This window comes from Arthrobacter sp. Y-9 (assembly GCF_029690065.1).
Taxonomy (GTDB): domain Bacteria; phylum Actinomycetota; class Actinomycetes; order Actinomycetales; family Micrococcaceae; genus Arthrobacter_E.
The window spans coordinates 3,080,371-3,195,045 of sequence record NZ_CP121463.1 but is presented as its reverse complement, the minus strand read 5'-3'; the positions used below and the strand labels follow the sequence as shown (position 1 = coordinate 3,195,045).

General features: G+C 67.5%; 96 protein-coding genes, 1 tRNA gene, 1 pseudogene and 1 CRISPR repeat array (2 of these 99 cut by a window edge). Of the genes and pseudogenes, 50 read left to right on the top strand and 48 right to left on the bottom strand.

Going from position 1 to position 114,675, the window contains the following annotated elements; all coding sequences use genetic code 11:
• From bcp to P9849_RS14415, 7 genes are all read right to left on the bottom strand, one after another.
• A protein-coding gene (gene bcp / locus P9849_RS14445; protein WP_066216386.1) for a thioredoxin-dependent thiol peroxidase crosses the window boundary here: on the bottom strand, positions 1-211 show its beginning. The gene continues 269 nt to the left of window position 1, outside the view; 211 of the gene's 480 nt are visible here — the first part of the coding sequence; the start codon lies at positions 209-211; its stop codon lies beyond the left edge, outside the window.
• Between the two features lie 247 nt (positions 212-458).
• Positions 459-1,139 carry a winged helix-turn-helix domain-containing protein gene (locus P9849_RS14440; protein WP_278267419.1) on the bottom strand — a complete coding sequence of 227 codons (681 nt, stop codon included), beginning with the start codon at positions 1,137-1,139 and terminating at the stop codon, positions 459-461.
• Between the two features lie 9 nt (positions 1,140-1,148).
• Positions 1,149-2,507, bottom strand: coding sequence for an allantoinase AllB (allB, locus tag P9849_RS14435; protein WP_278267418.1), 1,359 nt, complete (start codon positions 2,505-2,507; stop codon positions 1,149-1,151).
• Positions 2,508-2,519: 12 nt separating this feature from the next.
• Positions 2,520-3,656: a glycerate kinase gene (locus P9849_RS14430; RefSeq protein ID WP_278267417.1), complete on the bottom strand. Its 1,137-nt coding sequence runs from the start codon at positions 3,654-3,656 to the stop codon at positions 2,520-2,522.
• 142 nt (positions 3,657-3,798) lie between these two features.
• Positions 3,799-5,577: a glyoxylate carboligase gene (gcl, locus tag P9849_RS14425; protein WP_278267416.1), complete on the bottom strand. Its 1,779-nt coding sequence runs from the start codon at positions 5,575-5,577 to the stop codon at positions 3,799-3,801.
• A 197-nt stretch (positions 5,578-5,774) separates the two neighbouring features.
• Positions 5,775-6,653 carry a 2-hydroxy-3-oxopropionate reductase gene (locus P9849_RS14420; protein WP_278267415.1) on the bottom strand — a complete coding sequence of 293 codons (879 nt, stop codon included), beginning with the start codon at positions 6,651-6,653 and terminating at the stop codon, positions 5,775-5,777.
• 71 nt (positions 6,654-6,724) lie between these two features.
• Positions 6,725-7,507 carry a TIM barrel protein gene (locus tag P9849_RS14415; protein WP_278267414.1) on the bottom strand — a complete coding sequence of 261 codons (783 nt, stop codon included), beginning with the start codon at positions 7,505-7,507 and terminating at the stop codon, positions 6,725-6,727.
• Positions 7,508-8,318: 811 nt separating this feature from the next.
• Between P9849_RS14415 and cas3 the strand changes: the two genes are divergently transcribed.
• The 6 genes from cas3 to cas6e are packed head-to-tail and all read left to right on the top strand — an operon-like array spanning position 8,319 to position 16,039.
• Entirely contained in the window at positions 8,319-11,219 is a 2,901-nt protein-coding gene (cas3, locus tag P9849_RS14410) for a CRISPR-associated helicase Cas3' (protein WP_278267413.1), read from the top strand.
• Positions 11,216-12,910: a type I-E CRISPR-associated protein Cse1/CasA gene (gene casA / locus P9849_RS14405; RefSeq protein ID WP_278267412.1), complete on the top strand. Its 1,695-nt coding sequence runs from the start codon at positions 11,216-11,218 to the stop codon at positions 12,908-12,910. The genes cas3 and casA overlap by 4 nt, the downstream gene beginning before the upstream one ends.
• Positions 12,907-13,530, top strand: a complete 624-nt coding sequence (casB, locus tag P9849_RS14400) for a type I-E CRISPR-associated protein Cse2/CasB (protein WP_278267411.1) — start codon at positions 12,907-12,909, stop codon at positions 13,528-13,530. Before casA ends, casB begins: the two co-directional genes overlap by 4 nt.
• Positions 13,527-14,654, top strand: coding sequence for a type I-E CRISPR-associated protein Cas7/Cse4/CasC (gene cas7e, locus P9849_RS14395; protein ID WP_278267410.1), 1,128 nt, complete (start codon positions 13,527-13,529; stop codon positions 14,652-14,654). The genes casB and cas7e overlap by 4 nt, the downstream gene beginning before the upstream one ends.
• On the top strand, positions 14,654-15,355 hold the full coding sequence (gene cas5e, locus P9849_RS14390) for a type I-E CRISPR-associated protein Cas5/CasD (protein WP_278267409.1): 702 nt from the start codon (positions 14,654-14,656) through the stop codon (positions 15,353-15,355). Before cas7e ends, cas5e begins: the two co-directional genes overlap by 1 nt.
• Entirely contained in the window at positions 15,356-16,039 is a 684-nt protein-coding gene (cas6e, locus tag P9849_RS14385; RefSeq protein ID WP_278267408.1) for a type I-E CRISPR-associated protein Cas6/Cse3/CasE, read from the top strand. It begins immediately after the preceding gene.
• A gap of 221 nt (positions 16,040-16,260) precedes the next feature.
• Positions 16,261-18,302: a CRISPR direct-repeat array (repeat unit 29 nt; unit sequence GTGCTCCCCGCACAGGCGGGGATGAGCCC).
• Positions 18,303-18,614: 312 nt separating this feature from the next.
• On the opposite strand, the gene P9849_RS14380 is transcribed toward cas6e, so the two are convergent.
• Complete coding sequence (locus P9849_RS14380) at positions 18,615-19,010, bottom strand: VOC family protein (RefSeq protein ID WP_278267407.1); 396 nt, start codon at positions 19,008-19,010, stop codon at positions 18,615-18,617.
• 151 nt (positions 19,011-19,161) lie between these two features.
• Between P9849_RS14380 and P9849_RS14375 the strand changes: the two genes are divergently transcribed.
• Positions 19,162-20,085 (top strand): hypothetical protein, encoded by a 924-nt coding sequence (locus P9849_RS14375; protein WP_278267406.1) that lies wholly within the window; start codon positions 19,162-19,164, stop codon positions 20,083-20,085.
• A 100-nt stretch (positions 20,086-20,185) separates the two neighbouring features.
• On the opposite strand, the gene ggt is transcribed toward P9849_RS14375, so the two are convergent.
• Positions 20,186-22,015 carry a gamma-glutamyltransferase gene (ggt, locus tag P9849_RS14370; protein WP_278267405.1) on the bottom strand — a complete coding sequence of 610 codons (1,830 nt, stop codon included), beginning with the start codon at positions 22,013-22,015 and terminating at the stop codon, positions 20,186-20,188.
• A gap of 241 nt (positions 22,016-22,256) precedes the next feature.
• On the opposite strand from ggt, the gene P9849_RS14365 reads away from it, so the two are divergent.
• Positions 22,257-22,628 carry a metalloregulator ArsR/SmtB family transcription factor gene (locus tag P9849_RS14365; RefSeq protein WP_066216415.1) on the top strand — a complete coding sequence of 124 codons (372 nt, stop codon included), beginning with the start codon at positions 22,257-22,259 and terminating at the stop codon, positions 22,626-22,628.
• A gap of 18 nt (positions 22,629-22,646) precedes the next feature.
• Positions 22,647-23,132: an SRPBCC domain-containing protein gene (locus tag P9849_RS14360; RefSeq protein WP_144629351.1), complete on the top strand. Its 486-nt coding sequence runs from the start codon at positions 22,647-22,649 to the stop codon at positions 23,130-23,132.
• Between the two features lie 107 nt (positions 23,133-23,239).
• Here P9849_RS14360 and P9849_RS14355 read toward each other — a convergent pair whose 3' ends face one another.
• The 3 genes from P9849_RS14355 to P9849_RS14345 all read right to left on the bottom strand — a co-directional run bounded on the left by P9849_RS14355 (position 23,240) and on the right by P9849_RS14345 (position 30,307).
• On the bottom strand, positions 23,240-23,959 hold the full coding sequence (locus P9849_RS14355) for an AAA family ATPase (protein ID WP_278267404.1): 720 nt from the start codon (positions 23,957-23,959) through the stop codon (positions 23,240-23,242).
• 319 nt (positions 23,960-24,278) lie between these two features.
• Positions 24,279-28,961, bottom strand: coding sequence for a hypothetical protein (locus P9849_RS14350; protein ID WP_278267403.1), 4,683 nt, complete (start codon positions 28,959-28,961; stop codon positions 24,279-24,281).
• An 89-nt stretch (positions 28,962-29,050) separates the two neighbouring features.
• Complete coding sequence (locus tag P9849_RS14345; RefSeq protein ID WP_278267402.1) at positions 29,051-30,307, bottom strand: hypothetical protein; 1,257 nt, start codon at positions 30,305-30,307, stop codon at positions 29,051-29,053.
• A gap of 433 nt (positions 30,308-30,740) precedes the next feature.
• On the opposite strand from P9849_RS14345, the gene P9849_RS14340 reads away from it, so the two are divergent.
• Positions 30,741-31,082, top strand: a complete 342-nt coding sequence (locus tag P9849_RS14340) for a hypothetical protein (RefSeq protein WP_278267401.1) — start codon at positions 30,741-30,743, stop codon at positions 31,080-31,082.
• 53 nt (positions 31,083-31,135) lie between these two features.
• On the opposite strand, the gene P9849_RS14335 is transcribed toward P9849_RS14340, so the two are convergent.
• Entirely contained in the window at positions 31,136-31,567 is a 432-nt protein-coding gene (locus P9849_RS14335; RefSeq protein ID WP_278267400.1) for a MepB family protein, read from the bottom strand.
• Positions 31,568-31,739: 172 nt separating this feature from the next.
• Here P9849_RS14335 and P9849_RS14330 point away from each other — a divergent pair, with 172 nt between their 5' ends.
• Genes P9849_RS14330 through P9849_RS14320 form a run of 3 tightly spaced genes read left to right on the top strand, consistent with a single transcriptional unit; the run spans position 31,740 to position 34,199 of the window.
• Positions 31,740-33,164, top strand: coding sequence for an APC family permease (locus tag P9849_RS14330; RefSeq protein ID WP_278267399.1), 1,425 nt, complete (start codon positions 31,740-31,742; stop codon positions 33,162-33,164).
• 29 nt (positions 33,165-33,193) lie between these two features.
• The gene (locus P9849_RS14325) at positions 33,194-33,586 is read left to right on the top strand and encodes an OsmC family protein (protein ID WP_278267398.1); all 393 of its coding nucleotides are present in this window, start codon (positions 33,194-33,196) and stop codon (positions 33,584-33,586) included.
• A 4-nt stretch (positions 33,587-33,590) separates the two neighbouring features.
• Positions 33,591-34,199: a DUF1992 domain-containing protein gene (locus P9849_RS14320; RefSeq protein ID WP_278267397.1), complete on the top strand. Its 609-nt coding sequence runs from the start codon at positions 33,591-33,593 to the stop codon at positions 34,197-34,199.
• 73 nt (positions 34,200-34,272) lie between these two features.
• Here P9849_RS14320 and P9849_RS14315 read toward each other — a convergent pair whose 3' ends face one another.
• Both P9849_RS14315 and P9849_RS14310 read right to left on the bottom strand, forming a co-directional pair.
• Positions 34,273-34,755, bottom strand: a complete 483-nt coding sequence (locus tag P9849_RS14315; RefSeq protein WP_278267396.1) for a GNAT family N-acetyltransferase — start codon at positions 34,753-34,755, stop codon at positions 34,273-34,275.
• A gap of 67 nt (positions 34,756-34,822) precedes the next feature.
• Positions 34,823-35,470, bottom strand: coding sequence for an adenylate kinase (locus P9849_RS14310; protein WP_278267395.1), 648 nt, complete (start codon positions 35,468-35,470; stop codon positions 34,823-34,825).
• 61 nt (positions 35,471-35,531) lie between these two features.
• Between P9849_RS14310 and P9849_RS14305 the strand changes: the two genes are divergently transcribed.
• Positions 35,532-35,720, top strand: coding sequence for a hypothetical protein (locus P9849_RS14305; protein WP_278267394.1), 189 nt, complete (start codon positions 35,532-35,534; stop codon positions 35,718-35,720).
• A 98-nt stretch (positions 35,721-35,818) separates the two neighbouring features.
• On the opposite strand, the gene P9849_RS14300 is transcribed toward P9849_RS14305, so the two are convergent.
• The 3 genes from P9849_RS14300 to P9849_RS14290 form a co-directional block, all read right to left on the bottom strand.
• Positions 35,819-36,367 carry a hypothetical protein gene (locus P9849_RS14300; RefSeq protein ID WP_278267392.1) on the bottom strand — a complete coding sequence of 183 codons (549 nt, stop codon included), beginning with the start codon at positions 36,365-36,367 and terminating at the stop codon, positions 35,819-35,821.
• A gap of 157 nt (positions 36,368-36,524) precedes the next feature.
• Entirely contained in the window at positions 36,525-37,427 is a 903-nt protein-coding gene (locus P9849_RS14295) for a hypothetical protein (protein WP_278267391.1), read from the bottom strand.
• 12 nt (positions 37,428-37,439) lie between these two features.
• Complete coding sequence (locus P9849_RS14290; protein ID WP_278267390.1) at positions 37,440-38,438, bottom strand: SPFH domain-containing protein; 999 nt, start codon at positions 38,436-38,438, stop codon at positions 37,440-37,442.
• A 102-nt stretch (positions 38,439-38,540) separates the two neighbouring features.
• Here P9849_RS14290 and P9849_RS14285 point away from each other — a divergent pair, with 102 nt between their 5' ends.
• Complete coding sequence (locus P9849_RS14285) at positions 38,541-39,275, top strand: NUDIX domain-containing protein (RefSeq protein WP_278267389.1); 735 nt, start codon at positions 38,541-38,543, stop codon at positions 39,273-39,275.
• A 141-nt stretch (positions 39,276-39,416) separates the two neighbouring features.
• Positions 39,417-40,001 (top strand): histidine phosphatase family protein, encoded by a 585-nt coding sequence (locus P9849_RS14280; RefSeq protein ID WP_278267388.1) that lies wholly within the window; start codon positions 39,417-39,419, stop codon positions 39,999-40,001.
• Positions 40,002-40,032: 31 nt separating this feature from the next.
• Here P9849_RS14280 and P9849_RS14275 read toward each other — a convergent pair whose 3' ends face one another.
• The 3 genes from P9849_RS14275 to P9849_RS14265 form a co-directional block, all read right to left on the bottom strand.
• Entirely contained in the window at positions 40,033-41,091 is a 1,059-nt protein-coding gene (locus P9849_RS14275; protein WP_278267387.1) for a phosphatase domain-containing protein, read from the bottom strand.
• A gap of 198 nt (positions 41,092-41,289) precedes the next feature.
• On the bottom strand, positions 41,290-41,934 hold the full coding sequence (locus P9849_RS14270; protein ID WP_278267386.1) for an NAD(P)-binding domain-containing protein: 645 nt from the start codon (positions 41,932-41,934) through the stop codon (positions 41,290-41,292).
• 80 nt (positions 41,935-42,014) lie between these two features.
• Complete coding sequence (locus tag P9849_RS14265) at positions 42,015-42,614, bottom strand: TetR/AcrR family transcriptional regulator (RefSeq protein ID WP_278267385.1); 600 nt, start codon at positions 42,612-42,614, stop codon at positions 42,015-42,017.
• A 136-nt stretch (positions 42,615-42,750) separates the two neighbouring features.
• Between P9849_RS14265 and P9849_RS14260 the strand changes: the two genes are divergently transcribed.
• From P9849_RS14260 to P9849_RS14245, 4 genes are read left to right on the top strand one after another with little or no spacing between them, the layout of a single operon-like run.
• The gene (locus P9849_RS14260) at positions 42,751-44,088 is read left to right on the top strand and encodes an extracellular solute-binding protein (protein WP_278267384.1); all 1,338 of its coding nucleotides are present in this window, start codon (positions 42,751-42,753) and stop codon (positions 44,086-44,088) included.
• Positions 44,085-45,068, top strand: a complete 984-nt coding sequence (locus P9849_RS14255; RefSeq protein WP_278267383.1) for a sugar ABC transporter permease — start codon at positions 44,085-44,087, stop codon at positions 45,066-45,068. The genes P9849_RS14260 and P9849_RS14255 overlap by 4 nt, the downstream gene beginning before the upstream one ends.
• Complete coding sequence (locus P9849_RS14250) at positions 45,065-45,979, top strand: carbohydrate ABC transporter permease (protein ID WP_278267381.1); 915 nt, start codon at positions 45,065-45,067, stop codon at positions 45,977-45,979. The genes P9849_RS14255 and P9849_RS14250 overlap by 4 nt, the downstream gene beginning before the upstream one ends.
• On the top strand, positions 45,976-49,158 hold the full coding sequence (locus P9849_RS14245; RefSeq protein WP_278267380.1) for a glycoside hydrolase family 2 TIM barrel-domain containing protein: 3,183 nt from the start codon (positions 45,976-45,978) through the stop codon (positions 49,156-49,158). Before P9849_RS14250 ends, P9849_RS14245 begins: the two co-directional genes overlap by 4 nt.
• A gap of 96 nt (positions 49,159-49,254) precedes the next feature.
• Here P9849_RS14245 and P9849_RS14240 read toward each other — a convergent pair whose 3' ends face one another.
• From P9849_RS14240 to P9849_RS14215, 6 genes are all read right to left on the bottom strand, one after another.
• Positions 49,255-50,238, bottom strand: coding sequence for a nucleotidyl transferase AbiEii/AbiGii toxin family protein (locus P9849_RS14240; protein ID WP_278267379.1), 984 nt, complete (start codon positions 50,236-50,238; stop codon positions 49,255-49,257).
• Positions 50,235-50,900 (bottom strand): type IV toxin-antitoxin system AbiEi family antitoxin domain-containing protein, encoded by a 666-nt coding sequence (locus P9849_RS14235; RefSeq protein WP_278267378.1) that lies wholly within the window; start codon positions 50,898-50,900, stop codon positions 50,235-50,237. The genes P9849_RS14240 and P9849_RS14235 overlap by 4 nt, the downstream gene beginning before the upstream one ends.
• Positions 50,901-51,039: 139 nt before the next feature.
• On the bottom strand, positions 51,040-51,870 hold the full coding sequence (locus P9849_RS14230; RefSeq protein ID WP_278267377.1) for a bifunctional allantoicase/(S)-ureidoglycine aminohydrolase: 831 nt from the start codon (positions 51,868-51,870) through the stop codon (positions 51,040-51,042).
• 18 nt (positions 51,871-51,888) lie between these two features.
• The gene (locus P9849_RS14225) at positions 51,889-53,154 is read right to left on the bottom strand and encodes an aldolase (RefSeq protein ID WP_278267376.1); all 1,266 of its coding nucleotides are present in this window, start codon (positions 53,152-53,154) and stop codon (positions 51,889-51,891) included.
• A complete protein-coding gene (aceB, locus tag P9849_RS14220) occupies positions 53,154-54,752 on the bottom strand; it encodes a malate synthase A (protein ID WP_278267375.1) in 1,599 nt (532 codons plus the stop codon). Before aceB ends, P9849_RS14225 begins: the two co-directional genes overlap by 1 nt.
• 74 nt (positions 54,753-54,826) lie before the next feature.
• Complete coding sequence (locus P9849_RS14215; protein WP_066216008.1) at positions 54,827-56,242, bottom strand: NAD-dependent malic enzyme; 1,416 nt, start codon at positions 56,240-56,242, stop codon at positions 54,827-54,829.
• A gap of 228 nt (positions 56,243-56,470) precedes the next feature.
• On the opposite strand from P9849_RS14215, the gene P9849_RS14210 reads away from it, so the two are divergent.
• Both P9849_RS14210 and P9849_RS14205 read left to right on the top strand, forming a co-directional pair.
• Positions 56,471-57,226: an IclR family transcriptional regulator gene (locus tag P9849_RS14210; protein WP_278267374.1), complete on the top strand. Its 756-nt coding sequence runs from the start codon at positions 56,471-56,473 to the stop codon at positions 57,224-57,226.
• 134 nt (positions 57,227-57,360) lie between these two features.
• Complete coding sequence (locus tag P9849_RS14205; RefSeq protein WP_278267373.1) at positions 57,361-58,296, top strand: hypothetical protein; 936 nt, start codon at positions 57,361-57,363, stop codon at positions 58,294-58,296.
• Positions 58,297-58,377: 81 nt separating this feature from the next.
• Here the strand turns inward: P9849_RS14205 and P9849_RS14200 are convergent, their stop codons facing one another.
• Complete coding sequence (locus P9849_RS14200; RefSeq protein WP_278267372.1) at positions 58,378-59,847, bottom strand: nucleobase:cation symporter-2 family protein; 1,470 nt, start codon at positions 59,845-59,847, stop codon at positions 58,378-58,380.
• 274 nt (positions 59,848-60,121) lie between these two features.
• The gene (gene pucL, locus P9849_RS14195; protein ID WP_144628066.1) at positions 60,122-61,033 is read right to left on the bottom strand and encodes a factor-independent urate hydroxylase; all 912 of its coding nucleotides are present in this window, start codon (positions 61,031-61,033) and stop codon (positions 60,122-60,124) included.
• A gap of 411 nt (positions 61,034-61,444) precedes the next feature.
• On the opposite strand from pucL, the gene P9849_RS14190 reads away from it, so the two are divergent.
• Positions 61,445-61,654: a hypothetical protein gene (locus P9849_RS14190; protein ID WP_278267371.1), complete on the top strand. Its 210-nt coding sequence runs from the start codon at positions 61,445-61,447 to the stop codon at positions 61,652-61,654.
• 155 nt (positions 61,655-61,809) lie between these two features.
• On the opposite strand, the gene P9849_RS14185 is transcribed toward P9849_RS14190, so the two are convergent.
• Positions 61,810-63,159, bottom strand: a complete 1,350-nt coding sequence (locus P9849_RS14185; protein ID WP_278267370.1) for an 8-oxoguanine deaminase — start codon at positions 63,157-63,159, stop codon at positions 61,810-61,812.
• A 391-nt stretch (positions 63,160-63,550) separates the two neighbouring features.
• On the opposite strand from P9849_RS14185, the gene P9849_RS14180 reads away from it, so the two are divergent.
• From P9849_RS14180 to P9849_RS14160, 5 genes and pseudogenes are all read left to right on the top strand, one after another.
• Positions 63,551-64,036 carry a nucleoside deaminase gene (locus P9849_RS14180; RefSeq protein ID WP_278267369.1) on the top strand — a complete coding sequence of 162 codons (486 nt, stop codon included), beginning with the start codon at positions 63,551-63,553 and terminating at the stop codon, positions 64,034-64,036.
• A gap of 14 nt (positions 64,037-64,050) precedes the next feature.
• Positions 64,051-65,598 carry an NCS2 family permease gene (locus P9849_RS14175; RefSeq protein ID WP_278267368.1) on the top strand — a complete coding sequence of 516 codons (1,548 nt, stop codon included), beginning with the start codon at positions 64,051-64,053 and terminating at the stop codon, positions 65,596-65,598.
• A gap of 100 nt (positions 65,599-65,698) precedes the next feature.
• On the top strand, positions 65,699-66,853 hold the full coding sequence (locus P9849_RS14170; protein ID WP_278267367.1) for an XdhC/CoxI family protein: 1,155 nt from the start codon (positions 65,699-65,701) through the stop codon (positions 66,851-66,853).
• 129 nt (positions 66,854-66,982) lie between these two features.
• Positions 66,983-67,810 (top strand): annotated as a pseudogene (locus tag P9849_RS14165) (FAD binding domain-containing protein); the annotation flags it as partial.
• Between the two features lie 180 nt (positions 67,811-67,990).
• A complete protein-coding gene (locus P9849_RS14160) occupies positions 67,991-70,777 on the top strand; it encodes a molybdopterin cofactor-binding domain-containing protein (protein WP_278269170.1) in 2,787 nt (928 codons plus the stop codon).
• 122 nt (positions 70,778-70,899) lie between these two features.
• Here P9849_RS14160 and nboR read toward each other — a convergent pair whose 3' ends face one another.
• Together nboR and aceE are read right to left on the bottom strand one after the other, a co-directional pair.
• Entirely contained in the window at positions 70,900-71,505 is a 606-nt protein-coding gene (nboR, locus tag P9849_RS14155; protein ID WP_278267366.1) for a nicotine blue oxidoreductase, read from the bottom strand.
• A 103-nt stretch (positions 71,506-71,608) separates the two neighbouring features.
• Positions 71,609-74,356 (bottom strand): pyruvate dehydrogenase (acetyl-transferring), homodimeric type, encoded by a 2,748-nt coding sequence (aceE, locus tag P9849_RS14150; RefSeq protein WP_278267365.1) that lies wholly within the window; start codon positions 74,354-74,356, stop codon positions 71,609-71,611.
• Between the two features lie 440 nt (positions 74,357-74,796).
• Between aceE and P9849_RS14145 the strand changes: the two genes are divergently transcribed.
• The 5 genes from P9849_RS14145 to P9849_RS14125 all read left to right on the top strand — a co-directional run bounded on the left by P9849_RS14145 (position 74,797) and on the right by P9849_RS14125 (position 79,748).
• Positions 74,797-76,377, top strand: a complete 1,581-nt coding sequence (locus tag P9849_RS14145) for an NCS1 family nucleobase:cation symporter-1 (RefSeq protein ID WP_278267364.1) — start codon at positions 74,797-74,799, stop codon at positions 76,375-76,377.
• Positions 76,378-76,474: 97 nt separating this feature from the next.
• Positions 76,475-77,209 (top strand): aspartate/glutamate racemase family protein, encoded by a 735-nt coding sequence (locus tag P9849_RS14140; RefSeq protein ID WP_278267363.1) that lies wholly within the window; start codon positions 76,475-76,477, stop codon positions 77,207-77,209.
• 56 nt (positions 77,210-77,265) lie between these two features.
• Positions 77,266-78,051, top strand: coding sequence for an SDR family oxidoreductase (locus P9849_RS14135; protein ID WP_278267362.1), 786 nt, complete (start codon positions 77,266-77,268; stop codon positions 78,049-78,051).
• A 166-nt stretch (positions 78,052-78,217) separates the two neighbouring features.
• Positions 78,218-78,379: a hypothetical protein gene (locus P9849_RS14130; protein WP_208186859.1), complete on the top strand. Its 162-nt coding sequence runs from the start codon at positions 78,218-78,220 to the stop codon at positions 78,377-78,379.
• A complete protein-coding gene (locus P9849_RS14125; protein WP_278267361.1) occupies positions 78,372-79,748 on the top strand; it encodes an MFS transporter in 1,377 nt (458 codons plus the stop codon). The genes P9849_RS14130 and P9849_RS14125 overlap by 8 nt, the downstream gene beginning before the upstream one ends.
• A 140-nt stretch (positions 79,749-79,888) precedes the next feature.
• On the opposite strand, the gene P9849_RS14120 is transcribed toward P9849_RS14125, so the two are convergent.
• Positions 79,889-80,293 (bottom strand): DUF393 domain-containing protein, encoded by a 405-nt coding sequence (locus tag P9849_RS14120; protein WP_278267360.1) that lies wholly within the window; start codon positions 80,291-80,293, stop codon positions 79,889-79,891.
• A 284-nt stretch (positions 80,294-80,577) separates the two neighbouring features.
• On the opposite strand from P9849_RS14120, the gene P9849_RS14115 reads away from it, so the two are divergent.
• From P9849_RS14115 to P9849_RS14075, 9 genes are all read left to right on the top strand, one after another.
• Positions 80,578-81,963 (top strand): sugar porter family MFS transporter, encoded by a 1,386-nt coding sequence (locus P9849_RS14115; protein WP_278267359.1) that lies wholly within the window; start codon positions 80,578-80,580, stop codon positions 81,961-81,963.
• Positions 81,964-82,149: 186 nt separating this feature from the next.
• Positions 82,150-82,881 (top strand): Pr6Pr family membrane protein, encoded by a 732-nt coding sequence (locus P9849_RS14110; protein ID WP_278267358.1) that lies wholly within the window; start codon positions 82,150-82,152, stop codon positions 82,879-82,881.
• Positions 82,882-84,728: 1,847 nt separating this feature from the next.
• The gene (locus P9849_RS14105) at positions 84,729-85,934 is read left to right on the top strand and encodes an MFS transporter (protein ID WP_278267357.1); all 1,206 of its coding nucleotides are present in this window, start codon (positions 84,729-84,731) and stop codon (positions 85,932-85,934) included.
• A complete protein-coding gene (locus tag P9849_RS14100) occupies positions 85,921-86,604 on the top strand; it encodes a peptidase E (RefSeq protein ID WP_278267356.1) in 684 nt (227 codons plus the stop codon). The genes P9849_RS14105 and P9849_RS14100 overlap by 14 nt, the downstream gene beginning before the upstream one ends.
• Complete coding sequence (locus tag P9849_RS14095) at positions 86,604-88,424, top strand: TOMM precursor leader peptide-binding protein (RefSeq protein WP_278267355.1); 1,821 nt, start codon at positions 86,604-86,606, stop codon at positions 88,422-88,424. Before P9849_RS14100 ends, P9849_RS14095 begins: the two co-directional genes overlap by 1 nt.
• A gap of 184 nt (positions 88,425-88,608) precedes the next feature.
• Positions 88,609-89,367, top strand: coding sequence for a class I SAM-dependent methyltransferase (locus tag P9849_RS14090; protein ID WP_278267354.1), 759 nt, complete (start codon positions 88,609-88,611; stop codon positions 89,365-89,367).
• Positions 89,364-90,539, top strand: a complete 1,176-nt coding sequence (locus tag P9849_RS14085) for a hypothetical protein (RefSeq protein WP_278267353.1) — start codon at positions 89,364-89,366, stop codon at positions 90,537-90,539. Before P9849_RS14090 ends, P9849_RS14085 begins: the two co-directional genes overlap by 4 nt.
• Positions 90,536-91,243: a methyltransferase domain-containing protein gene (locus P9849_RS14080; protein ID WP_278267352.1), complete on the top strand. Its 708-nt coding sequence runs from the start codon at positions 90,536-90,538 to the stop codon at positions 91,241-91,243. Before P9849_RS14085 ends, P9849_RS14080 begins: the two co-directional genes overlap by 4 nt.
• Before the next feature lie 206 nt (positions 91,244-91,449).
• Positions 91,450-92,250, top strand: a complete 801-nt coding sequence (locus tag P9849_RS14075; RefSeq protein WP_278267351.1) for a YqcI/YcgG family protein — start codon at positions 91,450-91,452, stop codon at positions 92,248-92,250.
• Between the two features lie 453 nt (positions 92,251-92,703).
• On the opposite strand, the gene P9849_RS14070 is transcribed toward P9849_RS14075, so the two are convergent.
• A complete protein-coding gene (locus P9849_RS14070) occupies positions 92,704-93,084 on the bottom strand; it encodes a sterol carrier family protein (RefSeq protein ID WP_278267350.1) in 381 nt (126 codons plus the stop codon).
• Between the two features lie 8 nt (positions 93,085-93,092).
• Positions 93,093-94,109: an asparaginase gene (locus P9849_RS14065; RefSeq protein WP_278267349.1), complete on the bottom strand. Its 1,017-nt coding sequence runs from the start codon at positions 94,107-94,109 to the stop codon at positions 93,093-93,095.
• 186 nt (positions 94,110-94,295) lie between these two features.
• On the opposite strand from P9849_RS14065, the gene purD reads away from it, so the two are divergent.
• Both purD and P9849_RS14055 read left to right on the top strand, forming a co-directional pair.
• Positions 94,296-95,618 carry a phosphoribosylamine--glycine ligase gene (purD, locus tag P9849_RS14060; protein ID WP_278267348.1) on the top strand — a complete coding sequence of 441 codons (1,323 nt, stop codon included), beginning with the start codon at positions 94,296-94,298 and terminating at the stop codon, positions 95,616-95,618.
• On the top strand, positions 95,615-96,532 hold the full coding sequence (locus P9849_RS14055) for a phosphoribosylaminoimidazolesuccinocarboxamide synthase (protein WP_278267347.1): 918 nt from the start codon (positions 95,615-95,617) through the stop codon (positions 96,530-96,532). The genes purD and P9849_RS14055 overlap by 4 nt, the downstream gene beginning before the upstream one ends.
• A 133-nt stretch (positions 96,533-96,665) precedes the next feature.
• Here P9849_RS14055 and P9849_RS14050 read toward each other — a convergent pair whose 3' ends face one another.
• Complete coding sequence (locus tag P9849_RS14050; RefSeq protein ID WP_208186852.1) at positions 96,666-97,925, bottom strand: helix-turn-helix transcriptional regulator; 1,260 nt, start codon at positions 97,923-97,925, stop codon at positions 96,666-96,668.
• A 197-nt stretch (positions 97,926-98,122) separates the two neighbouring features.
• Between P9849_RS14050 and P9849_RS14045 the strand changes: the two genes are divergently transcribed.
• Positions 98,123-98,386: a hypothetical protein gene (locus P9849_RS14045; protein WP_278267346.1), complete on the top strand. Its 264-nt coding sequence runs from the start codon at positions 98,123-98,125 to the stop codon at positions 98,384-98,386.
• A 325-nt stretch (positions 98,387-98,711) separates the two neighbouring features.
• Here the strand turns inward: P9849_RS14045 and P9849_RS14040 are convergent, their stop codons facing one another.
• The 8 genes from P9849_RS14040 to P9849_RS14005 all read right to left on the bottom strand — a co-directional run bounded on the left by P9849_RS14040 (position 98,712) and on the right by P9849_RS14005 (position 108,686).
• A complete protein-coding gene (locus tag P9849_RS14040; RefSeq protein WP_278267345.1) occupies positions 98,712-100,133 on the bottom strand; it encodes a glutamate decarboxylase in 1,422 nt (473 codons plus the stop codon).
• Positions 100,134-100,245: 112 nt separating this feature from the next.
• A tRNA-Pro gene (locus P9849_RS14035) sits at positions 100,246-100,322 on the bottom strand.
• 146 nt (positions 100,323-100,468) lie between these two features.
• Positions 100,469-102,427 carry an ABC transporter ATP-binding protein gene (locus P9849_RS14030; RefSeq protein WP_278267344.1) on the bottom strand — a complete coding sequence of 653 codons (1,959 nt, stop codon included), beginning with the start codon at positions 102,425-102,427 and terminating at the stop codon, positions 100,469-100,471.
• Positions 102,424-104,283, bottom strand: a complete 1,860-nt coding sequence (locus P9849_RS14025; RefSeq protein ID WP_278267343.1) for an ABC transporter ATP-binding protein — start codon at positions 104,281-104,283, stop codon at positions 102,424-102,426. Before P9849_RS14025 ends, P9849_RS14030 begins: the two co-directional genes overlap by 4 nt.
• Before the next feature lie 188 nt (positions 104,284-104,471).
• Positions 104,472-104,885 carry a hypothetical protein gene (locus P9849_RS14020; RefSeq protein WP_278267341.1) on the bottom strand — a complete coding sequence of 138 codons (414 nt, stop codon included), beginning with the start codon at positions 104,883-104,885 and terminating at the stop codon, positions 104,472-104,474.
• Positions 104,882-105,295 carry a hypothetical protein gene (locus tag P9849_RS14015; RefSeq protein WP_278267340.1) on the bottom strand — a complete coding sequence of 138 codons (414 nt, stop codon included), beginning with the start codon at positions 105,293-105,295 and terminating at the stop codon, positions 104,882-104,884. Before P9849_RS14015 ends, P9849_RS14020 begins: the two co-directional genes overlap by 4 nt.
• 98 nt (positions 105,296-105,393) lie before the next feature.
• Complete coding sequence (locus P9849_RS14010; RefSeq protein WP_278267339.1) at positions 105,394-106,377, bottom strand: metallophosphoesterase; 984 nt, start codon at positions 106,375-106,377, stop codon at positions 105,394-105,396.
• Between the two features lie 2 nt (positions 106,378-106,379).
• Complete coding sequence (locus tag P9849_RS14005) at positions 106,380-108,686, bottom strand: transglycosylase domain-containing protein (protein ID WP_278267338.1); 2,307 nt, start codon at positions 108,684-108,686, stop codon at positions 106,380-106,382.
• A 37-nt stretch (positions 108,687-108,723) separates the two neighbouring features.
• Here P9849_RS14005 and P9849_RS14000 point away from each other — a divergent pair, with 37 nt between their 5' ends.
• The 3 genes from P9849_RS14000 to P9849_RS13990 are packed head-to-tail and all read left to right on the top strand — an operon-like array spanning position 108,724 to position 110,329.
• Complete coding sequence (locus tag P9849_RS14000) at positions 108,724-108,879, top strand: DUF4177 domain-containing protein (RefSeq protein WP_278267337.1); 156 nt, start codon at positions 108,724-108,726, stop codon at positions 108,877-108,879.
• 2 nt (positions 108,880-108,881) lie between these two features.
• Complete coding sequence (locus P9849_RS13995; protein WP_278267336.1) at positions 108,882-109,382, top strand: RidA family protein; 501 nt, start codon at positions 108,882-108,884, stop codon at positions 109,380-109,382.
• Between the two features lie 23 nt (positions 109,383-109,405).
• Positions 109,406-110,329, top strand: coding sequence for an NUDIX hydrolase (locus tag P9849_RS13990; RefSeq protein ID WP_278267335.1), 924 nt, complete (start codon positions 109,406-109,408; stop codon positions 110,327-110,329).
• 73 nt (positions 110,330-110,402) lie between these two features.
• Here P9849_RS13990 and P9849_RS13985 read toward each other — a convergent pair whose 3' ends face one another.
• A complete protein-coding gene (locus P9849_RS13985; protein ID WP_066215953.1) occupies positions 110,403-111,080 on the bottom strand; it encodes a Crp/Fnr family transcriptional regulator in 678 nt (225 codons plus the stop codon).
• Between the two features lie 179 nt (positions 111,081-111,259).
• Between P9849_RS13985 and P9849_RS13980 the strand changes: the two genes are divergently transcribed.
• Positions 111,260-112,444 (top strand): MarP family serine protease, encoded by a 1,185-nt coding sequence (locus P9849_RS13980; protein ID WP_278269169.1) that lies wholly within the window; start codon positions 111,260-111,262, stop codon positions 112,442-112,444.
• A gap of 25 nt (positions 112,445-112,469) precedes the next feature.
• Here P9849_RS13980 and P9849_RS13975 read toward each other — a convergent pair whose 3' ends face one another.
• From P9849_RS13975 to P9849_RS13965, 3 genes are all read right to left on the bottom strand, one after another.
• Positions 112,470-113,021 (bottom strand): NUDIX domain-containing protein, encoded by a 552-nt coding sequence (locus P9849_RS13975; RefSeq protein ID WP_278267334.1) that lies wholly within the window; start codon positions 113,019-113,021, stop codon positions 112,470-112,472.
• Positions 113,022-113,084: 63 nt separating this feature from the next.
• Entirely contained in the window at positions 113,085-113,549 is a 465-nt protein-coding gene (aroQ, locus tag P9849_RS13970) for a type II 3-dehydroquinate dehydratase (RefSeq protein WP_278267333.1), read from the bottom strand.
• Positions 113,546-114,079 (bottom strand): MarR family transcriptional regulator, encoded by a 534-nt coding sequence (locus tag P9849_RS13965; protein ID WP_278267332.1) that lies wholly within the window; start codon positions 114,077-114,079, stop codon positions 113,546-113,548. The genes aroQ and P9849_RS13965 overlap by 4 nt, the downstream gene beginning before the upstream one ends.
• A 59-nt stretch (positions 114,080-114,138) precedes the next feature.
• Between P9849_RS13965 and P9849_RS13960 the strand changes: the two genes are divergently transcribed.
• Positions 114,139-114,675 carry the beginning of an MFS transporter gene (locus P9849_RS13960; RefSeq protein WP_278267331.1) on the top strand. Its footprint extends 984 nt past the window's final position, so only the first 537 of its 1,521 coding nucleotides appear in the window; the start codon lies at positions 114,139-114,141; the stop codon falls past the right edge of the window.

Below are 114,675 nucleotides of genomic sequence, written 5' to 3'. Positions count from 1 at the left end.
CGTAGCCGTGGCCCTTGAAGCTGGCCAGGGAGTCGCGGAAGTCGCAGGCCTCGGTGGTGCAGCCGGGGGTGGCGGCCTTCGGGTAGAAGTACACCACCACGTTCTTGCCGCGGTAGTCCGAGAGGCTGTGGGTCTCGCCACGGGCGTCGGTCAAGGCGAAATCAGGGGCTTCGGTGCCCGGAAGGAGCTTGACGGTGCTCGGTGCAGTCATGGTGGATCCTCGTTCTCGTCGGTGGTCTCTGGTCAGTGGTCTCCGCCGCACAGGGGCGTGGCGGAGGTGGTCGGTCGCGGCGGGCGGTTTCGGTGGTCTCCGTGGTCACGGACGAAGTCCCGCGGCGCCGCGGAGTTCCGGTCCGGACGGTCGGGATGCCCCGGCCCTCCTCATGTCTGAGGGATACAGCGCTTCGGGAGCCCCGCCTATTCCGCTCCGGTGCTGCGGGCGGGTCAGGCGCTGTCTTTCAGATGCTGTACTCGGCGGGGCCGCGCACCCGTGAGTGCCTGCCTGCCTGGAAACGGTATCCGCCTCCGCGCACAGTTTCCACTACGTGACGCACGGGACCGAGCTTGCGGCGGATCCGGCTCACATAGACGTCGATCGACCGGGGCGCGGCGGTCGCGTCCAGCGAGATCAGGAAATCCGCGAGTTCCTGCCGGGGCACGGAGCGCGAGCAGTGCTGCACCAGGTAGCGGAGCAGACGGTACTCGACGCCGCTGAAGGAGACGGGCACCCCGTCCACCCGCACCTGGTCGGCGGCGAGGTCGACGTCGACCTCATGGACGAGCCCGTCGTCACCCGAGGCGACCGCATCGGCGGCCTCCAAGGCTGCCGCGTCCTCGGCCAGGGCGGTCTCCCGGGCGTCCTCGAGTTCGGCGTCCGGGACGTTCCAGAGCATCGCCTCGGCGTCCGCGTTCAGATGGTGCAGACGGGTGAGAATGAGCTCTTCGAGACGTGCGAACTGCTCGTCGGTCAGCTCCTCCGGAGTCTGGAAGAACAGCGCGGCTCCGTGTGCGGCCATGCGGGGACGCGCACCCTGCGCGGGTTCCGGCGCCGCCGCCCGGCGGACGGCCCCCGTGCGGGGACCACCCGCCGGCACGGGATGCCCGGCGTCGGAGCGGTGGTGTACTGGCTGGGCGCTCATGCCTGCCGCCTAGATGCCCCCGCGGCGGATCAGCTTGCCGATCGGCTGGGTGCCGTCGGCCACCTGGCCGCGGAGGAAGGTCTTGCGCACGACGCCGGACAGGGCCCGGCCGTCGTAGGGGGTGATCGGGTTCTTGTGCTTCAGGCGCTGGACGTCCACCACGAAGGCGTCATCCGCGGCGAAGATGGAGAAGTCCGCGTCATAGCCGACCGCGATGAGGCCCTTGTTGGGGACCCGGGCGATCTCGGCCGGACGGGTGGACATCCAGGAGATGACCTTCTCGAGCGGGATGCCGCGGTGACGTGCCTCGGTCCAGATGAGGGAGAGACCCAGCTGCAGGGAGGAGACGCCGCCCCACGCGACGGCGAAGTCGCCGTTCTCCAGGTCCTTGAGGTCCAGGGTGCTGGGGGAGTGGTCCGAGACGATGCAGTCGATGGTGCCCTCTTCGAGGCCCTTCCACAGCAGCTCGCGGTTGGACGCCTCGCGGATCGGCGGGCAGCACTTGTACGCCGTCGCGCCGTTGGGGATCTCCTCGGCGTTCAGGGTCAGGTAGTGCGGACAGGTCTCCACGGTGACGTTCACGCCGTCCCGCTTGGCGGTGGCGATCATGGGCAGCGCGTCCGAGGAGGAGAGGTGCAGGATGTGCGAGCGGGCGCCGGTCCAGCGGGTGCGCTCGATGACCTCCGCGATGGCCTTGTTCTCCGCGCCGCGGGGGCGGGAGGCCAGGAACTTCGCGTAGACGTCACCCTCGGCGTGCGGGGCGCGGTCGATCGCGTGGGAGTCCTCGGCGTGGACCAGCATGAGGGAGTCGAACGTGCGCAGCTCGGCGAGGTCCGTCTCCATCTCGTCCGCTTCCAGATGCGGGAACTCGTCCACGCCGGAGTGCAGGAGGAAGCACTTGAATCCGAAGACGCCGGCGTCGTGCAGCGGGCGGAGGTTCTCGGTGTTGCCCGGGATGGCGCCGCCCCAGAACCCGACGTCCACGAACGCCTGGTCCCGTGCCACAGACCGCTTGAGCTCGAGGTTCTCCACGCTGGTGGTGGGCGGCACGGAGTTCAGCGGCATGTCGATGATGGTGGTGACGCCGCCCGCGGCAGCGGCGCGGGTGGCGGAGGCGAAGCCTTCCCACTCGGTGCGGCCGGGCTCGTTGACGTGCACGTGCGTGTCCACCAGGCCGGGGATGAGGGTCTCATCATCGGCCAGCTCGACGGTCTCCGCGCCCACCAGGTTGTTGCCGAGGGGCTCCATGGCCACGACGCGGCCGTCCTTGACGCCGACCTCGCGCGGCGCGATGCCGGCGCTCGTGAGGACGCGCTGGCCGCGGATGACGAGGTCGAACTCTGCGGGGGTGTTCTGTTCTTCAGACATGCTGATCCTGTTCTAGTTGCTCTGCTTGATCAGGCTGTTGGCGATGATGCCGCCAAGCTTCTCCACCAGCGGTCCGGCCTGAGTGATGCACTTCTCAACATCTTCCTCGATGCTGGTCAGCGAGTACACGGCCTGGATCCCGGATGTGGAAATCTGTGCGTCGGTGAGGGTGGTGCGTCCGCAGACGGCCACGATCGGGACCCCGGCGGCGCGTGCCGCGTCGGCGACGCCCATCGGGGTCTTGCCGCCCAGGCTCTGCTCATCCAGGCTGCCTTCGCCCGTGATGACCAGGGTGGCGCCGTCGAGCTTCGCGGCCAGGCCGGTGAAGTCGAGGACGACGTCGACGCCCCGCCGCCGCTCGGCGTTCAGCACGGCGAGGGCGGCGTAGCCCACCCCGCCCGCGGCCCCGGCGCCGGGTGCCGCCGCGGCGGTGGACGCCTGCAGGCCGATCTCGCGGCCGAGGACCTCCACGAAGTGCGCCAGTGTGGCGTCGAGCTCGGTGACGTCCTCCGGGCTCAGGCCCTTCTGTGGGCCGAACACGGCCGGGGCGCCCTGGGATCCGAGGAGGGGGTTGTCCACGTCGCTGGCCAGGATGAAGCGGGTCCGTTCCAGGCGGACGTCCAGCCCGGAGAGGTCGATGCGGTCCAGCGCGGCCAGCGCGGCGCCGCCGTCGGGCAGCTCAGCGCCCGAGGCGTCCAGGAAGCGGCCGCCCAGGCCCTTGATGACGCCCGCGCCGCCGTCGGTGTTGGCACTGCCGCCGACGCCGAGCACGATCGTCCGGGCGCCGGCGTCGAGTGCGGCGCGGATCAGCTGGCCGGTGCCGAGGCTGGTGGCGCCGCGGCCGTCCTTCACGCCATCCGGGAGGACGGCGAGGCCGGAGGCGAGGGCCATCTCGATGACGGCTTCATCGTCACGGAGGGCGAAGTCGGCGTCGAGGGGCTGTCCGGTGGGTCCGGCGACGCGGACCCACCGGCGGGAGAAGCCGGAGCCGATCGCGGCGTCGAGGGTGCCCTCGCCGCCGTCGGCCACGGGGACGCCCACGATGTCGAGGGAGCCGTCCACGGCACGCAGCCCGGTTTCCAGGTGCGCCACGACTTCGGGGGCCGAGAGCGAGCCTTTGAACTTATCCGGTGCGATCACGATCCGCATGTGGACTCCTTCGTCAGTGCGGTGGGTGTTTCAGATCCGAGTGGCCTGCCGTGCTGACGACAGCGACGGCGGGCCACCCGGGGTGAGGCGTGAAGCCTGGTGTCCTCGTCCGGCCGGGCGTTCCCTGCCGGACGAGGAGGCGTCAGTCGAGCAGGGAGACCACCGCGGTGGGGGCGTCCTCGCCCTTCTCCGCGAGCTCTTCGAACTCGGTCACATTATCCAGCTCGGTGCCCATGGAGATGTTGGTGATCTTCTCGAGGATCACTTCCACCACCACCGGGACCTGGAACTCCTCCGTGAGGGCGCGGGCCTTCTCGAAAGCGGCGCCCAGATCGTCCGGGTTCTGCACGCGGATGGCCTTGCAGCCCAGGCCCTCGGCCACCTTGACGTGGTCCACGCCGTAGCCGGCGGTCTCCGGGGAGTTGATGTTCTCGAACGCCAGGGAGACGTTCTGCTCCATCTTGAAGCCGCGCTGGGACTGACGGATCAGGCCGAGGTAGGAGTTGTTCACCACTACGTGGATGTACGGGAGGTTGAACTGCGCGCCCACGGCCAGCTCTTCGATCATGAACTGGAAGTCGTAGTCACCGGAGAGGGCCACCACGGTCTCGCCGGGCTTGCCGCGCACCACGCCGAGGGCGGCGGGAGCGGTCCAGCCGAGGGGGCCCGCCTGACCGGCGTTGATCCAGCGGCGTGCGCCGAAGACGTGCAGCATCTGCGCGCCGGCGATCTGCGAGAGGCCGATCGTGGTGACGTAGGTGGTGTCCTTGCCGAAGGCGCGGTTCATCTCCTCGTACACGCGCTGCGGCTTGATCGGCACGTTGTCGAAGTGCGTCTTGCGCTGCAGCTTGCCCTTCTTCTCCTGCGCGGCGTCCACCCAGGCGGTGTAGTCGGGCAGCCGGCCGGCGGCCTGACGCTCCTTCGCGAGTTCCACGAGGCCTTCCAGGGCGGCGCCGGCGTCGGAGGCGATGCCCAGGTCCGGCGCGAACACGCGGCCGATCTGGGTGGGCTCGATGTCGATGTGCACGAACTTGCGGCCCTGGGTGTAGAGGTCCAGGCCGCCCGTGTGGCGGTTGGCCCACCGGTTGCCGATGCCGATCACGAAGTCGGACTCCAGGAACGTCGCGTTGCCGTAGCGGTGCGAGGTCTGCAGACCCACCATGCCGGCCATCAGCTGGTGGTCGTCCGGGATGACGCCCCAGCCCATGAGGGTCGGGATCACGGGGACGTTCAGGATCTCGGCCAGCTCCACGAGCTTCTCCGAGGCGCCGGCGTTGATGATGCCGCCGCCGGCCACGATCAGCGGACGCTCGGAGGCGAGCAGCATGTCCAGGGCCTTGCCCAGCTGCACGGCGTTGGCGCGGGGCTTCTCCACGGGGAGCGGCTCGTAGGCGTCGATGTCGAATTCGATCTCGGCCATCTGCACGTCGAACGGCAGGTCCAGGAGGACCGGGCCCGGGCGGCCCGAGCGCATGAGCTGGAACGCCTTCTGGAAGGCGCCGGGGACCTGGCCGGGCTCCAGGATGGTCATGGCCATCTTGGTGACGGGCTTGGCGATGGACTCGATGTCCACGGCCTGGAAGTCCTCCTTGTGCAGCTTCGCCACGGGCGCCTGGCCGGTGATGCAGAGCATGGGGATGGAGTCCGCCCAGGAGGCGTAGAGGCCGGTGATCATGTCGGTGCCGGCGGGGCCGGAGGTGCCGATGCAGATTCCGATGTTGCCGTCGGCGGCACGGGAGTAGCCGTCAGCCATGTGGCTGGCGCCTTCCACGTGGCGGGCCAGCGTGTGGCGGATGCCGCCGTTGGCGCGCATCGCGGAATAGAAGGGGTTGATCGCCGCGCCAGGCAGGCCGAACGCCTCAATGGCGCCTTCCTTCACCAGGATGGCTACGGCAGCGTCAACGGTGCGCATCTTTGCCATGGTTTGCTCCTTGAAAAAGTCTGAAAGGGGTGCGACGACGGCGCGTGGGCTGCTCTCGCGGCCTTGTTGCGGGAGGTGATGCGTGAGCGGGTGGTGCGCACGCGCCGTCGTACGGTCTGGGGTGTTGTGTGCTCAGTTGTCGCGGGTGTTCCGGGCCGGAAGCCGCATCTGCTGAGCACGCAACGTCGGTGGAGTGGTCAGTTCTTGCCGGACAGCTCGGTGGTGAGCTTGAAGAGGCCGGAGTGGTCCAGGCCGCCGTCGCCGCGGGCGACGAGGGCGGAGACCAGCTGAGCGACGGCGGAGCCGAGCGGGACCACCACTCCTGCTTCGCGGGCTGCGGAGGTGACGATGCCGAGGTCCTTGTTGTGGAGGGCCAGGCGGAAGCCGGGGTCGAAGTTGCGGTCGAGCATCTTCTGACCCTTCTGGTCGAGGACCTTGGAGCCGGCGAGGCCGCCGCCGAGGACCTTGAGAGCGGCGTCGGTGTCCACGCCGTACGCTTCGAGGAAGGTGACCGCCTCGGCCAGGGCCTGGATGTTGACGGCCACGATCAGCTGGTTGGCGGCCTTGACGGTCTGGCCGGAGCCGGAGGGGCCGACGTGGACGATCGTCTTGCCCACGGCGTTGAGGACCGGCTGTGCGTCCTCGAAGTCGGCGGCCTCGCCACCGACCATGATGGACAGCACGCCGTCGATGGCGCCCTGCTCGCCACCGGAGACGGGACCGTCCAGCGGGCGGAGGCCGGCTTCACGGGCGTCGGCGGAGAGGCGCGCGGCCACGTCCGGACGGATGGAGGAGGCGTCGATCCAGAGGGCGCCGGACTTCGCGTTGGCGAAGACGCCTTCGGGGCCGGAGACCACGCCTTCGACGTCCGGGGAGTCCGGGACCATCGTGATGATGACGTCGGCGTCCTTGACGGATTCGGCGATGCTGCCGGCGCCGTTGCCGCCTGCCTCGACGAGTGCGTCGATCTTGTCCTGGGAGCGGTTGAAGCCGGTGACGGTGAAGCTGGCCTTGACGAGGTTCTTGGCCATGGGCAGGCCCATGATGCCGAGGCCGATCACGGTGACGTTGGTCATTGGAAATCCTTTGCTAGCTGAGGTGAGCTAAAAATCTGTGGTGGTGCTGGGGCGGCCGGGGCGGCAGCCGCTCAGCGGACCAGCCAGGAGAAGGCCGATTCCTGGGGCTGCTTGTACTCCAGGGCGATGTAGCCGGTGTAGCCGAGTTCGCGGCTGCGGCTGACCCACTCGCCGAGCGGGAGGTCGCCGGTGCCGGGGGCGCCGCGGCCGGGGTTGTCGGCGATCTGGATGTGGCCGAAGTCCTTGGTGTGGTTCTCGATCACGGCGGCCACGTCGTCGCCGTTGACGGACAGGTGGTAGAAGTCCGCCAGGAACTTGACGTTGTCCACGCCGGCTTCCTGGGTCTTGGCGATGACCGCGAAGGTGTCGGCGGCCGTCTTGAGCGGGTAGGTGGGGGTGCCGGAGACGGGCTCCAGGAGGACGGTGCCGCCGATCTTCGCGACTCCTTCTGCTGCTGCGACCAGGTTCTTCAGGCCGAGCTCGTCCTGCTCCTCCGGGGTGAAGCCGTCGAGGCGGTTGCCGTAGAGGGCGTTGAAGGCCTTGGTGCCGAGGCGCTCGCCGATGCCGACGACGACGTCGATGTTGTCCTTGAACTCGCCGCAGCGGCCCTTCCAGGAGACCAGGCCGCGGTCGCCGCCGGGCATGTCGCCCGCGAAGAAGTTGAGGCCGGCCAGCTGGACGCCGGCGTCGTTGATGGCGTTGACGAACTGGTCCACGTCCTTGTCGGCGGGGACGGCCTCGGCGAAGGGCCACCAGAACTCGACGGCGTCGAAGCCGGCGGCCTTGGCGGCGGCCGGGCGCTCCAGGAGGGGGAGCTCGGTCAAGAGGATTGAGCAGTTCACGGAGTAGGTCATGTCGTGTCCTTCCCGGGCGTCTTTGCCCTGCTGGTGGTCTTCGGAGTCCTTCCGTCCGTGTCCTCTCGCCGCTCTCGGCTAGATTCCACATTGTGGAAGGAAAGTTTTGCTTAGTGAAAGTTTACGGAGGGCTGAGGGTGGGCGTCAAGTGGGGTGGGTCACGTCTGAGCGGATGGGATACAAAAATCTGACGTGTTGGGGGGTGGGGCGCGGGGCGTGCGGAGGCGCGGCGGCGGTTCCGGTGCCCGGAATTCGTCCGGGTGCGACAATTGGGGCGCCGGAACGAAATCCGGGCGCCGACAAGGGAGAAGCGCCCGGCGGGCGGCTACTCGGTGGCGCGACGGGATGTCCGGCGCGGCCGTCGCTGGATTTTCGCGCCCCAATTGGCTTTCGGCGCCGATATTGGGGCGCGGAAAGCCAATTGGGGCGCGGATTTGAGGCTGGGGCTGCCAGATGCGGCGGCGCGGCAAAATTCTTGTCAGCGGTGAGGGCTAGCTTCAGAGTGTTGGGCGCGGTATGGCCGACTCATCGATCCAGAAGGATCTTGTAAGTCAAAAACACCTAAGTTCAACTATCCGAAAGACCCCCAGTTCAAACTAGGGGGAGCGCCTCGGAGTCTGAGACGCCCAAAGGTTCATTCCCGAAGATGCGGGAAGTTTTTTAGCCTACTGGGCGGGGAGTGGTTGTCAGGGAGACCAGCTGGAGCGACACGGATGACCGTCCGACTCGCCTTCCGAAGGCGGCCGCACCGTCTTGGTACATTGCAGCAATCTGGCTTCGACGTGGAGGCCAGTAGTGAGAAGGGGATCTCATGATTTCACCCGCGGCTCATTCGGTGTGGGCCAAATCGGACCGCGATACTGGGGACTCGATGTCCTTGTGGCGGCACATGCAGGATTCGGCCGCCGTCGCCGGGAAGCTCTGGGACGAGTGGCTCGCTGTGGCGGTCAAGGTCCGGATCCAGGAAAGCTGCGGGGCATCCGACCCGCAGGAGGCGAGGACTCTTCTGACATGGCTCGCTGCGACGCACGATGCCGGGAAAGCACACGAGAAGTTCTCCTACCAAGTCCCCAGCCTGGCTGATGGGATGCGTAGCTACGGACTTGATTCGCCGTGGACGCTGACCCCACAGGAGAAACTGCCGCACTCCGTTCTGAGCTATACGATCATCAACCGTTGGCTGAGGGAAGTCCAGGGGTTCGACGCGATTACTGCCGCCAGTTACTCCACGATTGCCGGGGGACACCACGGCGTTCCCCCTTCTGCGGTAGGCATCCGAGTGGCCCGGGAAGCGACGGAGGCCCTCGCACCGGCCTGGCACGAGGTCCAGAATGAGCTGATGGCGGCGTGCGCCTCGTTAACGGGGGCCGACTCCTACTTTCCTTCGTGGAAGGCACAGAAACTTGCGCCGCAAGCGCAACTGCTGCTGACCTCCGTCGTCATCCTGGCTGACTGGATTGCCAGCAATGTGGACTTTTTCCCCTACGGTGACCACTCCGCGACGGGGGAACGGCTGAGTAAAGCGTGGGAGCAACTGGATCTGGCTCCGCCGTGGGCGGCGCCGGTGCCTCCGGAAGATCCGGAAAGGCTTTTCGCTGGGCGTTTCGACCTGCCTCAGGGCGCCCGGCCCACGGAGATGCAGAGGAAAGCCATTGAAGCCGCATTCGCGATGGAGGTACCGGGAGTTCTGATCATCGAGGCCCCGATGGGAGTGGGGAAGACCGAAGCTGCACTGGCCGCGGCCGAGGTTTTCGCCGCAAAGTGGGGACTCGGCGGTGTGGTCTTCGCTCTGCCCACCCAAGCAACGAGTGATGCCATGTTCACCCGCTTTCCGTCCTGGGTGAGCAAGCTCCCGGACGCCAGGCCAAGTTTGCACAAGCGCAGCATCTACCTGGCACATTCCAAGTCTCTGCTCAATGAGAAGTTCAGGAAGTTCTTCCGGGAGAGCACGGTGGCGAGTGGTTCCGGGGAACGAATCCATGGAGTCTTCGGTGAGGAATCCGGCACGTCGGAAGGCCAGGTCCACGCCGCGATAGCCCACCAGTGGCTCTTCGGCCGGAAGAAGGGGCTCTTGGCGAGCTTTGTGGTGGCCACTGTCGATCAGGTGCTGTTCGCGGCGTTGCAGAGCAAGCATGTTGTGCTGCGCCACCTGGCCCTGGCCGGGAAGGTGGCGATCATTGATGAGGTACACGCCTATGACGCCTTCATGAACCGCTACCTGAATCAGGTGCTGGCCTGGCTCGCGTCCTACGGAGTCCCCGTCATCCTCCTCTCGGCGACGCTGCCGGCGGCAACGCGCAGACAGCTGGTGGAGTCCTATGAATCGGGCCGGATCACGAACAGGGCAGCGGCCCAGTCTCCAGACTGGAACGCGAGGCCACGACGGCGACGGCCCGGTCCACCGTCGTCGTCCCCTCTTGATGGGAACCCCGGATATCCGCTGCTGGTGAGCAGCGCTCCGGGAGGCCCCCGGCTCTTGTTCCCGGCGGCCAGGGAAGGCTCCCAGCCTGTCACGTTGAAGCCACTTGGCGATGACCCGTCCGAGTTGCTGGCCGCCCTGGAGCCTGTGAAGCGTGATGGCGGCTGCGTGGCGATCATCTGCAACACCGTTCAGCGGGCACAGGGGGTGTTCAAGAACCTCTCCGGAATGTTCGCAGACGAGGAACTGATGCTGGTCCATTCGCGCTTCATGGCGCCGGACCGGATGCGGCTGGAGGAGCAGATACGTTCTGTTCTAGGCCGTGATGACGTGGTGGCTGCAGCAGGCAAGGTCCGTCCCGAACGTCTGGTCGTTGTCGGCACGCAAGTGCTTGAACAGTCGCTGGACGTCGACTTCGACCTGATGATCACGGACATCGCGCCAACGGATCTGCTCCTTCAACGTATTGGACGACTGCATCGCAGGCAGACCGTCGCTCTGCCCCGCCCGAAACACCTCCTGGCCCCATCGTGCCTGGTCAGAGGAGTTCTCGACTGGACGTCATCCCCTCCGGTTTTCGAGGCGGGTTCAGTGGCGATCTATGGGCGGGCGATGCTGATGAGGTCCTACGCAACGCTGGAAAGCAGGTTTGCGGGCGGAACACCACTTGAGTTGCCTGCGGATATCAGCTCCCTGGTTCAGCAGACGTATGCGGACGGGTTTTCCGTGCCGGAAGCGTGGGGCGAGGCCTTTGACGAAGCTGAGAAGGAACGTTCAGATGTCCTCGCGAGGAAATTCGATGAAGCGGGGGTATTTCTCCTGAAAGGTGCTGCTGAGTTTCCCGAAGGATTGGTCACGGATCTACTGGATCGCAACGCAGGGAACGCCGCCGACGGTGTCCAGGAAGCGGTAGGACTCGCCAAAGTCAGGGACACGGACGAGTCTCTTGAGGTGATCTTGGCCTGCAAAACCTCTGAAGTCACCTTTGTTCCTCACCTTGCGCGCTTTGGAGGCATGGTGATTCCGACAGACAGCCCACCCGAGGACAGGACCGCCAGGGCGCTCAGCACGTGCACGGTCAGATTGCCCCCGAATTTTTGTCGGCCGCGTCGGATAGACAAGGTCTTGAACGAACTGGAGTCTCTGGGGATCGCTGCGTGGCAGAAATCATCCTGGCTCAAGGGGCAACTGGTGCTTTTCCTGGATGAGGCGATGACAGCGGAACTGGATGGGACGAGGCTACGCTACGACCCGCGCATCGGGCTGTATGAAGAGAAAGAAGAAACCGAATGACCAAGGTGAGTTCTCAGTTCAATCTGGTGCGCGATCCCTGGGTGAGTTGCCTCATGGTGGACGGAACGGTCAAGGAGCTTTCTCTGGCAGAGGTCTTCAGCCAGAGCGTTTCAGTTCGATGTCTGGCAGGCGAGCTGCCTACTCAGGACTATGCGGTGCTTCGTGTTCTCCTGGCCATCGTGTACAGCAGCATGCCGCAGATCGATGCGAGCAATGCGGTGGAGACCTGGAAAGACCTTTGGGAAGACCAGGCCAAACTTGCGGCTTCCGCTCTGAGCTATCTAGAGGAATCCGAGTCGTCCTTCGAACTGTTCGACTCAGCCAGGCCGTTCATGCAGGTGGCCGGCCTGCACACACAGAGCGGCAAGGTTGACGGGGTGAGCCGGTTGATAGCGGATGTGCCCAGCGGCCATCAGTATTTCACGACGCGTGCCGGCCACGGTCTCGATGCGCTGTCCTATGCCGAGGCAGCTCGCTGGCTTATTCACACGCATGCCTATGACCCGTCGGGGATCAAATCCGGCGCGGTGGGGGACCCGAGAGTGAAAGGCGGAAAGGGCTATCCCATCGGAACGGGATGGACCGGAGCGACTGGCGGGGTTTATTTCGAGGGAGCGAACCTCTCGGAAACCCTGCATCTGAATCTTGACCTTTCCCTGGTGGCCGCGCCGGGATCGGGTAGTGATCTTCCGCCCTGGGAACGTGCTCCTCTGAATGCGGCCGTTGAGGAGCGGCCCGAGGGGGCTCCGAGGCCCACGGGACCCGTCGACGTCTTCACGTGGCAGTCCCGACGGATCAGGCTATTTCCGGAAGCAGGAATGGTCCGGAACGTTCTGGTCTGCAATGGTGATCCTTTGCCTCCGCAGAACATGGACGCGGATCCGATGACGGCCCAGCGGTTCAGTAAGCCCCAGACCGCCAAATTCAAGGCGGGCGCGGTCTACATGCCCCGGGAACACGATCCGGAGCGGATGATCTGGGGTGGAGTGGGTTCCCTCCTCATGCAAAATGAGCGTGCTCGGACCAACGCTGACGGCATTCTCGAACTCAGGGTTCCGCCCATCGTCACTTGGGTTTCACGACTGAGTGAGCTGGATTCCATCGGCACCGGGAGGATTGTCACGGCGCGGCTGGTGGGTGCGGTCTACGGCACTCAGAGCTCTGTGTACACGGAGGTACTGGATGATGCCTTGGCGATTCATCTGCGACTGCTTTCGCGACATTCTGCTGCTGTGGCGCAAGCAGTCACGAACGCAGCATTCAACACTGAGCAAGCGGCATGGGCGTTCGGCCGCTTCGCGGGCGAACTGAGCAAAGCGGCGGGTGGAGACACGGAGCCACCGCGTGACAAGGCACGGCAGCTCATCTTCTTTGCACTGAACGAACCCTATAGAAGGTGGGTTACGGGACTCACCGGCGGTGAGGACTCAGAGATCGCGGAAGGTGGCTGGAATTCCATCGCCCGGAAGATCTTCGGCTCCTACGCAGCGGAAATGCTGTCCATGGCCGGGGACGCGGCGCTGATAGGACGAACGATCGGTTCCGATTTCGTCTCCGCGGCCACTGCGGAAACCTGGCTGCATCGGAGCCTCCGGAAGTACCTGCCTCTTCAGACGGAGATCGAGGGAAGGGCAGAACGGGCCTCTCGCGAGAACTCTGGAAGCACGACGACGAAAGGAGCAAGGCGATGACTGAAAGACCTGGGTTGGCCCAGAATATTGACGCTAGAATCCGGAAAATTCAACGGATCTATCTGGAAGGACACCGGCCGCTCGTCGCCGGGACACTCGCCAGGCTTCGAAGGGCCGTGGCGACGGAGCCCGGTTCTGATCCCTGGGTGTGGCATGAGGCGGTGGAAGGACTTCCAACGGAGCTCGCCGGCCAAGGCGATGCTGCCAGTCCCGGAGAAAGGGCGGCCTATGCGGCCATGACGTTGTACGCGGTCCACCAGCAGTCGAAGAGCATGCCCATGCACCAGACGGGTCCATCTCTTGGCCGAGCGGTGCGACGGCTGGGAACGCCCGAAGGTGCCGAGGGGGCCTCGGCGGCGGTGAAACGCCGCTTCGACGCTTTGATGACGTCCACGACGTTCAACGAATTACAGCACCATTCCAGAGGTTTGATTCAGCAATTGAGGGCAGCCGACATTGCTCTGGACTACGGACGCTTCGCGGAGGATCTCCGCCTCTTGCAGAATCCGGTGGCGGCGAACAGTGTCAGGCTCCGGTGGGGCAGGGACTATGCGTTCGGCGGAACCCGGGATACGCCCGACCCACAGAACTCCGACTCTCGTGAAGGAACAGCATCATGAAGAACTTCTACCTTGACGTCCATGCACTCCACACGGTTCCTCCGAGCAACGTCAACCGCGACGACACGGGGTCGCCGAAAACCGCGATGTACGGTGGTGTCCGACGAGCCAGGGTGTCCAGCCAGGCTTGGAAGAGAGCGATCCGCAAGGACTTTTCCGACTATCTCGACTCCAGCCGGCTTGGTACCCGGACCAAGCGCCTGGTGGACATGGTGGCGAAACACATTCAGGAGATCTCGCCTGAGCTGAGTGACCGCGCGGCGGAGTTGGCCATTGCTGCTGTTCAAGCGGGTGGCTTCAAAGTAGAGGTGCCCAAGGCAAAAGATGAGACCGCAACGGCAAAGCCTGCGCGGACGGAATATCTTTTGTTCGTCAGCAACATCCAAGCCAGGCGGCTGGCCGAGGTGGCGCTTGAGGCGGAGAAGAACGGCGCGGATCTCGACAAGAAGCTGGTCAAGGCCGTGCTTCAATCCGACCAGAGCGTGGATGTCTCGCTTTTCGGACGGATGATCGCCAACAGCACGGACCTCAACGTCGACGCAAGTGTGCAAGTGGCTCATGCCATCAGCGTTCATGCAGTGGAGTCTGAGTTCGACTACTTCACCGCCGTGGACGATGAGAGCGGAGACGGTGAGCCTGGGGCCGGCATGATCGGCACCGTGGAGTTCAATTCCTCCACCCTTTACAGGTACGCGACCCTCAACCTGGGAGGCCTGCTGAAGAATCTGGGAGACCCAGGTGCCACAGTTGAAGCGGCCGTGAGTTTTGTCCGCTCGTTCGTGGAGTCCATGCCGACGGGGAAGCAGAATACTTTTGCTAACAAGACCTTGCCTGATGGAGTGGTCGTGACCTTGCGGGAACGGATGCCTGTCAATCTGGTGGGTGCATTTGAAGAGGCCGTCACTGCTGAGGACGGCAAGGGGCGCTTGAGAGTCGCGGCGGAGCGGCTGGCACGGTATTCGGCGGAGCTCGACGCCGGTTTTGGCGGTGCTGCTACCACCACATTCGTGGTGGCGCCCACCAGTGCGGTTGAAGCATTGTCGCAGCTGGGCCGTGGGGTCAGTTTCCCCGACCTCATCGAAGCGCTGGAGAGTGAACTTCCCGCGTACGTCAGGGGCGAATAGTGGCGGTTCTCAAGCTGCGGCTCGCCGGTCCGCTCCAAGCCTGGGGTGGCAGCAGCCGTTTCGTCAACCGGCATACGCGAGAGGAACCGACCAAGAGCGGAGTCCTTGGTCTGCTGGCGGCTGCCCAAGGCCGTCGGAGATCTGAACCTGTTGAAGACCTTGTGGGGCTGAAATTCGGTGTCCGGGTCGACCAACCGGGCCGTCTATTGCGTGATTTCCAGGTGGCGCGCAGCCTTGACGGACGGGAATCCATGCCCCTCTCGTATCGCTACTATCTGTCCGATGCGGTCTTTCTGGCTGTGGTGGAGGGGCCGGACGCTGTCATCGAGGGGTTGAACGACTCGGTTCTGGACCCTGTGTACCCTCTCTACCTGGGCCGACGATCTTGTGTTCCGGCGGGAAGGATCTCGTTGGGAGTGGAAGGTGTTTCCTTGGACACGGCCCTTCGGATGGAACCGTGGCAGGCCGCCGTTTGGCATCAGAAGAAGCAGGCTGCTCGGACGGTCAGCCTGGAGATCTTCAGGGATGCCCTGGAACCAGGAGAGGCAGGGGAGACCGTACGGGATGTTCCGCTGGACTTCTCACCGGAAAACCGGAGCTACACCTGGAGGACGGTGGTGAGGCCGAAGCCTCATGAGGTGCCCAATCCCTTTGGTAAGGAACAGTCGCATGACCCGATGGCCGAATTGGGAGGTTCCTGAATGTTTCTGACGAAGTTCGAAATCAATACCGCGCGAAGGGGCGCACGGTTTCTCCTGGGTAATCCACAGGCCATGCACGCAGCAGTGTTGTCATCATTTCCGCCGCCCCCTCTGGGGCAGGAGAATCCCAGGGTGCTCTGGCGCGTGGATCGTGCGGAACACCGTGTTTCGCTCTACGTTGTGAGCCCCGCTGAACCCGACATGTCGGCTCTCAACGAACAGGCGGGGTGGGCTACGAACACCTGGGCGACCAGAGAATACGAACCCTTGCTTCGGAGGCTTGAGGAAGGACAGCTCTGGTCCTTCAGACTCCACGCCAACCCGACGAAGCAGTCGATGGATCCGGCGACCAAAGGCAAGCGATTCGCCCATGTCACGCCGAAACAGCAGATGCAGTGGTTGCTGGACCGAGCGGAACGGCGAGGGTTCCACGTTGAGATGTCGGGGGATGCAGGTCCCGTACTCGAGGTGAGTTCCAGGACTAAGGACTCCTTTGGAAGGAGGGACCCCAATCAGGAAGGACGTGAGTCTGCGGTGACCCTGGTCCGTGTGCAGTTTGATGGCCTCTTGCGCGTGACCGATGTGGGCAGATTCCGCGAGACCTTGGTGCAAGGCGTCGGACGGGGGAAGGCTTACGGCTGTGGTCTGATGACGATTGCCAGTGCGGACGGCAGGCCCTCATGAGTGCTTCATCGGGGCCGAGGCCGCCGGACCTCCCTGAACTCGTCCGGTCGAAGGACCGAATCTCATTCGTCTATGTGGAGAGGTGCATCGTTCACTTGCTCCCTGCGCAGGCGGGGATGAGCCCTGGCCTCCGGTCGATGCAGGCGCGCCCTTAGGGTGTTCTGTTCCCCCGCGCGCAGGGATGGGCCGGCGGCGACCTGGATGATCGCGCCACTGGTCTCGTGTTCCCCTCGCACTGGGGATGAGCCCATCCGCTACGACTTCGGGAACGTCGTGGACCTGTGTTCCCCGCGTACGCGGGGATGAGCCCCACGGCTCGCCGAGTGGGATCCCCAGGGGCTTGTGTTCCCCGCGCATGCGGGGATGAGCCATGCATGCCGGAATCCGTGAAGGACCGCTTCGCGTGTTCCCCGCGTACGCGGGGATGAGCCCGGCAGCCACAGGATTTGCAGGGCGACCCGAATGTGCTCCCCGCACAGGCGGGGATGAGCCCCAGGTAGGCGAACTGTCCCTGCCGGGCGTGTCCGTGCTCCCCGCACAGGCGGGGATGAGCCCGTGAACTGAGACCAGGTGATGACTTGCCCGGTGTGCTCCCCGCACAGGCGGGGATGAGCCCCGCGAATGCGGCAACGGGGAGGAATACAGCGCGTGCTCCCCGCACAGACGGGGATGAGCCCGTCCAGCTGCTCGGCTCCGGCGACTACACCGGGTGCTCCCCGCGCGGGCGGGGATGAGCCCACCGTGGTGACCAGCGGCATGAGACCCTGGATGTGCTCCCCGCACAGGCGGGGATGAGCCCCCGGAACCCATTGGTTAAGGGTTGCGGCATGAGTGCTCCCCGCGCAGGCGGGGATGAGCCCGATGACCAGAGGCTCGTCCTCTTCGCCGCCGTGTGCTCCCCGCACAGGCGGGGATGAGCCCGCGCCCAAGCCTGTGGTTCCGGCCAGCGTCGTGTGCTCCCCGCACAGGCGGGGATGAGCCCACGTGTGGCCCGCCCTCGTTGTGAGAGCGAGCGTGCTCCCCGCACAGGCGGGGATGAGCCCATCGCGACGGGCGGCGCGTGGGGTTGCGGGGTGTGCTCCCCGCACAGGCGGGGATGAGCCCCACGGGAGGTTCGTGGTGCCCTTCGTGATCAGGTGCTCCCCGCACAGGCGGGGATGAGCCCGTCAGAGGAGCGTACAGTGCCACAGCCGATAGGTGCTCCCCGCACAGGCGGGGATGAGCCCAGGTCCACCACCCGGAGTCGCCGCATGCTGACGTGCTCCCCGCACAGGCGGGGATGAGCCCAAGAAGATCGCCGCCACCAACGAAGAGCTGGCGTGCTCCCCGCACAGGCGGGGATGAGCCCGTCGTGATTCCTTCGACGGAGAGGGTGGATTTGTGCTCCCCGCACAGGCGGGGATGAGCCCTGGAAGTAGTCGCCGTTGTTGTTCGCGTACCGGTGCTCCCCGCACAGGCGGGGATGAGCCCTGTTCGGGTGTCGTGATTGCGCGCCGAAGGGGGTGTTCCCCGCACAGGCGGGGATGAGCCCATCACCGGGACCGCCCCGGCCCAGGTCCTGGAGTGCTCCCCGCACAGGCGGGGATGAGCCCCGCCACGGCCCCACGGGCGCCGCGCACCTGACGTGCTCCCCGCACAGGCGGGGATGAGCCCTTGTCGGCGTCCTCGACCAGACCCGCAGCAGCGTGCTCCCCGCGCAGGCGGGGATGAGCCCGACGCCAAGCTCATGCAGGCCGATGTCTCCGGGTGCTCCCCGCACAGGCGGGGATGAGCCCGGCCATGGTTCAAGTCCGGCACCAGGTGAAGAGTGCTCCCCGCGCAGGCGGGGATGAGCCCGACGCCAAGCTCATGCAGGCCGATGTCTCCGGGTGCTCCCCGCACAGGCGGGGATGAGCCCGGCCATGGTTCAAGTCCGGCACCAGGTGAAGAGTGCTCCCCGCATAGGCGGGGATGAGCCCGCCACGGCCACGGATATCCCGATCAATCCCACGTGCTCCCCGCACAGGCGGGGATGAGCCCTGCGTTCTGCATTACGCCCAGGTCCATCATCCGTGCTCCCCGCACAGGCGGGGATGAGCCCCGCAGCTCCGGGTCGGCGGTGAGGTTCCCGATGTGCTCCCCGCACAGGCGGGGATGAGCCGGCGGCGTCGGACCCGTTCGGGTACATGGTCGAGTGCTCCCCGCACAGGCGGGGATGAGTCCCGACTGGCGCTCCTGCAGCTCATCGTCGATGTGTGCTTCCCGCGCTTGCGGGGATGAGCCAGTCTTAGCGTGGGTCAATCCGTCTTGCTGTATGTGCTCCCCGCACCCGGTGATGAGCCCGGCAGCACGGGAGAACTTCACGATCCGTCGCTGTGTTCTCCGTGCCTGCGGGAATGAGCTCCGCGCGGTCCTAGCCGATGTCTGGTAATGGTGTAAACAGGTTGCCGACGGCTTCTTCGGTTCCTTGGATATCCGTGGAATCGTCAGATCATCCACCGTCGTCCTGACAACGCTCGCACTCCGATGATGTGCGTTTCCCTTCCATCCGCAGCTTCCCAGGGAGCCGAGGTGAACTGGGCCGTATCGAGAAACCTCAGTCCTCAAACCCCACCAGCCACCGCACCCCGAACCGGTCCACGACCTGCCCGTCGGTCGCGCCCCACGGGCGGACCTGTAGCGGGTCGACAACGTCGCCGCCGTCGGCGAGCTGGTCGAACCAGGTGCGCAGCGTCTCGCCGGGCGCGGTGCCCAGCAGGGAGAGCATCAGTCCTTCAGCCTGGAACGGGCGGTCCTCTCCCGCGGCATCCGCCCCGGCCAGCTCCACGGTGCCCATCAGCATGCCGTGAGCGACGGCGTCGGCCGGGCCGTCGTCGCGCCCGAACTGGGCGAACGTGTTCAGGCTCAGCTCGCCGCCGAAGATGCCCTGGTAGAACTCGAGCGCCTGCCGCGCCGTGCCGGGAAAGTGGATGTACACCAGTGGATGCGCCATGGGCCCAGTCAAGCAGGGATCCGCGCGCTTGCCCAGACCTTCGGACAACCCTGCGGAGCCCTCCCCTGGGAAGGGCCAACAGGGTTACACTTCGAATGGTCATACATCGATTGGATTAACCCGATTGTTCGCTGATACCTAAGGAACCCCCATGAAACTCACCGGCAGACTCCTGGGCGGCCTCGCCGTCGCGGCGCTGGCTTTCACCACCACCGCCACCCCGGCCCAGGCGGCCACCCAGTACCCCACCCCGACGCCGACCCCGGCCGACTGCTACACCGGCATGCAGACGGTGAACGCGGACCGGAGTGTCGGCGTCGTCAGTCTCAGCAATTCGAAGCTCACCTGGGAGCAGAACGCTTCCGCGCCGGTGCCCTTCGACGCGACCTACCTCCGCCAGACCGGCGCAGCGGGTGATGCGACCACCTTCCAGGAGAGCTATTTCGGCACCGCCGCGGACGGCACCGCGAAGTTCTACCGCTCCCGCTCGGAGAAGCAGGCGAACGGCACGTGGAAGCGCTACGTCGACGGCGCGGTGACCAGCATGAGCAGCGGTTGGTTCCAGAAGTCCCTCACCACGGCCTACCTCCCGTCGGCCGTCGCGAACACCCCCGGCCAGGATTACCTGTACCGGTTGACCGCGGCGGGCGACCTCTACCGCTACGCCGTCAACTTCTCCGGCAAGACCATCGGGGCGCCGGTCAAGGTCTTCGGCGGCGGGACGGCCATCAACGCGATCGGCGCCGCACCGTCCACCACGGTCAACGGCAAGCCGACCGCCGTCCTCCTGGCGACCCTCTCCACCGGAGAACTCCGGGAGTACCTGATCCCGGGCGCGACCCCCACCCAGTGGACGTCCCGCACGGTCCGTCCGGCGTCGGCGAGCGGCTGGCAGAACTTCACCACCATCTCGGCCCGCAGCTGTGGCACGGGCCAGGTGGTCATCGGGCTGAGTGCCCATCACGTCGCCTCCTACTACGACCCCACCGGCCTCACCGCCAATGACGCCGACATCCGCGGCGGAGCCAGCAGCATGCCGGTCCTGCCCAGCACCACCCGCGTCTTCGCCTGGTGAGCGGGCCCGTGCGCTGACAGAGGGACGCTCCTGACACAGAGAAGGCCGACGACGGCGGAACCCCGGTTCCGCCGTCGTCGGCCTTTCGCGTGTGGCCGGCTCAGCGCCTGCCGGACACGACCATCGCCGAGCCCCCGCCGCGCCGGACCGGCTCGGCCGCCGCGACCGTGCTGCCGTCCGGCCGGAACTCGATCGCCGTGGCCGCCCCGATCTCGGAGGCCGAGGTGAAGGAGTCTCCGGAGGCGACCAGCTGGTGGCCGAGCGCGCTCAGCCCGGCGCCGTACTTCTCGATGAACGCCGGCTCAGCCACCACCGTCGCACCGTTCCGCGGGGACACCCGAGGAGCCGCGATCGCGTCCGAGACGTTCATCCCCAGATCCACCCGGTTCAGGATGGTCTGCAGCACGGTGGTGATGATGGTCGAGCCGCCGGGCGAACCGAGGGCCAGGAAGGGCTTGCCGTCGCGCAGGATGATGGTCGGGGACATTGAGGACCGCGGGCGCTTGCCGGGCTCGATCCGGTTGGGGTCGGCGGCGCTCCAGACGGTCGAGAAGTCGGTGAGCTCGTTGTTCAGGAGGAACCCGCGCCCCGGCACGACCATGCCCGACCCGCCTGTCTGCTCGATCGTCAGGGTGTACTCCGCGACGTTGCCCCAGCGGTCCGACACCGTCAGGTTCGTGGTGGAGATGTTCTCGGTGTCGCGCTCCTCGGCCGGCTTCGCCGTGGAGGCCGGGCAGACGCCGTCGTAGTTCGTGACATCCCCCGGCGCGAGCGGCTTCGGCAGCGCCTTCGCCGGATCGATCAGGCACGCGCGCTCCTTGCCGAACAGCGGATCGGTCAGGGCCGCCGTCGGGACGTTCACGAAGGCCGGATCGCCCACATACTTCCCGCGGTCCGCGAAAGCCAGGGAGCTCGCTTCGATGTAGTGGTGGAGAGCCTGGGTGGGGCTCATCCCGGACAGTTCGGAGGTCTTCAGGATGTTCAGTGCCTCGCCCACCGTGGTGCCGCCGCTGCTGGACGGCGCCATGCCGTAGACGTCCAGGCCTCGGTACGTGACGTGGGTGCTGCCCTGGTCCGCGACCTTGTACTTCGCCAGATCGGCCGCGGTCATGGACCCGACCGGCACCGGCAGCGTGGTGTCCGGCGTCTTCGGGGGAGCCTGCACGGTCTGCGCGATCTCGCGGGCCAGCGGGCCCCGGTAGAAGGCGTCGACGCCGCCCTTGGAGAGCAGCCGGTACGTGGCGGCGAGATCGTGGTTGCGGAACACCGTGCCCACCGCCGGAGCGTCCCCGCCCGGCAGGTACAGCTTGCTGGTGGAGGTGAAGGCGGCGAAGCGGGCCTTGTTGTCGAGGGTCTGCTGACGGAACGTGTCGTCGACGACGAAGCCGCGGTCGGCCACCCGGATGGCGGGCTTCAGGGCCTCGCCCAGGCTGAGCTTGCCCCAGCGCTGGAGTGCCCGGGCCCAGGTGGCAGGCGTTCCAGGCACGCCGACGGCGACGCCGCTCGTGACCAGTTCCGGAGTGAAGGGGTACGGCTGGCCCGTGGCGGGGTTGATGAACGCGTCGTGCGTGATGCCGGCCGGCGCGGTCTCCCGGCCGTCGATGGAGCTGACGGTGCGGGACTTCGCGTCGTAGTAGACGAAGTAGCCGCCGCCTCCGATTCCGGCGCTGTAGGGCTCGGTCACGCCGAGCGTCGCCGCGGCCGCGACGGCGGCGTCCGCCGCGGTGCCGCCCTTGCGCAGCACTTCGATGGCGGCGGCGGAGGCCTCGGGATCGACGGTGCTGACGGCCCCGCCGTAACCCGTGGCCGTCGGCGTCTTCTCGGTGTGCCGGGGGTCGGCGTGGGCCGCGGGCAGCGACGCCGCCCCGGCGGTGAGTGCCAGGGCCACGGCGGAGAGGCCGGCCGCGGCTCTTCTGGGTAACCGGTTCACGTGAATCCTCCTGATCGAGTCATGCAACTTGACGGTTCTGTCACGCTACTGCCGGGGTGGGGGCTGGGCAATGGGTGGGTTGTTCGTGACGCGGGGCGCGTGGGGGTGGGTGGCGGGCAGCCGGTTGGTGTGGCCGGTTTCGCGCCCGGAATCGCTTTCTGCGCCCCCATTGAGGCGCAGGTCGCGAAGAAGGGCGCAGAACCCTTGACGCGACCTCCCCCGAGCGATAACGTACAACCAAATGGTTGTAGAACAGCTCCGAACCCCCGAGCCGGAAGAGCTCGATCGACTCTTCCAGGCGCTCGCCGACGCCACCCGACGCGACATTCTCACGCAGGTGTCCCTGGCGGAACGCTCCGTGTCCGGCCTCGCCGCCCTCTACGCCATGAGTTTCGCCGCGGTTCAGAAGCACGTCGCCGTCCTGGAACGTGCCGGCCTGGTCCGCAAGGACAAGCGGGGGAGGGAGCAGATGGTGAGCGCCGATCACGAACGACTGGCTCTGGCCCGCAGGGTGCTGGACCGCTACGAGGAGATCTGGCGCGAACGCTCCCTCCGGATGGACCGGATCCTCGCTGAAACACCGCACGACTCCACCTCGCAGGACACTCGGTAGGCACAGGAAGGCAACGACATGACAGTCATCAGCTCGGTCAAGGATTACGAGGCCCTGACCCTCACCATCGTCAATGAGTTCGACGCCGGCGTGGACCGCGTCTGGCAGCTCTGGGAGGACCCGCGCCAGCTCGAGCGCTGGTGGGGCCCGCCGACCTGGCCCGCCACGTTCACCGCTTTCGAGTTCGCTCCCGGCGGCCAGGCCAGGTATCACATGACCGGTCCGGAGGGCGAGAAGGCCCACGGCTGGTGGAAGTTCCTCTCGATCTCCCGTCCCACCGGTCTGGAGATCGAGGACGGTTTCGCCGACACGAACGGCGACCCGGACCCGAACACGCCCTCCGGCACCATGCGGATCACGCTCGAGGATCTCGGCGGGCGCACCCGGATGACCATCGAATCCCACAACGACACCGTCGAACAGCTCCAGGAGCTCGTGGAGATGGGCATGGAGGAAGGCATGAAGGAGGCGCTGGGACAGATTGACGCAATCCTCGCGGAGTAAAGCTCCCGCAGACGCACGCACGACGACGGCGGTGTGCGGCCAGGTGCCCGGGCAGGGCGGCGGCCGCGCGCCGTCGTCGTTCTTCTGCTCTGTGGGTCGGTGGGCGATCAGAGGTGGCGGAGGTAGCGCTCGGGTTCGTTCAGGAAGTTGCGCCAGTTCTTGACGAGGTCGAGGTCGTCCCAGGGTTCGGCGCGGAGGCCCCAGGCTCCGACTTCGTAGATGGTGGCTCCTGGGAGGGCGGCGAGGAGCGGGGAGTGGGTCGAGAGGATGACCTGGGAATCGCCGCGGTCGAGCAGGTCTTTGAGGATGCCCATGAGTGCCAGGCAGCCGGAGAGGGAGAGTGCGGATTCGGGTTCGTCGAGGATCCAGAGGCCGGCGCCGCGGAAGCGGTCGACCGCCAGTTCCAGGAATGACTCGCCGTGCGACAGCTCGTGGAAGGCGGCCTCGGGCGGGATCCTGGGATTCCGTTCGAGGTACGTGAAGAAGCCGTGCATTGCTTCCGCTCGCAGGAAGTACCCGCGTCGGGAGGCGCCGGCATTGCGGACGAGGCGGAGGTGCTCGTGGAGGGGTGACTCGGACACGCGCGTCGAGTGCATCGCGCCGGTGGAGCCGCCTTCCGGGGAGAAGCCGAAGGCGAGGGCGATGGCTTCCACGAGGGTGGACTTTCCGGTGCCGTTGTCCCCGACGAACACCGTGGCCGGGCCGAGGTCCAGCCCTTCGTCGAGCAGCTGCGCGACTGGCGGCAGCGTGGCAGGCCATTCGCCGCGCGGCGCCGGCCGGTGATCGTCCGGTTCCACGCGCCGGATCGGATACTCGGCCCATGTCATGACAGCAGGCTATCCGAGGGATACGACAAGAAGTGGCGCGGGGATGTAGCCCGCTTGTGCGATAAACCTGCGCCGCACGACGACGGCCGCCGGGCACAGCGAGGCAGGCACAGAGAGGCAAGGGACAACCGTCCGGGAACGGTGGGGCCGTTCCCGGACGGTCGCGGGTGCTTCACGGGGTGCGGAGTGGGGGGAGTGTGAGGGGATGAGGGTTCGTGCTGTGCGTCGTCCGGCCCGGGAGGACCGGCGGAGCCCGGCCGGGTGAGCGATGATCATCGCCCACCCGGCCGGACCGGTTCAGGAACCGGATGCTCCAGGGTCAGCCGCGACGCCTCGGCATGAGGAGGAATCCTCCGACCATCATCAGCAGACCCACCACCAGGGTGGCCTCCGCCGGGATGGCGCCCGTGCGGGCCAGTTCCTTGGAAGGATCGCCGGCGATGTCCGCAGAAGACCCGGTCAGGGAGTAGGGATCGAAGCCGGCCGTGGCCGGATCAACCCAGGAACCTGCTCCGTCACCCGGAGTGGAGCCGGGGACGAAGACACCGGGAACGGAGACCGGAACGGTTCCGCTGCCGGAGTTCGATCCGGTGCCGGTACCCGAGCCAGACCCGGTGCCGGGAGTGCCGGCTCCCGTTCCGGGGGTGCCGGCTCCCGTTCCGGGGGTGCCGGCTCCCGTTCCGGGGGTGCCGGGAGTCCCGGGGTTCGAGCCACCGGGCGTGGTGCCGGTTCCGCCGTTACCACCCGGGAGGCCCGGGATGGTGGGCAGGCCGGGGATGGTGCCGGTTCCGCCATTGCCACCCGGGAGACCCGGGATGGTGCCGGTTCCGCCGTTACCACCCGGGAGGCCGGGGATGGTGGGCAGGCCCGGGATGGTGCCCGTTCCACCGTTACCGCCCGGGAGGCCCGGGATGGTGGGCAGGCCCGGGATGGTGCCCGTTCCACCGTTACCACCCGGGAGGCCCGGGATGGTGGGCAGGCCCGGGATGGTGCCCGTTCCACCGTTGCCACCCGGGAGGCCGGGGATGGTGGGCAGGCCGGGGATGGTGCCCGTTCCACCGTTACCGCCCGGGAGGCCGGGGATGGTGGGCAGGTCGGGGATGGTGCCGGTTCCGCCGTTACCACCCGGCAGGCCGGGGATGGTGGGCAGGCCCGGGATGGTGCCGGTTCCGTCATTGCCACCCGGGAGGCCCGGGATGCTCGGCAGGCCGGGGATGGTGCCGGTTCCGCCATTGCCACCCGGGAGACCCGGGATGGTGGGCAGGCCGGGGATGGTGCCGGTTCCGCCATTGCCACCCGGGAGGCCCGGGATGCTCGGCAGGCCGGGGATGGTGCCGGTTCCGCCGTCGCCGAGAACTCCATTCAGAAGTTCGCCCGGAATGACAGTGACCAAGTTCGGGATGTCATTGAAAAGTCCACCCGGAAGGTCGGCTGGGCCAGTCCCAGGCAAACCTGGAACTCCTGGAAGGTTCGGCAGGCCGGGGATGGTGCCACCGGGGGTTCCGGGGTTACCGCCAGGCAGGCCCGGGATCGTGCCGGTGCCGCCAGGGATGAGTCCGCCGATGACGTTCGGCAGGCTCCCCAGCAGACCGCCCGGGTTCGTGCCCGGGGTTCCGGGGTTACCGCCAGGCAGGCCCGGAAGGCCCGGGATGCTCGGCAGGCCGGGGATGGTTCCGTCGGGGGTTCCCGGGGCACCCGGGTTGCCGCCCGGGAGACCAGGCAGGCCCGGAAGGCCGGGGATGGTTCCGCCGGGGGTTCCCGGAGTGCCGGGGTTACCACCAGGCAGACCTGGGAGACCCGGGAGGCCGGGGATGGTTCCACCGGGGGTTCCCGGGGTTCCCGGGGTTCCGGGGATGGTTCCGCCGGTGAGTCCGGGGAGTTCGATGTTCAGGTGGGGTTTGCCGTCTTTGAGGGGGGCGGCTGCGTCGACGAAGACGTTGGTGGTGTCGGTGCCGATGCGGTCGGTGGTGGAGGCTCCGTTGGGTCCTACGGTGAGGTCCCAGAGGTCTTTGACGCCGGCGACGTTGAGGTTTTTGCCGACGCTGACTCCGCCGTTGGGGGTGGTTCCGGCGCGGACGGTGCCGATGCCGGGGACGGGGATCTCCACACCCTTGGGGGTGCCGTTGTTCCCGCCGGGGATGACCCCACCAGTGCCCGGAGTGCCGGGAGTGCCCGGGGTTCCGGGGTTACCACCAGGCAGGCCAGGAAGACCCGGAAGACCAGGCAGGCCAGGGACGGTTCCACCCGTTCCCGGGAGACCCGGAAGGCCGGGCAGGCCGGGGATGGTTCCGCCGGGGGTTCCCGGAGTGCCGGGGTTGCCACCGGGCAGGCCAGGGAGACCGGGCGTGGTGCCGTCGCTGCCGGGGATGAGTCCGCCGATCAGGTCGGGCAGGCTGCCCAGGATGTCGCCGGGGTTACCGCCGGGAGTTCCCGGGGTTCCGGGGTTACCACCAGGCAGGCCAGGAAGACCAGGCGTGGTGCCGTCGCTGCCGGGGATGAGTCCGCCGATCAGGTCGGGCAGGCTGCCCAGGATGTCGCCGGGGTTACCGCCGGGAGTTCCCGGGTTGCCGCCCGGGAGGCCGGGCAGGCCGGGGATGGTTCCGCCGGGGGTTCCCGGAGTGCCGGGGTTACCACCAGGCAGACCCGGGAGACCCGGGAGACCCGGGGTTCCGGGGATGGTTCCGCCGGTGAGTCCGGGGAGTTCGATGTTCAGGTGGGGTTTGCCGTCTTTGAGGGGGGCGGCTGCGTCGACGAAGACGTTGGTGGTGTCGGTGCCGATGCGGTCGGTGGTGGAGGCTCCGTTGGGTCCTACGGTGAGGTCCCAGAGGTCTTTGACGCCGGCGACGTTGAGGTTTTTGCCGACGCTGACTCCGCCGTTGGGGGTGGTTCCGGCGCGGACGGTGCCGATGCCGGGGACGGGGATTTCCACACCCTTGGGGGTGCCGTTGTTCCCGCCGGGGATGACTCCACCAGTTCCGGGAGTGCCCGGGGTTCCGGGGTTACCACCAGGCAGACCCGGGATCGTGCCGTCGCTGCCGGGGATGAGTCCGCCGATGACGTTCGGCAGGCTCCCCAGCAGACCGCCCGGGTTCGTGCCCGGAGTGCCGGGGTTACCACCAGGCAGACCCGGGAGACCCGGGAGACCCGGGGTTCCGGGGATGGTTCCGCCGGTGAGTCCGGGGAGTTCGATGTTCAGGTGGGGTTTGCCGTCTTTGAGGGGGGCGGCTGCGTCGACGAAGACGTTGGTGGTGTCGGTGCCGATGCGGTCGGTGGTGGAGGCTCCGTTGGGTCCTACGGTGAGGTCCCAGAGGTCTTTGACGCCGGCGACGTTGAGGTTTTTGCCGACGCTGACTCCGCCGTTGGGGGTGGTTCCGGCGCGGACGGTGCCGATGCCGGGGACGGGGATTTCCACACCCTTGGGGGTGCCGTTGTTCCCGCCGGGGATGACTCCACCAGTGCCCGGAGTGCCCGGAGTGCCGGGGGTTCCCGGGGTACCCGGGTTGCCGCCCGGGAGACCAGGCAGGCCCGGAAGGCCGGGCAGGCCGGGGATGGTTCCGCCGGGGGTTCCCGGGGTACCCGGGTTGCCGCCCGGGAGACCAGGCAGGCCCGGAAGGCCGGGCAGGGCGGGGATGGTTCCGCCGGGGGTTCCCGGAGTGCCGGGGTTACCACCAGGCAGACCTGGGAGACCCGGGAGGCCGGGGATGGTTCCGCCGGGGGTTCCCGGGGTTCCGGGGATGGTTCCGCCGGTGAGTCCGGGGAGTTCGATGTTTAGGTGGGGTTTGCCGTCTTTGAGGGGGGCGGCTGCGTCGACGAAGACGTTGGTGGTGTCGGTGCCGATGCGGTCGGTGGTGGAGGCTCCGTTGGGTCCTACGGTGAGGTCCCAGAGGTCTTTGACGCCGGCGACGTTGAGGTTTTTGCCGACGCTGACTCCGCCGTTGGGGGTGGTTCCGGCGCGGACGGTGCCGATGCCGGGGACGGGGATTTCCACGCCCTTGGGGGTGCCGTTGTTCCCGCCGGGGATGACTCCACCAGTTCCGGGAGTGCCCGGGGTTCCGGGGTTACCACCAGGCAGGCCAGGCAGACCCGGAAGACCAGGGATACCGGGAAAACCCGGACCACCCGGAAGCGGACCGGTCCCGCCCGGAATCGGCAGACCCGGCAGGCCCGGCAGTTCACCGGAGCCGTCCAGCGGCGGAACCGGGAGGCCCGGCACGTCCACCGGCGGCTTGCCGTTTCCGTGTCCCGGAACCTTGCCGATGAGCCCGCCGAGCACGTTCTCCACGGGGGTCGCCACGGGGTCGACGACCCCGCCGAGCAGCTTCCCGGTGGTGGAGTGCGTACCGTCAGGGCAGCCGCAAGGAGCCGTGCTCCCGGACCCCTGACCGGAGCCGCTCGGCACGTGCGTGGACGGCACGTGGTTGGAAGGCACGTGAGTGGTCGGGGTGTGAGCGCTCGGGGCGTGGACCCGCGTCGAGGTCTGAGCTCCGGCGGTGGCGTTCCCGGCCGAGGCGTTCGCCTGACCGTTCGCCGTCGTCGGCTCCGCCACGTGGCGGCCGTTGCCCGGCGCCGGCGTGATGACCTGAGCGATCGGACGGCTGGCCGGGGCCACTCGCTTCACGACGTTCTGCGGGGTGATCGCCTCGGGCGCCTGGACGTGCGGCGCCGGGACGCTCGGAGCCGGCGCGGCCGGGATCGCCTTCGCGGCGACCTTCCGGACCACATCGGTCGCGGGTGCCGGGGCGGGTGCCTTGGCCGCCGTCGACGTCGCGCCGGTGAGGGCTCCGACGGTCTGGTTGACGGTCGCCGTGGCGGTTCCGGTCACCTGGCGGGTGAGGCCGGAGACCGCTCCGAAGAGGGACGGTTTGGCGGTGGCCACCTGAGGGTCGGCCGCCGGAGGGGTGGTGTCGTTGGAGGGGGCTGCTGTTGCTGCGGTCTGGCCTATGCCGTACAAGCCGCAGGCGAAGAAGGTGCCGAGAAGTACCCGGCGTGCATGCCTGTTCACTGTATTTCTCCTGAATGATGATGATGCGGGAAGCGCCGCGAAGCGCTCGGATGAGGTGTCTGCCGGTCTGGCGCAGACGCTTCCCGTGATCAGTCAGGAGTGGAGCCGGGGCTGAAAGCCGCGGAGGCGGGCGGGGTGCCTGCGGTGCGGGCACCGGCGTCGCCGGCCTGGTGGGGGAGAAGAACGAAACCGTCCGCAGGCAGGGCGGCGACGGCGCCGCCGCCCGCCTGCGACGAAGAAGAGGAGCTCAGGCCGCTGGTGATGTTCAGCGGTTCCGGAGTGTGGGAGGGGCGCTTCGGCTCCTGTGCGGTGGCCGTCGGCACGGAGGCCTTGCCGGCGTCGGCAGCCTTCACGACGTCGGTCAGGGCCGCATCCGCCGGAGTCCAGCGGAGGGTGCCGGCCGCCGTCGTCGTGGTGGTCGCCGCGGAGCCTACCGTCGCAGTCGCCTGGCCGGCGGCCGGGACGGTGCGGGCGGGGGCCGGCAGGGCCGGAGTGCCAGGAGCGGCCGGAGTCGTCACGGGGACCGTGGGGGTGACGCCGGGGACCGGGAGCACAGCCCCGGGAAGCGAGGGGACGAGACCGCCGGGACCGGTCACCGAACCGACGATGCCGCCGACCTGTCCGGTGGTGTCCTTGACGGCCTTCTCGACGTCGGTGGTCACCGACGCGATCGGTGCGGTGATCTGTGCGACCGGCAGCTCCTTGACGGTGCCGCTCACCGCGTCACCGGCGGAGGCGACCGTCTTGTCGACGACGCCGGTCACGGCGGTCACCGTGGGCGCGAACGCCGGGACGGTGGACTTCACGGCCCGGTTCACCACGCCGGTCACGGAGGTGATCTCCGTGGACACGGTCTTGGTGGTGGAGGCCACGGTGTCGGCTGCGGCCTTCTGAACCTGAGGAACGACGGCGGTCACGGACCGGACGGTCGACGTGACGGTCGAGGTGGTGGAGGCGACGCTGCCCGTGGTGGTGTTGAGAGTCCGGGTGACGGTCCCGCTCAGTCCGGAGACCGTCGAGCTGAGGGTGGCCGGGAGCGCTGCCGGTGCGGGTGCGGTCCGAGAAGTCTGCGGCGCCGGGGCGGTGTGCACGGGGGGCGCCTTCCGAGCGGGGGCCGCGTGAGCGGATGTCCGGGTCGCCGAGCCGAGATCGTGGGAAAGGCCGCCCACCGTCGAGCTGACCGAGCTGGTCACGGAGCCGAGGAGACCCTGCGAGGATCCGTCGTCGGTGGCGGCGGAGGCGGGTGCCGCGGACAGGAGGAGCCATCCCGCGCCGGTGCCTGCGGCCAGAGCCGCATAGCGCAACAGGCGGAGGGCCCGCGACTGCGAGCCTTTCCTGGATGGCATGTTCCCTCCCCTCGGTCACACCAGGTGTGGAACTCAGGGATGGTCCCCAAACCACAGCTACTGCTACCAATTACACAAATGCGTGACAAGCATGTCAAGAAGATTGCAGTTAACGGGACTTAAACTTTTCAGCATTCCGCATCGTGAGAGTTTTCCGAGGTGAGAGCTTGGTTTCGATTGGGCCGCCTGTCATGAGGCGCGAGGGGATTTGTGAAGCAGTAGGTTCACACTTCGAATCCCTGAGCCGCGAGCTATGCGACCGGATTGTTGATTTTGTTCCGCAGCGGTTAAATACCGCAGTGCACGCGAGGGTTTTGTCCATTCTTTATGCGGGGAGCCGCGCGAAACCGGGCTCCTTTGCTAGCGTTGAGCCGTGATTTCCCAGGCCCTCAGGCGCCACGTCCTCCCTTTGGTAGCACTGTTGTGCTATTTGGTGGCGACCCCCTGGATGGCGATGGAGAAGGCGACGGACTTCCCTCCTTTCCTCCTGGCGATCGTCGCCGGAGCCCTCCTCGGACTCTGGATCACCCCGAGGATCCAGAGCGTGGGACGCGCGTGGGTCCGAATGGTGATCCGCGCGGTCATCCTGGCGCTCGGGTACCTGATGCTCGCCAACATGAAGGCGGTCTACGAGGCTGTCCCGGGCGGGCTGCTCGGAAGCACCGTCTTCTTCCTCAACATGACGGCCATCCCGTTCCTGACGCTGTGCGCGACGGCTCTGCTCACAGACGTCCTGTATCTTCCCGGCATGATGCGGCGGAAGGCCGAGAAGTGACCCCGTGCGGCGAGCCGGGCTCAGCGCTCCCGGAGTTCATTCGTTCGTGAACATCAGTATTCCTGGAAGGCCGGCGCCTGTGCGCGCTGGGACTTCGCGGCCTGCGGGTTGAGTCCTTCGCACCACGACGGGTACACCCTGAAACCACGTTTGCCCGGACGGGCCCCGGCGGTGATGCCGAGGTCCTCGAGATGTGCGTCCGTGAATCGGAAGACGCCGCGGCGTCCTTCCTCCTCCACGAACACGAGCAAACCTGCGCCGACGTCCTGGCGGCCGAACGGGGCCGTGGCGCCGTCGTCGTCGCGGCGCCAGAAGGCCAGGAACGCGCCCGGCTTGGTGGGTGTGATCCGTGCGGTCCGGACATGCCAGGACGCTCCCCTGAGCTGGGCGACGCCGGATTCGTAGTCGCTGTTCTGCGCTTCGGGGGTCACCGTGAACGATTCCCCCAGGACGGCCGCGTATTCCTCCAGTGCGCTGAACAGCATCCGGCAACGCTACCGCACGACGGCGGGGCTCCTCATCCGGGAATACCTTGTCCACATACGGCCCTTACCCCTATGCGGGCCTGGGGAGGGCGCGCAGAATTGAAAGACGGTCCGTCCTGGGGAGGAGGGCGTTCCACCGCGAGCCTTCGGGCAGGTCTTCAGGAGCGTACAGATGTCAGAAACGCACACAGACACCGCAGTGCCGGAGGGAGGCCTGCGCCGTTCACTCGGTCTCAAGCAGTTGATCGGCAATGGGCTGGTCTTCATCGGCCCGGCCGCGCCGGTGGGCATCTTCGGTCCCATCTACGCCAAGAGTGGTGGCGCGGTGGTCACGGTCTACGTGGTGGCCACGCTCATCATGGCCCTCACGGCGATCTCCTACTCTCAGATGTCGCGGGTGGTCCCGGCCGCCGGGTCGGTGTATTCCTATGCCACGGCGGGCATAGGCCGGGGCGCGGGATTCGTGGCCGGGTGGATGGTCCTGCTGGACTACCTCCTCATCCCTAGCGTCGCCTTCCTCTTCACCGGTCTGGCCATGCATTCCTTCCTCCCCGCCATCCCCGCCTGGGTCTTCACGGCACTCGCCGTCCTCCTGACCACCGGGCTGAACCTCGCCGGCGGCAAGAGTCTCGCCCGTGCGGCGATGGCCGTGGTGATCGCCGAGGTGGCCGTGCTGGCGATCGTCCTCGTGGCCGCGCTGGCCGCCATCGCCGGATCCGGAATCCACCAGGCCCCGCTGTCGCCGATCGCCGGAGTGGACGGGTTCTCTCTGGCCGCCGTCCTGGGCGCGGTGTCGATCGCGGCCATGGCATTCCTCGGGTTCGACGCGATCGCCACCTTCGCCGAGGAGGCCAAAGGCAGCAGTCGGATGGTCGGCAAGGCCATGCTCGCGTGCCTCGTGATCGCGGGCGTCCTCTTCCTCTTCCAGAGCTACATCGTGGAGCTCATCACGGTCCCGTCCCCGGCTCAGCTGGCCGCCGATCCTGAGGCGCAGGGCACCGCCTTCTACGACACGATCCGCTCGCAGGTGGCTCCCTGGCTCGCGACGCTCCTCGGCATCGCCAAGGCGCTGGGTGCGAGCTTCGCCGGAATGATGGGCCTGGCCGCGGGAAGCCGAGTGGTCATGACGATGTCGCGCGAACGTCGCTTCCCTGCCGTATTCGGCAAGGTGACCCGGAACGGCTCGGCCCCGGCGCTGGCCACGGTGCTCGTCACCGCGGTCACGCTGATTCTGGCGGTGTGGGCGGCCGCCGAGCCCGACGGGCTGGACCTGCTGTCGTCCACGGTCTCCATCGGGGCCATGAGCGCCTTCATCCTGCTTCATGCCTCCGTGATCGGGTACTTCCTGGTCAAACGCAAGAGCGGGAACCGATTGGTGCACCTGGTCGTGCCGGTGGTCGGAATCGTGTTCTTCCTGCTCGTGATCGCTTTCGCGAACATCAGTGCCCTGACGGTGGGCGCCGTCTGGCTGGTCGTCGGCATCGCCGTGGCCGTGATCCAGCACCTGCGGCAGCGTGGAACGGACACCCCGTCGACGGACGGTTCGGACTCAGGCATCCCGGCGGGTGGTCGGGCCCACGACAAGACACACGACTAGACATCCGATCCCCATCTCAGGAGGCTCCCATGGCAGATCACTACAGCATCACCGCCCAGCAGACCGCGGCGCAGAACTTCACCGTCCGGTCCGGCGAGAGCTCGGTGGAGGTGGGAATCGGGACGTTCATGCCCACCGAACTTCTTCTCGGCTCCCTCGGGTCGTGCATCCTCTCCGTGGTGTCCGACTACGCGCAGCGCAACGGCATCGAACTGTCCGCCCCGCTGACCGTCCAGGTGGACGGGGACATGGCGAACAAGCCGCGGCGCATGGGGTCGATCACCGTGCGGCTCGGCCTTCCGGAAGGGCTCACCGACACCCAGCAGCAGGCCCTTCTCCGTGCCAGCAAGCACTGCACCATCCACGCCACCCTGGCCTCCGAACCAGAGGTGACGGTCGAGCTGCTGCAGGAAGTACCGTAGAAGCATGGCCACCGGTGGTTCGCGCAGGAATTCGCTCGAGGCCCGTCTGGAACGGGCCGCGGTGCTACGTGCCGGGGCGGACGGCGCGGCGCTGACCGAGGAGGAACGCGCCCACGAGGCCGAACAGGAAGCGCTCCGGGAGAAGCGTTCCCGCGTGAACACCGCGGCGCGTGCCGACTACCTGGTCCGCGAGGCCATGGCCCAGGGCAAGTTCGAGAACCTGCAGTACGCGGGGAAACCCATCCCCGGTCTCGACGGCGGCTACGACCCCGATTGGTGGCTCAAGGGCCTCATCCAGCGCGAGAACCTGAGTGGCCTGGCGCCGGAGGCGATCCTGCTGAGAACCGTGGACCGTGACCTCGACTCCACCCTGGACGGGCTGCCCGGTGAACGTCAGGTCCGCGAGGCGCTCGAGGAATTCAACCGGCGCGTCATCAACGCCCGCCGGCAACTGCAGGGCGGTCCGCCGGTCGTGACGCCGACCCGGGACGTCGAAGAGGAAGTGGAACGCTGGCGCTCGCGCCGCGCCGCCGTCGTCGCGAGTCCCGAAGAACCGCCGACGCCGGAACGTGGCCGCGGCTGGTGGCGCCGGTTCTGGCGCGGCGAAACGTAGCCCGCAGCGCCGCCCGGCGATCACGCCGCCAATGCGTCTCCGGTCACCGCGTCTCCGGTCAGCGCTTCTCCCGTCAGGCGGGAACCGCGAGGACTGCCTGGCAGGCGAGTTCGCGGCTCATGAAGACGCTGTTCGGATCCTCGGCGTAGTCGGCGAAGGGCCGGCATTCACGGAAACCCGCCTGCCGATACAGGGCTCGGGCGGGTTCGAAGAAGGCCATGCTCCCGGTCTCCAGCGAGACCCGGGTGACGCCGCGGCGCCAGGCATCCTCGAGGAGGAAGTCCAGCATGCGGCGAGCCACACCGCGGCCCCGGTAGTCCGGGTGGGTCCGCATGGACTTGAGCTCCTCGTGGGTGCCGTCGATCATCTTGAGGGCGCCCGTGCTGGCCAGTTCCCGCCCGAGGTATGCCGCGAACAGGCGGACGGACGGGTGCAGGAGCGCGTCGACATCCAGGGCATGGCAGCTCTCCGCGGGTGCGGTCTGTGACAGCTCGGCCTGATGGGTGGTCAGGAAGTCTTCCAGCGCGGGGGTGGCGAGCCGGACACGTTCGATCATGATTTCCACCCCTTCACCATCGCAGTCGACGATTTCCGGCGTGTTTCCTGAGGGTGTCGGGGCTGTTTTATCTGCCGTCGCGGGACGGGGTCTGGGCGCCGTCGCGGGCATCCGACCGCCCGCCGTCAGGGGTCTCCGGGCGAGGGGAGAAGCATGCCGCCTGGGCCTCGAGCCAGCGGTCCAGCTCGGAGGCCTTGCGGAACACCAGGACCGGCGGGGCCGAGGGGTCGTCGGCCCAGGCCCGGATCCGGGCACGCTTGCCCGGGAAGCTCCGGAAATGCCACAGGAGGATGGAATCGTTGGAGAGCACCCGCCCCAGGGTCTCGGTGTTCCCGTTGCATGCCGGCGTACGGTCCTTGACTCGCAGGAACGTCCGCCGCAGCAGACGGCCGAAGGAGAACAGTCGGGAGTAGTCCAGCCCGACCACCAGTTCCACCCGGGCCAGCGCAGCGTCCCGGAACTGGCGGTACGCGCTGTCCAGGATCCACTCGTCGCGTGCGACGATGTCCTCCGCGATGGCTCTCATGTCGTCGTCGCTCGGGTTGGTCCAGGGCGCCTCGGATGCGGGCAGCCAGCCGATCTCATCGTCCGCCGAGTGCCACGGGATCCCCGTGATCCGGCTCAGCCGGGCCGCCGCCGTCGACTTCCCGGTTCCGGTCACGCCGTAGATCAGGATCCTTCGGGGCAGGGGGGAATCCACGGATGCTCGGCTCATGGCCCCAGCCTATCCAGAGGCCCGTGCCGGTCAAGGGAATCCTCCTCAGTATCATGGCCGCATGAGCCAGGAATCCGTGTCCGTGCAGAATGGTCAGCGCTGCGACGTCATCGCGGGCACCCACGCCGGAAAGTCCGGGATCGTGCAGGACGTCAACACGAGCAAGACCGGCGCCGTCACCCTCACCGTGCTTCAGTCCGACGGCGTCCGGTTCAAGACCCTCGCGAAGAACGTCCGGGTCACCGGCTGACGGGCAGTCGACTTCCCGCGTCCCCCCGCGGACGCGACGAGACGCGGCGGGAGCCCGTCCCGGGCAGGTGGCCGGTGAGGCCCAGCACACGACGACAGTCAGCGCGCGACGACGGTCAGCGGCCTCTGCGGCAAGGCACAGCTGGCGAGGGGAGTCGCGGCGTCGGCCTCGGCAGCGAAGGCCGTGGCCCCGGAATGCTGGTGGCCCTGGGCCGCTCCCCCGAGGCGGACTGAATCGAAGCAGGTGTCGATGCCGTACGGGGTGGCGGTGACGGTGTAATCCCCGGCCGGGAGATTTCCCGGCACGTTCAGGGTGGTGCGGAAGCCGCCGTCGTCGCTCATCGGGACGAGCAGCCGGACGAGGCTCGTGGACGTCCGGTCCATCAGCTGGACCTCGGCTTGAGCGTTCGCGCCGTAGTGCGGATGGCATGCGGCGTCCGGCGCCTCTACCGTCAGAGTGTCCCCGGGGTGGGCGGTCGGAGCGCTGAGGTGAAACGCCGGGGGAGCGCACCGGGTCGATGGCGGGAACAGGTGGCCGCTGAGAGCCATCATCCCCAAGAAGCCTGCCAGCAGGAGGGCCCCGAGGCCGAGAAGACCGACGTTGAACAGGCGCCAGACGCGCGTGGCAGGATCGCTGCGAGTGCTCATGTCCTCATTCTGGACGGTGTGCTGATATGCGGCGGTGACGATCCCATCACGATCGTCGGGGGAAGCGGGAAAGCGATAAAGCGGGGAGGCGGAACAACGGGAAAGCGGGACTCCCCACACCCGTTCTCAGTCCGCCACCGGGCTTACGCCACCGGGTTCATCCCACCAGGTTCAACGGGGCAGGGGCCAGCCCCACCAGGACCTCCTGGCCCCAGGTCAGGGTCAGCCGGTCGTCCTCCATGCCGTCGCCGAACACCACGAGCTGCTCCGAGGACACGGTGACGCTGAGAGCTTCGCCGGGCTGGAGCAGCCCCTCGGTCAGCGTCGCCCCGGTCGCCGGGGACGGCCAGGCCTCGCGGACGAACCACGCCAGCTGCGGATCGGTCGGGGCGGGCAGAGCCCGTCCTCCCCGCTCGCCGGCGATCGACGCGCACCAGCCCGTGGACCCGGTTCCCGTGGAGACGATGAGGCCGGAGGAGGACTGCCGTTCCCGCCGGCCGTCCGGGGTGCGCAGTTCATAACGCGCGGACTGATGCGAGGCGTGCCCCAGGAACACTTCGTTGAGCGCGGAGAGTTCCTGGCCGTCATCCGTGCGGGCGGTCACCATGGAGAGCCGCTCCAGTGGCAGACCCCAGGCGCCAGGCGTCCCGGCGGCGGCCTGAGCCAGCAGCGCCGCCGCCTGCCGCGGGCTGTGGCGGACGAGCACGCCGGGGTTGCGGCGCGGCTCGGCGTTGACGCCGATCACCGGCTGGCCCGCGAGGTACTTCGCCGTGTTCGCCACCAGGCCGTCCTGCCCGACCACCACCACGACGTCGTCGGGCGCCATGAGGAAGCGGCTGAGATCCGCGCGTTCCACCTCCCCGGTCCGCCAGCCGGCGGGAACCGCTTGGCGGAGTGCGGCGCGGGCTTCGGTGAGGGTGTCGTGCGCCGCCTGGACCTCCGCCAGATCGCGGTCGCGGACCTTGAGGAAGAACTCCACCTGGCCGCGCGTCCCGTGCCGGTCCAGGAGCTCGTCCAGCTCGGTCCGGCGGTGGACCAGGACCATCCGGGGATTGGCCATGATCTGTCCTCTCTACTTCTTCGCCGCGGTCAGGGCGGCCAGTGCGGTTCCGAGCATGTCCGGAGTGATGGTCAGGTTCTGGATGCCGGGCAGGTTCGCCGCGGCCTCCTTCAGGGCCAGGGCGAGCAGGATGCCCTGGTCGAGATCGCGGTAGGTGTCCATGGCCGCCTTCTCACGGGCCGCCTCGGCTTCACCCACCAGCTTGATCCTGCCAGCTTCGGCCTCCGCCGCGATGGCGCCGCGCTCGGCCGCGGCCTGCGCCTCGATACCTGCTGCGGCCGCACGCTCCTCCGCCTCACGGCGGGCGTTGGCGCCCTCCTGGGCCACCAGGTTCTCCCGGCGGGCCGCGAGTTCGATCTGGTTGGCCAGCTCGTTCTCGGCGATGGCGCGTTCGCGTTCGACGGCGAGTGCCCGCCGTTCGAACGTGGCGCGGTCCGCCTCGGCCTGGAGCTGCTCCCGGACCGGGGTCTGCAGCGCACGCTCCACCTCGGCCTCGGGTCGGATGGCGAGGACGTGCACGCCGAGCACCGCGATGCCGGTGTCCTGGAGGCGGGCGTCCCGGGTCAGGGTCCCGAACAGGACGTCCCGCAGCGGGGCGGCTCCGTTGCTCAGGGCATCGGCCAGGGTGAAGCGGGCGACGTGGTCGTTCGCGGCCGCCTGGCAGAGCTGGCCGATGATCGTCTCGACCTGCTGGGCGCCGGTCGCGGGTGCCTCGTCCTTCTTCTTGAGTCCGAAGTCCAGGCGGGCGCTCGCGAGCACCGGGTCGGTGAAGCGGTAGGTGATGTTCGCCTGGACGCTGACGTCCTGGTGGTCCTGGGTGAGGGCGTGGAAGAGAGTCGGCAGTTCGCGGTCCTCCACGGGGATCTCGCTCAGCACTGAGATCCCGGGACGGTACCAGAAGGCCTGCCCCACACCCTGGTGACGGACCTGCCCGCCCTGGACGTGGACCACGTAACCGGTGGGGCCGCCGAGGAAGTGGTTGATCCAGGGGTAGCTCTTGATGGTGGTCATGATGTCTCTCCTTCGCTAATTATCGTCAACTTGACGATAATTGAACTCTAGGAGGTCTCCGCTATTAATGTCAAGGTGACGATAAATGCTAGGCTGGGGACCATGACGAACCGGAAGTCTGACGCCCTCGCTGCTTTCCACGCTTTCCCGGTCACCGTGGACATCGTCGCGCTCACCGTGCGCGATGCCGCGTTGCACGTGCTGCTGGTGCGCCGTCTGCTCGAGCCGTTCAAGGGCCGGCTGGCGCTGCCGGGCGTCTTCGTCCTGCCGGGGGAGGAGCTTCCCGCGGCGGCGCGACGGGAGCTTGCCGAGGAGACCGGCGTCGAACGCCTGCCCGGGCACCTTGAGCAGTTGGCGAGTTACGGCCCCGCCGGCCGCGACCCCCGGGGTGATGTCCTGACGGTCGCCCACCTGGTGCTCGCGCCGGACTTCCCCGTGGTCGCGGGCGGCGGCGACGCGAGCGAAGCGCTCTGGGTCCCGGTGGACCGGGTGCTGGACGACGCCGGCGCCCTGGCCTTCGACCACGCGCGGATCCTGGCCGACGGCGTGGAGCGGGCACGCGCCAAGCTGGAGTACTCGCCGCTGGGGGCGGCGTTCTGCGGCGACGAGTTCACCATCGCCCAGCTGCGGGGTGTCTATGAGGCGGTCTGGGGCGTCCGGCTCGATCCGCGGAACTTCCACCGCAAGGCCACGGGCGCCGCGGGATTCCTCGAGGAGACGGGCGACGTGTCCTCGGGCGACGCCGGTCGTCCCGCGGCCCTGTACCGGCTCGCGCCCGAGGCTCGCGCAGGAAGCCGCGCGGTGCTGAATCCGCCGCTCATGCGGCCGGTCGTCTGAGCCGGCGGTCTGAGCCGGTCGCCTGAGCTGAGGCGTGAGGCGCGCATCGCGGGTGGCGGCCGGGCCGAGGCCAGGCGGTTCGCCGGAGCGCCGGTCTTTGAGACACTGGAAGCAGACCCACCCCGCTCCGGAAGGCATCCCATGGCAAGCACCCTGCACCTCGTCCGACACGGCCAGACGGACTGGAACGTGCAGCGACGCTTTCAGGGCCAGACGGACATCCCCCTGAACCAGACCGGCGTCGAGCAGGCGGCAGGGGTGGCCGAGGCGCTGCGCGAGGTGCCATTGGCCGCCGTCGTGACCTCGACCCTGGGCCGTGCCGTGGCCACCGGCCGGGCCATCGCCGACGCGCAGGACCTCCCCGCTCCCGCCGCGGACGCCCGCCTCATGGAGCGTCACTTCGGCGAGGCGGAAGGGATGCACGACGACGACGTCAAGCGCCTCTTCCCCGACCGCGAACAGATCCCGGGCCGGGAGAGTGATGAGGAGCTGCGTGCGCGGGCGTTCGGAGCGCTGGAGGAACTGGCCGCGGCCTTCGATGGCGAGGAGATCGCCGTCGTGAGCCATGGCGGCTGGATGGCCATGGTCCTGCGCACGCTGGTCGGCGAGGCGTACGACTACTCCACGCTCACCAATTGCTCCGTGCACACCCTGGTCTGGGATGCCGCCACGGGCGAGGTCCGGGTGGCCGGGGTGGAGACCGCCGCGCAGCTGGTCCGGGACTGACCGCTCCCCGCGACCGGCCGCCGGTCCGGGGCTAGACCAGCCCGATCTTCCGGAGCTGCTCCGCCAGCCCGGCGCCGTCCGGGGCGTAGACCCACGGGATGGCCGAACCCGAGTGGTCCATGTCCGGCGTGTGTCCGCCGGCCAGGACCGCTTCGCCCACGGACAGCTGCCGGATGGCCACCGCCGCCACGTTCTCCGGATGCTGCCGGGCGAATTCCGAATAGATGGCCTCGTCGTGCTGGCCGTTGTCGCCCACCAGAAGCCACTTCACGCGCGGGAATTCGCGGGCCAGACGCTCGAGGTTGTCCTGCTTGTGCTCCCGGCCGCTGCGGAACCAGCGGTCCTCCGTGAGGCCCCAGTCCGTGAGAAGCAAGGGTCCCACCGGGTAGAGATTCCGGTGCAGGAAGCGGCTCAGCGTCGGCGCGGCATTCCACGGGCCGGTGGAGAGGTAGAAGACGGGAGCGCCCGGGTGGGCGCGCAGAATCCGTTCGTAGAGCACGGCCATGCCGGTGGTGGCCATCCGCGCGCGTTCATTCAGGACGAAGGCGTTCCAGAAGGCCAGCAGGGGGCGGGGGAGTGCCGTGACCATGACCGTGTCATCGATGTCGGAGAGGATGCCGAACTCCATGTCCGGCGGCAGCACGAGGAGCGGGGCCTCGGCGGACGGCGTTCCGGAGGCCCGGATGGTGGCCGTGTGCCAGCCGGGTTCCAGGCTGACCTCCACCGCGGTGTCCACGAGGCCGCCGCGGTCCGCCTTCACCCGCACCCGGGCGTCGCCGATCTCGATGTCCACCTCGCGCTCCGGAATGGGAACCGAGGTGAAGGCGCGCCAGCCGCGGATGTTCTGGTTGCCGTTCCGGGCCGCCCGATCGGCGCGGCTGCCCGGCAGGGTGCGGGCGGCGAGCATGACGCGGGCCAGGATCCGGACCTGCGTGGTGGAGCCGTAGCCCATGTAGGGCACCGTGGCCGGCTGGAAGTGCGTCTTCCGGGCCATTTTCAGACGCGCTGAATTGATGAAGGACGAGATCCTGTGGGCCGCCCCGAAGAGCGGGTTGCCTGCCCAGGAGCGGCGGGCTGGCTCATGCTGCATGGGGTTAACTCTGTCACAGACTGCGGGTCGCGCCACGGCGGCGCGGCCCGCAGGGCTGTTTGCCCTGGTCCGGACGGTGTCACAAGCGCGGACGCTGTGAACGGGCGCAGCCCCCGGACCGACGGTCGGTCCCGGGGACTGTGACGGCACTGGGCTGTGACGGTTCAGGGCCGCAAGCAACTCAGGGCCGCACGTGACTCAGGCGGTGCGAGGGGCCTTCGCCAGGTTCGCTTCGAGCTCGGCCGCGTTCTGCCGGACCACATAGGCCGGGCGGTCGCGCTCCACGCGCCAGCTCTCCGAGAGCGGGCCGGCGTTGACGGTGTCGAAGCCGAACTCGTCGTAGAGACGGGTGACGAGGGCCGCGGCCTCGGGGAAGTCGCTCGCGGTGGCCAGGGCGCGGCGGTTCTCCGTGCCGGAGGGGGTGCCGTCCGTGGTGATGTCGGCGGCCGCGATGTGGTTGAAGCCCTTGGCGACCTTCGACTCGGGCAGGTGTTCCTGCAGGAGGCCGGAGGTGGTGGCTTCGCCGCGGTCCAGGGCCTCGATGTGCCCGTCGCGCTCCCAGTAGTAGTTGTTGGTGTCGATGACGACCTTGCCGGCCAGTGGCGCCACGGGGACGTCCTGATAGGCCTTCAGCGGGACCGTGACGACGGCGAAGTCGCCGGCCGCTGCCGCCTCCTCAGCCGTCGCGGCCCGCGCCCGGGGGCCGAGCTCCGTCACCAGCTCGGTGAGGGTCTCCGGCCCGCGCGAGTTGCTGATCACGACGTCGTACCCCAGTTCCACCGCCTTGCGGGCGACCTGGCTGCCGATGTTTCCTGCTCCGATGATTCCAATGGTTTCGCTCATGTCCGGCACAACCGGCTCCGGGCGGACTCCATTCCGGCGTTGAGAAATATGACGTGGAATGAATCAATGGCGCCCAGGCATCACTCCGGGAGCAGGATCAGGTCCAGATAGGCCTCCAGGCTCGCGGCCACGTCCACCGTGTCCGGGGCGTAGAGGCGCTGGAGCTGCATGCCGTCCCAGAGCCCGATCAGGGACGCGGCCGCCTGCGCGGGGTCGACGCCGGGGCGCAGTTTCCCGGCCGCGCGCAGGGCCTCGAGCTCACCGGTGTACTCCTCCCGCAGCCGCTTGAAGCGCTGGGCGAAGTAGTCCCGCCCCGGATGGCCCTCCGTGGTCGACTCGCCGCTGAGCACCGCGTAGAGCTGGGTGAGGCCCGCGATGTCCACATTGGCCCGCGCCTGCAGCAGCACCATGTCCCGGAACGGCATGGGTCCGAGGCGGGAGACTCCGCTGCTGTCGCGCTGTTCGAGGACTTCCAGGAGGAGGTCGCTCTTGCGTTTGAAGTGGTGCAGGAGGCTCGTCTGGCTCATGCCCACCTCGTCGGCCACATCCTGCAGGCTTCCCGCGTGATAGCCGCGCGTGGCGAACACGTTGAGGGCGGCGTCGACGATCTTCTGCCGGGTCGCCGCCGTCTTGGCGTAGGGGCCGCGTTTGCCGGTGCGGGGTGCTCGCTGGGCGCTCATGGAGTGGAGCTTAGCGCCGCTGTGGCGAACAGTGCGAAATTAGAGTGACTACTCGAAATTTGTGTTAGCCTCGTCACACTAGCCGCGCCGGCCTCCGTCGTCCGGCGCCCGCTACAGGTACAGAGAGGTATGTGTCATGCCCCATGTTTCCCGGAGACGGCTGCTCGGCACAGGGCTGGGCGCCTTGTCCCTGGCCGCACTCGGCGCCTGCGCCACTCCCGGCACGCACTCCGTCAACGCCGATCCGGCCATCCCCGCCGCGAACGGTGAGAAGATCCGGCTCACCTATTGGGCCTGGCTCAAGGACTTCCAGAAGGTGGCCGACCTCTGGAACGCCAAGAACCCCCAGGTCCAGGTGGACGTGGTGTGGATCCCCGGAGGCAACTCGGGCGGATACCAGAAGATGTACTCGGCGCTCGCCGCCGGGGCCGGCCCGGATCTGGCACAGATCGAATTGCGCTCCATCCCCGAGTTCATGCTGGTCAACGGCCTCGTGGACCTGAACCGCTACGGGGCTCAGGAGTTCGCTCCGCTCTACGACCCCACGCTATGGGGCCAGGTCAGCTTCACCGGCGGCGTGTACGGCATCCCCCAGGACTCCGGTCCCATGGCGACCTTCTACCAGCCGGCGCTCCTGGAAAAGGTGGGCGCAACCCCGCCGAAGACCTGGGACGAGTGGGCCGCCGTGGGCAAGGAACTGCGGCGCGCGGGCAGCTACATCGACTGCTTCGCGATCAGCGACGCGAGCCCCTTCGCCGCCTTCGCGGGTCAGGCCGGCGCCGCCTGGTTCCGGCCCGAGGAGGACGGCTGGGTCATCAACATGACGGACGACGCCACCCTGAACGTCGCGCGCTTCTTCGACAAGGCGATCGACGACGGCCTGGTCCAGACCGGCTTCGCCCACTACAGCCCGGCCTGGTTCGCCGCGGCCGCCAAGGGCGGCATCGCCTCCATCACGTCGGGCAGCTGGGGCGACGCCCTGGTGGAAGGTGTCAGCGGCGGCAAGGGCAAGTGGAAGGCCGCCCCCATGCCGGTCTGGGGCAAGACCGGATTCGGATCCAGCTACCTCGGCGGCTCCACCACGGCCATCCTGGCCGGCAGCAAGCACCCCCGTGAAGCCCTCGAATTCGCCGTCTGGCTGACGACCTCACACGAAGGCATCGACGCCATGATCAAGCACAGCGGCATCGGCTGGTCGCCCGCGAAGGACTTCGTCGGCACCGCCCGACAGCAGCCCTCGGAGTTCTTCAGCGGGCAGAACTACTTCAAGGACGTGCTGATCCCGGCGAGCCGCGAACAGAACCCGAAGTGGTCCTGGTGGCCGGTCACGCAGCAGACCTTCAACATCCTCAGCGACGGCTTCCGGAAGAAGGCGAGCGGCACCTCCCTGGTGGACGCCGTGGCCTCCGCCGAGAAGGACGTCATGACCGTCTTCAGGAACAAGGGCCTGACCATCAGGAGGGAACAGGCATGAGCAGCACACCAGCCGCAGCATCCCAGGCTCCGGCCCAGGACGGACAGGCGCACGACGGCGACGCGGCCACCGCGAACCGGCCCACCCGGGGCGGCCGCTCCCGGGCCGCGGCCCGCGCCCCCTGGATCCTCCTGGCGCCCTTCCTGGCCCTCTTCACCCTGACCTTCGTCCTGCCCATCCTCGTGGCCCTCGTCTCCAGCTTCACCAAGGTCACGCGCAGCGGGCTCTTCGGGGAGAAAGGCGTGACCAGCGGATTCGCCGGCTTCGACAACTACGCCCAGGCCCTCGGCGACGCCAACTTCATCGCGTCGATCGGGCGCGTGCTGCTGTTCGGCGTCGTGCAGGTGCCCGTCATGATCGTCCTCTGCACCGTTCTGGCCCTCCTGCTCGAGTCGGCCTCGGCCCGGTGGCCCGGCTTCTTCCGCGCCGCCTACTTCATGCCGTACGGCGTGCCCGGCGTGATCGCCACGATCCTGTGGTCCTTCCTTTACGTGCCCGGCCTGAGCCCGTTCATCGACATCGCCGGGAGCCTGGGCATCACGCTGGACTTCCTGGGGCCCGATCACGTGCTGTGGTCCATCGCGAACATCGTGACCTGGAGCTACACGGGCTACAACATGCTCATCATCGTGGCGCAGCTCAAGGCCATCCCGGCCGAGCTCTATGAGGCGGCCCGTGTGGACGGCGCCTCGCCCTGGCGGATCGCCCGGAGCATCCAGCTGCCGCTCATCACCCCGGCGCTGGTCCTCACCACGGTGTTCTCCATCATCGGAACCCTGCAGCTCTTCGCCGAGGCGCAGGTGCTGAAGACCTCGGCCCCGGCCATCGACAGCCAGTACACGCCGAACCTCTCGGCGTACTCGACGGCGTTCGCCTACAACGATTACAACGTCGCCGCCGCTCAGGCCGTCCTGATCGCGCTCGCGGCCTTCATCCTCTCCTTCGTCTTCCTCCGCCTCACGAACAGGAAGTCCTCATGACCAGCACCACGGCCCCTCCCGCCACCCGTCGCGCCGCCGAGGCGCCCCGCTCCGGCGCCGCACCGCGTACCGGCCGCAAGCGGTCCAGCACCATCATCGTCACGGCGATCCTCGTCGTCGTCGCGCTGTACTTCCTGGTGCCCGTGTACTGGGTCCTGGTGGCGTCGACCAAGACCACGCAGGACCTCTTCTCCACCAACGGCTTCCTGTTCTCCGGGCAGTTCGCCCTCTGGGACAACCTCGCGAGGGTGCTGAGCTACGACGACGGCGTCTTCCTCCGCTGGTTCCTGAACTCGGTCCTCTACGCCGGAGTGGGTGCGCTCCTGGCCACCTACCTCGCCGCCGCGGGCGGTTACGCCCTCGCCAAGTACGAGTTCCGTGGCCGCAACGCCGTGTTCGGCACGATCCTCGGCGGCGTCCTCGTCCCGGGCACCGCCACGGCACTGCCCATGTTCCTGCTCTTCAGCCAGCTGGGCCTCGCCAACACCTACTGGTCGGTGCTCATCCCGTCCCTGGTGTCCCCGTTCGGCCTGTTCCTCTGCCGCATCTACGCCCAGGCCACGGTGGACACGGCTCTGATCGAAGCGGCGCGCATCGACGGCGCGGGGGAGCTGAAGATCTTCCACACCATCGGCCTGCGGGTCCTCACGCCGGCCCTGGTCACGGTGTTCCTCTTCCAGCTGGTCGGCATCTGGAACAACTACTTCCTGCCGCTGGTCATGCTCTCCGACAGCAAGCTGTACCCGATCACGCTCGGCCTCAACAACTGGCTGTCCCAGGTGGACCGCCTGCCCGAGTTCTACGAACTCACCACGGGCGGCGTGCTGCTCTCCATCATCCCGCTGGCCATCGCCATGATCGTCCTGCAGCGCTTCTGGCGCGGGGGCCTGACCGAAGGAGCCGTCAAATGACCGCCGCCTACCTCACCAGCACCGCGCCCGGCGAGGGACGCCGCAGTCCGGCCCGCGCGCGGCTCGCCTCGGACGCGCCGGAGCTGAGCCTCGACGGCGACTGGGACTTCCGCCTTCTTCCGGCCGCGCCCGGCACCCCGGCGGGGGCACTGGCCCTGCCGGAGGGCGAGGACGCCGAGGACTTCGCGGCCCCCGGCTTCAGCACCGACGGCTGGGACACCCTGCCGGTCCCCTCCCACTGGGTCCTGCAGGGCGACGGGAAGTACGGCCGACCGATCTACACGAACGTCCAGTTCCCGTTCCCCTGCGAGCCGCCGTTCGTCCCGGACGCCAACCCCACCGGTGACCACCGCCGCGTCTTCACGCTGCCCGAGAGCTTCGACGGCGCCGAACGCCTCCTGCTCCGCTTCGACGGGGTGGAATCGCGGTACAAGGTGTGGCTCAACGGGACGGAGATCGGGGTGGGGTCGGGCAGCCGGCTGGCCCAGGAGTTCGACGTCACCGAGGCCGTGCGCCCGGGGGAGAACGTGCTCGCGGTCCGGGTGCACCAGTGGTCCGCCGCCAGCTATCTCGAGGACCAGGACCAGTGGTGGCTGCCGGGCATCTTCCGCTCGGTCACACTGCTGGCGCGACCCGTGGGCGGGCTCGACGACCTCTGGCTGCGCACCGCGTACGACGGCGACGCGTCCGGGACCGGGCAGGGCACGGTCGTGCCCGAGGTGAGTGCGGGGAAGGCCGCGTTCCCGGTCCGGTTCCGGATCGCGGAACTGGACGTCGACGTCGTCTGGGAGCGCCCCGGCGACGTGGCCCCGGTGGTGGTGGCCGGCGTCGAGCCGTGGAGTGCCGAGACGCCGCGGCTCTATGAGGCGACCATCGAGGCGCAGGGCGAGACCGTCACGCAGCGGATCGGCTTCCGTACGGTGCGGATCGAGGGCGACCGCTTCCTGGTCAACGGCCGGCGCGTGGTGTTCCACGGCGTCAACCGGCACGAGACGCATCCCGAGCGGGGGCGCGCCTTCAACGAGGACTTCGCCCGTGAGGACCTGCAGCTGATGAAGCGCTTCAACGTCAACGCGATCCGCACGAGCCACTACCCGCCGCATCCGCGCCTGCTGGATCTGGCCGATGAGCTGGGGTTCTGGGTGATCCTGGAATGCGATCTGGAGACGCACGGCTTCGAGCGGCACGGTTGGGACGGGAACCCCGGCGACGACCCCGTCTGGCGTGACGCCCTGCTCGACCGCATCGAACGGACCGTGGAGCGCGACAAGAACCACCCCAGTGTGGTCCTGTGGTCGCTGGGCAATGAATCCGGCACCGGAGCGAACCTGGCCGCCATGGCCGCCTGGGTGCACGCGCGGGATCCGGAACGGCCCGTGCACTACGAGGGCGACTACACCGGCGCGTACACCGATGTGTACTCCCGCATGTACTCCTCCATCCCGGAGACCGAGTCGATCGGGACGGACGGCGCCACCGATCTGCTGCTCGGGTGCAGTGCCGCGGAGTCGCTGCGACAGCGCCGCAAACCGTTCATCCTCTGCGAGTACATCCACGCCATGGGCAACGGCCCGGGCGCGATCGACCAGTACGAGGACCTCGTGGACCGGTACCCCCGGCTGCACGGAGGCTTCGTCTGGGAATGGCGTGACCACGGGCTGCTGACTCATGCCCCCGACGGCACGCCCTTCTACGCGTACGGCGGGGACTTCGCGGAGGAGATCCACGACGGGAACTTCGTCATGGACGGCATGGTCCTCGCCGACGGCACCCCCAGCCCGGGACTCCACGAGTACCGCCAGGTGGTCTCCCCGCTCCGGCTGACGCTGAGCGGGACGGCCGCGGCGCCCGTCGTCCGGGTGGAGAACCGCCGCCACAGCGCGCCGGCGTCGGACGTCAGGATCCGCTGGCGGCTGGAGCACGACGGCCGTCCGGTCCCCGCACACGACGGCGGCGGCGCCGTCGCCGGGTCCCTCGCCGTGGTGGGCGGCGACGCGGCGCGTGACGGGTCCGCGCCTCTGGCGGCCGGCGATGCGGCCACGTACGCCCTGCCCGCGGTGCCGGTGGCCCCCGAGGGTGAGACGTGGCTGACGGCCGAGGTCGTGCTCGCCGCGGACACCGCGTGGGCGGAGGAGGGCCACGTCCTCGCGTCCGCCCAGCTCGACCTGACCCCTGTACGGGAACGTCGCGCCGGGCCCCGTCCGGCGGGGCCTGCGTCCGCTGCCTCCTCCGGTGCCGTGTCCGGCGTCCCGCGCCGGCTGGAGCTGGGCCCCGCGGTGTTCGACGGCGGCCTGCTCACCTCGCTGGCCGGGCAGTCCGTGGAGGCTCCGCGGCTGGAGCTCTGGCGGGCGCCCACGGACAACGACCGCGGGCAGGGCTTCGGCTCCTACGACGCCGCCGACCCGCGTTCGCCGGGCGTCCGCGGCGTGCTCGGCACGGGTCAGCCCGCGCCGACGTGGGAGGAGGTCTGGCGGTCCGCCGGACTGGACCGGCTCCACCGCCGGATCGAATCCGTGGAGGCGACGGACCGTTCGCTCACGGTCCGCGCCCGGTACGCCGCCGCGGACACCGCCCGGTCCTTTCACCTCGACGAGCACTGGGAGCTGTCCGGGGACGAACTCTGGCTGCGGCTCGACCTCACCCCGAGCGGGAACCATGTCCGCGACCGTGCCTGGGACCTGCTGTTGCCGAGGATCGGCGTGCGGTTCGGCCTCCCGTCGGAGGTGGCCGGCGCGGAGTGGTTCGGCACCGGCCCCCGCGAGTCGTACCCGGACAGCCGTCACGCGGCCCTGGTCGGGCGGTACGCGGAGTCCGTGGAGGGGCTGGGGACGGTGTACTCGCGGCCCCAGGAGAACGGTCACCGGAGTGAGGTGCGGGAACTGGAGCTGCTGCTGGGCGGTGCTGGTGGCGCAGGTGGTGCCGGCAAGCCCTGGCTCCGAGTGGAGGCGGAGCGCGACGCCGCCGGGCGCCTGCCCGGTTTCACGCTCTCGCGGCACACGGCCCAAGAACTCTCCGGGGCCGCGCACCCGCACGAGCTCCCGGAATCCCGCCGCACCTGGCTCTACCTCGACGCCGCGCAGAACGGCCTCGGCTCGCGGGCCTGCGGTCCGGACGTGTGGCCCGAGCACGCCCTGCGCCCCGAAGCCCGGACGCTGCTGCTGAGGTTCACGGCGCTCTGAGCGTCGCGCCGCCCCGCGCCTCACCCCCCAACGCCGACGGCCGCCGTCGTGCCCCTCCTTCGAGAGTGCACGACGGCGGCCGTCGCGGTCAGCGGCTCAGCGCTGAGGAAGCTTGTTCCTTCGCTCATGGCTCCGCGACGCCGTCTGCTCCGGGCCTCCGACCCACCCGTGCCCCGGCACCCAGGTCACAGCTTCCGGTATCGGGTCGGAGGACAGCGCAGGATCCACCATCCGCCCGACGAGCGCCTCAGCGTTCACGGGATTCAGGTCGGTGCCGACGAGGTGCGCCAGGCGTTCGAACTCGCGTCGTCCAGCAGTTGTCGTCCATGGCCTGGGAATCAGGAAAGTGACGTTCTCGGGGGAGAGCTGACCGGTGGCCCTTCTGGCGTCCAGCGCTTTCTGGAGCTCTCTGGCGTTGAGTTGCTGAGTGCCCGCGATGACGACCAGGTCCACGAGGTCTTTCACTCGCGTGGAGGGACGGCCACCGAAGGTCGACATGACGCCGGAGACCTTGTCGGCGACATGATCGGCCAAGGGGTAGAGCCGGTAGGGGGACGTTCTGAGTTTCTTTCCCAGCGCCATGCGGTTGGCCGGTTGCACAACGTCCGGTTTTCCGATGGGCGCGGGAGTAAGAGCGACATCGACGGAGACTTCGCCCAGATTCCTGCCGGTCTCAGCGTCGCGGGCGACGAACACGGCCTTGCGCAGCCGGACGCCGGGTTGATTGCTGCCGCGGCCGGTCGCGATCGTGCGGACCAGTTCGAAGCGCAGATGGTCGCCGAAGTCGACGCGAACGCGTTGTTCCAGGTCGCGAATCGCGTCGTCGAGGTCCTGATCGGTTCCCAGATCCAGGTCCTTCGTGGCCCGGGTGTCAGGGATGCGCGCGAGCATGGCTCCTCCTCCCTTGAGCATCCAGCCATCCCCACCATCGGCGAAGACACGGGAGAGGAACCGGTCGAAACGAGCGAGCGTCAGCTGCTCGTGCACGCTTTTGGTGGTCGTGCCGTTCTTGAGATCCTGCTGGGCTTTGGCCTTCAGCGCCGCGGCCAGCGCTGTCCACGAGGCGTAGCCTTCGCTCACGCGACAGCTCCCAGCGGTTGCAGTCCGGCGTGTTCGTACAGCCACTCGGCGACTGCAACACCGTCACCGGCTGCGAACCCCCGGGCCGCAGCCAGTGGCGCCAGGGCCTCGGAAAGCCGGTGAGGGTGAACGAGCCGTCCAGCCTGGATCGCGTCCCTGACGACGTCAATCACGAGGCTCGACTCGACCCAGGTGGCCATGAGGTCCGCGATCATCCGTTCGACGGTCAGCACGGGCACCGAGGCGGCCCACGTCACCTCTTCGGGGTGCAGCTGCGCGTGGCGGATCCGCACATCTGATTGCCGCGTGGTCTTGCGGGATGCTGAGATCAGCTCGTGGTCACCGGGGTAGAAATCGCCGAGGCCGTGCAGGAGTGCGGCGTCGACACCGGCGACGACCAGGCCCTGCGCTCCATGCTCCGAAGCCGGGGCGTCGATCCCCTTCAGCGACAGCCATGTCGCCGTGATGTCCTCATGCTCGAGCTCGGGTGCCCCGACCATCCGGTAGACACCCCGACGCCCCACGGGAATCAGCACTCCCGCATCCGCCATCCGGGACACCTGGAACGGCGAAACCCCCGCTGCACTCGCCTGGGCGGCGGTGACCAGGCCCCCACGGACTTCCGCAAGGTGGCCGAGAAGAGTCACAGCCTCATATGTCATGCATCAATTATAGCGTTGAGCGCTATAAACGTATACACTCGCGCCGCCCCGCGCCTCACCCCCCAACGCCGACGGCCGCCGTCGTGCCCCTCCTTCGAGAGTGCACGACGGCCGCCGTCGCGGTCAGCGGCTAGCAGGCTCAGCCCGGCAGCGGTGCGCCGGTGAGCTTGATCTGGCGGTTCTGATCCTTGTAGAGCAGGTAACGGAACTGGCCGGGGCCGGAGGCGTAGCAGGCCTGCGGGCAGAACGCCCGGAGCCACATGTAGTCGCCCGCCTCGACCTCCACCCAGTCCTTGTTGAGCAGGTACATGGCCTTGCCCTCCAGGACGTAGAGGCCATGCTCCATGACGTGGGTCTCCGGGAAGGGGATCACGCCGCCGGGCTGGAAGGTGACGATGTTGACCTGCATGTCGTGCGCCAGGTCGTCCGACGGCACGAAGCGCTGGGTCTTCCAGACCCCGTCGGTGTCCGGCATGGCGACGCCCTCGACGTCCTTCTCGTTCGTGACGAAGGACGTGGCCTCGTAGCCTTCGAGACGGTCGTAGGCCTTGCGGATCCAGTGGAACGTGGCGATGTCACCCGTGGTGTTCTCCACACCCCACTCATCGCCGGCGGCCAGGTAGGCGTAGCCGCCCTCCTCCATCACGTGCTGCTCGCCCTTGAGGTTCAGCGTGAGCGTGCCCTTGACCACGAAGATGACACCCTCGACGCCGGACTCGAACTCGGCCTTCGGCGCGCCGCCGCCCGGCCCCACCTCGACGATGAGCTGGGAGAACGTGGTGGCGAAGCCCGAGATCGGACGGGCGATGATCCACGAACGGGTGTTCGTGAAGCCCGGCAGGAGGCTCGTCACGATATCCGTGAGAACGCCCTTGGGGATGACCGTGTACGCCTCGGTGACGATCGCACGCTCGGTGGTGAGATGGGACTGCGGCGGCAGGCCACCCGTGGGGTAGTAGAGATTTCCCATGAAGGACTCCTTCGTGAATCAGTGAGAAGTGGTGGCGAGCCGCGGGTGCGCGAGCACCGTCAGCTCCGGGAGTGCGACGCCGGTCAGGGCCAGGACCTCGTCCTCGCCGACCGCGCCGCACTGGACGCCGCGGAGGACGAAGTTGGCCAGCGCGCGGGCGGTGGCGGGCTCGTCCATGACGCCCGCGTCCGTCTGGGAGAAGTAGTTCTTCAGGCGCGTGGTGGCCGCGGCCAGACCCTCGCGGTAGAAGGCGTAGCTCGCCGCGAACCGGCTCGGCAGCTGGTGCGCGTGCAGATCCCAGCCCTGGTAGTAGCCGCGCTCCAGGGACCGGCGGACCAGGCGGCCGTGCAGCTTCCAGGCGTTCTCCACGTTCTCACCCACGGGGATGATGTTCGTGGAGCCGTCGGAGAGGCGGATGCCCGTCCCGGCGACGGCCAGCTGCATGATCTCCTTGGCCACATCGGCCACCGGATGTTCCATGGACTGGTACTCGGCGGCGATCTGCAGGCTGGCGGAGTAGTCGTAGGTGCCGTAGTGCAGCGAGCTGATGCGGCCCGGGACCACATGCGGCAGCTGCGCCACCGGATGCGTGCCCTCGTGGCCGAGGATCAGCTGCGGCGTCTCCACCTGCACCTCGAAGCGCAGGCGGCCGGCGGGCAGCCCGTGGATCTCCTCGAGGCGGGAGACGACGTGGTCCATGGCCGTGACCTGGTCCACGGTGGTCACCTTCGGCAGGGTCAGGACCAGGCCGTCAGGCAGGCCGCCCTGCTCCACCAGGGTGGAGACGAAGAGGTCCAGGGTGCGCAGGCCGCGGGCCCGGGTGGGGGCCTCGAAGCACTTGAAGCGGATGCCGATGAACGGGGGAGCCGTGCCGGCCTCCACCGCCTGGTGGACGGCCTTGGCCGCGGTCACGACGTCGGCGTCCTCGGCCTCGTCGCCCCGGTTGCCGTAGCCGTCCTCGAAGTCGAGACGGAGGTCCTCGATGGGTTCGTTGGCGAGCTTGGCCGCGACGCGCGGCGCGACGGCGGCGTTCAGCTCCTCGGACTGACCCAGCAGGGCGCCCAGGGCTTCGAGCCCGCCGTGCTGCGCGACGACGTCGTTCGCGGCCTGTCCCCACTCCGCGGCGAAGTCCGGCGTGAAGCGGTCCGCGGAGACGTAGACGGTGTGGATGGGCTGGCGGCTGCCGTCATCGCCCGGGTAGTTGCGGTCCAGGAGGGTGTCCGTGGCCGCGAGCCGGGTTTCGACGTCCGTCAGATCGGCAGCGGAGAGTGAGGTGCCCGCCATCAGTCGACCAGCTCGTAGGCCGGGGTGGTGAGGAAGTCGACGAAGTCCTCGCCCAGGCACAGCTCGGCGATCAGCTCGCTGGCGGGGGAGTAGAACTTCTCGAAGGCCTCTTCGCCCACCTCGCCGCGCAGCTTCTCGGTCTCCTCGGTGAGGATCTGCCGGACGAGCTCGCGGGTGACGGTGTTGCCGGTGTCGGCCAGCACGGAGCCGGCGTTGATCTGCTGCCACACCTGGGAGCGGGAGATCTCGGCGGTGGCGGCGTCCTCCATGAGGTTGTGGATGGCCACGGCGCCGTTGCCGGAGATCCAGACGGCGGTGTAGGCCACGGCCACGTAGAGGTTCAGGCGCAGGCCGGCCTCGGTGACCTCGCCCTTGGCGGAGGCGACGTCGAGCAGCTGCGCCGCGGTGACCTCGACCTCGGGGCGCTGCTTGTCCAGCTGGTTCGGCTTGTCGCCGAGGAAGGAGTCGAAGACCTCTTCGCAGATCGGGACCAGGTCCGGGTGCGCCACCCAGGAGCCGTCGAAGCCGTCGGTGGCCTCGCGGGTCTTGTCGTTGCGGACCTTGGCGAACGCGGCCTCGGTGACCTCGGGTTCGCGGCGGTTCGGGATGACGGCGGCCATGCCGCCCATGGCGAAGGCGCCGCGCTTGTGACAGGTCTTCACGAGCAGTTCCGTGTAGGCGCGCAGGAAGGGTGCGGTCATCTGCACGGAGGCGCGGTCCGGGAAGAGGAAGTCCTCGCCGGCGTCGCGGAAGTACTTGACGATGCTGAACATGTAGTCCCAGCGGCCGGCGTTCAGACCGGAGGCGTGGTCGCGCAGTTCGTAGAGGATCTCCTCCATCTCGAACGCGGCCGGGATGGTCTCGATCAGCATGGTGGCGCGGATGGTGCCGTACGGGATGCCGACGTACTCCTGGGCGAAGGTGAAGACGTCGTTCCAGAGGCGGGCTTCGAGGTGGCTCTCCATCTTGGGCAGGTAGTAGTACGGGCCGTGACCGTTCTCGATCAGCTGCTGGGCCACGTGGAAGAAGTGCAGACCGAAGTCCACGAGCGCGCCCACGGCGATCTGACCGTCCACCAGGACGTGCTTCTCGTCCATGTGCCAGCCACGCGGACGGGTCACGACGACGGCGAGCGGCGCGTCCGTGCGCAGACGGTACTCCTTGCCCTCCGGCGAGGTGTAGGAGAGGGTGCCGCGGGCGCCGTCGCGCAGGTTGAGGATCGCGTCGATGACGTTGTGCCACGTCGGGGTGCTGGCGTCCTCGAGGTCGGCGAGCCAGACCTTGGCGCCGGAGTTCAGGGCGTTGATGGCCATCTTGGCCGGCGAGGCCGGTCCGGTCATCTCGACGCGGCGGTCCTGCAGGGCCGCGGGGGCCTCGGCGACCTTCCAGTCGCCCGAGCGGACCTCGGCGGTCTCGGGAAGGAAGTCCAGGGTCCCGGTCTTGGCGACCTGCTCGCGCTTGGTGACGCGTGCGTCGATCAGCTCATTGCGGCGTGCCGCGAACTTCTCGTGCAGGGCCTCCACGAAAGCGAGGGCTTCCGGGGTGAGGATCTCCTCGGCGCGCTCCACCGGCTGGGGGTTGGTGACGGTGATGGTCATGTGCTGTCCTTACTTCTCCACGGTGCCGTCCGGCCCCGCGGGGCCGGACGGCGAGTGCTGGATTACCCAGCCGGTCAGAGGGCTGCCACTGCCTCAGCAGCGGCCGAATTGGCGTGGGCGGCAGCGGCGACGGCCGCGGCGACGTCCTTGGTCACCTGAAGATCGAAGATGCTCGGGATGATGTAGCTGGCGTTGAGTTCATCATCCGCCACGCGGTTGGCGATGGCCTCGGCGGCCGCGACGAGCATGTCCGGCGTGATGTCGCTGGCCCCGGCGTCCAGAAGACCGCGGAACAGGCCCGGGAAGGCCAGCACGTTGTTGATCTGGTTCGGGAAGTCGCTGCGCCCGGTGGCGACGACGGCGGCGTGCTTGGACGCGACGACCGGGTCCACCTCGGGGGTCGGGTTGGCCATGGCGAAGACGATCGCGTCGTCGGCCATCGAGGCCACGTGCTCCTCGGCGAGGATGTTCGGAGCGGAGACGCCGATGAAGACGTCGGCGCCCACGAGCGCGTCGTGGAGGCTGCCGGAGAAGCCTTCCTCGTTGGTGTTGGTGGCGATCCACGTGCGGTGGTGGTCGTCGTAGCTCTCACCCTTGTGGATGGCGCCGGAGCGGCCGGCGGCGATGATGTGCTGCGCGCCCTGGGCCTTGAGGAGCTGGATGATGGCGGATCCTGCGGCGCCGACGCCCGAAACCACGATCTTGACGTCCTCGATCTTCTTGCCCACCACGCGCAGGGCGTTGACGAGGGCGGCGAGGGTGACGATCGCGGTGCCGTGCTGGTCGTCGTGGAAGACCGGGATGTCGAGCTCGTCGCGCAGGCGGGCTTCGATCTCGAAGCAGCGGGGAGCGGCGATGTCCTCGAGGTTCACGCCGCCGAAGACGGGCGCCAGGAGCTTGACGGTGCGGATGATCTCCTCGGTGTCCTGGGTGTCCAGGCAGACCGGCCAGGCGTCGACGTTGGCGAACTGCTTGAACAGGGCGGCCTTGCCTTCCATGACGGGCAGGGCGGCGGCCGGGCCGATGTTCCCGAGGCCCAGGACGGCGGAGCCGTCGGTCACCACGGCGACCGTGTTGCGCTTGACCGTCAGGTTGCGGGCGGCGGAGGGATCCTCGGCGATCGCCATGCAGACGCGGGCGACGCCGGGCGTGTAGGCGCGGGACAGGTCGTCACGGTTGCGGAGCGGGACCTTCGGGACCACCTCGAGCTTGCCGCCGAGGTGCATGAGGAAGGTGCGGTCCGAGACGTGGAGGACCTTGACGCCGTCGAGGGCGTTCAGGGCGGCTTCGACGCGCTTGGCGTGCTCGTCATCCGTGGTGTTGCAGGTGACGTCGACGACGATGGTGTTGTGGTGCGATTCCGCCACGTCCAGTGCCGTGACGGCTGCGCCGGCGTTGCCGACGGCGGCGGCCAGTTCGCTGGTCGCGGTGAAGCTCGAAGGGGCCTCGACCCGCAGGGTGATGGAATTTCCGGGGCTGGGATTCGCCATTGAATTCTCCTCCAGTGTTGGGCCCGCGGAGCGTCAGCCTCCCGCGAGATGTTTTCGTATTATGGATATTATTCTCTACAAAGTGGAAAGACAAGAGCAATTGCTCTTGCTTCTGGACCGTTTCTAACTGTTGGATGGTAGGCAGACGGTCCACGGCTCTTTCCACTATGCGGATAAGATTTACCGGACGGTACCGCACCATACGCAACGAAGCGGGAAGGAGTTGAGATGGCGGAGAAGACCTCAGGCGGAGTTCAGTCCGTGGAACGCGTCTTTGAACTGCTGGAACTCATCACTGATGCGGGCGGAGACGTGACGCTCAGTGAGCTGTCCTCCTCCACGGATCTGCCACTGCCCACGATCCACCGGCTCCTGCGGACCCTCGTGTCGCTCGGCTACATCCGGCAGCTGCCCAACCGGCGCTACGCCCTCGGCCCGCGGCTCATCCGGCTCGGCGAGGCGGCCTCGATGCAGCTCGGCGCCGTCGCGCGCCCGCAGCTCAAGTTCCTCGTGGACCGTCTCGGCGAGACCGCGAACATGGCGGTGCTGGACACGGACATGATCATCTACGTCGCCCAGGTGCCGTCGCCGCACGCCATGCGCATGTTCACGGAAGTGGGCCGTCGCGCGCATATGCACGCGACCGGTGTGGGCAAGGCGATCCTCGCCCAGCTCGACGACGAGACGGTGCGCGGGATCGTGCAGCGCGCCGGGATGCCGACGCCGACCGTCAAGAGCCTGGGCTCCATCGAGGCCCTGCTGGACGACCTCGCCCTGATCCGCGAACGCGGCTACTCGATCGACGAGGAGGAGCAGGAGCTCGGCGTGCGGTGCTTCGCCATGGCCGTGCCGAACGCGCCGACCCCGTGCGCGATCTCGGTCTCGGGCCCGATCACCCGCGTGGACCAGGCGTTCTCCGAGCGGGCCGTCCCGATGCTGACGGAGGCCGCCCAGGCCCTGTCCCGGGAGTTCAACCGGGTCTGACCCCTCCCGTTTCCCCCCTACGCGAACCGCCATTAGGTGCCCGTATTCCTGCCGGATAGGGGCACCTAATGGCGGTTCGCGTGTGGGCTGTGGATAACCTCTGCGAGAAATCGCCCGGGTCGACAGAATGAGGCATGCCTCGTCGCCCCACACCGTTGCCTGCGCAGCTCGCCCAGGGGTCCTTCTCCGTCCACCATGCCGATGCTCTCGGCGTATCCCGCAAGAGGACGCGGGCCGGGGACCTGGTGCGGGTGTCCCGAGGAATCCGCATCCCCGCTCACCCCGCCTCCGGGCCGATCGCTGCTCTGCGGGCGTATTGCGAGCTCGATCCCCGGGCGACGCTGGTGGATTTCAGTGCCGCTCGTGTCTGGGAGTTTCCCCTGCCATGGCGCGTGCTGGGTGACTGGCGCATCAGAATCGCCCATCCCCGAGGGGTCAACCGCCCGCGACGCGCCAATGTCGTCGGGCGTGAGCTGACCTTCGCGCCGGGAGAGATCGTCGGTCACGAAGGGCTCCGGCTCACTTCGCCGGCCCGGACGTTCCTGGACCTCGCGGAGTACCTGGATGTTGAGGAACTCGTGCCGATCGCGGACCGGCTCATCTGCGCGCACCCCGACGAGCATCCGTACCACCGCTCAGCATGGGTGCCCCTATCCGAACTCCGGGCCGTGGTGCGGAGGCATCCTGGCAAGCGAGGGGTCCGGACGGCCCGTCTCGCGCTGGATCTCGCCAGGGTCGGGGCCGATTCCCCTCCGGAGAGCCGGCTCCGCCTCGCCATCCTCGATGCCGGCCTCCCCGAGCCGGAACTGAACTCGCCCATCCGGGATTCCACGGGCCGACCGGTGGCGTGGCCGGATCTGAGTTATCCCGCGTGGCGGCTGTCCATCCAGTACGACGGGGCCGTTCACGACGCGGTCGACCAGTACGCCCGCGACATCGAAAGGCAGCGGAGGACGCAGGCCGCAGGGTGGACGGAGGTGCGGCTCAAGAAGGGCGACCTCGACGGCGAGCGGCCCCGCGCCGTCGTCGTGATCCGGAATGCGCTGTGGACGGCCGGTTGGCGCCGCTGACGCACGCGAACCGCCACTAGGTGCCCGAATCCGAGGCGGATAAGGGCACCTAGTGGCGGTTCGCGTGAAGGAGGGGGAGCGCTAGTGGGCCCCGCCGGATTCGACCTTGACTTCCTTGCCGTCGCAGTCGATCAGCTTGCCGTTCTCGAAGCGGTCGCCTTCCCGCAGGCCGCGGAGGTCCTGCGGGGTGAGGACGCGGTCCGTGCCGGCCACGAACACCGAGGAGTTCTTGGAGTTGCCGGTCTTGAAGTAGTTGAACAGGAGGTTCAGCAGGATCGCCATGAGGGCGGCGGAGCTGATGCCGGAGTGGAAGATCGTCACGAACCAGTCCGGGAAGGCGTGGTAGATGTCCGGCTTGACCACCGGCAGCAGACCGAAGCCCAGCGAGGACGCCACGATGATGAGGTTCATGTTGCCCTTGTAGTCCACCGTGGACAGGGTGCGGATGCCGGAGGCGGCCACCGTGCCGAAGAGGACGATGCCCGCACCGCCGAGGACCGGCATGGGCACGGCGCCCACCACGCGGCCCATGACCGGGAGCAGGCCGAGGACGATCAGGATGACACCGCCGGCGCTGACCACGAAGCGGCTCTTGATGCCCGTGATGGCCACCAGACCCACGTTCTGGGCGAAGGCGCTCTGGGTGAAGGAGCCGAACACCGGGGAGACGGCGCTGGAGATCATGTCGGCACGGAGGCCGTCGGCCACGCGCTTGCGGTCCACCTTGGTGCCGACGATCTCACCGACGGCGATGATGTCCGCGCTGGTCTCGGTCAGCGTCACCAGGATCACGATGAACATAGAGATGATGGCGGCCACGTTGAACGTCGGCAGGCCGAAGGCGAACGGGGTCGGGAACGCGAAGATCGGTCCGTTGCCCACATTGGAGAAGTTGGCCTGGCCCGTGAACACGGCGATGATCGTGCCGATCACCATGGCCAGCAGGATCGAGAGGCGGGAGATGGTGGCGCTGCCGACCTTGGAGAGGACCAGGACGATCACGAAGGTGAGGCCCGCGAGCCCGACGTTGGCCATGCTGCCGTAGTTGTCGGCCTTGGCGTTGCCGCCCATGACCCAGTTGGCGGCCACCGGCATCAGCGTGAGGCCGATGGTGGTGATCACGGTGCCGGTCACCACCGGCGGGAAGAAGCGCAGGATCTGCGAGAAGAGCGGCGCGATCACGAGACCGATGATCGAGGCCACGATCACCGAGCCGAACACGGCCGGGAGGCCGCCGCCCTGGGAGACGATCGCGCCCATGGTGGCGACGCCCGCGAAGGACACGCCTTGCACCAGCGGGAGCTGCGAACCGAAGAACTTGATGCCGAGGGTCTGGAGGAGGGTCGCCGCGCCGCCCATGAAGAGACAGCTGGCGATCAGGACGCCGATCTCGTCGGGCTTGAGGCCCGCGGCCTGGCCGATGACGAGCGGCGGCGCGATGATCCCGCCGTACATGGTGAGGACGTGCTGGAATCCGTACGCGAAGGTGCTGCCGAGGGAGAGGCGCTCATCCTCCGGCCGGGTGGTGGGTTTGACGGTTGTTGCACTCATTTCAGACTTCCTGTCTGCCTAATGATTGATGGGGTGCCGCGGCGTTGCGGCGATCGGCCGGCATCGGTGGGGGCACCGGGGGCCTGGGAAGGTGGTGTGGCGGGGTTCCGGCGCCATTGCCGGAAGCGGTCACAAGATCAAGGGAACGACGACGCCGGGTCGCCGGGTGGGTGCGCTCCGGGAGGGGGTGTCACCCGGGCTGCGCTCGCGGCCGCCTCGGTGCAGAGCAGGCACGAGGGGCGCTGGTGGCGCGCAGCCCGGGCGAGTCAGGGGATCAGCAGAAGCCGACGATGCCGTCCCAGGCGTTGCCCGGGTCGGAGATGGTCTCGCGCTCGAAGTTGGCCTCGATCAGGCCGTACGGGCGGTCCGCGGCGTAGAAGACCTCGCCGGGGTTGTCGAGACCGAACGGGGACAGGTCCACCACGAAGTGGTGCTTGTTCGGGGTGGAGAACCGCAGCTCGTCGATCTCCGGGTGTGCCGCGAAGACCTTCTGCGCCATCTGGAACAGGGTCTGCTGCAGCGCGTAGGAGTACTCCTCGGAGAAGCCTTCCAGGAGGAGGGCCTTCACGGACTCGTAGGTGGCGTTGTAGTCGATGCCACCCTCGGCGACGGCGTCGTTGCGGTAGCGCCAGCGGGCCGAGACGTCGGTGGCCAGGATGCGGTCCGTGGTCTCCTGCAGGGTGGTGTACTTGTCCTTCGGGTAGCCCACGAAGCCGGACTGGGTGGACTTGAGGACCGTGAGGTCGTTCAGACCCGAGATGACGTAGAGGTCGTCGCCGTCCTTGGTGACGACGGCGTTGCGCACTTCCTGGCCCTTGCGGACGAAGGAGTGGTTGTGCTCCTCACCGCCGGCGAGGATGCGCTCCCAGGCGAACTGCTCGGCCTCCCAGCGGCCGCCCGTGACCCACTCGAACTCACCGGTGAAGTGGTTGGCCAGGCGGATGAGGAATTCCTCGGGGGAGCCGATGCCGTCACGGGCGAAGGCGAAGACGGTGTTCTTCTGGGTGTCGGTGGGGACCACGTGGGCGTTGTCGCCGTCGATGTGCGCCGCGGTGAAGTCGCCGCGGAGCTGCGAGGTGACGTTGAGATCCTCGATCTCGTGGCGGTCCGTGTCGCGGGTGATCTTGACGACGCGGTTCTCCGCCTTGCCGTACTGATTCTTGCCGAGGACGATGTTGTTGCTCATGGTCTTGTCCCAACTTTCCTGATGGATGCTCAGTCCACCGTTGTCGTGTCGTGCGCCATGCGGCGCCTGTTGGCGGATCCCGGCACAAAAAAATGAGCCGACATCCGTGGATGCCAGCTCATTACGACCCTGCCTGCTGCTCTCAGGTATTCGTGATCTGCGTCACGAATTGAGAATCATCCTAGACCCGGGTTTCCGGTGTTGTAAATCACATTTTCCGACTGATTCAAAAGTGGCGATTGTGACAGTGGCGGTCGATGACGTCCCCGAGGGGGGTCTTGACGCCCCCAGGACTGCTCCGTAGACTTTTCGCAGAACAGAAAAGTTCTTCCGCAATACGGAAGTAAGCGGAACATCAGCTACGGATCGTCCGCTCGGTGCGGACCCTGGGCGAAAGGTAAGGAGTAGATCATGCAGGATCGCAGCAGCACCACCCGGATTCACGAACTCGCGGCGCAGGCCCGCACTCAGGAGTTCTACCTGCCGCTCGGCGGCACCGATCCCGACTTCTGCCTGCCGGCCTATCGCCGGGCCCGCGAAGCGGAGGCTGCCAAGGGCCGCGCCGCCAACCGCTGGGTCAGGGGTCTGCCCTTCTTCCGCAAGCCCGCCTCCGGTTCCTGAGGCGCCGGTTCCTGACGCTCAGCTCTTATGAGCGCGACTCCAGTGAGCGCGACGGTGGCCCGGCCGCCGTCGCGCTGAATGAAGAGTCTGAACTCCGCCCCCGAACCCAGAGAGCCCCCGGTCGATGACGCCCGGGGGTTCTTCTGTTGTCGCCGTCAGGCGGAGATGATCCGTCGCGCGGCCGCGCTGTGCCGACGGATGAGGTCCTCCAGATCCAGGCCCGGGATCTCGCCGTCCACCACGCGCCACTGTCCGCCGACCATGACGCGGTCGGCCCGGTCCGCGCCGCAGAGCAGCAGGGCCGCGAGCGGATCGTGGCTGCCGGAGAAACGGAGTCCGTCGAGGCGGAAGAACACGAGGTCGGCCTGCTTGCCCACCTCGAGGGAACCCAGATCGGCCTCCCGTCCGAGCACCCGCGCCGATCCAAGCGTCGCCCAGCCGAGTGCGCGCTCCACCGGGATGTCCGCGCCGTAGCGCAGCCGCTGCAGATAGAGGGCCTGCCGGGCCTCCTGGATCATGTTCGACGCGTCGTTGCTCGCCGAACCGTCCACGCCGAGGCCCACGGGGGCTCCGGCGTCCTCCAGCTCGACCACGCGGGCGATGCCGGAGGCGAGGCGCATGTTCGACGTCGGGCAGTGCGCGACGCCGGTGCCCGCGGCTCCCAGCCGGGCCACCTCGGCGTCGTCGAAGTGGATGCCGTGGCCGAGCCAGCTCTGCGGCCCCAGCCAGCCGACGCTTTCGAGGTAGTCCACGGTGCGCAGACCGAACATCTCCCGGCAGAAGTCCTCCTCGTCGAGGGTCTCGGCGAGGTGGGTGTGCAGCCGGACTCCGCGGCGTGCGGCGAGGTCGGCGCTCTCCGTCATGATCTCCCGCGTGACCGAGAACGGCGAGCAGGGGGCGAGCGCGATGTGGAGGTCGGCGTCGCGGGCGGTGGAGTGATAGGTGTCGATCAGCCGCTCGGCGTCCGCCAGGATCGCGTCGCCGTCCTGGACCACGCTCTGCGGCGGGAGCCCGCCGTCCTTCTCGCCGAGCGTCATGGAGCCGCGGGTGAGGGTGGCGCGCATGCCGAGGCCGCGGACTGCGCCGGCTTCGATGTCGATGGCGTCGTCGAGGCCGGCGGGGAAGACGTAGTGGTGGTCCGCCGCCGTCGTGCAGCCGGAGAGGAGCAGCTCCGCCAGAGCGGCGGTGACGGCGAGCTCCAGACTTTCCGGGGTGAGCCGCGCCCAGACCGGATAGAGGTTCTTCAGCCAGGGGAACAGTTTGGCGTTCGCGGCCGGCCCCCAGGCGCGCGTGAGCGTCTGGTAGAAGTGGTGGTGCGTGTTGATCAGGCCCGGCGTGACGACGTGGGCCGAGGCGTCGAACGTCTCATCGACCGGCGTCGCGGGGCTCTGGCCCGAAGCGAGGATCTCGGCGATCACGCCGTCCTCGATGACGATGCCGCCGCCGGCATCCTGCTCCGTGGCGGTGAAGGCGGCGAGGGGGTTCTTGATCCAGATCCGGCTCATGGCTGGCGTCCTTCCGTGCGGGGAATGTGTGCCAGCTCAGTTATGGCCTGTCTGCTGATCCAGGTGTCCTCAGAGTAGGGCCGGGCCGGTTCGCGGTCAATCATGACCGTCTCGCTGAGAGCGCGGGACCGCCAAACCGGCGGCGTCTTCCCAGCTCAGCCACGGTGTTCCGCAAGGCGGAAATCAAATTTCAAAAAAGTGTGGCGCAGCTCACAGGTCCTCTGCTAGATTCGTTCCTGCCAAAGGCGGGCACCCCGAACACGGGACGCTATCTACCAGGCGTTACAACATATCCTTCACAGCACAACGTTGGATCCTGGTCGACGAAGCCCGCGCAGCTCTCAGTGGCTTTCGCGTGGCCGGATCCAGCCTTCGCAAGGGAGTCTCTGAGATGAGCACCACCGCCACCAAGGAATTGGCCGCCGCAGTCCAGCTGGCCACAGACAACGTCCTCAACAACGGAGGCCCGTTCGGCGCCCTGATCGTCACCTCCGACGGTCACCGCTTCGACGGCGTCAACCGCGTCACCGCCACCAACGATCCCACGGCCCACGCCGAGGTCACCGCCATCCGCACCGCCTGTGCGGCGCTCGGCACCTTCGACCTCAGCGGCGCCACCCTCTACACGAGCTGCGAGCCGTGCCCCATGTGCCTCGCCTCCGCCCTCTGGGCCCGCGTCTCCCGCGTGGTCTTCGCGGCGGACCGCCATGACGCGGCCTCCGCGGGCTTCGACGACGCCGTCTTCTACGACTACTTCGACAAGCCGGAGACCCGGGGCATCATGCCCGTGGTCCGGGCCGAGCTGGACCCCGAAGGCCCCCAGCGCATGGACCCCTTCACCACCTGGAACACGCTCGACTCCCGGATCGATTACTGAGGGAGGCGTCCCCGATGTCCATCACCTCAACCCAGTCCGGTACTCAAGGCGGGAATTCAGGGAACACCAGCGCACGGGGCAGGAAAGCCGGACCCTTCGGCGGGCCCGCCCAGACCGGCGGAGCCCCGGGCGGCACGAGCCCCCTGGACCGCTTCTTCGAAATCACCCGGCGCGGCTCCACGGTGGCCCGTGAGATCCGCGGCGGCGTGGTCACCTTCTTCACCATGGCCTACATCGTGGTGCTCAACCCGCTCATCCTGGGCGGCTTCTCGGCGGACCGCGCCCCGCGGGACGTCGCCGGCGGGTGGCTTCCCGCCCTCCAGGTCGGGGCCGTCACCGGCCTGACCGCCGGCGTCATGACCATCATCTTCGGTCTCGTGGCCCGGCTGCCGTTCGGCCTCGCCGCGGGTCTCGGCATCAACTCGTTCCTCGCCGTCTCGGTCATCCACGAGGTCACCTGGCCCGAAGCCATGGGTCTCGTGGTCATCAACGGCATCCTGATCGTCCTCTTCGGCATCACCGGCGCCCGGACGGCCATCTTCAAGGCCGTGCCCAAGGAACTGAAGGCGGCCATCACGGTCGGCATCGGTCTGTTCATCGCCTTCATCGGCTTCGTGGACTCCGGCTTCGTGACCCGCACTCCGGGCGGACCGCCGGTCCAGCTCGGCACCGATGGGTCCATCGCCACCATCCCCACGCTCGTGTTCATCATCGGGCTGCTCCTCATGAGCGTCCTCGTGGCGCGCAAGGTGCAGGGCGGTCTCCTGATCGGGATCGTCGTGGCGACCATCCTGGCGGTCGTGGCGGAGCAGGTCTTCCACATCGGCGCCGCCGGTCCCGACAACCCCGGTGGCTGGCACTTGAACACCCCGGTCATCTCGGGACAGCTGGTCTCCGTGCCGGACCTCTCCCTGGTCGGTCAGGTCGACTTCTTCGGAGCGTTCGGCCGCATCGGGGGCCTGGCCGCGACCATGCTCATCTTCACCCTGGTCTTCACCAACTTCTTCGACGCCATGGGGGCCATGACCGGCCTGGCGAAGAGCGCGGGGCTGTCCTACAAGGACGGCACGTTCCCGCGGCTGAAGAGCGCCTTCATCGTGGAAGGCTTCGGCGCGGTGGCGGGTGGCCTCAACAGTGGCTCCTCGAACACCGTCTACATCGACTCGGCCGCCGGCATCGGCGAAGGCGCCCGCACCGGCCTCGCGTCGATCGTCACGGGCTTGCTGTTCATCGGCTCGATGTTCCTGACCCCGCTGACGTCCGTGGTCCCGCTCGAAGTGGCGGCCGGGGCACTCGTGGTGGTGGGCGCGCTCATGATGTCCCAGATCCGCGAGATCCGGATGGACAAGTTCTCCGTGGCCCTGCCCGCGTTCCTGACCATCGTGACCATGCCGCTCACCTACTCGATCGCGAACGGCATCGGCGCGGGCTTCATCTCCTGGACCGTGGTCGCCACAGCCTCCGGGAAGGCGCGCAAGGTCCACTGGCTCATGTGGGTGGTGACCGCGGGATTCCTGGTCTACTTCGCCCGCGGCCCGATCAACACGCTGATGGGCGTCTGACGGGATCCGCCCCGCAGGGGGCATCCTGACAGGAACATCCGGCGCACCGGCGTCGGACGCCCCGCACGTGAGAAGGAATCTCGAGGAAAGGAGGAGCGCGGTGCTGGAACTCGGACGGCATTTCGACGGCTGGGCCCCCGCCCGCGACGGCGAGGACCTGGTGGTGGCCACCATCGTGGCCACGAGCGGTTCCACACCGCGCCCTGCGGGGACGTCCATGCTCGTCGCCGCGGGAGGGGGCATCCTCGGCAGTCTCTCCGGAGGCTGCGTCGAGGGCGCCGTGGTCGCCGCGGCGCAGGAGGTCCTGTCCGGCGGCGGGACCCGTCGTGAACGCTTCGGCTACAGCGCCGAGGACGCGTTCGCGGTGGGGCTCACCTGCGGTGGCGAACTGGAGATCCATCTGAGCCGGCTCAGCGAGCCCGAGCGGATGGCTCTCGCCTCCGCGCCGGTGGCCCTGCTGCGCCGCCTCGACGACGACGGCGCGCCCGCAGTGCCGCTGGCCGCGCCGTCGTCGGGGGCCGGCATCGCCCGGGAGGCCTGGGTGGGCCTGCTCGGTCTGGAGGGCGCACCCGAGCCGATCCAGGAGGAACTCCTGGCCCGGGCACGCACCCAGGTGGAGCCGCTGCTCCGGCAGGGCCGCTCCGGGCTCGTCCGGGTGGCGCCGCCCGAAGGCTGCCACGACGGTGAGGCCGGCACGCGCCCGCTGGAGCTGTTCGTGGAAAGCCGGCTCCCCGCGCCGCGGGCCGTCGTGGTCGGGGCGAACGACTTCTCCGAGGCTCTTCTCCCCGTTCTGAAACTCCTGGGCTTCCACGTCACCCTGTGCGACGCCCGGGCCGGGTTCGCGGCTCAGACGCGGTTCGCCCCGGCCGACGCCGTGGAGCGCACCTGGCCGCACCGTTACCTGGAACGCCAGGCCGGGGAGGGGCTGCTGGACGAACGCAGTGTGCTGTTCGTCCTCTCCCACGATCCCAAGTTCGACGTCCCCCTGCTGCTCACCGCGCTGCGCCTCGACCTGGCCTATGTCGGGGCCCTCGGGTCGCGGCGCAGCGACCGGCAGCGCCGCGCGTCCCTCGTGGAGCAGGGGCTGGAACCGGGTCTCCTGGACCGGCTGCATTCACCCATCGGACTGGACCTCGGCGCCGTCACCCCGGCGGAGGTCGCGGTGTCGATCGCCGCGGAGCTGGTGGGAGTCCTGCACGGCGCGCCCGGGACCGCAGGTTCTCTCTCGCGGGGGAGCGGACCCCTGCATCACTGACCACATCACAGACCAGCTCACCAGGCCGTGCCCTCACGGCCGGCACATCGGAAAGACCCTGCCGCCGGCGGCGGGACGGCGCGACGAAGCACCGTCCCGAGGCCGGGGCATCGCAGTAAGGAGGACGACATGGACATGAACACCATCGAGCAGGTGGTGCCCACAGCCGACCCGGCGCAGTGGCGTGACGGGGATGCGTGGCTGGCCGGCGGGACGGTCCTGTACTCCTACGGGAGCAGCACCCTGAAGAGGCTGTTGAGTCTGCACGACGCCGGCTGGGAGCCGGTGACCGTGCACGAGGACGGGCTCGAACTCGCCGCCACGTGCACGGTGGCCCGCGTGTACGCGCTGCCCGGCGAACTGGCCGGCCGTGCCGACTGGCCGGGCCTCACGCTGTTCCGTCCCGCCTGCGATTCCTTCGTGGCGTCCTTCAAGATCTGGAACATGTCCACCCTGGGCGGCAACCTCTGCACCTCGCTGCCCGCCGGTCCCATGATCTCCCTGACCGCGGGGCTCGACGGCGTCGCGCTGATCCTCTCCCCGGACGGGACGTCGCGGCGGGTGCCGGTCGCCGACTTCGTGACCGGCGACGCGCGGAACGTCCTGGCCCCCGGGGAACTGCTGCGGAGCGTCTTCCTGCCCGCGAAGGCCCTGCGCGCCCGGGTGGCGTTCCGGCGCCTCTCGCTCAGCAAGCTCGGCCGGTCCGGCGTGCTGCTGATCGGGCGCCTGGACGAGGATGGGACCTTCGTCCTGACGATCACGGCGTCCACGAAGCGGCCCGTTCAGCTGCGGTACTCGGACGAACGGGGGATCCCCGCGTTCCCGGACGCGGCCACGCTCACCCGTGACCTCAAGGCGGCAATCCCGGAGAGCCGCTGGCATGACGACATCCACGGACTCCCCGAATGGCGACGGGACATGACCCACCGGCTGGCCCGCGAGATCCTGGCCGAGCTGGGCGGTGCAGCGACCGGGGACGGTGGGAACGGCGTCGTCGTGTCCGGTGACTTCTGGCCCCCTGCGCCCCTCGCCGAAACAGTGGATTTCCCATCAGACAGTGATCTAAACACACTGTCTCAGCGGAAACCCACTGTTTCAGCGGAGGGGCGGGTCGCGGAAGGGGCGGGCGCCGTCGTCATCAACGGCGCCCCCGCCACGGCCGAGCCGCGCGCGGGGCAGTGCCTCCGGACCTTCCTGCGCGAACAGGGCAACACCGGCGTGAAGAAGGGCTGCGACGGCGGCGACTGCGGCGCCTGCACCGTGCACGTCGACGGCAAGCCCGTGCATTCGTGCCTCTACCCGGCCGCGCTCGCCGGAGGCCACGAGGTGACGACCATCGAGGGCCTCGCCGCCACCTGCTCGCATGGTCACGGCGACCACGACGCCGCCCCGGGTGAAGCCGGCGCCCTCCACCCGATGCAGCGCCAGTTCCTGGAGACGCAGGGCTTCCAGTGCGGCTTCTGCACGGCGGGCATGATCATGACCAGCGCCACCTTCTCCGAGGAGCAGAAGCAGGACCTGCCCCGGAATCTGAAGGGCAACCTCTGCCGCTGCACCGGCTACCGGGCCATCGAGGACGCGATCCGGGGCGACGCCGACGGCGAGAACCGCGGTCACAGCGGCGGCATGGGGGACAACGTCCCCGCCCCGGCCGGGCCGGGAGTCGTCACAGGCCAGGTCAAGTACACCCTGGACACGGATCCCGCGGACTTCCCGGGACTGCTGCACATGAAGCTCCTGCGCTCGCCGCACGCCCATGCCCGGATCGTCTCGATCGACGCGTCGGCCGCCCTGGCCGTGCCCGGCGTCGTGCGGGTCTTCACGCACGAGGACGTCCCGGACCTCCTCTACTCCACCGCGCAGCACGAACTGGTGGAGGACGACCCGGATGACATGCGCATGCTGGACACCGTGGTGCGGTTCGTCGGGCAGCGCGTGGCCGCCGTCGTCGCCGATTCCGTCCAGGCCGCCGAAGCGGGTGTCCGGGCTCTCGAGGTCGAGTACGAGGTGCTGCCCGCCGTGTTCACGCCGGAGGAGGCGATCCTCCCCGGGGCGCCGACGGTGCATGGGGAGAAGGACGGCGCCGTCGCCCGGATCTCCCGGCCGCAGGACAACGTCCTGGCCGAGCTCCACTCCGAGCTGGGGGACGTGGACGCCGCGTTCGCTACGGCGGACGTCGTCCACGAGCAGGAGTACCGCACCCATCGTGTCCAGCACGTGGCGCTGGAGACCCACTGCTCCATCGCCTGGGTGGAGGACGGCGTGCTCACGGTGCGCTCCTCCACGCAGGTGCCGTTCCTGGCGCAGCGCACCCTGGCCCGGATCTTCGACCGGCCGCGGGACAGCGTCCGGGTCCTGACAGGCCGTGTCGGCGGCGGTTTCGGCGGGAAGCAGGAGGTCATCACGGAGGACCTCGCCGCACTGGCCACCCTGGAACTCGGGGTGCCCGTGCAGCTCGAATTCACGCGGTCCGAGCAGTTCACGGCCACCACCACACGCCACCCGTTCCACATCCGGCTCAAGGCCGCGGCCCGCCGGGACGGCACGCTGACGGCGCTCCAGCTCAAGGTCCTGACGAACACCGGGGCGTACGGCAACCACGGCCCGGGCGTCATGTTCCACGGCTGCGGCGAGTCGGTGGCGGTCTACAACTGCGCCAACAAGCGGCTCGACGCGCAGGCCGTCTACACCCACACCCTGCCCTCCGGCGCCTTCCGCGGCTACGGTCTCAGCCAGATGATCTTCGCGGTCGAGTCCGCCATGGACGAGCTGGCGCACGGGATCGGCATGGACCCCTGGGAGTTCCGCCGGAAGAACATGGTCCGGAAGGGCGACCCCATGCTCTCCTCGCACAGCGAACCCGAGGAGGACGTGCTCTACGGCAGCTACGGTCTGGACCAGTGCGTGCAGCTCGCCGAGGACGCGCTGCGCCGCGGCGCCGAACGGGAAGCGTCGTTCGGCGCGGAACTCGGCGAAGAATGGCTCGTGGGGGAGGGGAGCGCGCTGTCCATGATCGACACGGTCCCGCCGCGCGGGCACTTCTCGCACAGCCGGGTCTCCCTCGGGGCCGGCGGCCGGTACTTCGTGGAGTTCGGGACGGCCGAATTCGGCAACGGCACCACCACCGTGCACACCCAGCTCGCGGCCGAAGCGCTCGGCACCAGCACCGACGCGGTCGACTACCGCCAGGCGGACACGGCGAACACCCGGCATGACACCGGGGCCTTCGGGTCCACGGGGACCGTGGTGGCGGGCAAGGCGACGCTCGCGGCGGCCACGGAGCTCGCTGGGCGGCTCCGCACGCTGGGCGCCGACCTGCTGGGCGTCCCGGTGGAGGACTGCGTCCTGGGGCCCGACGGCGTCGCCCACCCCGGCGGGACGGTGAGCCTCGAGCGGCTGCACGCCGCCGCCGTCGAGCGCGGGCTGTCCCTGGTGGCCGACGGCGAATGGGGCGGCACGCCACGTTCCGTCGCCTTCAATGTGCACGGCTTCCGGGTGGCGGTCAGCCGCGTGACGGGCGAGATCCGCATCCTCCAGAGCGTTCAGGCCGCCGACGCCGGCAAGGTCGTCAATCCGCGCCAGTGCCGGGGTCAGGTGGAGGGCGGGATCGCGCAGGCACTGGGTGCGGCGCTGTACGAGGCGGTGCGGATCGACGACTCCGGTCGCGTCTACACCGACATCCTGCGGCAGTACCACATCCCGACCTTCGCGGACACCCCACGGAGCGAGGTGTACTTCGCCGAGACCGAGGATTCCACGGGCCCGCTGGGCGCCAAGTCCATGAGCGAGAGCCCGTTCAACCCGGTGGCTCCGGCCCTGGCCAACGCGATCCGGCAGGCGACGGGAGTCCGGTTCAGCACGCTCCCGCTGACCCAGGACGCCGTGTACCTGGGGCTCAAGGAGGCGGGTCTGACGCTGGTGTAAGTCTGACGCTGGTGTAGACGGCGCCGTGTGAGTGGCGCGTGTGGGCCCGGGACCTCAGGTCCCGGGCCCACTGTGCTTTCACGGCTCGGCGCTTTCACGGCTCGGCTGTCAGGTCCCGGCGGTCAGCGTTCCAGCAACGGCAGGTCCGCCGGGGTGTCCACGTCCCGTCCGTCGCCCCAGGCCTGGCAGTCGACCAGGTCCACCAGCTCCGGATGCGCCCTGAGGAAGTCTCGCGCCCCGGCGTTGCCGTGGGCTGAGTCCGCGACGGCGGTCAGCAGCGAAGCGTCGAACAGCACGGGGTGCCCTCGTTTCAGGGCGCCCGACGCATCGGGGTACGCCGCGGCGGTCACCCGTCCCGGCCGGTGTGTGGCCAGCAGCGCGGCGACGGTTTCCGCGGTGAGCGCGGGCTGGTCCACCAGGGCGACGAGCGCGTGATGGCCTGGCGGCACGGCCGCGAGCCCGGTCTTCAGCGAGCCACCCATGCCGCGGGACCAGTCCTCGTTGACCACGACGGCGCAGTCCGTCAGCGCGGCCTCCTCGCGCACCCGCCCGGCCTCCGCTCCCAGCACCACGACGACGCCCTGGCAGCCGCCGTCGCGCAGCACGGCCGCGAGGTGATCCACCAGGGGAGTGCCGTGGCGGCGCAGCAGCGCCTTGGGCCCGAGGCCCAGACGGGTCCCGGCGCCCGCGGCGAGGAGTACGGCCGTGGCCGCTGTGCTCGGGGTCATGCTGACACCCTAAGTCCTTCCCGCGAGACGCCGAAAGGTGCCCGTATTCCTTGTGGATACGGGCACCTTCTGGCGTCTCGGCGCGTCGGTCGCGTCAGGAGGATCAGGCGTCGCCGCCCGCGCCTCCCGTGGTTCCGGCGGTCACGTCGAGGAGGCTGTACTTCTCGATCGCCTGGGCCGGGGCCTGCGGGTCGACCTTGCCCTGGCGGGCGAGCATCTGCAGGGTCTTGACCACCACGGAGTGGGTGTCGTTCTTGAAGAAGCGGCGCGCGGCCTGGCGGGTGTCGGAGAAGCCGAAGCCGTCCGCGCCGAGCACGCCGTACTCGTTCGGGATGAACTGGCGGATCTGGTCCGGCACGGCCTTCATGTAGTCGGACACGGCGACCACGGGACCCTCTGCGCCCTCGAGCTGCCGGGTCACGAACGGCACCCGCTGCTCCTCGCCCGGGTTCAGGAAACCGTGCTCCTCCGCGGCCAGGCCGTCGCGGCGCAGTTCGTTCCAGCTCGTGACGCTCCAGACGTCGGCCGCCACGCCCCAGTGCTCGGCGAGGATCCGCTGGGCGTCCAGGGCCCACGGGACGGAGACGCCCGAGGCGAGGATCTGGGCGCGCGGCTTGCCGTCCGCGTCCTCCGCGGTGGAGAGCTTGTAGATGCCCTTGAGGACGCCCTCGACGTCGAGGTTCTCCGGCTCGGCCGGCTGGGTGATGGGCTCGTTGTACACCGTGAGGTAGTACATGAGATTGCGGTCCTCGGAGTCCGGGCCGTACATGCGCTCCAGGCCGTCGTGGAAGATGTGCGCGATCTCGTAGCCGTACGCCGGGTCATACGTCACGACGGCGGGGTTCGTGCTCGCGAGCAGCGGCGAGTGGCCGTCGGCGTGCTGGAGCCCCTCGCCGGTGAGCGTGGTGCGGCCGGCGGTGGCGCCGATGATGAAGCCGCGCGTCATCTGGTCCGCTGCGGCCCAGAAGGAGTCGCCGGTGCGCTGGAAACCGAACATCGAGTAGAAGACGTAGATCGGCACCAGGGGCTGGCCGTGCGTGGCATAGGCGGTCCCTGCGGCGGTGAACGCGGCGACTGCGCCGGCCTCGTTGATCCCGGGGTGGATCAGCTGGCCGAGCGGGGACTCCTTGTAGGCGAGCACCAGTTCGCGGTCCACGGACAGGTAGTTCTGGCCCTTGGGGTTGTAGATCTTGGCCGTCGGGAAGAAGGCGTCCATGCCAAAGGTGCGGGACTCGTCCGGGACCACAGGGACCAAGCGCTTGCCGAAGTCCTTGTCCCGGAGGAGATCCTTGAGCATGCGGACAAAGGCCATGGTGGTGGCGGCCTTCTGCTTGCCGGATCCATTCTTGGCGACCTCGTAGGACTTCGCGTCCGGGAGCGTCACCGGCACGTGGTCCGGACGGCGTTCGGGGACGGAACCGCCCAGAGCCGCGCGGCGCTCCATCATGTACTGGATCTCGGGGGCGTCGGTGCCCGGGTGGTAGTACGGCGGGCGGTACAGGTCCTTCTCGAGGACCTCGTCGCTGATCGGGATGCGGAGCAGATCGCGGAAGGCCTTGAGGTCCTCCATCGTCAGCTTCTTCATCTGGTGGGTGGCGTTGCGGGCCTCGAAGTGCGCGCCCAGGCCGTAGCCCTTGACGGTCTTCGCGAGGATGACGGTCGGCTTGCCCTTGAACTCGGTGGCAGCCTTGTAGGCCGCGTAGACCTTGCGGTAGTCGTGGCCGCCGCGCTTGAGGTTCCAGATCTGGTCGTCGGTGAGATCGGAGACCAGTTCCTTCGTCTGCGCGCTGCGCCCGAAGAAGTGCTCGCGGATGAAGGCGCCGTTCTCCGCCTTGAACGTCTGGTAGTCACCGTCGACGGTGTCATTCATGATGTTCACCAGCGAACCGTCCCGGTCCTTCGCCAGCAGGTCGTCCCACTCGCGGCCCCAGACGACCTTGATGACGTTCCAGCCCGCGCCGCGGAAGAACGCCTCAAGTTCCTGCATGATCTTGCCATTGCCGCGCACCGGGCCGTCGAGGCGCTGGAGGTTGCAGTTGATGACGAAGTTGAGGTTGTCGAGCCCCTCGTTGGCCGCGAGCTGGAGGAGCCCGCGGCTCTCCGGCTCGTCCATCTCACCGTCGCCCAGGAAGGCCCAGACCTGCTGGTCGCTCGTGTCCTTGAGGCCGCGGTCCTGGAGATAGCGGTTCGCCTGCGCCTGGTAGATGGCGTTCATGGGGCCGATGCCCATGGAGACCGTGGGGAACTCCCAGAAGTGGGGCATCAGGCGGGGGTGCGGATACGAGGAGAGCGCGTGGCCCTCCTTGGACTTCTCCTGCCGGAATCCGTCCAGATCCTCCTCCGAGAGGCGGCCTTCCATGAACGCCCGGGCGTACATGCCGGGGGAGGCATGTCCCTGGAAGAACACCTGATCGCCGCCGCCCGGGTGGTCCTTGCCGCGGAAGAAGTGGTTGAAGCCGACCTCGTACAGGGTCGCCGCGCCGGCGTAGGTGGAGATGTGGCCGCCGACGCCGATGTCGGCCCGCTGCGCGCGGTGCACCATGATTGCGGCGTTCCACCGCATGGCGCGGCGGTAGGCGCGCTCGTACTCCTCGTTACCCGGGTACTCGGGTTCCTGGTCGGCCGGGATGGTGTTCACGTAGTCGGTGGTCGTGACCATGGGGACGCCCACGGACTGGGCCCCGGCCCGCTGCAGCAGGGAGCGCATGACGAACTGAGCGCGCTCCGTGCCCTGCTCACGCACCAGGGCGTCGAACGATTCAACCCATTCGCCGGTCTCCTCGGGATCCGAGTCCGGCAGGTTGTTCGTGAGCGTACTCAGGATGGAGGGCGTGATTTCTTCAGCAGCCACAGGGGACCTCTCTTCATCGAATGGTTGGGCTGGCGTCGCGATGGCAACGTCTTTCCGACATGCGAAAAAATAATTTTGTCTATCGAGATTATCGGGCGCTCCGCCCAACGTCAACGGAATCGTCCACCGTTCGGATTGCGACAGTGCGGGTCGCTTCGCCTGGTGTCAGCGCGACCAGAGGGGCGTCAGCCCCGCATTCGAGACCGGCCGGCAGGCCGGACCTCGCCGCCCCCCGGCCGCCCACCAGGGGCGACGCTCCGAGTGGCCGGACTGGTATGCCAAATGTGACTGCGGTCACCGCGGAACCATTGACCGCCTGTGATCCGGGCCATATTCTGTATTCCATACTTCAATAAATCAGTTCCGCATTATGGAAGCCGACCCAATGGGGAGTCAGCGACCGACGGGTGCGGAACCGTCAGCATCGAAACGGAGCACCCATGCAGACGAACCCCAGCGGCGTCGAGCCCACCACCCCGGTGGCGACCCAGGCAGGTCCGGAAACACCGGATCATCACCACCACCATCACCACGACTTCACGGGTGACCTTCCCCGGATGTCCGAGCTGACCGGCGTCGAACTCAGCCCGCAGCTGTACAACAAGGACCTCGCCCCCACCCGCAAGGCCGGACGCACCTGGACCGCGTACAGCATCTTCACCCTCTGGGCGAACGATGTGCACAGCCTCGGCAACTACGCCTTCGCGGTGGGCCTCTTCGCCCTGGGCATGGGCGCCTGGCAGATCCTGCTGGCGCTCGGCGTCGGCGCGGTCCTGCTGTTCCTCCTGCTGAACTTCTCGGGGTTCATGGGGCAGAAGACCGGTGTCCCGTTCCCGGTGATGAGCCGCATCAGCTTCGGCATCCGCGGCGCGCAGATCGCCAGCGTGGTGCGCGGCGCCGTCGCGGTCGCCTGGTTCGGCATCCAGACCTATCTCGCCTCGGTGATCTTCCGGATCATGATCATCAAGCTGATCCCGGGGCTGGCGCCCCTGGACCGGAATGACATCCTCGGCCTGTCCACGCTCGGCTGGATCGCCTTCGTCATCCTCTGGATCATCCAGCTCGTGATCGTCAGCTTCGGCATGGAGATGATCCGCAAGTACGAGGCGTTCGCCGGACCGATCATCCTCGTGACCATGGCCGCCCTGGCCATCTGGGTCTTCGTCCAGGCCGGTGGCACGATCGAGATCAACGGCATCAAGCACATGGACGCCGGCGAGACCTGGCGGAACATCTTCGCCGGTGGCGCCCTGTGGGTCTCCATCTACGGAACCTTCGTCCTGAACTTCTGCGACTTCACCCGCAACGCCGTGGGCAAGAGTTCGATCGTCAAGGGCAACTTCTGGGGCATCCCGATCAACATGCTCCTCTTCGGCGGCATCGTGGTGGTCCTGGCCGGCGGTCAGTTCAAGATCAACGGAACCCTCATCACCTCGCCGTCCGACGTGGTGCAGCTGATCCCCAACACCCTCCTGCTGGTGCTGGCCTGCCTCGCCCTCCTGGTCCTCACCGTGGCCGTCAACCTCATGGCCAACTTCGTGGCCCCGGTCTACGCGCTGACCAATCTGTTCCCCAAGCACCTCGACTTCCGCCGGGCCGCCTGGGTCAGTGGCACCATCGGCCTGATCATCCTGCCGTGGAACCTCTACAACAACCCGTTCGTCATCGTGTACTTCCTCGGCGGCCTCGGCGCCCTCCTCGGCCCGCTGTTCGGCGTGGTCATGGCGGACTACTGGCTGGTCCGTCGCGGCAAGGTGGAAGTGGTCAAGCTGTACACCGAGGATGAGCAGGGCCCGTACTTCTACAAGCGCGGGTTCAACCCCAAGGCCATCACGGCCCTCCTGGTGGCCGCCGCCGTGGCGGTGCTGATCGCCTTCGTCCCGGCGCTGGATCACCTGGCGGCGTTCGCCTGGTTCTTCGGAGCAGGCATCGGCGCTCTGGTCTACTACCTCATCGCGGACCGCGGCGCCCGCTACCTCGACTCGGACGGCGAAGTGATCGCCGTGGCGAGCACGCACTAGCCCGCCGGCTCCCACTCACCGACAGAGCCGCAGACACCGATAACAGACGACGGCGGGGCGCGCCATCCGCGTCCCGCCGCATCCTGGGGAGAGACCTATGAAAATCCTGGTTGCCAACGTCAACACCACGCAGACCATGACGGACTCCATCGCGGCGCAGGCCCGCGCCGTCGCCGCCCCCGACACCGAGATCGTGGGCATCACGCCGAGGTTCGGCGCAGATTCCTGCGAGGGGAACTTCGAAAGCTACCTCGCCGCGATCGCGGTCATGGACTCGGTCGTGAACTACGACGGCGGGTTCGACGCCGTCGTGCAGGCCGGCTACGGCGAGCACGGCCGGGAGGGCCTGCAGGAACTGCTCGACGTCCCGGTGGTCGACATCACCGAGGCCGCCGCGAGCACCGCGATGTTCCTGGGCCACAAGTACTCCGTGGTCACCACGCTGGACCGGGCCGTGCCGCTCATCGAGGACCGGCTCAAGCTGGCCGGCCTGGATGACCGCTGCGCCTCGGTCCGCGCGAGCGGCATGGCCGTGCTGGAACTCGAGGAACATCCGGACCGCGCCGTCGAGGCGATCGTCCGCCAGGCCGAGCTCGCCGTCACGGAGGACAAGGCCGAGGTGATCGTGCTCGGCTGCGGCGGCATGGCGAACCTCGACGAGCAGATCCGGGAGCGCTGCGGCGTTCCGGTGGTGGACGGTGTGGCCGCGGCCGTGCTGATCGCCGAATCGCTCGTGCGGCTGGGCCTGTCCACCTCGAAGGTCCGCACCTACGCGACGCCGCGGCCCAAGACCGTCATCGGCTGGCCCATCACGCAGGGTCCCGTACGGTAGTCCCGAGTACAGCCCGGTTCCAGCAGAGCAGGATCGATCATGAACACCACGGCATCATGAACAGCACAGACAGCGCAGCCCAGACGACCGGCGGAGTCCCCGCACGGATCGCGGTCGTCACGGGAGCGGGGTCCGGCATCGGCCGCGCGGTCGCGCGCCTCTTCCTGGCCGAGGGCTGGGGCGTGGTGCTCGCCGGGCGGCGGGCCGCCGCGCTCGAGGAGACTGCGGCCGGCTCGCCCCAGGCGCTCGTGGCGCCCTGCGACGTGACCGTCCCCGACGACGTCGCGCGCCTCTTCGCCGCGGCCCGCGAGCGTTTCGGACGGGTGGACGTCCTGTTCAACAACGCCGGGATCTTCGGCCCCAGCGGGGCGGTGGACGCTGTGGACGCCGCGGGTTTCGAGGAGACCCTGCGGATCAACGTCACCGGATCGTTCCTCTGCGCCGCCGAGGCGGTGCGCGTGATGAAGGAACAGGAGCCACAGGGCGGCCGCATCATCAACAACGGCTCGATTTCGGCCCATTCTCCCCGTCCCCTCTCCGTGGCCTACACCGTGAGCAAGCACGCCATCAGCGGTCTGACGAAGAGCATCGAGCTGGACGGCCGGCCGTTCGGCATCACCTGCGGACAGATCGACATCGGCAACACCCGCACAGAGATCATGGACGTGATCGGCGTGGGGGACGGAGCGCTGCAGGCGGACGGTTCGCGCAAGGTGGAGCCCATGTTCCCGGTCGAGGACGCGGCCCGCGCGGTGCTCCTCATGGCGTCGATGCCGCCGAGTGCTTCGGTGGGCAGCCTGCTGGTGACGGCGGCCGGAATGCCCTTCGTCGGGCGGGGTTAGAAGGTCCCTCGCGGTGGGCCTGAAATTATGAGCCATTCCGAATAAAGCGGATATTACTGTTTTCACATGATGGAAACAAATTATTCCCTTGTGGAATCGATGTGATCTTCGTTACCTTGGGGTTCACCCGGAAGCCGGGCGCAATCCCAAGAGAATGGTTCAGGACATGAAGATCCCCACCGAAGCGGAGCTGAAGGCGAGTTCGGCCCCGCGGACGAAGACGCCGCAGCGCCGGCCGCTCTTCCTCCAGATTCTGATCGCCGTCGTCGCAGGTCTCACGATCGGGCGATTCAGCCCGAGCGTCCCGGTGGGGGGACGCCATGTCTGACATCCAGAGGGCCGATGATCAGAACTCGGCCACCACGCCGCTTCCGGCGAACATCGCTCGGGCGGGCAGGAGGGGCATGGTCCGCTGGTCGATCGGCATCCTGCTCTTCTTCGCGGTCCTGATCAACTACATCGACCGCAGTTCGATGTCCGTGGCGGAGCACGAGATGCGGATGGAATTCGGCATGACCGAAGGCCAGATCGGTATCATCCTGGGCAGCTTCGGCTGGACCTACGCCATCATGCAGATCCCCATGGGCATGCTGCTGGACAAGATCGGGATCAAATGGGTCATGCGGGTCGCGACCACCCTGTGGGCGATCTCCTGCTTCCTGACCGCGGCGGTCAGCGGCATGGGCCTGCTCCTGGTCGCCCGACTGATCCTCGGCCTCGCGGAGGCCCCGATCTTCCCGGGCGCCATGAAGACCACCGGCTACTGGTTCCCGCGGTCCGAGCGCGGCATGGCGACCGTGATCTTCGACAGCGGCCAGCGCCTGTCCAATGTGATCGGCTTCCCGATCGTCGGCGCCGCCGTGGCCATGTTCGGCTGGCGTGGCGCGTTCATCACCATCGGTGTCCTCAGCCTCATCTACACGGCCGTCTTCTTCATCCGTTACCGGGACCCGAAGGAGATGAACCGCAAGGGCAAGCTGAGCGACGCCGAACTGGAGCACATCGTCTCCGGTGGCGCTCAGGATGAGGACGCCCCCAAGCCCAACCCCCTCAACAACCTCGGCTACATCCTGCGCCAGCGCAAGGTGTGGGGCATGTCGCTCGGTCTCGGCTGCGCCGGCTATGTGCAATGGATGCTGCTCACCTGGCTCCCGGGTTTCCTGCAGTCGCAGATGCACATGGACGTCGCCAAGTCCGGCCTCGTCACCGCGGTTCCGTGGCTGTTCGCCGTGATCGTCCAGTACGCCCTGCCGGGCTGGTGGCTCGACCGCCTCATCAAGAACGGGAAGTCCAGCACCACCGTCCGCCGCGTCTTCATCATCGGCGGCATGCTGCTGGCCATCACGATCGCGGGCACCGCGTTCACCACGGACCTTTTCTGGTCGCTCGTGTGGATCACCCTCGGGACCACGGGAATCACGATCGCCTTCAGCGTGACGAACTCGCTGCCGGCCCTGATCGCCCCGGAAGGCGCCGTGGGCGCCACGGGCGCCGTCATGAACACCGTGAACAACATCATCGGCACGACGGCGCCGATCGTCACCGGCTTCATCGTCCAGTTCACGGGCAGCTTCGCGATGGCGTTCGTCGTGGCCGGCGTCATGCTGGTCATCGGCATCATCTTCTACACGGTGGTCCTCGGACGGATCGAGCCCATCCCGCCGAACCCGGCGACTCTCACGGAGCAGGCTGCCTGAGGCCCTTCGCTCGCAGAACGCCCCAGGGGCGCGGTGTGAACCGCGCCCCTGGGGCGTTCCGGTGTGTGGGCTGTCAGTCCCGCGACTGAGGCGAGTCGGGCCGGCTTAACGCGAATCGGACCGGCTCAGAGCAGTGTCCCTCAGAGCGCGCAGCCGGCTCCCGGCACGGCGGCGGAGCAGTCCTGGGGGTGTTCCGTGCACCAGGGAGTGGCGCCCGGCAGCCGGTAGCGGTGGGCGGCGACCCAGCCGTATACGGCCTCCTGGAGGCGTCCGATGCCGGGGATCCGGTAGAAGGTGGCGAAGAAGCGGCCTCCCACGGCGGTGTCGAGGATCGCGGCGATGGCGCGGGCGCCAGCGTGGCGACCGCCGTCGTCGGTCAGGGCCCAGACGGCGGACCGGGCCTCCTCGTGGCTCAGGCGGAAGGCGTCCAGCGTGAGAGGATCCTGGAACGGGTGGAAGGCGATCCGGTGGTGGCGGTCCAGCCGGCGCACCCAGCCCACGGCTCGGGTGCAGAACCCGCATTGCCCGTCGAACACCGCGTCCATGAGAACCCCCGTCGTCCTTGCGGCCCGCGGCTCCGGTGATCCGGGCGCGTGGCCTGCTCTCATCGTAACTCCGCTTGCGGAAGTGTGAGTCTGTGATTCCGCCCGCCCCTCGAAGTGATCAAAACCACACAATGATGATTTTTTGTGATCAATATCGCCTTCAATAGTGCGAGATCAATCACACTCTGCGTAGACTGAGGGCAACAGAATTCCTCTGGTCCCCGCCCGGCCCCGGCCGCGAGGACTGCAAGGGCCGGATCGGTCCCCAACCTTCAGGAGATGCAGTGTCGCTTATCCAGGACATCAGGAGCACGCCCCGTGCGGGGCTCCTGGCAGGCATTACCGCCGCCGCGGTCGGCATCATTTACGGCTACGACTCCTCCAACATCGGCGGCGCGCTGCTCTTCCTCAAGGACGAGTTCCGGCTCGACGACGCCGGCCTGGGCCTGGTGACCACCACGGTCGTCATCGGTGAGGTGGTGGGCGCCCTGCTCGGCGGCGTGCTCGCCAACAAGCTCGGGCGCAAGCTCTCCATGGTCCTGGTGGCCGCGGGTTACGCGGTCTTCGCCCTGCTCAGCGGCCTGACCCCGAACCTCGAGGTCCTCGTGGCGGCCCGTCTGTTCCTCGGCCTGACCGTCGGTGTCTCCATCGTGGTGGTCCCGGTGTTCGTGGCGGAAAGTTCGCCGGCGAAAATCCGCGGCGCCATGCTCGTGGCGTATCAGGTGGCCACGGTGTTCGGCATCATTCTCGGGTACCTCGTGGCCTGGGCACTGTCCGACGCCGGCGCCTGGCGCTGGATGCTCGGCCTCGCAGCCATCCCCTCCCTGCTCGTCTTCTTCCTCGTGATCCGCATCCCGGACACGTCCCGCTGGTACGTCATGAAGGGCCGGATCGCCGAGGCCCGCGCCACCCTCGCCAACATCGAACCCGACGCGGACATCGACCGCGAGATCGCCGACATGCAGGCCGCACTGAGCGAGGAGAAGGGCGGCGCCCTCAAGGAGATGCTCCGCAGGCCCTACCTCCGCGCCACCATCTTCGTGGTCGTCCTCGGCTTCTTCATCCAGATCACCGGCATCAACGCGATCGTCTACTACAGCCCCATCCTCTTCAAGTCCATGGGCTTCGAGGGCAACGCCGCCATCCTGGGCCTGCCCGCGCTCGTCCAGGCCGTCGCCCTGGTGGCCGTCTTCATCTCGCTCTCCCTCGTGGACCGCGTCGGACGCCGTCCGATCCTGCTCGGCGGCATCGCCATGATGATCGCGGCGAACGTCCTCCTGGTGGGCGTCTTCATCGCGGGCGGCAGCAGCTTCGGCGGCATCCTCACGGCCCTGGGCTTCATCGGGGTCCTGCTCTTCACGGTCGGGTTCACGTTCGGCTTCGGCGCCCTGGTGTGGGTCTACGCCGGCGAGAGCTTCCCGGCCCGACTCCGCTCCCTGGGCTCCTCGGTCATGCTCACGAGCGACCTCGTCGCCAACGTGATCGTCGGCTTCCTCTTCCTGCCGATGCTCAGCGGCCTCGGCGGCGTCGGGACGTTCCTGGTCTTCGGCCTCCTGGCGCTCGCGGCGTTCGGCTTCGTCTACAAGTTCGCCCCGGAGACCAAGGGCAAGAACCTCGAGGACATCCGCATCTTCTGGGAGAACGGCGGCCGCTGGGAAGCGAAGCGCTAGCCCTCGCCCCTCAGCCCGCACGACTGTCCGCACCACGACGGCGGCGCCCCCTCACGCCGAGGGGGCGCCGCCGTCGTCGTGTCCGGGGAGGGGAGCGGCTGAGCGCGCCTCGCCACTCACGCTCAGAGAGAGTCTGAGGACGCCGGAACCCTCGCCGTTCCGGCCGGGCGGACCTAGACTCGCAGTGTGGACACGAATCGCAGGGTGAACAGCAACGACGCCGCCCACCGGGCCGCCCCCGTCAACCGCGGACTGGCGCTGTTCCGTGCGTTCTTCGCGCTCCTGGGGCTGGCCGCCATCGTGACGCAACTGGTCGCCCTGCTGCTGCGCACGCCGCCCGGGAAGGTCAGCAACTTCTTCAGTTACTTCACCATCCAGTCGAATGTGATCGTGGTGGTGGTGCTGACGATCGCCGCCGTCGCCGCGTGGCGCGGGAGGGGCGCCCGCTCGCTGGACTATCTCCGGGGCGCCGCCACCGTCTACATCTCGATCACGGGCGTGGTCTACAGCCTCCTGCTGTCCGACATCGACGTCGACACGTCACTGCCTTGGGTCAACGTGGTGCTGCACTACACGATCCCGACCATCACGGTCATCGACTGGCTGGTCGATCTGCCGTCCCCGCGGATCGGCCTGCGCGCGGCGCTCATCTGGCTCGCCTACCCCGCGCTGTACCTGGCGTACAGCCTGGTCCGGGGCCCGCTCGTCGACTGGTACCCCTATCCCTTCCTCGATCCGCGCATCTCCGGGTACGGGCAGGTGGCGGTCATGAGCGTGGTGATCGCGGTGGCGGCCTTCGTGTTCGTGGCCGCCGCGGCGCTGTCCACGCGGCTGGCGGGCTCGCGGGTGCATCTGCACCAGCACCGGGAGCCGGACGCGCAGCCGGATGCCCAGCCGGGCGGGACCGTCGAAGCGTGAAGCCTGTCCTGGAGATGGCCATTCGCACCTAGGTTCGCGTCACCGGATAACGATCCGGGGACGCCCCTGCGCCCGTCACAGATACCGCGTGAAAAACGGGATCGGTGCCTGCGGCGCTTATCCCACCGTGGGACTGGAGGTCGATGTCGTAGTGCGACACGCCTTCGCGGACTCGAAGCCGCCTCTCGTGAGACGCGGCGCGCCGCACGATCTTCTGGCCGACCCGATGGACACCGAACGCCTCCTGCTTGTCACCGACGACCAGCAAAGCTGGTCCAGAAGTTCCTCCACCGCTAGACGACGTCTCCGTGGAGAGGGTAGCCCCTTCGACGAGGACGCAGCCGTTCTCAGCTTCGACTTGTGAGGCACCGTAGCAGTCGAGTGCTTCGATGATGTCGATGTCCCCGACGGCCTGGGCCTCGGGTGGCGCGTCGGGCGGCATGCCCGTTCACAGCTGACTCCGCACGCCGTGCCTCTACCGTCCGGTGGGCGGAAACCCCGCTGAGCGCTTCAAGCGCCCCGGCCGATCCACCCAGGGAATCACGCAGCAACCGCCCGTCGTTGACGCCGGTCACCGTGATATCAAGCCAGAAAGTCATGTATAACGTGTTCCTGCCGGACAGGCCTTAGGACACCAGTATCCATGCCTGGGTGGGAAGTGCCGGGGGAATGACAGTGCTTCTCGAAATAGTCAACAACCGGGGGTGGGCATCAACTGTACCGGGCGGGGCTGAAACCCATCGAACCTTGGGCCGTGGCCTTTGTGAACTCCAGATCCGGAAGAAGGGCTTGGGTGTGCGCTTGGCGGTATGTCTGCAACTTCATCTGCCCCTCGAGTTCCTCCAAGTTGTTGAAGAACGTTACGAGCATTATCGTATGCTTGGCGGGATCGACCTCTCCTCTTGGCGACCGCGAGTGGTCGTTGTCGAGGTTACTCGTCCAAACGGCACGATCCGCCCAGGCAAATTGCACCCGTCAGAGCAGTTTCAGCGGGACAGGTGTTGTCTACCCCGAGCCGGTACATGCCGACGGGGATCCCGGCCCAGAGGAGCATTTTCCTCCGGGGCTGGCTTATGTGGGGTTGCCACCAAGGCCGGGTTCTCGAGATTTGACGACGTAGCGAGCTAGTGAGCCCTGTGAGGAGGGGGGAAGAGCAGAAATCCAAGAAGAAACCACCCAGCTTCGGCGCCGAGTGCAACCCGCTAGAACCATTCAGGCCCGTGCGATGCGTACTCCAGTGCATGGCGGCAATAAGCGTCACGGTCCCTGACCCATATGCGGGCCCGGAATGGGCGACGCCGGTATTGGCCGCAGTGAGGACTGTGGACGGTGCTGGCGCCTCAGGGGAGCCTTCGAAGATTTCAGCTTCCGCCTTCAACACGGTATCGGTCAGGACTAGCAGGGTGTTCCCGATCGAGTCGGAGGGCTTCTGCAGTTACACCATTCTCCACGCCGCAGCTCACCACTTCGGTCCATGGTCCTTCGACGGCAGGCAGCATCGACGACAGTGATTCACTAGGAGAAAACAAGGCTCATGGCTGCATTGACACCTGCAGTCTTGACGATTGACAATCCTATTCCGTCTCGTGTTAGCCTCACACCAGCTTGTTGATCAGGGAACCTCGAAGCGGCGAGCGAATGTGGCCGGAGAGTGGCTGAGATGCGCAATGACACGCGCTGAGTAGGAAGGCAGGTGCATTGCGTATTTGTGGCACCCAGTGGGCTGACGGCACGGACAGCATGCCGTCGGGTAAAGTCGATCTACTCCGGCGAGCAAGACTAGGTTCAGGCATTTGATCATGCGCCGCGCGACTCTCGCTCCAATGCGTCACCCGTACTTTAGGTCCGTGGTGACGTCTGAGGCTCTAAGTAAACTGGGGTCTGAGTTTTCGCTGATCGCCGTAGCGTTCGCGGTGCTTGCGGTATCCGGATCGCCTTCGGATCTTGGGTTAGCGCTTATGGCGCGGACATTCCCGCCGGTATTGCTGTTATTGATCGGCGGGGTATGGGCGGACCGCTTCTCGCGGGCGAAGCTGATGATCTCGGCCGATCTGGTCGCGTTGGTAGCGCAAGCGAGTCTTGGACTCGTCCTGCTCACGGGGCACTACAACATCTGGCTCGTCGTGCTCTTCCAAGCGATGCTGGGCTCAGCCACTGCGATGTTTCGGCCCGCGATTGCGGGACTAATCCCTCAGACAGTTCCCAAGTCCGATCTCCAGTCGGCCAACAGCTTGATCTCGATCGTGGGAAGCACCGCCGGCCTAGTGGGGCCAGTGCTGGCAGGCGGCCTGATGCTTCTGGTGAACCCAGGAGTACTGATTCTCGTAGACGCGGCCACGTTCTTGATCTCGGCGGCTATTCTCTCGAAGCTTTGGTCCGTCACCAATGTGCGGCGGACTGATGCGCCGAGAAACTTCGTTAGAGAGGCGGGCGAAGGCATCTCCTACGTTCTTAGATCACGGTGGCTGTCGTCCACGATCGTGCAGTCGTTGTTGTTCCAAGCAGGCTTCGCAGTGTTCTTCACACTTGGCCCTGCTCTCACGCTGGCAAGCGGCGGTGGAGCTCAATCGTGGGGAATCATGGTGACGGCGTTCGGAGGTGGGTCCCTACTCGGGGGGCTGATCGCGCTTCATTTCCGCCCTCGAACGCCCATGATCGCAATGCAGTTCGTCCTTATTCTGACGATACCTGCGTTGTTTGCGATGGCCTTCGGTGCTCCGCTTGTGCTTCAAGCAATCGGTGCCCTCCTCGCGGGCGCGGCTTTCGCGCTGAGTGACACAATCTGGGACACATATCTGCAAGCGACCACGCCTGAAGATCGGCTTGGACGCGTGGCGTCGGTCGCAGGACTGAGCGGCGCAAGTCTCCGACCGTTTGGATACCTTCTCGCGGGGTTCATTGCTGTCCTTCTTGGGACGGCGGTGACATTTGTCGTCACCGCGACGATACTGTTCGCCAGCATCGTGGTTGTTCTATTGCTATTGCTCCCAAAAGCCGCGGAGCTTCGGGCGCCTGAATACTCTGTAGAGGAGGTCAACAGTGAAGCCTCCTAAGCGATCAATTGTCTTGCTTGGCGGGGGTTTCTCGGACAACGAATATCCGGAACTGGACCAATATCTCCTAGACTCGTCTGAAGCTGAGAAGCCGCGTGTGTGTTTCATTCCTACTGCAAGTGGGGATTCTCGGAATTATATAGATCGTTTTTATCACGGATTGTCGACCTACAACTGCGACTTGACCCACCTTGAGCTTTTTCGACGCGACGTGTTAGACATTGAGGAATTCCTTGCACAGATGGACATCATCTACGTGGGAGGAGGGAACACCGCCAACATGCTTGAGGTCTGGCGGTTGCACAAGGTGGACACCGCTCTGCGGAAAACTTACGAGCGAGGAACCGTGCTCGCGGGTATCAGTGCTGGCGCAGCTTGCTGGTTCGAAGCTTGTCTGACGGACTCATTCGGACGATTGGGCCCTCTGAACGACGGGCTGGGCCTGCTCGCCGGGAGCCTATGTCCGCACTACGACACGGAGGAAGCCCGCGCAGAGATCTATTCCGGTCTCATCAATCGGGGGTTACTTCCACCAGGGCTCGGACTCGACGACGGTGTCGCCGTCCGTTACGTCGATGGGAACGCGGTCGAGATGTTCAGCATCCACGAGGGGCGCTCTGCACACCTCGTCAACCAACGAACAGATCAGCAATTCAGAGAAGGAATGTGATGAACCGGCCTGTCCAACTTAAGCCATATCTTCCCGTTCGTCGCTCGGGTACGACGCTTAGCATTGGAAATGGCCCGCCAAGAGCCATTGACATCGAAGATGCACCAGGAGAACTTGAAGTCCTCATCGAGCTGCTCTCGAGACCGACTGACACGGATTCGGTCGCCGAGGCGATGGCGGGGCGCGCTGAGGTCGATGCCGAGGGTTGGCGAGAGGTGATCGCTCAACTCTCAGAGGCGGGTGTGGTTGGTGATCCAATCCCAGACAGTTCGCGATATGCCAGGCATCTGCTTTACTTCGACATGCTCGGGTTGCCTGCCGAGGAGGCACAAAACCGAGTACGTGCCGCCAAGGTTGCCGTCGTCGGCGTAGGCGGAATCGGTAGCAATGTCGCGACGTTGTTGGCGACTGCCGGTGTAGGTGAGATTCTGCTCACTGATGGCGATGAGATTGAACTTAGCAATCTCACGCGGCAGTTTCTCTATGACGAGAGCGTCATAGGCGAACTCAAGGTCGATGCCGCCACTCGACGGTTGCAGATGCTGAACTCTGAGGTCACGGTTCGCAGTATTGCGACGCCGGCGACCCGCGAACTTTTTCACGAGCAGCTCGCTGATTATGACGTCGTGGTGGTGTCGGCAGACAGCCCCGATGAACTTCATCGCTGGGCTGATGAAGGCTCGCGCAAGCACGGGTTTGCTTACCTTTCGGCAGGCTACATTGAAGCATTCGGCGCGGTCGGTCCTACCGTCTTGCCGGGCCTCAGCGCCTGCTTCACGTGCATGCTGATGCAGGGCGAGCCGGCGAATGACGAGCGATCGGCGGCACGTCAAGGGCGAAATCTCAATCTGGGGCATCAGGCTGCGAGCTATGGACCTCTGAATCTCCTGGTGGCTGCTCTGGCTGCTAACGAGGTAATTCGGTTGGTTACGGGAGCCGTCGTCAGTTCCACTGGAAATCGGCTTCTGCTTGACTCCCAGTCCTATAGCCTAACGACCGAGTCGTTCGTAAAACTTGAGGACTGTCCTGAATGCGGGATGACTCAGCCGCGCGAAGAGTGGCGATCTGCGGTGGAACGAACATCGCTTGAAGACCTTTATGAAGCGTCCCGCTCGGAGGACTCGATCAACGCAGTCGTTCTCGACAGCTTCTTGCTCGGACTGGCGCTGAGTGACGGCCCCCTCACCGCTCTCGACTTCGGATGCGGGTCGGGCGAGCAGGCAATTGCGCTCGCCCAGCGCGGGCTGACCGTCACAGCATTTGATCCGTCCGCGGGGATGATCGACATTGTTCGGTCGCGCATCGAGAGTCAGCCTGAACTGCGCGTCACTGCCGGTGCGGAACTCGACGCGCTCGTGGGGAACTCGACCTTTGATCTGGTCATGTGCTCCAACGTTCTCGACCACGTGGGACCAGAGCAGTTTGATGCAACGGTCGAACGTTTGCGATCTCTTACGGTCAACACCGGTCGCGCCATAATCACAGTGCCCCACCCCATCAAAGACGGCGCTTCCTGGATACGAACAGGTAGTAAAGACCACTGGGAATACAAAGAGGTCCGACTCAAGGAGTACTTCAACGAGGGGCCGATTACCAAGCATCGAGAGAACGCCAATGGAGAGATGGCCTTGCGTTCCATCCGGACATATCATCGGACGATCGAAAATTATGCCACCGCGTTCCTTAGGCATGGATTCAACATTGTCAGTATTACGGAGCCCCGGCCGCCTGCTTCTGCGGAACACGAATTTCCCGAGATTTGGGCAAAAACCACGAGAGTCCCGTACTTCATGACTTTCGTCCTGCGCCCAGCAGACTAACGCAGCGCGTTAGCACCTATCGAGTCTAAGAGAGGAGGAAGGAAATGAAGTCCATCATTCTGAAGATCAAGCGCATCGTGCGTGTAAAGGGCAGCCATTTCGGCAGCTTCAACTGAGCTAATCGGTGCCGGGGCCCGGTAGGGGCCCCGGCACCCAGCATCCGTCGAAGGAACTAGGTATACTCGTGATCGATTCAAATCTCGCTTACCCCGACTTCGTCGGGGTTACAGGCCAACAAAATACTCCTCCCGGTGCGCACAAGACGGTGCATGCATGGGTAGACGATGCTCGTATCACACGTGAGTCGTTCGCGCTGGATCTTGCCTGTTCGACTGGCTTTTCTGGCCGTGAGGTTCATGCCGACACATCCGCTCGCATCCATGGTATTGATATCTCAGAGGCTTCGATCGAGACTGCCCGGCAGCTTGCCAAGGGGAATCCCGCGTTGTCGTATCAAATTGCCGACGCGGCTAGTCTCCCGCTTGCGGATGAGACATTCACGCACGTACTCGGAGGATGCAACTTCGGCTTCATTCATCAACGCCACGAAGCGCTCAATGAAGTTGCGCGCGTGTTGCGTCCGGGCGGCCTTCTTTGTGTATCCTCTTTCCACTACACAGCACCCCCTCCGTCCGCTGTACTTGAGCGGGTCGGCTCAGCAATCGGGTTCACTCCTGATCCGAGGCGCGACTACAGGTTCTGGCGTGATTTCTTCGGAACAGAGTTCGAACTTGTCACAGAGCGAAAATCTGCCCTCCCTGTGCAGAGCGACTGGAGACTCCGACGGGCAGTTGCCAAGGCGATTCGCTCCTCTCCAACTCTCCGTGCGGGTTCCCACGAAGACCTGGGGATGGCCTATGAGAGGCTGCTTGAAATTCGGCGTGCGTTGAACACTCACCGTCAGTATCAAGGGCTCAGCGTGGCGATCTGGAGGAAGCGTTGAGTTCAGCACAGCTGCTTTCGGCCGCCGAAGTTATAGATCAAACGCCCAGCTACATCATAGATCTGGACGGCATTCGCGAGACCGCGGTACGCATGCGTAATGCGTGGCGCGCGCAGTTTCCCGATTTCGTCTTGGCCTACTCCTACAAGACGAACTCGGTCCCGGCTGTCACTCAACTACTGCGGGGGCTCGGATGTGGTGCCGAAGTGGTGTCAGGTTCAGAACTGGAGCTCGCGCTTGATGACGGCTTCTCCGGAGGGCAAATCTACTTCGATGGACCGCACAAGACAGATGACGAACTTGACCTGGCGTTGCGCCACGGCGCACGTATTCAAATTGACTCACTGGACGAGGCTCGACGCCTTGTCGTACGTCCGTTGGCTAAGGGCGCGCGAGTTTCCGCCCGTGTCGCTGGGCTGCGCAATGGTCAGGAGGCGTCGCGATTTGGGCTTACAACCTCCGAATTCTGCGAGGCGGACCGGATCCTCGCCCGCGGTGGGGTCGCTATTTCCGGAGTGCATTTCAACACTGGATTCCACGATGAGGACGCCACGGCATTTGTGGCCCACATACGCCACTACGGGCCCTTGATCCAACGGTATACAGATCGACGATCGAAAGCAGAGCCGTTCGTCATCGACATCGGCGGAGGATTCCCATCGAGAAGTACTCTGACACGACGGCACGTCCTTCCCCACCCTGCTGAGTTTGCGACAGCTGTCGGTCAAGCTATTGACCAGCTCGGCCTTGATCGTGCCGCTATTTCACTTGTGATAGAGCCCGGGCGCAGTCTGGTAGAAGACCATGGAGTTCTTGTGACAACCGTCGTTGCTGTGAAGCATCGGGCTGACGTTCGGATCGCTGTGGTCGACGCCGGCACCAACCTCGTGCGGTCTATCACCCTCTGGCCGCATCCGACCCGGTTCCTTCGCGCCGGAAGCGCTGTCACCGATGTGGTCGGCTCGATGTGCTTTGAGAACGACTACTTTGCTCGCGGCGTGAGTGCTCCAATAGATCTAAAAGCTGGGGATCGCTTCATGGTCGACGCAGCAGGTGGATACGACCTACCGAGTGCAAATGTGTGGTTGAGGCCGCGCCCGGCGATTTATGCAGTCAATGGCGACTCGAAACCTAAGATCATTCGCGAACGTGGAAAGGCGATTCGACCATGACCGAAGCGACAGTAGATCACACACGCCCCGAAGGGCGTTGGAAGTTCGATTCGAATGTCACTGATGCCTTCGATAACATGCTCGAACGAAGCATCCCAAACTACAAGACCATGAGAGACGCCGTGGTACAAGTAGGTGGAAGGTTCTTGAGTGATTCACCGCATGTTGTCGACGTTGGTGCGTCGCGGGGTGAGGCAATCGCGCCATTTGTGGACGCTCATCCCAATGGCGGGCGATTCGTGGCCATCGAACCATCCGCTCCGATGGCTGCGGCTTTGAGGGACCGATTCGGTTCCAGTACCGTCGAGGTGCTTGAGATGGACGCGCGCCGATACGAACCGGAAGGCGGAGCTGATCTTGTCCTCTCGGTGCTCACTCTTCAGTTCATACCCATCGAGCACCGTCAAAAGCTGATGCATCGTCTCTTTGACGGGCTGCGCCCCGGGGGCGCGCTGGTCCTGGTCGAGAAGGTGATCGGTGGTGACCATGAAATCAATGATCTGATGGTTGAAATATATCATCGTCTAAAGATGAGCAACGGCTACACACGCGAAGACGTTGATCGTAAGGCGCTCGCTCTCGAGGGTGTGCTCGTGCCCGTTACGGCCGCCTGGAATGAAGAGTTGCTCACAAAGACGGGGTTTAGCTCGGTCGAGTGCTTCTGGCGGTGGATGAACTTCAGTGGCTGGGTGGCGATCAAGTGACTAACAGCCAGGATTCTCAGCTTGCCACGCGCTTGCGAAGCTGGGCGACTGATGCTCAATCGTGCGGAGGAGAGTTCGATTTGGGGTCTCTGCGGGCCCTGCTCGGCGAACTGTCGTTAAAGACTGCTCTGATTCCGCATTCAGGAAATCGCGTCGGCTCTACCGACTCTCCGATCGAATTCGGACACCTCATACAGACTGTCCGAATGTTGTCTGACCTCGTCACTTTGTACCAGGGGCGCAGGCTTCGTCTGACTCAAAGAGTCCGCTTACGAAAATGGTCTATTGGCCGCACGCTAGACCAGATGGCGCGGGCCGGGTTCGTGGATCAGGCTGCGGTACCTAAATCGGGGAACAGCCAGGTGCTCACATGGTCGCCGGCGGAAAACCCTGAACACAAGGTTTTCCGCGAAATCGCTACGCAGACACAGTGCTCTTTCGCACGGTCCGCCGTCGCTTGGTCCATCGAACGACAGTTGGATCCAGGTGATCCAGATGATTTGGACTATTTGAGCAGGCGACTTGCCGGATTTACCTGCGCTGTTCGCCGCGAGCCGCTCGGGTGTTTTGTCGCGACGTTTGCCTCGACCCATGGCAATACCGTGGATGCGCTGAGCGCAACAACCAATAGTGTTCTCCGGCGACTCGCGCGGCGCGATGGGATAGGTGCGCCCTTCGGGAACCCAGCTAGTCCTCATTGGCGGTTTGTTTTCCATGGTGAAATCTACTTTGTGTTGGCGATCGGCCCTTGCTATCCCTTGACCCATGCCCGTTATGGATTCGAGGTTCCGCGGACCGTGCTGATTTTCCAACCAGACACGGCATTCTTGCGAGCAGCAGGGAGAAATGGGTTGATTTCCACATCTGTGAGAAATCGCATTAGGGCCAAATACGAGTCTGCGGGGCGCGGATATGAGGTCTCGCTGACCGAGAGCCCCGTCGAGTCCCATCGTTTCGTCAAGCCACTGCAGGGAGACGAGGCGGTGCGCTGGTGGGAGGCCCGGTGACCAGATCCATGTTGGCGGGTCAGCGCTGAGGCTTCGCGTCGGCAGAGCCGCCCCGCAGGAGAAATGCTTCACTGCGACTGGGGGTCGGTCGCCCAGACCCTGCACCGGAATTCTCCGCCGAGAATCGTGACGATCCGGAGATCGCCCACCTCGTGGGTCTATCCATTGCCAGCAAGGACGTCCGGCGCTGGCAGGCCCAGCAGCAGGTGGCCGAAAAGGACGTCGGCGCCAAAGTCATCAAGCTTCTTTAGGCGGGCCCCTGAGACTGAACAGGACTCCATTCGAATACGCGGGCGCGGCGCGGCTGCAACTCATCCTCTGGTCCCCGGACTCTGGATGCACGGGCGCTCGCCGCCCTGATCATCAAGTCTCTAGGGCTAGCCGGTGCTGAGGGGCCTTACCGCGAATCGCCGTCAACCGCCGGGCGGACCATCGCGTCTGCCCGACACGGCCTCAGCTCAGCGGCAGCTGCTCGCTGAGATCGGCGCGGGTCCCGGATGCCACCACGCGACCGGCCGTCACGGCATCGGCCCAGTTCAGGGTTCCGGTCACGAGTTCCAGCCAGGTCACGGCGTCCGTCTCGATCACATTGGGCGGGGTGCCGCGGGTGTGCCGGGGGCCCTCGATGCACTGGGTCACGCCGAACGGCGGGACCCGGACCTCCACGGAATTCCCGGGGGCACGCGACGTCAGCTCCTCCAGCGCGTAGCGTACGGCCATGGCGGTCGTCGCGCGGGGAAGGGCCGTGTCCGCTGACCCGGCCCGGGCAGCCTGCCATGACGCCAGAGCCGCCTGGCCTTCCGCGACGTCGATCCGCCGTCGTGCGCCTGCCATTCCCGCTCCTAACCCAGCAGCGCCATGACGGGGGTGCCCAGGCGGAGACCGCCCACGGGACGCCCGCCGCCGAGCACCGGTTCCACGATCTGTTCCAGGACGGCCGCCACGGGTCCCACTTCGAGGGCCCCGGCAGCGGTCAGCAGGGTCAGCGCCACGAGGGACGCCGCCCGGAGGTTGCCGTCCAGGATCTTCAGGGCCACCGTCGCGCCGGAGGGCGCGGCCATGACCATGACGCCCTCGGCGCCCAGCTTGGCGATCACGCCCAGTTCCTCCATCACCACGGTGTTCGCCTCGCCCTTGCCCTGAACGGCCCAGGGGTAGTCGAGCATCGAGGTGGCGATCGTGGCGGCACGGGCGTCGGCGTTCTTGTCGCCGGGGGCCTTCGCCAGCCGGGAGTACGCGCGGGCCAGCCCCGTCAGGGAGACCGCGGCGACCGGTGCGCCGCAGCCGTCCGTGCCGAGGTGGGCGATGCGCTCGCCGGTGAACTCCTCGATCACGCTGCCCACCAGGCGCTGCAGCGGGTGGTTCGGTTCCAGGTAGCCCGACTTGTTCCAGTCGTTCTCGGTGCACGCCCACAGGAACGCGGCGTGCTTGCCGGAGCAGTTGAAGGCCACCCGGCTGCGGCCCTTGTCCGTGCGGACCAGCCAGTTGCGGGCGGTCTCGTCCTGCGGCCAGTCCGCGGGGCACTGGAGGTCGGCCTCCTTGTTGCCGCCGGCCCGGAGCATCCCCTCGACCACGTCCATGTGTTCCAGGGACCCGACGTGGCTGGCGGCGGCCAGCGCCACTTGGGCGCCGCGCAGCGGAACCCCGGCGCGCATCGAGGCGAGCGCCTGGAACGGCTTGAGCGCGGAGCGGGCGAACACAGGGGCGTCCACGTCCCCGAGGGCCGTGACCACGTGGCCGTCGCCGGAGAGGACGACGGCGGACCCGAGGTGCCGCGATTCGATGAAGCCACTGCGTTCCAGGACGGCGAGTTCCACCGCGGAGTCGGCGTCGAAGGTCGCGGGTGAAGTGTGGGGCATACCGCCAGTTTATGGCCCCGCGCCGGTCCTCCCGGTTTGCGTGCTCAGCAGATGCGGGTGTTTCGGCCGCGCACCCGCATCTGCTGAGCACACAAGCCGAGCGCACGTCGTGCCCGGACCCACCGGGACGTCACCGTTCCTCGTGGACTGGGCGCGCCCGAGGCCCGCCCAGTACCCTTGGTGTCTGTGAAGGTACTCGTCCTTGGCCCGGGTGGCCGCGAACACGCCATTATCCGCTCCCTCCTCTCCGATCCGCAGGTCGCGGAGGTCCACGCAGCACCCGGCAATGCCGGAATCGCGCAGCTGGTCCCGTGCCACGCGGTCGACGCCAATGACCCGGCCGCGGCCACCGCGCTCGCGGTGAAGCTCGAGGTGGACCTGGTCGTGGTCGGTCCCGAGGCGCCCCTGGCCGCCGGTGTCTCCGACGCTCTGCGCGAGGCGGGGTTCCCGGTCTTCGGCCCGAGCCGTGAGGCGGCCCAGCTCGAGGCCTCCAAGGCGTTCGCCAAGCAGGTCATGGCGGAGGCCGGCGTGCCCACGGCGCTGGCGAAGGTCGCCGTGAACGCCGATGAGGCAGCGGACGCCCTGGACACCTTCGGCGCGCCGTACGTGGTCAAGGACGACGGCCTGGCGGCCGGCAAGGGCGTGGTCGTCACGTCGGACCGCGACGAGGCGCTGGCCCACGCGCAGGCCTGCTTCGACGCCGGCGGCACCGTGGTGATCGAGGAGTTCCTGGACGGCCCTGAGGTCTCCCTCTTCGTGCTCTGCGACGGCAAGACCACCGTCCCGCTGGCTCCTGCCCAGGACTTCAAGCGCATCTTCGACAACGACGAGGGCCCCAACACCGGTGGCATGGGCGCCTACAGCCCGCTCGACTGGGCCCCCGAGGAACTCGTGGGCGAAGTCATCGACCGGGTCGCCCAGCCGACCGTGGACGAGATGGCCCACCGCGGCACCCCGTTCATCGGCGTGCTGTACTGCGGACTCGCGCTGACCTCGCGTGGCATGCGCGTCATCGAATTCAACGCCCGTTTCGGCGACCCGGAGACGCAGGCCGTGCTGGCCCGCCTCAAGACGCCGCTCGGCGGGCTGCTCCTCGCCGCGGCCAAGGGCGAGCTGGACCAGGCCGAGGACCTCCGCTGGTCCCGCGAGAGCGCGGTCTGCGTGGTGCTGGCCGCCGAGAACTACCCGGACACCCCCCGCAAGGGCGACCGGATCCGCGGGCTCAAGAAAGCCAATGCGCTGGAAGGCGTCCACGTGATCCATGCCGGGACGGCGCTGGATGACGAAGGCAAGGTGGTCTCCGCAGGCGGCCGCGTGCTCGCCGTCGTCGCGCTGGGTGATGACCTGGTGGAGGCCCGGGAGAAGGCCTACGACGGCATCGAGCTCATTCAGCTGGAAGGCGGCCAGTTCCGCCGCGACATCGCGGCGAAGGCCGCCCGCGGGGAGATCGTGGTGGCGTCCCGCCGGACGCCGGGCCGCCACGTGGCCACGGAAGGGGAGCAGGCATGAGCGGGCTGGACACCGAGGTCCTGGAGCTGCCGGGGTACCGGCACGTCTACTCCGGGAAGGTCCGCGACCTCTACGAGCCCATCGGCCCGGACGCGCCGACCGATCGTCTCCTGGTGGTGGCGAGTGACCGCATCAGCGCCTTCGACCACGTCCTCGAATCGACCATCCCGGACAAGGGCAAGGTCCTGACCCAGCTGAGCCTGTGGTGGTTCGACCAGCTCGGCGTCGAGCACCACGTCCTCGGCTCCACCGAGGCCGACGGCGTTCCCGCGGCCGTGGTGGGCCGGGCCATGCTGTGCAAGAAGCTCGACATGTTCCCCGTGGAGTGCATCGCGCGCGGCTACCTGACCGGCTCCGGCCTGGCCGAGTACCGCGAGTCCCGCACCGTGTGCTCCCTGCCGCTGCCGGAAGGGCTCGTGGACGGGTCCCGTCTGGAACCCGCCATCTTCACCCCGTCGGCCAAGGCCGAGGTGGGCGAGCACGATGAGAACATCACCTTCGAAGCCGTGGTGGACGCCGTCGGTCCGGACGTGGCGGACCGTCTGCGCGAGCTGACCCTGACCGTGTACACGCGGGCCGAGGAGATCGCCCGGAAGCGGGGCATCATCCTGGCCGACACCAAGGTGGAATTCGGCACCGATCCGGCCACGGGCGTCATCACCCTGGGCGATGAGGTCCTGACTCCGGACTCCTCGCGGTTCTGGGACGCACTGGCCTACGAGCCGGGCAAGGCCCAGCCGAGCTTCGACAAGCAGTTCGTCCGCGACTGGCTGTCCTCCCCGGAATCGGGCTGGGACAAGTCGTCGGACACCCCGCCGCCCGCGCTGCCCGCCGAGGTGGTCGAGAAGACCCGCGCCCGCTACGTCGAGGCCTACGAGCGGCTCACCGGCCGCGCTTTCGACCCGGAGGCGTAGCCGCAGCCTCGCCGCGTGGGTCCGGCCGGCGCATGCAACGACGAAGGAGGGGTTCGACGGCGGTGATCACCGGCGTCGAACCCCTCCTTCGTGTGCGCTGTTCCTTCGTTGTCTGCTGTGCGCAGCCCGCGCCTCAGGCGCTGTTGGCCTTGGCGCGGCGCTCGGCCAGCCGGATCTCCAGCATGGCGTCCATGGCCTGCTGGATGCCCTCTGAAGCACCGGCGGAGGCGAAGAGCTGCTGGGCCCGGGACAGGTAGGCCATGGCCTCCTGAAGGTCGTCCGTGGCCTTGAGGGCCTTGCCCAGGAGCAGGTGGACCTCGGCCGCCACGTGCATGCCGATCTCGTCCTCCTGCGCCACGACCTCGCGCAGGATCTCGATGGCCGCGGGAAGCTCATCCGTCAAGTAAAGCCACTTGGCACGGATGAACCGCAGTTCGAGCCCGTCGCGCAAAGTGCCGGAGACGATGGTGTGCGCGAGCTCGGCGCGTTCCAGCGCTGCCAGGGTGGACGCCTCCACGATCCCGGAGTTCAGGCGCATGGCGGCGGAGGCCTTGTTGAAGTTGGCCCACTGCTCGATGTCGTTGCCGGGGGAGAGGAGCTTGGCGGCGCGGTCATGCTGGGCCACGCCCTCTTCGTAGTCGTGGCGCATGAAGGCGACGTTGCCGATCACCCACGCGACGATGCCGGACATGTGATCGACGGACTTGGTGCTGACCTCCTTGGAGAGGATCTTGCACTGCTCCCAGGCCTCGTCCAGGCGCCCGGTCTCCGCCAGGGCGCCGATGTAGATCCGCAGCGCGCTGGAGTAGATGGGGGAGTCCTTGGGGAGCTGGGCGCCGAGAGCGACGGCCTGACGGGCGTGCTCCACGGAGTCCGCGAGCCGGCCCTGACCGTGGCAGACGGCGGCGAGCATCTGGCGGGCGCGCACGCCCAGTCCCGCGCTCTCGACGGCCAGGCGGTGCTCCACGAGCTGCTCCACCACGCCCTGACACTCGGAGTACTTGCCCTGCTTGAGCAGACACTCGGCCTGCATGTACCGCATGTTCCACCAGGCGCTGACGTTCTTGGCGTCCAGGGCGATGCGGGCGGCCTCCGCGGCGTGCTGGGCGGCGAGCTCGTAGTCGCGCAGATCCCAGGCCTGGCGGGCGTACAGGGCGGCCAGGACGTAGTCCGCGTCGTTCTGCGTGACCCGGTTGTTCCACTCTTCGAGTGCCTTGGGAGCGAGTTCCAGACGCCGGGCGAGTTCCTGGATGACGTCCCGGGTCGGCTCCCGCCGGCCCGTCTCCAGCAGGGAGATGTAGCTGGGCGAGTACAGGTCCTTGCCCAGCTCAGCCTGCGTCATTCCGCGTTCCAGGCGCTCGGCCCGAAGCCGCTCACCAAATCCGCTGCCCATTGCCCCTCCTCAAGTTTAAGAGACCGGGAAGCCACTCAAACCTTGACATTATCGTTTGTGATTACTTTACAATGTATGTCAATGCGGATCATCTTTTGTCCGTAGCGATCTCCCGATCCAGTCAGTACCAACGCATCGCTGGCGGTATGTGCCACTGAAGCTCACACTCCCCATAGATCCACACGGAAGAGCAGAACATGTTGAAGAAACTCACAGCAGGCGTTGCCCTGGCTGCGGCCCTGGGCCTCGGTGCGCTGAGCGTCCCCGCCGCGAGTGCCAACGTCGGCAACTGGCCCGATCCTTCGAGCGTACAGGCAGTGGGCAACTGGCCCGACCCGGCGCGCCTGAATGTCGGAAACTGGCCCGATCCCACCACCTTCGCGGCCGGTCCTAAGACCAAGACCAGCCTCGTCACGGACACCGCTCGCCTCAACGTGGGCAACTGGCCTGATCCCTTCTAAACCGTCGTCCGGCCCTTCCTTCAGAGGGACCTGAGACACCAGGAGCGGGTGCTTCGCAAATGCGCGAGGCACCCGCTTTCTGTTGCCCGGAGAGTGGCGTCGTATTTCGTTCCGGGAGCACGCGATTCCCGTGGTGACAGGGAATGTCAAAAAGGGCCTCGGACCAGGAGCGGAGCTTGTCAGGCGGGCCGAATTCCCCGCCCTCGTGAAGCCCTTCCGAGGCCCGCGCCGGGCCCTTGACGCCCGCCGTCGTGTGAAGCCCGGGGTCACGGACTTCACACGAGCGGAAGGGGGAGGTCACAGAAGGTCCGGCGCCCTGACGGGCTCAGTGGTGGAACGCGCTCGCCTCGCCGGGTTCGGGCAGCGGCGTCGGGGCCTTTTCGAGGAACTCGACGGCGGTGCGCAGGTCCTGCAGGAAGCTCTCCGCGAGATCGCGGGTGAAGCCATTGCGGACCACGACGCGCTGCACGGTCAGGTCCGTCATGCCGTCCGGCATCGGATACGCGGGTACCAGCCAGCCCGCCATGCGAAGCCGGTCCGAGAGATGCTGCAAGGTCCATCCACCCGTGAAGCCGGGCTTGAGCCGCCAGGCGAAGACGGGGATGTCCGAGCCGTCGTTCCAGAGCTGGAACGGCTCCATGGCCCCGATCTCGTGGGCCAGATAGCGGGCGACGTCCCGGCACGCCGCATGCACGGAGCGGTACCCCTCCCGGCCGAGCCGCAGGAACAGGTAGTACTGCAGGAGCACCTGGGCGCCGGGACGTGAGAAGTTCAGCGCGAAAGTGGGCATGTCACCGCCGAGATAGCTGACGTGGAAGATCAGGTCCTCCGGCAGGTCGGACTCATCCCGCCACACCACCCAGCCCAGGCCGGGGTAGACGAGCCCGTACTTGTGTCCCGAGGTGTTGATGGAGATGACGCGGGGCACGCGGAAGTCCCATGCCAGTTTCGGCTGGAGGAACGGCGCCACCATGGCCCCGGAAGCGCCGTCGACGTGGATCGGGATGTCCAGGCCGCTCGTCTTCTGGATCGCGTCGAGTGCCTTGGAGATCTTCTCGACCGGTTCGTACATGCCCGTGTAGGTCACGCCCATGATCGCCACGACGCCGATGGTGTTCTCATCCACGTACTTCTCGAGTTCGTGGCCGTCCAGGACCGGGTGCTCCTCCGAGATCGGGACGTATCGGGCCTCCACCTCGAAGTAGTTGCAGAACTTCTCCCAGCAGACCTGGACCGCGGAGCTCATGATGATGTTCGGCCGCTCCGTGGACAGGCCGGCCTTCCGCCGGGCGTGCTGCCAGCGCCGCTTGAGCGCGAGACCCGCCAGCATGCAGGCCTCCGACGATCCGATGGTGGACGTGCCCACTGAACGCTCCGGATCGGGTGCGTGCCACAGATCGGCGAGGATGCGCCAGCAGCGGTGTTCGATGTCCGCGGTCTTCGGGTACTCGTCTTTGTCGATCATGTTCTTATCGACGGTCTCGGCGTAGAGCTTGCCGGCTTCGGCCTCCATCCAGGTCCCCACGAACGTGGCCAGATTGAGGCGGGCGTTGCCGTCCAGCATCGCTTCGTCGTGGACGATCTGGTACGCCGTGGACGGGAGCGCGGCACCCTCCGGAAGGGTGAAACGGGGGAACTCCGTGGCTTCACCCGGGCGGCTGAACAGGGGATTCAGTTCGATGGAGGCGTTGGAGGTGTCGCTGCCGAACGCGGTGGAGTGCTGGGACTTTCTACGGGGAGCGGTCATGTGCCCAGCCTAGGAGAGGGGCCTGGCGGGGTGAACCCCCGTCGGCTGGGAAGGAGCAGGGAATCACCCCGGACAAAGCAAAAGCCCCGCTCCTGAGAGCGGGGCTTTTCCGTGGTCGGGATGACAGGATTTGAACCTGCGACCTCTTCGTCCCGAACGAAGCGCGCTACCAAGCTGCGCTACATCCCGATCCGTTGACCCGCGGGTTTCCCCGACAAGCAACCCTACAAGAATAGCGGATCCGGCCCGAGTTTTGAAATCGGCGGAGGCAGGGCCTCTTCGGACCCGTGACTCCCCGGTGATCAGGCCCGAAGGAGCCCGTCACCGGGGACGCCTCACACCAGCGAGTCGCGCCAGGCGCCGTGCAGGGCGGCGAAGCGGCCACCGTCCCGGATGAGCTGGTCCGGGGTGCCGTCCTCCACGATCCTCCCGTCATGGACCACCAGGACGCGGTCCGCGATCTCCACCGTCGAGAGCCGGTGCGCGATGATGAGAGCCGTGCGTCGGTGCGCCGCTGCCTCGCTGCCGGAGGCTTCCCCGGCCACGGCTTCCCCGGCCCCGCTCTCCGGCGCGACGACGGTGGGCCCGGCCGCGCCGTCGTCGCGCGCGGGGCGCCGGGTGGGGGAGTCCGCGCCGCCGCCCAGGAGCCGCGCGAGGCCTTCCTGCACGAGCCGCTCACTGGGAATGTCGAGAGAGGAGGTGGCTTCGTCCAGGATGAGCACCGCCGGGTCGGCCAGGAACGCGCGCGCGAAGCTGATGAGCTGCCGCTGCCCGGCGGAGACGCGGCCGCCGCGCTTGTTGACGTCGGTGTCGTAGCCCTCGGGGAGGGCGCGGATGAACGTGTCCGCGCCGACGGCCCGGGCCGCCGCCTCGATCTCCTCGCGGCTGGCCCCCGGGCGGCCCAGGGCGATGTTGTCCGCCACGCTTCCGCTGAACAGGAACGCCTCCTGCGTCACCATGACCACGGCCCGCCGCAGCTCCGGGGTGGAGATCCGCGACAGCTCCACCCCGTCGAGGGTCAGGGAGCCCGCGCTGACGTCGTAGAAGCGGGCGATCAGCTTGGCGAGCGTGGACTTGCCCGCACCCGTCTGGCCGACCAGCGCCACGGTCTGTCCCGCGGGAATGGTGAGATTCAGCTCCGGGACCACCACGGGCCCGTCGCCGTACCGGAATTCGACGTCCTTGAACTCGATCCGGCCCTCGGCCGCGGGCAGCGGCACCGGCTCGCGGGGCGGACGCACGGTCGGGACCTCTTCGAGCAGTCCGGACACCTTCTCCAGGGCGGCCTGAGCGCTCTGGAAGGAGTTGTAGAACATGGCCATCTGGTCGACCGGCTGGAAGAACCGCTTGACCGACAGGACCAGCGCCAGCAGCACGCCGACGGCCAGCTCGCCGTGCAGGACGCGGAACCCGGCCACGGCCAGGACCACCACGACCGTGATGTTGCCGAGCAGCACCAGGGCGGGCAGGAAGATGCCGTTGAGGTTGATGGAGCGCACGGTGACCTGACGGTATTCCTCGGACAGGTCCGTGTACTCCCGGGTGTTCTGGGCCTCCTTGCGGAATGCCTTGACGGCGCGGATGCCCGTCATGGTCTCCACGAAGTGGACGATGATCCGGGCGGACACCACGCGTGATTCGCGGTAGGTGATCTCGGAGCGCTTCTGGTACCAGCGGGTCAGGAATGTCGCGGGGATGGCGGCGCCGAGCATGATCAGACCGCTCGGCCAGTCGAGTGCGAACACCGTCAGCGCCGTGAACACCATGAACATGAACCCGGCCGCGAGGGAGCTGACCCCGGAGTCGAGCAGTTCCCGGAGCGCCTCCAGGTCCGACGTCTGCCGGGCGATGATCCTGCCCGAGGTGTACTTCTCATGGAATTCCAGGCTGAGCCGCTGGGTGTGCCGGAAGACCCGGACCCTCAGGTCCAGCAGCATCGCCTGGCTGAGTTTGGCGGTGCTCGTGACGTACAGCGCGGTCAGCCACGCCGTCACGACGGCGGCCAGCAGATACCCGACGCCGGCCAGCACCAGCGGCGTCGAGTCGCCGCGGGTCAGGGCCGGGAGCGCGCGGTCGATGCCGAAGGCGATCAGCGCAGGTCCTGCGGCGTGCGCGGCCTGCGAGATCACCACCATGGCGACTGTCAGCCAGAACCGGACCCGGATGGGCCGGATCAGCGAGCCGAGGAGCCGCAGGGACCGCTTGCGGACGGCCCGGCTTTCCGCTGCGGCGAGCCGGGAGGAGTCCTCGTTCGACGTCCCGAAGCCGGGCGTCGTGGTCTGTGCCGTGCTCATGCGTTCACCTCGTTCTCGAACTCCGCGTCCTCCAGCTCGTCCTCGAGCTCACTGTCCAGATCGACAGGGTCCGGGTCGAGGCTCGCGATGACGTAGCGGTAGTGCTCGTTCGTCGCGAGCAGCTCACTGTGCGTCCCGACGGCGGCGATCCGGCCGTCCTGCAGCAGCGCGACGCGGTCGGCCAGGGCCACGGTGGACGGGCGGTGGGCGACGATCAGCGTGGTCGTCTCGCTCAGGACCTCCCGGAGCCGCGCCTCCACGAGTTCCTCGGTCGCGACGTCGAGGGCCGACAGCGGGTCATCCAGCACCAGGACCTTCGGCCGGGCCGCGATCGCGCGGGCCAGGGCGATGCGCTGCCGCTGCCCCCCGGACAGGCTCAGCCCCTCCTCGCCGATGCGGGTGTCCACACCGTCGGGCAGGGCGTATGCGAACGATGCCTGCGCGACGTCGAGCGCCTCGGTGAGTGCCGCCGTCGCGGTCTCCTCGGTGGCGGTCACCTCGGCCGGCGCGCCCAGCAGCACATTGTCCCGGATGGAGCTGGAGAAAAGCGTGGTGTCCTCGAAGGCGACGGAGACGATGCTGCGGAGTTCGGTCAGGCTGAACTCGCGCAGGTCCTGGCCGTCGATGGTGATCCTGCCGTCCGTGACTTCGTAGAGCCGCGGCACCAATTGCAGGAGCGCGGACTTGCCGGAACCGGTGACGCCCACGAGGGCCATGGTCTCGCCGGGGGCGATGTCCAGAGTGACATCCTCGAGGAGGTACTGCGGGTCGTCCGGATCGGCCTCCAGACTGTCCGCGAAGGCGAAGCGGACGCCCTCGAAGCGGACCGCACCGTCGATCTCGGCCGGCCGGTGGGGAGTGGCCGGGTCAGCGATGGTGACGGGGCTGTCCATGACTTCGAAGTGGCGGTCGATGGCGGATTTCGCGGTCAGCGCCATGGAGAGCAACATGCCGACGGCTTCGACCGGGCCCGCGACCACGGCCGCCGTCGCGAAGAAGGCCACGAGCGCGCCGATGCTGAGCTGGCCGTCCGCCGTGAGGGCGATGCCGAGCACCAGCCCGACGCCGAGGGCCAGTTCCGGCAGGAGCGTGGACACGAGCGAGAAGAAGGCCAGCTGTCGGGCCTTGAGGATCTCGGTCTGCCGGAGTTCCTCGGCCTGGTTGTTGAAGTTCTCCAGCGCTTCGCGGCCGCGGCCGAACGCCTTGAGCACGCGGATGCCGTGGACGGACTCCTCGACCGCGGTGGCCAGGTCGCCGGCCTGGTCCTGGCTGCGACGGGCGACGCGGAGGAAGTTGCGGCGAAAGCGGGTGCCGGTGGCGACGATCGGGATGGCGGCGGCCAGAAAGACGAGCGCCAGCTGCCAGCTCATGCTGAACATGATGCCCACGCCGATCACGACCGTGAGCGACGTGACCACCAGCATGATCGCGCCGAACGCCATCCAGCGTCGCAGGAAATTGAGATCCGCCATGGCGCGGGAGAGGAGCTGACCGGAGCCCCAGCGGTCATGGAAGTCGACGGCGAGATCCTGCAGGTGCCGGTACAGCGAGACACGGAGCCCGTTCTCGACGGTCGTGGCCGGGTTGATGACGAACTGGCGGCGGAGGGCGATCAGCCCGGCCTCCAGGACGCCGAGTCCGAGGACGGCCGCGACGGCGATCCAGACCTCGGAGGGCTGACCGCCGGGGTGCAGCGAGTCGTTGATGAGGCTCCGTAGCACCTGCGGGATCGCCAGGGCGACCAGGCTGGCGCCGAGCGCGGAGAGCAGGCCCATCACGAGCCGCGGCATGATCGGCTTCAGATGAGGGTAAAGGCGTCTGAGTGAGTGGAAGAACGTGGTCTGAGTCTGCGCCATGCTGGGTGATCGCTTCGCTTCCCGATGAGCCGTGCCATGAGTGTTCGTTACCTGTGGCAACCAGCCTACGCCGGGGTTTTATGCCCGGTTTGTCACACGGTTTCAGATGAACGCAAGTGGGCGGAATCCAGGGCGGAAAGCCCGGAGGAGGCACGCGGCGGACGGCGGTGAGGACCGGCCAAGACGGCTTAGAGGCCCGGCGGCAGCACGGCGGGCGGACGGTTGAGCTCCACCGCGTAGGCGATCGCCAGCACCAGGAGGGCACAGCCGAACACGGCCAGCCCCGCGGACAGCACCGGCCTCCACGAGCCCTGTTCCTCCGACCCGACCTTGAGGATGAGCATTCCGTAGGTGTACAAGGACAGCAGGATGAGAGCGGAGACCGAGGACAACTGCAGAAGGAACGCCTGATCGCCGCAGATCGGACCGTCGTCCGCCGTGCAGCCGCGGTTGCTATGGGGGATCTGGGCGAGCAGCGTCCCGACGCCGATCGCCGGTGCCACGAGCAGGACCACGGCGAAAGCGGACAGGGACCACAGCAGGGTCAGGTTCTGCTTTCCCCAGGCGGGCGCGATCCCCGCGGCGGCGACCGTGTGCGTCATGAGCGGCTGAGCAGGTAGGAACCCAGGAACAGCGCCGCGGCATAGGCCGCCAAGGCCAGAAGCGGCGGCCAGGCGCGGACGCTCCTGGTCCGCCCGCGATGCTCGACGGCGACGATCACCACGGCGCCGACATACAGAGCGGCGAAAATCGCTGCGAGCACCGTGGAAGCCCACAGCGCCTCAGCCTGGTTCCCGCAGATCGGCCCGGAGCCGGCGTCGCACCCTCTGCCGGTGTGCGGCACGGAGGCCAGTCCGCCGCCGATGCCGGACACGGGGAACCACAGGAAGATCGCGGCCAGGACGGTGAAGAGCCAGAGGATGGCGGGTGTCGCACGAGCGGTGCCGCCCGTTGATACTGTGCCGGCGGTCGATGAGAAGGCCGGCGCCGTGTTTTCTTGTGGGTCCCCCATGGACTGGACTCTAGCCGGTCCGGTTGGTTGTGTGCTCAGTAGTTGCGGGTCCCGGAGCGCGGAACCCGCAACTACTGAGCACGCAACTGAGAAGCGGGTCAGCCCTCGCGTGCCGTCAGGTCCAGCACCACGGCCTCCGGGCGGCAGGCGATGCGGTAGGGCGCGAAACGGGAGGTACCGATCCCTGCGGAGACGTTGACCGGCGTCGTGTGCCCCTTGCTCTCCCAGTCGTGCAGGCCGCGGGCCCGCCACGTGGGCAGATCGCAGTTGGAGACGAGCGCACCGTAGCCGGGGATGCAGACCTGGCCGCCGTGAGTGTGGCCGGAGAGGATCAGCTCGGCGCCGGCTTCGGTGAGCGTGTCCAGCGCCCGCTGATACGGGGCGTGCACGACGCCGACGCGCAGCGACGGGGCCGCCCCGGCGGCGATGCCCTGCGGCCAGCCGGTGAACTTCTCCCGCTCGATGTGCGGATCGTCCATGCCGGAGAAGTCGAAGCGCATCCGGTTGAAGACCAGGGACTGGTGGCGGTTGGTCAGATCGACCCACCCGGACATGCCGAACCCGGCACGCAGGCGCGGCCAGTCGAGCGCGACCGGTTCCTTGCGCTGGCGGGAAGGGCCCGCGAAGTACGCCAGAGGACTCTTCAGCCGGGGCGCGTAGTAGTCGTTGGAGCCGGGAACGAACACGCCGGGCCGGTTCAGGAGCGGCTTCAGAGCGTCCAGCAGCGGGTCGATGGCGTCCCGATGGCTCAGGTTGTCGCCGGTGTTGACCACCAGGTCGGGGTTGAGGTCATCGAGGGAGCGCAGCCAGTCGGCCTTCTTGCGCTGGCCCGGGATGAAATGGATGTCGCTCAGGTGGAGGATGCGGAACGGCTCGCTGCCCTCGGGGAGGATGGCCAGCTCTTCGTGGCGGACGCCGAACTGGTTCTTCTCCCAGGACCCGTATGCCAGGCCCGCCGCGCCCGCGACGCCGGCCAGCACGGCCGTCTTCGCAGCGGTTGCGGCGAGGCCGCGCCCGGTTTCCCGGACGCGGCCTGCGAGCGACGCGGCAGCGTTCAGCTGCTCGGTCAGCGGATCGCCCATGGTCACGGCGTCTTCTTGGGGTTGGGCTTGCCGTTGTTGTTGCCACCGCCGTTGTTACCGCCGCCTCCGGTGTTGCCACTGGTCGGCTTGGTGTCCGTCGGCTTCTTGCCGTCCGGCGTGTTCGTGGCCGGAGTCTCGGGCTGGACGGGGGGCGGGACGTAGGAGGTGCCCAGGAGGGAATCGGGCGCCGGGTCGAACTCGCCGGTGTCGTAGAGCCCGGCCACCTGCTGCATGTACCGCGCCATCTGAGGACCGGCGATGTACGCGCCGTCGATGGAGTCGTAGTACTGGCCGTTAACGTAGATCCTTTGACCCCTGAACTGGTTCGGATCGCCGTAGACCTGCCCGAAGTAGGAGGCGGTGACCAGGCCCTTGGTGTACGCGAGAACCCAGGTCTGGGAGTTCGTGTTGTTGGTACCGGTCTTGCCCGCGATCGGGGCCTGGACCTTCTCCGGGATCAGGACACCCGAGCCCTTGCTCATCACGTCCTGCAGCACGTTGGTCACGGTCTTCGCGACGTCGGGCTTGATGACCTCCTTACAACTGGAGGTCTGGGCCGGGTACTTCTTGCCCTGGGCGTCCACCACGGAATCGATCGCGATCGGCTCGCAGAAGGTCCCGTTGTTGGCGAAGGTGGAGAACGCGCTCGCCATGGTCAGCGGGGCGACGTTGTTGCCACCGAGCAGGTTGCCGAGGGTGTTCAGGCCAAGCTTGCTCTTGCCGTCACCGGTGTGCATCTGCAGGGCGTCGGCCATCCGCTGGATGTCGCAGAAGTCGTCCAGCGCGGCGGCGGAGGCGAAGGTCGCCGTGTTCACGGAGAGGGTGATGCCCTCTCGCACCGTCATCCTTCGGTAGTTTCCTTCCGTAGCGTTCTGGAGAGAATCAGAGCCCGGAAGGGAAGGGTCGAACGCACCCTCGACCGGCTTGCACGTGGTCTTCCACGGAAAGTCCAGCGGGTATACACGTTGCGTCGCGTCGACGACATCATCGGTGCGCTTGCCTTCGTTCAGCCAGGCGGCCAGTGTGACTGGCTTCAAGGTTGAACCGGGCTGGAATCCGCCGATGCCACCCAGCGAGTTCCCGTTCGCATCCGCCCGGTCCACGTTGAAGTTGTAGTCGGTGACCATGGGGACGCCCGGGGTCTTGACCACCCGGCTATTCTGAGCCATCGTGAGAATCTTGCCCGTTCCCGGCTGAACGGTGATGAGGGACGCGCCCCACTTGTCCGTGTTCTCGGGTCCGGCGGAAGCGTCCACCTGCACCTGGGCGGGCTTCTGGAGCCGCGGGTCCAGGGTGGTCTTGATGGTCAGGCCGCCGCGCTGCAGCAGGTTCAGGCGGTCCTGAGGAGTGTCACCGTAGGCGGGGTTGTTCAGGATGAGGTGCTGCACGTAGTCGCAGAAGTACGGGGCCGTGGCGGCGTACTGGCAGCCCTGGCGAGGCACGGTGACCTTCGTGGTGACCGGGGTCTTGACCGCGTCGTCGTGCTGCTTCTGAGTGATCTTGCCGTTCTTCAGCATGGCGTTCAGGACCAGATCGCGACGCATCTTGGCGTTCTCCGGGTTGGTCACCGGATCGTAGGCGGAGGGGTTGTTGACGACGCCGGCGAGCATGGCCGCCTGCGGCAGCGTCAGATTCTTCGCGGACGTGGAGAAGAAGTAGCGTGCCGCGGCCTCGATGCCGTAGGCGTTGGCGTTGAAGAAGACGATGTTGAGGTAGCCCTCAAGGATCTGATCCTTGGTCATCTTCTTCTCGAGCGCGATGGCGAGCTTCATCTCACGGAGCTTCACGCCGACCGTCTTGCTCGAGGTGCCGTTCAGCTTCACCTCGTCGGAACGTCCCTCGGCGATGAGGGATTCGTTGATGACGTTGTTCACGTACTGCTGCGTGATGGTGGACGCACCCTGGCGTCCGCCCTTGGCCGTGGCGACCAGGGCGCGCGCGATACCGGTGGGGTCCACACCGCCGTGCTCGTAGAAGCGGCTGTCCTCAATGGCGACGATCCCGTCCTTGACGAACGGGGAGATGTCCTTGAGCGCCACACGGGTCCGGTTCTCAGCGAAGATCGTCGCGATCTGGGAGCCGTCGGCCGCCAGGACACGGGTCGCCTGCCCCGGGGGAGCGACCGTCAGTTCTCCGGGAAGGTCCTCAAAGAACTGGACGGAGCCACTCGCCGCACTGCCGGTCACCGCGGCGGCAGGGACCAGGAGTCCTGCCACCAGGACCCCGCAGAGAGCACTGACGCCCAGAAATGCCACGATCTTCCCCAAGACCGTGGCAGTGTCGAATAGCGGATTCTTCGCTTGAGCCATGTTCTCCAGTCTAACCGGAGCCATTACGCTTGACCCCATGAGCAAATGGGAGTACGCGACCGTACCACTGATCATCCACGCCACGAAGCAGATCCTGGACACCTGGGGCGAGGACGGCTGGGAACTCGTCCAGGTGGTCCCCGGACCCGACGGCAACGGCCTGGTCGCCTATCTGAAGAGGGAGAAGGCCTGAGCATGTCGTCCCACGTCAATGCTGAGAACAGCGCGATCGAGGCCCGCCTGGCGGAGCTCGGACTGAGCCTTCCGGAGGTCGCCGCGCCGGTGGCGGCCTACGTGCCGGCCATGGTGAGCGGCGCCCACGTCTACACCGCGGGTCAGCTTCCGTTTATTGAAGGCAAACTCCCAGCGACCGGAAAGGTCTCCGCGGACGGCGCCGAGGGCACCGTGACCCCCGAGCGTGCCAAGGAACTCGCGGCCACGAGCATCATCAACGCGCTGGCGGCCGTCAAGAGCGTCATCGGCAACCTGGACCGGGTCACCCGGATCGTGAAGGTCGTCGGTTTCGTGGCGTCCACCCCCGATTTCACCGGCCAGCCCGGCGTCATCAACGGCGCGTCCGAGCTCCTGGGTGAGATCTTCGGTGAGAAGGGGCAGCACGCCCGTTCCGCCGTCGGCGTCGCGGTCCTGCCGCTGGACGCCCCCGTCGAGGTCGAACTCATCGCCGAGTTCGCCTGAATCCTGTCAGATAGGCCGAAGCAGTGCCCCAAGCAGCAAAGCGGCTCTTCGAGCTGCCCGTCCAGTTCGAGAACGCCGCACGCAGCTGGCTCGAACACGGGGAGCGCACACCCGCGGCTCCCCGCTATGCCTCCAGCGTCGTCCTGATCAAGGACACGCCGGACGGCATGTCCACCTGGCTCGCCTACCGGAGCGGCTCCTCGCCGCTCGGCGTGGTCTCCTTCCCGGGCGGCTCCGTCGAGGAGCACGACGACGACCCCATGCCCTGGATCGGCCCGTCGCCGGCGCAGTGGGCTGACGCCCTCGGCATCGAGGACCCCGCGCTGGCCCGCCGTCACGTCGTGGCGGCCATCCGGGAACTCTTCGAGGAGACGGGTGTCCTGCTGGCCGGACCCGACGCCGGGAGCACGGTCGCGGTGACCAACCCGCAGGAGTGGATGGCGGCACGGGAAGCCGTGGCCGCGCAGGACAAGACCCTGGCCGACGTCCTGGACCGTCGCGGGCTCTCGCTCCGCACGGACCTCCTGAAGCCGCTGGTCAACTGGCTCAGCCCCGACTTCGCCCACCGGCGGTTCAACACCCGCTACTTCGCGGCGACACTTCCGCTGGGTCAGGAGCCCCGACTGCTGGAGAGCAAGGGCGTCTGGGGCCGCTGGATCTGCGCCCCCAAGCTCCTGGGCGACCGCACGGGGACCTCGCTGGGTGATGAGATCGACCAGGAGAACACCCGGGGCAGGACGCTGGGGCAGCTCATGGTGCCCGGCACGGAGATCATCCTCGAGAAGCTCGGCACGGCCAAGGGCTGCGTCGCGTACCTGAGCCACAAGCGCAAGACGCACGTCTACCAGCCCACGCTCGTGGAGGTGGACGGCGATCTCAAGCTCGAGGTCGTGCCGCCCAGCCCGCCGGCGACGACCGCGCTTCCCGTGGTCCCGCCGTCGTCCTGACCGGGCCGGCCGGAAAAACGAAAGGCCCGGCACCCCTCGCGGGGTGCCGGGCCTTCTTCGTCAGCCGGTGTGCTCAGCGGGAGCGCTGGCGGAGACGCTGCATGTCCAGGATCACGACGGCGCGTGCCTCCAGACGCAGCCAGCCGCGCTGCACGAACTCGGCCAGGGCCTTGTTCACGGTCTCGCGGGACGCGCCGACCAGCTGGGCCAGCTCTTCCTGGGTGAGCTCGTGAGCCACCAGGATGCCGTCCGTCGCGGGACGGCCGAAGCGGTCGGCCAGGTCCAGCAGGGCCTTGGCCACGCGGCCGGGGACGTCGGAGAACACCAGGTCGGACAGCGAGTCGTTGGTGCGGCGCAGGCGGCGTGCCAGGGCCTGGAGCAGCTGTGCGGAGACCTCGGGGCGCGTGCGGAGGAGAGCGTTGAGGCTCTCGTTCTTCAGGCCGGCCAGGCGGGTCTCGGAGACGGCCGTGGCGGTCGCCGTGCGGGGGCTCGGGTCGAACAGGGCCATCTCGCCGAAGAGCTCACCCGGGCCGAGGATGGCCAGCAGGGATTCGCGACCATCCGCGGACGTGCGGCCGAGCTTCACCTTGCCGGAGACGATGAAGTAGAGCTGATCGCCCTGGTCGCCTTCCCGGAAGACGGACGCACCACGGGAGAGGTCCACCTCGCTCAGCTCGTCCGTGAGCAGGCGGAAGGCGTCGTCATCCAATGTGGCGAAAAGCGGTGCCCGGCGCAGTACCTCGATGTCCATGTAATCTCCTCTGAAAATTGACGCTGAGCACATTCTTTCAGAAAATGCCGTCCGATGCGCGGCGCGCACCGGCGCCCGTGCCGGGCAGGGGCCGTGGGGACCAGTCTTTCACGGCAAAATGTCAGGCGTGCTCAGTAGCATGGCGGACGCAAGGATTCGTCGTGACTGGAAGGAACACCGTGTTCGGGTTGACCGTACTGGACCTGGTCCTGCTGGTGACGCTCATCTCTTACGCCATCTACGGCTTCCGGAACGGCTTCCTGGTCACCGTCGGCGGGATCGTCGGCTTCGCGCTCGGCGCGGTGGCGGCGTTCTTCGCGATGCCGCTGGTCAGCTCACTCGTGAGCGACGCGAAGTGGCGCCTGACCGCCGTGGTGGTGACCGCCGTCGTGCTCGTGGTCCTCGGCAACAGCCTCGGCGCCTCGGTGGGCCACAGGATCCGCTCGGCCCGTGCGGTCCGCTCCCTGCGGGGCCTGGACCGGCTCGCGGGGGCCGCGGCCAGCGTGGTCATGACGGCCCTGGTCATGTCGCTGCTCTCCTTCGGCCTCAACTCGATGGGCGTGCCGGTCATCTCTCAGCAGGTGGCGAGTTCGCGGGTCATCAGATTCATCGACGGCGCCACCCCCGCCCCCGTGCAGGGCGCCATGGCTCAGCTGCGGTCGAGCCTCATGGGCGAGGGGATCCCCAAGATCATCGACGGCGCCGCGCCGCTCCTGACCGGACCCGCTCCGGTGGGCTCCGCGGACACGCCGGAACTGAAGAACGCCGCCCAGTCGGTCCTCAAGATCACCGGCACGGCGTTCCAGTGCGGGCAGAACCAGACGGGCACCGGATTCGTCGTGTCCTCCGAGCGTGTCGTGACGAATGCCCACGTGGTGGCCGGTGTCAGCGAACCCGTGGTGGAGTCCCCGGACGGTTCCGCGCTGGCGGCCCGCGTGGTGTACTTCGACCCGCAGCGGGACCTCGCGGTGCTGGCGGTCAACGGCCTGACGGCCCACCCGCTGCCGCTGCGGACCAACCTGCCGACGGGCAGTGAAGCCGCCTTCGAGGGGTACCCGCACGGCGGGCCGTTCCAGGCGAAGCCTGCTCGTGTGCAGGGCATCTCCCAGGTGGAGATCCCGGACATCTACGGGAAGAACCACGTCATGGGTGACGTGTACCAGATCGCCGGAGACGTCCAGCCGGGCAACTCGGGCGGACCGCTGCTGAGCCCCGACGGTCAGGTGGCCGGCGTGGTCTTCGCGAAGGCCAGTGCCAGCAGCGGGGTCGGTTTCGCCATCACCATGGACGGACTCAAGCCCGTCGCGGCACGGGCCCCGAGCCTGGACGTTCCGGTGTCCCCGGGCCAGTGCACCACCAAGTAGCGGCCGCTCCTGCGGCCGCCGGAACTCAGGTTTGACGCAGGCGCTCCAGCACGTCCGCGAGCCGGGAACCCAGGCCGTGCACGGCGTCCTCGGGGAGGTCGTCGACGGGGAACCACCGCACGTCTTCGGACTCGTCGCTCAAGGTGGGTTCGGGGGTGCCGTCCGTGATCATCGCGACGCCGACATCCAGGTGGGAGCGGCAGTGCCCGAACGCCCCGGACAGCTGGTGATGGTCCAGGTCCACGACGCGGAGTCCGCTCAGCTGTTCCGGCTGGAGCCCGGTCTCCTCAGTGGCCTCGCGGAGGGCCGCTTCCAGGATGCCGGGGTCCTCCGTTTCGAGGTGTCCGCCGGGCTGCACCCAGAACTTGCCTTTGCCGTGGAACACCAGCAGGACGTGGTCGTGCGTGGCGTCCAGGATGAAGGCGCTGGCCGTCAGATGTGACGGCAGAGGATGACGGGACAGCACGTCGGCGCCCTGGTCCAGGGCCGTCAGGAACTCGGCCTGCTCCGCCTCCTCGGACGGCGACAGGGGTTTCCAGGTGGAGACGGCGTGCAACGCGGAGTCGAGGAGGGTCACCTGGGAATGATAGCTCCGCGGCCCGTGCGGCGGCCGGTCGCGCCGCCGTCGACGGCTCTCAGCTCAGGCGTCCCGCTCGGCCAGGTAGTCGATGGCGAAACGGTAGCCCAGCACGCCCGCCCCGGCGATGACCGCCTCGCAGACCCCGGAGAGGTAGGAGTGGTGCCGGAACTCCTCGCGCTGGTGGACGTTGGTGATGTGCACCTCGACGGCGGGCAGCGCGACGGCGGAGATCGCGTCCCGCAGCGCGACGGACGTGTGCGTGTAGGCGCCCGCGTTGATCACGATGCCGAGCGCGTCCTGCCGGGCCTCGTGGATCGCGTCCACCAGGGCGCCCTCGTGGTTCGACTGGAACGCCCGGATCTCCAGGCCGTGGCGCGCCGCGGCCGTCTCGCACAGGTACTCGACGTCGGCCAGCGTGGCCTGCCCGTACTTCTCCGGCTCGCGGGTGCCCAGGAGGTTCAGATTGGGGCCATTGAGAACCAGGATGGTCTTGCGGACGGGGGTGTCGGCTGCGGATTCGGTCATGTTTTCACAGTAGCGGGTACCGGGCCGGTCGCCGAGTCGTAGGCGTCGATGAGACGCTCCAGGAAGGAGGCCACCACGGAGGCCTCCCCCGCCGACAACGTGCCGATCACGTGCTCCACCCCGTCGATCAGAGGTGCCACGCAGGCTTGGGCATCGGTCGCGATCTGCGGGGAGGCCGTCACGATCAACTTGCGTCCATCGGAGGGGTGCCGTTCCCGTCTGATGTGGCCCGCGGCCTCCAGTCGGTTGAGCACCAGGGTCATGGCCGCGGTGGAGATCTCCAGTTTGTGGGCGAGTTCCGTGGGAGTGGCCGGCCCTGTGGACAGCAGATGGTCCAGGACCTCCAGTCCGCCTTGATCGATCCCGAGTTCCCGCGAGAGGAAGCGTTCGAAGCGCTGCTGGCGGATGGTGACCTGCTGGATGCGCGCGCGGATGTCGCCGTCGTCGAGCGGTCGCCCGTCCCGCCGTGCGCCGGCGCGGGCGGCGTAGTCCCGGGCGCCGCGCTGTGGGTCGCGGGAGTTGACTTCCATGCCCTCCATGGTAATACTCAATCTTGCTAACAAGATTGATAATCAAGAATTGAAGGAAAATGACAGGCGAAACGAGCGGCGGAGGCCGTTGGCGGTGGCTGATCCTCGGTGTGATGCTGGCCGCGGAGATCATGGATCTCCTCGACTCGACCATCGTGAATGTGGCCGGACCCGATCTGGAACGATCCCTCGGGGCGTCCTCCCTGGGGCTGCAATGGGTGATCGGCGGCTATGCGCTGACTCTCGGCGCCGGGCTCATCCTGGGCGGTCGTCTGGGGGATCGCTTCGGCCGCCGGGCGATGTTCCTGCTCGGACTCGGGGCGTTCACGGCCGCGTCCCTGCTCTGTGCGGCGGCTCCCACCACCGAGATCCTCATCGCCGTCCGGCTGGTGCAGGGCTTCGCGGGTGCGCTGCTCTTACCGCAGGGCCTGGGACTCCTGCGGGAGAACTTCTCGGGCCCAGAGCTGGCCAAGGTGTTCGGGGTGTTCGGTCCCGTGCTCGGCCTGGGTGGGGTGCTCGGCCCGCTGATCGGCGGCGGATTGATCGAAGCCGATCTGTTCGGGCTCGGTTGGCGTGCCGTCTTCTTGGTGAATGTC

What these genes read in the sequence shown, in the direction of transcription:
- P9849_RS14440 (WP_278267419.1), bottom strand. Translation starts at nt 1,139, where the DNA reads ATGAGCGCCCAGCCAGTACACCACCGCTCCGACGCCGGGCATCCCGTG.
- allB (WP_278267418.1), bottom strand. Translation starts at nt 2,507, where the DNA reads ATGTCTGAAGAACAGAACACCCCCGCAGAGTTCGACCTCGTCATCCGC.
- P9849_RS14430 (WP_278267417.1), bottom strand. Translation starts at nt 3,656, where the DNA reads ATGCGGATCGTGATCGCACCGGATAAGTTCAAAGGCTCGCTCTCGGCC.
- gcl (WP_278267416.1), bottom strand. Translation starts at nt 5,577, where the DNA reads ATGGCAAAGATGCGCACCGTTGACGCTGCCGTAGCCATCCTGGTGAAG.
- P9849_RS14420 (WP_278267415.1), bottom strand. Translation starts at nt 6,653, where the DNA reads ATGACCAACGTCACCGTGATCGGCCTCGGCATCATGGGCCTGCCCATG.
- P9849_RS14415 (WP_278267414.1), bottom strand. Translation starts at nt 7,507, where the DNA reads ATGACCTACTCCGTGAACTGCTCAATCCTCTTGACCGAGCTCCCCCTC.
- cas3 (WP_278267413.1), top strand. Translation starts at nt 8,319, where the DNA reads ATGATTTCACCCGCGGCTCATTCGGTGTGGGCCAAATCGGACCGCGAT.
- casA (WP_278267412.1), top strand. Translation starts at nt 11,216, where the DNA reads ATGACCAAGGTGAGTTCTCAGTTCAATCTGGTGCGCGATCCCTGGGTG.
- casB (WP_278267411.1), top strand. Translation starts at nt 12,907, where the DNA reads ATGACTGAAAGACCTGGGTTGGCCCAGAATATTGACGCTAGAATCCGG.
- cas7e (WP_278267410.1), top strand. Translation starts at nt 13,527, where the DNA reads ATGAAGAACTTCTACCTTGACGTCCATGCACTCCACACGGTTCCTCCG.
- cas6e (WP_278267408.1), top strand. Translation starts at nt 15,356, where the DNA reads ATGTTTCTGACGAAGTTCGAAATCAATACCGCGCGAAGGGGCGCACGG.
- P9849_RS14380 (WP_278267407.1), bottom strand. Translation starts at nt 19,010, where the DNA reads ATGGCGCATCCACTGGTGTACATCCACTTTCCCGGCACGGCGCGGCAG.
- P9849_RS14375 (WP_278267406.1), top strand. Translation starts at nt 19,162, where the DNA reads ATGAAACTCACCGGCAGACTCCTGGGCGGCCTCGCCGTCGCGGCGCTG.
- P9849_RS14365 (WP_066216415.1), top strand. Translation starts at nt 22,257, where the DNA reads ATGGTTGTAGAACAGCTCCGAACCCCCGAGCCGGAAGAGCTCGATCGA.
- P9849_RS14360 (WP_144629351.1), top strand. Translation starts at nt 22,647, where the DNA reads ATGACAGTCATCAGCTCGGTCAAGGATTACGAGGCCCTGACCCTCACC.
- P9849_RS14355 (WP_278267404.1), bottom strand. Translation starts at nt 23,959, where the DNA reads ATGACATGGGCCGAGTATCCGATCCGGCGCGTGGAACCGGACGATCAC.
- P9849_RS14345 (WP_278267402.1), bottom strand. Translation starts at nt 30,307, where the DNA reads ATGCCATCCAGGAAAGGCTCGCAGTCGCGGGCCCTCCGCCTGTTGCGC.
- P9849_RS14335 (WP_278267400.1), bottom strand. Translation starts at nt 31,567, where the DNA reads ATGCTGTTCAGCGCACTGGAGGAATACGCGGCCGTCCTGGGGGAATCG.
- P9849_RS14330 (WP_278267399.1), top strand. Translation starts at nt 31,740, where the DNA reads ATGTCAGAAACGCACACAGACACCGCAGTGCCGGAGGGAGGCCTGCGC.
- P9849_RS14325 (WP_278267398.1), top strand. Translation starts at nt 33,194, where the DNA reads ATGGCAGATCACTACAGCATCACCGCCCAGCAGACCGCGGCGCAGAAC.
- P9849_RS14320 (WP_278267397.1), top strand. Translation starts at nt 33,591, where the DNA reads ATGGCCACCGGTGGTTCGCGCAGGAATTCGCTCGAGGCCCGTCTGGAA.
- P9849_RS14315 (WP_278267396.1), bottom strand. Translation starts at nt 34,755, where the DNA reads ATGATCGAACGTGTCCGGCTCGCCACCCCCGCGCTGGAAGACTTCCTG.
- P9849_RS14310 (WP_278267395.1), bottom strand. Translation starts at nt 35,470, where the DNA reads ATGAGCCGAGCATCCGTGGATTCCCCCCTGCCCCGAAGGATCCTGATC.
- P9849_RS14305 (WP_278267394.1), top strand. Translation starts at nt 35,532, where the DNA reads ATGAGCCAGGAATCCGTGTCCGTGCAGAATGGTCAGCGCTGCGACGTC.
- P9849_RS14300 (WP_278267392.1), bottom strand. Translation starts at nt 36,367, where the DNA reads ATGAGCACTCGCAGCGATCCTGCCACGCGCGTCTGGCGCCTGTTCAAC.
- P9849_RS14295 (WP_278267391.1), bottom strand. Translation starts at nt 37,427, where the DNA reads ATGGCCAATCCCCGGATGGTCCTGGTCCACCGCCGGACCGAGCTGGAC.
- P9849_RS14290 (WP_278267390.1), bottom strand. Translation starts at nt 38,438, where the DNA reads ATGACCACCATCAAGAGCTACCCCTGGATCAACCACTTCCTCGGCGGC.
- P9849_RS14285 (WP_278267389.1), top strand. Translation starts at nt 38,541, where the DNA reads ATGACGAACCGGAAGTCTGACGCCCTCGCTGCTTTCCACGCTTTCCCG.
- P9849_RS14280 (WP_278267388.1), top strand. Translation starts at nt 39,417, where the DNA reads ATGGCAAGCACCCTGCACCTCGTCCGACACGGCCAGACGGACTGGAAC.
- P9849_RS14275 (WP_278267387.1), bottom strand. Translation starts at nt 41,091, where the DNA reads ATGCAGCATGAGCCAGCCCGCCGCTCCTGGGCAGGCAACCCGCTCTTC.
- P9849_RS14270 (WP_278267386.1), bottom strand. Translation starts at nt 41,934, where the DNA reads ATGAGCGAAACCATTGGAATCATCGGAGCAGGAAACATCGGCAGCCAG.
- P9849_RS14265 (WP_278267385.1), bottom strand. Translation starts at nt 42,614, where the DNA reads ATGAGCGCCCAGCGAGCACCCCGCACCGGCAAACGCGGCCCCTACGCC.
- P9849_RS14260 (WP_278267384.1), top strand. Translation starts at nt 42,751, where the DNA reads ATGCCCCATGTTTCCCGGAGACGGCTGCTCGGCACAGGGCTGGGCGCC.
- P9849_RS14255 (WP_278267383.1), top strand. Translation starts at nt 44,085, where the DNA reads ATGAGCAGCACACCAGCCGCAGCATCCCAGGCTCCGGCCCAGGACGGA.
- P9849_RS14250 (WP_278267381.1), top strand. Translation starts at nt 45,065, where the DNA reads ATGACCAGCACCACGGCCCCTCCCGCCACCCGTCGCGCCGCCGAGGCG.
- P9849_RS14245 (WP_278267380.1), top strand. Translation starts at nt 45,976, where the DNA reads ATGACCGCCGCCTACCTCACCAGCACCGCGCCCGGCGAGGGACGCCGC.
- P9849_RS14235 (WP_278267378.1), bottom strand. Translation starts at nt 50,900, where the DNA reads ATGACATATGAGGCTGTGACTCTTCTCGGCCACCTTGCGGAAGTCCGT.
- P9849_RS14230 (WP_278267377.1), bottom strand. Translation starts at nt 51,870, where the DNA reads ATGGGAAATCTCTACTACCCCACGGGTGGCCTGCCGCCGCAGTCCCAT.
- P9849_RS14225 (WP_278267376.1), bottom strand. Translation starts at nt 53,154, where the DNA reads ATGGCGGGCACCTCACTCTCCGCTGCCGATCTGACGGACGTCGAAACC.
- aceB (WP_278267375.1), bottom strand. Translation starts at nt 54,752, where the DNA reads ATGACCATCACCGTCACCAACCCCCAGCCGGTGGAGCGCGCCGAGGAG.
- P9849_RS14215 (WP_066216008.1), bottom strand. Translation starts at nt 56,242, where the DNA reads ATGGCGAATCCCAGCCCCGGAAATTCCATCACCCTGCGGGTCGAGGCC.
- P9849_RS14210 (WP_278267374.1), top strand. Translation starts at nt 56,471, where the DNA reads ATGGCGGAGAAGACCTCAGGCGGAGTTCAGTCCGTGGAACGCGTCTTT.
- P9849_RS14205 (WP_278267373.1), top strand. Translation starts at nt 57,361, where the DNA reads ATGCCTCGTCGCCCCACACCGTTGCCTGCGCAGCTCGCCCAGGGGTCC.
- P9849_RS14200 (WP_278267372.1), bottom strand. Translation starts at nt 59,847, where the DNA reads ATGAGTGCAACAACCGTCAAACCCACCACCCGGCCGGAGGATGAGCGC.
- pucL (WP_144628066.1), bottom strand. Translation starts at nt 61,033, where the DNA reads ATGAGCAACAACATCGTCCTCGGCAAGAATCAGTACGGCAAGGCGGAG.
- P9849_RS14190 (WP_278267371.1), top strand. Translation starts at nt 61,445, where the DNA reads ATGCAGGATCGCAGCAGCACCACCCGGATTCACGAACTCGCGGCGCAG.
- P9849_RS14185 (WP_278267370.1), bottom strand. Translation starts at nt 63,159, where the DNA reads ATGAGCCGGATCTGGATCAAGAACCCCCTCGCCGCCTTCACCGCCACG.
- P9849_RS14180 (WP_278267369.1), top strand. Translation starts at nt 63,551, where the DNA reads ATGAGCACCACCGCCACCAAGGAATTGGCCGCCGCAGTCCAGCTGGCC.
- P9849_RS14175 (WP_278267368.1), top strand. Translation starts at nt 64,051, where the DNA reads ATGTCCATCACCTCAACCCAGTCCGGTACTCAAGGCGGGAATTCAGGG.
- nboR (WP_278267366.1), bottom strand. Translation starts at nt 71,505, where the DNA reads ATGACCCCGAGCACAGCGGCCACGGCCGTACTCCTCGCCGCGGGCGCC.
- P9849_RS14145 (WP_278267364.1), top strand. Translation starts at nt 74,797, where the DNA reads ATGCAGACGAACCCCAGCGGCGTCGAGCCCACCACCCCGGTGGCGACC.
- P9849_RS14140 (WP_278267363.1), top strand. Translation starts at nt 76,475, where the DNA reads ATGAAAATCCTGGTTGCCAACGTCAACACCACGCAGACCATGACGGAC.
- P9849_RS14135 (WP_278267362.1), top strand. Translation starts at nt 77,266, where the DNA reads ATGAACAGCACAGACAGCGCAGCCCAGACGACCGGCGGAGTCCCCGCA.
- P9849_RS14130 (WP_208186859.1), top strand. Translation starts at nt 78,218, where the DNA reads ATGAAGATCCCCACCGAAGCGGAGCTGAAGGCGAGTTCGGCCCCGCGG.
- P9849_RS14125 (WP_278267361.1), top strand. Translation starts at nt 78,372, where the DNA reads ATGTCTGACATCCAGAGGGCCGATGATCAGAACTCGGCCACCACGCCG.
- P9849_RS14120 (WP_278267360.1), bottom strand. Translation starts at nt 80,293, where the DNA reads ATGGACGCGGTGTTCGACGGGCAATGCGGGTTCTGCACCCGAGCCGTG.
- P9849_RS14095 (WP_278267355.1), top strand. Translation starts at nt 86,604, where the DNA reads ATGAACCGGCCTGTCCAACTTAAGCCATATCTTCCCGTTCGTCGCTCG.
- P9849_RS14080 (WP_278267352.1), top strand. Translation starts at nt 90,536, where the DNA reads ATGACCGAAGCGACAGTAGATCACACACGCCCCGAAGGGCGTTGGAAG.
- P9849_RS14075 (WP_278267351.1), top strand. Translation starts at nt 91,450, where the DNA reads ATGTTGTCTGACCTCGTCACTTTGTACCAGGGGCGCAGGCTTCGTCTG.
- P9849_RS14070 (WP_278267350.1), bottom strand. Translation starts at nt 93,084, where the DNA reads ATGGCAGGCGCACGACGGCGGATCGACGTCGCGGAAGGCCAGGCGGCT.
- P9849_RS14065 (WP_278267349.1), bottom strand. Translation starts at nt 94,109, where the DNA reads ATGCCCCACACTTCACCCGCGACCTTCGACGCCGACTCCGCGGTGGAA.
- P9849_RS14055 (WP_278267347.1), top strand. Translation starts at nt 95,615, where the DNA reads ATGAGCGGGCTGGACACCGAGGTCCTGGAGCTGCCGGGGTACCGGCAC.
- P9849_RS14050 (WP_208186852.1), bottom strand. Translation starts at nt 97,925, where the DNA reads ATGGGCAGCGGATTTGGTGAGCGGCTTCGGGCCGAGCGCCTGGAACGC.
- P9849_RS14045 (WP_278267346.1), top strand. Translation starts at nt 98,123, where the DNA reads ATGTTGAAGAAACTCACAGCAGGCGTTGCCCTGGCTGCGGCCCTGGGC.
- P9849_RS14040 (WP_278267345.1), bottom strand. Translation starts at nt 100,133, where the DNA reads ATGACCGCTCCCCGTAGAAAGTCCCAGCACTCCACCGCGTTCGGCAGC.
- P9849_RS14030 (WP_278267344.1), bottom strand. Translation starts at nt 102,427, where the DNA reads ATGAGCACGGCACAGACCACGACGCCCGGCTTCGGGACGTCGAACGAG.
- P9849_RS14025 (WP_278267343.1), bottom strand. Translation starts at nt 104,283, where the DNA reads ATGGCGCAGACTCAGACCACGTTCTTCCACTCACTCAGACGCCTTTAC.
- P9849_RS14020 (WP_278267341.1), bottom strand. Translation starts at nt 104,885, where the DNA reads ATGACGCACACGGTCGCCGCCGCGGGGATCGCGCCCGCCTGGGGAAAG.
- P9849_RS14015 (WP_278267340.1), bottom strand. Translation starts at nt 105,295, where the DNA reads ATGGGGGACCCACAAGAAAACACGGCGCCGGCCTTCTCATCGACCGCC.
- P9849_RS14010 (WP_278267339.1), bottom strand. Translation starts at nt 106,377, where the DNA reads ATGGGCGATCCGCTGACCGAGCAGCTGAACGCTGCCGCGTCGCTCGCA.
- P9849_RS14005 (WP_278267338.1), bottom strand. Translation starts at nt 108,686, where the DNA reads ATGGCTCAAGCGAAGAATCCGCTATTCGACACTGCCACGGTCTTGGGG.
- P9849_RS14000 (WP_278267337.1), top strand. Translation starts at nt 108,724, where the DNA reads ATGAGCAAATGGGAGTACGCGACCGTACCACTGATCATCCACGCCACG.
- P9849_RS13995 (WP_278267336.1), top strand. Translation starts at nt 108,882, where the DNA reads ATGTCGTCCCACGTCAATGCTGAGAACAGCGCGATCGAGGCCCGCCTG.
- P9849_RS13985 (WP_066215953.1), bottom strand. Translation starts at nt 111,080, where the DNA reads ATGGACATCGAGGTACTGCGCCGGGCACCGCTTTTCGCCACATTGGAT.
- aroQ (WP_278267333.1), bottom strand. Translation starts at nt 113,549, where the DNA reads ATGACCGAATCCGCAGCCGACACCCCCGTCCGCAAGACCATCCTGGTT.
- P9849_RS13965 (WP_278267332.1), bottom strand. Translation starts at nt 114,079, where the DNA reads ATGGAAGTCAACTCCCGCGACCCACAGCGCGGCGCCCGGGACTACGCC.